The sequence below is a fragment of the Allorhizobium sp. Av2 genome (assembly GCF_021462805.2).
Taxonomy (GTDB): domain Bacteria; phylum Pseudomonadota; class Alphaproteobacteria; order Rhizobiales; family Rhizobiaceae; genus Allorhizobium; species Allorhizobium vitis_G.
Window position 1 is genome coordinate 287,506 of record NZ_CP192698.1, and the last position, 115,343, is coordinate 402,848.

The window sequence follows — 115,343 nt, forward strand, 5'->3', positions numbered from 1 at the left end:
GATTTGACCTGTTTCATGCGCCAACTCCTGGTGAACGGCCATTATCTTCGTACCATACATGCTGGCCAGCAGCACATCACAGCCCGATTCCTGCGCCACCCGCACCATAACCGGCCGACATGCAATCAGCAGCGGGTCGCACTGGCGGATATAGTAATCAAGCTCAATCACGCGCGGACCAAGAGAATAGCCCCCCTCTGCGCGACGCAACAATCCAGCGTCACAAAGTTCCTTCACATAGCGATAGCCGGTGGGACGAGAATGCCCGCAATATTGTATGATCTCATCAGCAGACCAAATCGGCCTATCAACCGAAAACAGATCCAGGATCAGGAGCATTTTTGTTAGACTTGACATGCGGGCTCGCGTGTAGAGTTGTTTGCGCCGATCCGTGTGGGCCATCGCAACGTTGCGACACATCTATCCCACGCAAAGAGACTCGACCCAAAAAACTGCACGCTAATCATCGAAGGCAAGGTGTGCAAGGTGCCCACCTCCCTCCCCGGATCACATCATGGACTGACGGGCGCATGTTTGCCTGTCAGTTGAACCGCTGGGCCCTTCACGCCTTTGGCCATAAGCTCAACACGTGTTTCGCGTGGCCAGGTTCTCTTCAGGTCATCGCGCACATTGATTGCCAGCCTACCAAGGCCTTCGACTTCCAACTCAACGCTATCTCCATCCTGAAGTGCATTGAGACCCCGGTGATTGGTGCCTGTGGCCACAACATCGCCCGGCTCCAAAACCTGGATATGGCTTAGCCACTCAATGCAACGCGGGATCTTGTGCGCCATATCATCGGTGTTGAAATCCTGCTTGAGCGTGCCATTGACCCAAAGGCGAACCTGCAAGGATTGCGGATCCGGGATTTCATCGGCGGTGACGATCCAGGGACCAATCGGAGCAAACGTGTCACGCGATTTCATCTGAAAATAATTGTTCTTTTCAGGAAGTGTGCCACGCGCTGAACCATCGATGAAGTTCACATAACCGAAAACATAGTCGCGCCAGTTTTCAGCAGAAACCTGATGCGCACGCTTGCCGATCACCAAAGCCAACTCGGCTTCCCCTTCAAAGGTCCTTGCCGGAATATCCGGCAGGACCATGGTTCCGCCCGGCCCGATGACCGCTGTTGGTGCCTTGTGGAACGCATTGATGGCGGGCGGCTCCGCAAGTGTTCCGTCCTCCATATAGTTGACGGCCATGCAGACGATATTGCCGGGCTTTGGCAGAGGCGCTCGCAGCTCAACCGATGCCAGGCTGATGGGTTTGCCGGCGTCTGCAGCGGCTTCCAACGCGCTGCGAAACTCATCAAACCGCTCGATCAATCCTTGCATGAGGTCGTGTGGCCCCACATGCGCAATTGTCTCGACTGCGGACGAAACGTCGATGATGACATCACCTCGCACGACGCCAAGTTTGTAGGAATCGAAAAATGCAAGTTTCATGAAGATGATCTCTAAGCTAGAGTTTATCGAGGATAAAATGGAACCCGGCTTCCTGAAAAGACAAACGAAAACAAGACAATCCAGATTCTGTCCGGCTCAATCTGAGCCGGACAGAGTCCAGTGCCACGTCAACGCGCGCTCGATTGCCGATCCGGCACTTTACGCCGAAGCGTTACTGGGTTTCCAAGATCTTCTGCTTCAGCTTTTCATTGAAACGATCGCGCCACTCATTCAATGGCTGGAAGTCTTCATGCGCACGATTGGTTGCCTCGGATATGCGATAAATCTCGTCGGCAGGAAGGGTAAAATCGACCGGATCGGCACAAGGCTGTTTGACATACCATTCCGTGTCGGTGAAATATTCCAGCCGGTTGCCCTCAGGGTCCGGGAAATAGATTGACCAGGCAATGCGTTCATCCTGATGGGACTGAACCCCAGACACGCCGATTCCTCCCAAGCACCATTTTTCCACCATGATCGGAAGCCCACCCTGAATCGGCAATCCGTATGAAAGTTTGAGAAAAACGGGTCTTTCTGCAATCCTTTCCTCCATATCCTTTGATTTTCGCCGGGAAATTGCCGCCATTTTTGCTTTTCCGATGGCGATTTCGCTGGTGGCAGAGCCGGTGCCATCCATGCGCTCAAGACGAAGCAGAGCACCACCTTCGTCAACAATGGCGATTGTGACACTCCAACTGTTTGCTTCGGCGCATCTGCGGGCTGCCTCGCACATCAGAATTATGTCCATTTCATTCAGGTGTGGCCTCATATGCATGTGTCGTTTTCTCCTCAGAAATGAAAGCCTGTCGTAAAATCAATCAAATCTCACAATATTAGATTAATTGACATTTTTAAAGAGGCGTGCCAAATCTTTGAGCGTCGCTGACGCGTCGCGACCTCACTCTGGGGGGAGTTCATGTTTTTCCGCGGTCATAAAATCAATCTGGCTTCAATGCGCCCGGGCAGGACTTCGTCCTTCCTGCAAGCAGATGGCAGCCAAGCCAAACTCTTCAAGAACACGCAAAGGGAACCCATCGATGACCACGTTGATTGACGACGTTTCCAAACGGATCACTTCAGGAGCACCCTTTCGGCAAGATCCCCTTGTTTCGCAGGGCCTGTCTATCCACGTCCTCGACACTATCGGTGCATGGATTGCGGGGCGTGCGACACGAGAAGGCCATCGTCTTTCACTGCTAAGGGATGCGAAAGCCCAATCATTGGCACCACTGACGCGCTCAACATTGGACACGATTGCACTTCGGGTCGCCACGGCGCGGCTCAGCGAGGTGGACGATGTGCATATGCCCTCATGCACAACGCCGGGCGCGATTGTGGTTATGACGGCTTTATCTTTGATGGCGGATCTGGCAGATCGCGCGGACGCCATTCTGTTTATCGATGCACTGCACGCGGGATATGAGATCATGACCCGCCTTGGCGAGGCGGTGTCCGGTCCTGATATATTGCACAAGGGCATCTGGCCCACCTATCTGCTCGCACCGGTCACGACGGCCGCAGTCACCGCAAAGCTTTTGGGCTTGGATTGGGAACGGACAGCGCATGCCCTGGCCATTGCGCTTTCCACATCGAGTGGAAGGCCGGGAGGCAGCGTGAGTGGCGGGGTCGTTGGCGGCGCGGGAACCTCTGCGCGTTGGTTGCTCGCGGGCCTTGCCGCAAAAACCGGCTGCATTGCAGCCCTTAGTGCCTCAAAAGGCTTCAATGGCGATAGAAACTTCATGGATGGAGAGTGGCCCGCGCGAAGCCACGGCGTGACATTGCAGAAGCCCATTCTCCTGAATGTCTTTGAAGGTCAGGCCGCTGTCCTTGGCACCAGTATCAAGCCTTATTGCGCAGCCAAGCACGCCATCGCCGCCATCGACGGCTTTCAAATGCTTCTGAAGCAGGGCATTCCGCTTGACGCTGTGACCAAGGTTGTTGTGAAAGCCCCGCCCGTGCATGCTGGCATGATCGGCCATCATGACGTCAGTTTGAGCCGCCTTTCTCGTATTACCAGTTGCAGCTATAATCTTGCACTGGCGGCGTTTTGGCCGGATAAATTGCTCGATATCGAGCGAACCGATGCCGTGACTGACCCAGCGGTGGTGGAGTTTGCAAAAAAGGTGGAGGTTCTTGCCGACCCTGAACTGGCGCGCCAATGCCCTCAAAATTATCCGGCGACCATCGATCTTTTCAACAATGAGCGGATTATTGCTTCAATTGCCATATCGGACGCCCTCGGCGACCCCGCCAAACCATTCGATCTTGATTTGGCTCGAGGAAAATTTCGCCGTCTCGCACGCGGTATCATCAGCGAAAGCCTGGCGGTGCGCATCGAGCAATGCTGTCTGGACTTGAACAATCCAACGGCCGGGCCGGAACTGGCAGCAATCATGACGGAGATAGACAATTCACTGACACCCAAAACGGTGGCAGACCATGACAGGGAAGACATGAAAAACGCCGGAATCATATCGGCCACAGAACTGGAGAGGAAAGACTATGGTAGGGTCAGTTGATGTCGTCATTGTAGGATTGGGTCCAACAGGTGCCACCTTGGCAAACCTGCTGTGCAGCATGGACCTGACGGTATGCATCGTTGAGGCCGATGAAACGATGTTTACGCTGCCGCGCGCGACCCATTTTGATGGTGAGGTGATGCGGGTGTTTCAAACAATCGGGCTTGCAGACAAGATCAAGCCCGACACACACGTCAATCCCGGCATGACCTTTATCAACGCGCAACATGAAGTCATCCTGCACTGGCCGCGTCCCGCCGAAGTGGGGCCGCAGAATTGGCATGGAAGTTATCGCTTTCACCAACCGGCGCTGGAAACCGTGCTGCGCGAGGGCCTCAATCGTTTCCCGCAAGCAAAGGTGTTATCCGGCTGTGAAGTCCTTTCAATCGAACAGGGCGAAGACGGCGTTATCGCACAATACCGTACCCGCAAGACGGGCGAAACCGCGTCAATCAAGGGCCGCTACCTTGTTGGATGTGACGGCGGACGATCACCTGTTCGTGGCATGATCTCGAGCCAGCTTGAAGATCTCGGAAGTCACGAGCGGTGGATCGTGGTCGATCTGCTGATGAACCGGGACGTTGAAGGCCTGACCGACGGCACGGTTCAATTTTGCAACCCGGTGCGCCCCACAACATTTATGCGTTGCGTCAAGAATCGGCGCCGGTGGGAATTTATGGTGATGCCCGGGGATGATCTTGAGCAGCTTCTGACGCCGGAGGGCATTTGGGGTCTTCTGTCGCCTTGGCTCACACCCGATGATGGCGAGATCGAACGTGCGGTGACCTATTTCTTCCACGCTGTCATGGCCAAGCCATGGCGAGTGGATCGCGTACTTCTTGCCGGAGATGCCGCGCACCAGACACCACCTTTCCTTGGTCAGGGGCTTTGTGCTGGCATCAGGGACAGTTCCAACCTCGCCTGGAAACTCGCCAGTGTGATCAAAGGCACCGCATCGGAGGCTCTCCTCGATACGTATGAACAGGAACGAGCGCCACACGTTCGCAAATATATTGAGAATGCCATACAGATCGGCAGTATCATTCAGACAGTTGACCCTGAACTGGCGCGCGAGAGAGATGAGAACCTGGCCAAGGGTGGACGGTTTATCACCTCAATCAACGCGCAACTTGGTGCGGGATTGCATGGATCAGAACCGCTCCCGGCGGGAATGATTTCGCGGCAACCAATCCTGAAGTCCGGTCGCCCGTTAGATGACGTGGTCGGCAATGCTTTCGTAGTTCTCGGCGCGAAGGATGTGCTGGACAAGGTGTCACAAGACACGCGCAGGCGATGGGATGACATCGGTTTGGTCTGCCTTGCTGATGAAGGTAGCGACTATTTGGCCGAGATTGGGGCGATGGCCATTATCATTCGGCCCGACCGTTACATATTGGGGATCGCCAATAGCCCGCAGGACCTTGATCGTATCTCACAGTCTATCCCATAATCGCCGCTGGCCGTCTGCAAATGGCAATTTCTGCGCTTCCGGTACTCACGTACATTAAGTACGCTCCGTTCCGGTTCTCGAAATCACCATTTTCGCCAGGCCAACGGCAATTCTTGAACAGACTGTCAGAATTGCTTCCCACTTGGGGTCAGCAGACAGACATGATTGGGATGGCGGCGCAAAGGTAAAATTTCCATCGGCAGCCCTTTTGAGGCCGTTCAGCGTCACTGATCTGGATGCTGAATGGCCTCAATTTCATTGGATCAGGCTTTAATTCCGGATCGGATAAAAAGGAAATTATCCAACGACTATAAAGCATTATAGCGCTGGCACTCTCAACGGTGCACAACGCTATAATAGAAAACAGATAAGTATTGCTCAGAGGATATCGAACACGGCAATAAAGCCGTATCCGATCATTTTCCTCATAGGATTTTTATAGCTGCTCTGCCTTGATCGAGTTGCGCAAGATGCCAATTTCGGAGATCTCAACTTCAACAATGTCTCCATCCTTGAGGAAAAGTTGCGGGTTGCGGCGAACGCCGACGCCACCGGGCGTTCCCGTAACAATCACATCGCCCGCTTCCAGCGGGGTAAAGATTGAGCAATACTCGATAATTTCCGGGATAGAGAAAATCATCTGGCTGGCGTCCGCGCTTTGGACTTCTTGTCCGTTAACGCGTGTCTTGAGGTGCAGCGGCGCGTTGTCAGGAATTTCGCCGCGCGTTGACATCCATGGGCCAAAGCCGCCCGTTTGATACCAGTTCTTGCCCGGCGTCCATTGCCCGGTGTGGCCCTGCCATTCGCGAATACTGCCGTCATTATAAGGCGCATAGCCGGCAATATGGCTCCAGGAATCCGCTTGCGATATCCGGCGACCGGGTTTGCTGATGATGATTGCAATCTCCCCTTCATAATCGAATGTGTGGGATTCGGGTGGAGCCACCAAAGGCTGCATATGGCCAATCTGGCTGGCTGGGAAACGCGCAAAAACCATCGGCTTCTTGCTGGGGTCTCTGCCAATTTCGGAGCGGTGCGCCTCATAATTCACGCCGATGCAGATGATTTTCGGCGGGTTGGGGATGACCGGAAGAAACGTAATATCCGTAAATGTATAGTCCGGCTTTGCGCCAACACATGCCCCTTCAAGTTCAGGAAGTGCATCTGCTTCAAGCACTGCCAGAAGATCTGCATAGCGCCCTTCAAACTTGCGCCCAAGATCGATAACGCCGTCATCAATGACAGCACCGAAGCTTTTGCGGCTCTCGATTTCAAAACTTAGTAGTTTCATGTCTTACGCACTCCTGTTTGTGCCGGTTCTGGGATTGATCATTCACGGTTGACCGGCAATCAAAGTCTTCCGGTCGCGGGGAGTGGAAACTCCTGCAGGAACGGCGCATATTCCGGCTCCAGATCAATCTCGATGGCTGCCATGACGCGGACGAGACCGATATATTCGCCGATGGTGACCAGCAGGTCCACGAGGTGCTCGCTGCTAAGGGCTTGCGCGAGTTGATCGAAACGCTCCCCGGAGAGCGTGATGTGATCTGTGAGTTCTCTTGTTGCCGCCAGCACCACCCGCGCCAGCGGCTCCAGGTGTGTCTCGCCACCTTCGCTCTCCACACCAATCGCCCGGATATCGTCCCGGCTCACCCCAAAGGAAAGCGCCACATCAACGTGATGCGCCCATTCATAGGCAGAGCGAGTGCTGTAGCCAACTTGCAAGATTGCCAGCTCCCGCAGGCGCGGGTTCAATCCACTTTGATGGCGGAAATACATTCCCCTTGCGGCAACAAGATTCGCCAGAACAGGACTATGCGCAACGGCCCGCGTAATATTTGAAGTCATGCGCGGGATGTTGCGATGCTCGGGCTGGAGATCCTCCAATTGCAAATATTTTATGCGCCCCATAGCCTTATGCCCCCAAGCTTCGCTTTGTCTCGCCAACAGCCTCGGCCACGATCGAAGCGGGATCATAACCAGCCGATGCGAATGCGATGAGGTCCGGCTGATAATTGGACTGCGAGCAAATCAGGAAGGCATCCCGCTCAAGGCCCTCAATCAAGACCTTTGCGGCATGTTCTGCCGGCACACGCACAGTGCGTCGCGTCGGAACACCGATGGAAAACTCTTCTGGTGCAGGCATTCCCGGCGGCGGGGTCGGTGGGATGCCACCCGGCATCTCGGCGGTTGCCGTAATACCGGGGCAGAAAACCGAAATGCCGACACCGGTTCCGCTTAGGGCATGCGCATAGGCATAGCTCAAGGAAATCTGGGCGCCTTTTGAGGTGATATAGGGGCCCATGAAGCGGATGGGAGGATCAGGGAGCAGCGCCAATGCAGACGAGGTGTTGACGATGTGGCCCGCGTTGCGCTCCAGCATTCCCGGCAAAAAAGCCTTGATGGTGCGAAGATAACCCAGCACATTGACATCGAATGCGGCTTGAAACTGATCAAGACCAACAGTCAAGATAGAGCCGGTGACTGGAGGCTTGGCGGCGTTGTTGATGAGGATATCGACCACACCGCAGCTGCTTTCGACCTGCCGCTGCAAGTCAGCGACCTCCTGATCGTTGGCGAGATTACAGCGGAAGGCCACCGCCTTGCCGCCGGGCACGGATTTGGCCGCTTCTTTCGCGCCGTCCTCATTCATATCCACGATAACAACCCGGGCACCCAACTGGCCAAGGCTTCGTGCAGTCGCGCGACCGATGCCGGTCGCTGCACCCGTTATGAGTACCAATTTGCCGTCGAATTTCATCCGTTGCATCCTATGTTACAGCTTCAGCCTATTGTTTTCGTTTGTCTTTTCAGAGAGATCGGAGCCCATTTTTCCTTGACAAACTCTAGGCAGCCGGTGTTTCACCCAGAAGGGAAATAAAAGCGCCCCATGAGCAGGCGTCAGCCTTGGCGTCATAGCCAAAGCCGGGGCCAGCCTCATGAATATCGGGATCGGTGAACCCGTGACCGACACCCCCGAAGAGGCACAGTTGGTAGTTGACACCTGCGGTGCTCATGTCCTGCTGGAAGCCGTGTATTTGGCTCATCGGCGAAAAAGGGTCGGCATCGCCGACACAAACCATCAGCGAGGTGTTGATGGCTGCCGCACCACGCTCGCTTGTGAGTGCGCCATGGAAGACGGTTGCGCTTTTGACAGGAACCCCAGACCTTGCAAGTTCCAGCCCGCACCAGCCACCGAAACAATAGCCAGCGACCGCGATGGCCCCGACATCCAGCCCGGCGGCGTCAGCGAGGGCTTGCAACCCGGCTTCAACACGCACCAGCAACAGATCGGGCTGTGCTTTCAGTGCGCCCACCAAGGCACGCGCCTGTGGAGGCTCTTTCACCAGCTGTCCTGCCCCGTATAAATCCGCTGCGAAGGCGTGATAGCCAAGGCTCGCCAGCATGTCGGCGCGTCTGCGCATATGAGGTCCAAGCCCAGGGGCTTCATGCAGCAACAGAACGCCGGTTTTGGCGGCGCTGTCTCCCGCCGCATAATATCCGATACATTCTGTATCTCCGGCGTCATAACGCCGCTCAACACCCCGCATCTCAAACACCTCCCCGTGTTAAGCTGTTGATGATCGGCAGGCCAAAAACCATGGCGTGAATGCCCATGCTCGATATCTGTTTGCACACATCGAGCACTTCCCGTGCGCTTGCTCCATGCTCCAAGGCTGCCCGCACATGTTGGCGCACACCAACAGGATTGAGCTGTGTGACCTGCGCATGAACCGCAAGCGCGATCAGATGCGCCTCCTTCATCGACAGTGTCGCATCCGGCCCCCGCATTGGGGCGGCCGCGAAATTGAGCCAGCATTGATAGAATTTCGGATCAAGCTTTATTCCGGCCTGAACCTCTTCCAAGACCGCCCCGAAAACGGCGAGATGCTCCTTGCGCACCATCGTCGCAGACGGCTCATCGACAATTATCTCGCCGGGCGCGAACTCGGCAATTGCTTCTGCGGCAAGCAGATAAGAGTGAATGCCCATCGCGCTGACCGTTGCGACCACGCAAAGCAGCTCTGAAGGGCTGGCCCCCAATTCCAATGCCTGGCGGGCGTGGTTTTTAAACCCTTTTTCGAACATATGCGTGGGCGAACAATTCGTTGCCACATAGATCAATTCGCGCAGTTTTGGCGATATCGACCCTTGCTCGTCGGAATAGACGGAGAAATCGAGATAGGCGGCAACATAGGCTGGTGAGTAGGAAAGCATCGCCTCCCAGTCATCATGCCAGTGACCACGCCGACGTTTGAACTCCGCACGGATCCAGTCTGGATCGAGCGACGACCCTGCTGATGTCAAGATGGCCTCCATGGTCGTCAGAACGGGCTGAGCGGGGCAAGCCCGAAGTGAAGGCGTGCAGCGTTGACGGCGGTGCGCGACCGCTGCTGAACAAAATGGGTTTTCTGCACCGCCGCGTCGCGATAGATACGGGCGAGCATGGATTGCTTGGCCCCGGTGCTCGTGCCTGCGGTGGTGAAGATGATTTCCAACCCATCCCAAGCAAGGCGGCAGGCCTCTTGGGCGGCAGCAAAGAGCCGTCTATCGGTCTCTTCCGTAAAACCTTCTCCGGTCTCCTGATGAAGCCTGCACGCTTCGAGATAGCGTTCTGTGACCTTCAAAAGCAGCGCTTCGGCGGAATCGATCTTGGTTTGGGCGTCGCCATAATATTGCTGGAACTCATGGCTCTCGTACAAACGCTGCTTTGATGAGAAACGCATCGGTTTGTTGCGCAAAATCTCTTCGAAAATATCGAGCGCGCCCTTCACAGCGCCGACGACGACCGCACCCAGCTCAATGACAAAATACGATGCTTTGCGGCCGTTATACATTGGATTTGAATGCACCGCCGCGCCGCGCTCGCCCCGCCACATGACGATGGGAGCAGTGCGATATTCCGGCACAAACACATCCTTGACGACCAGCCGACGAGAGCCGGTGCCCTGCATCCCAATCATGTCCCAGTTATTGACGATTTCATAATCAGAACGGTCAACCAGCATCAATCGGGGCGTCATGCTGCCATCAGCTTCCGGTGTCAGTCCACTGACCATTGCGTGGGTTGAGACATCGCAACCCGATGCGTAGTCCCAACCGCCGCTGACACGAAATCCGCCCTTTTCAAGCGTCACCGGAACCGGAGACCCAACAGAGGGACAACGATAATCACCATCATCGCCATAGGCTTCCATCTGCGCACGTTCGCTGAAATCGGCCAGCATGATAGGATGGCCGGACACAAGCGCCAGAACCCAGCCGCTCGAAGGGCAGCCGCGGGCGATTTCCATCATCACCTTCACGTAAGTGGTCAGGTCAAATTCGTAGCCACCGAAACGACGCGGCTGGACAACACGATAGAATCCAGCCCGCATGAACTCCTGATGAGTGACCTCCAACAAGCGCCCACCGGCCTCTGCCTCGGCCTGTCGCCCTCTGAGTGTGCCGATCATGGACGTAGCACGCGCGATCATCTCATCTGGCTGCAGATTCGGCTCCGGCGGCTCCAATCCAATAGTTTCGAACTTTCGCTCAACATTTACCATTAACGCACCTCACCCTCCGCATGAGCCCTCGCAATTTTGGCGAGTACTCTCCTGAGGATGATTTGAAACCCGCCATTGGCAATCGACAACAAGGGTCAAGGCCATGTCCGGTATGTGTACACGGATACATCTGCCGGACGCCTGCGTCAGCCAAGATGTAGGGTGCTGCTGAAGGCTTTAGTGTTCAAGTCACGCAGTTAAATGGTTAATTGCGCCCGTCTCCGATATTCGGAACGTTCTCGATATCAAGAGGTCGCCCAATGAGGCTGTTTCCATTTTATTCCACACATCCTCGGTATGGCCGAGCCATCCTGGCCGCATGCTCGCTTATCCTATGCATGAACGCGGCGTTTCCCATCTACGGTGCAAGCGTGATCAACACATCCATGGTCACATCACTGGGCTGGGATCGCAGCCTGTTGGGACTGCTTGTGTCCGTCAACATGGCCGTTACCGGCATTACAGCGCCGCTCGTCGGTTCCGCAGTCAATCGCTTTGGTGCGCGCCTCGTGCTGATCGCAGGCAGCCTGTTACTGCTCCTTGGAGCGAGCGCAATGGCCTTCTGGGTTGAAAAGCCCTGGCAGGTCGTCGTTGCATTTGGCATCCTCATGGGATTGGCCATGAGTGCCGGTGGTTTTGTTGCCAATCAAGCCTGTGTCGCGGCCTGGTTTGATAAAAAGCGGGCTCGGGCCTTTGCGGTTCTTTATGCCACAATGGGCGTCGGCGGTTTCGTTGCAGCGCCACTGATCAGCCGGTCCATTGCCCTAAGCGATTGGCGCGCCGGATGGCTCGTCTTCATCGGTGCCGGAGCGTTGGCTTTGTTTCTGGCAATCTTCGTTGTGCGCGATACGCCACCGGGCGCAAGCGGTGCCGATGTTGCAAAATTCGCACAATTCGATGCTTCGGGAGATCAAAAGGGCTCGGTCTACAAATCGCCGGCACTGTGGCTGGTGATCACATGCATTGTCACGGCTGGTGCCGGATGTTCATTCTACATCGCCCATGGATTGGCGCTTCTGCATGATTCCAGCTTTGCCCCGACGGATGCAGCAGCATCGCTATCGCTGATGGCCGCCTCGACCTTGCTGGGCAACTTCGCCGTTGGAGCTTTCAGTGAGCGTTTAGGCACCCGCAATATTCTCGCGGGCGGCCTCTTTATCTTTGCTTTGGGTATATTGACGCTCGGTTACGCTCATAATTCAATCATGCTCTATGCCTATGCCGTCTTGTTGGGTGCTGGCTATGGTGCGGTGCAGGTGAGCTCAATGGCCTTGCTGAGCGAAACCTTTGATTCACGGCATTTTGCTGCGGTCTCCGGCTTTGCAATTTCAATGATGACAATCGCAAGCGCTGTTGCGCCAATCGTTGTCGGACAGTTGTTCGATCACACACACACCTATATGCCAAGCGTCCTGACCATTGCCGCGCTGAATGGTATCGCCGCAGTGCTTATGGCAACCAATCGCCGGGCTTTTTTGTCCGGCACCCCGCAGGCACACGCCACCTAAATGGTTGAGGGGCGGCGCATGCGCCCGCCCGGCCTCACATGCGTGGTGACGAACCCGTAACGGGATCAACGTGCGATGAAAGAACAGGAGAAGGCCGACGGTGGCGAAAGCCAGGTCGGCCTTCTGCTGTTTGGGCAGGCCGCTTCCACGGAACCCTATTCTGCTGAGCGCCGAGACAACCCATGCCGATCAACCGGGTTGAAGCCTCGCCACAGCAACCGCGCTTGATAGCCCATCCGACCTTCATTGGTTTGCCGCTTGCTCCAAGCATTTTGAGGTGCTGAATGAACATCTGCGTCACTCTCTGACGTTTGTCATGGACCATCAAAACCCTATCGCTGCATGTCATCCACAAAGAGAAACCGCCGCTCTTTCGAGCGGCGGTTCAAATGACCCGGTATTGAAATCCTGCTCAGACCTCAGGCTTCTTCAAACTTGTCCTTCAGCCCCTGCAAAGCACCGGAGATGTCGCTGCCGATTCCTTTTTCTGCCATTTCCTGAATCGCACTCGGCACGTCAACGGCAATGCTATACTCAACCTTGGAGCCTGCACCCGACTCACCCACAACAAATGTCGCCAGAAAGCCTTCGAGCTTCGGCGCGCCCGGAGGCAAATCCTGATTCGGCACCATCTCGTAAGCAAGTGTGCGCTTTTCATTATCAAGTACGGCAATGCGGTCCAAGATCGTATTGCCTCGTTTCATCTTGACAATGCGCTCACCCTTGGCTGGCCCTTGTGCCGTGGATTCAATATGAGGCTGCCAAGCATGAAAATTGTAAAAATCGCTGATAAACGTCCAGACTTCCGCAGCGGGTGCCTTCAATTCGACGGACTGAGATAGTTTCATTGTCTTCTCCCTTGTTATTTCCGTCCCGGAACGAAACGGAAGATTAAAAAAATCGTCGCCACCTTTGTTCACACCAACGCCTGATGCCGACCCAATGGCGACATCAGGCCGCTCACATCGCCTCGAGTGATTGTGCAAATGTGATGTCGATCGGTGTCAGTGCACGAATTTCATCTGGCGTGAATCCATCTGCAATCGCAGTCACTTCAAAGCCATTTCCCTGACGTACCAGCAGCGCAAGGTCAGTCACCACCGTGTCGACACACTCAAGCGCGCTGAGGGGATAGGAACATTCGCGCACAAATTTAGGCTTACCCTTGCCATCGCAATGTTCCATGAGAACGATGACCTTGCTCCCGGATGACGCGAGATCCATAGCGCCGCCAATGCCCCCACCGGACTGGCCCGGCACGGCCCAATTGGCGAGATCGCCCTTTTCACTGACCTGATAGGCCCCCAAGAGGATCGCCGACAGCTTTCCTGATCGCGCAATTTCAAAGGAGGCTACGCTGTCGAACAAGGCACCACCGGGTCGCATTTTGATGAAGTTTCCTGCCGCATCGAAAAAATCGACATCGAATTGGGCAGGGTCTTGCAGCAGATCGTAACCGAGAGCGCCATTCTCTGCGTGAAGAAAGATGGATTTGTCCTGCGTGTGCCCAGCCACCAGCGTGGGCAGGCCTGAGCCAAGATTGACATAGGCGCCTTCAGGCAAGAGTGCCGCAGCGCGCTTTGCCATATTCGTCCGGGTTAAGGCTGGTTTGCCGAAATATTCCCGCCCACTCTCGGGCGCACGGCGGCCCATACGGCCCGCAGGGGCCGGATATTTGGCGACCGTCTGCACGACGCGTGAAACAAAAATCCCCGGCAAGCCGACACGTTCGGGCAAAATTTCGCCAGCTTCCACAATGTGCTCCACCTCAACGATGGTCAATTTTGCCGCCCTAGCAAAACTGGCATGAAAATGCGCACTGCTGCCGCGAAACTCGACATTACCGAAACGGTCAGCCCGGTATCCACGGATCAGCGCAACATCAACGGGCAGAGCATGTTCAAGAACATAATCCCGCTCGCCAAAGCGCCGTACTTCTTTGCCCTCCTGAAGAGGCGTTCCGACCGTGACGGGACTATAGAAAGCAGGCAAACCTGCACCCGCCGCACGCAGCCTTTCCACGAGGATGCCCTGTGGCACCATTTCAAGCGCAATCTCGCCTGCCGCAATCTTTTCCTCCTCAGGTGAAGGCATGCCCGGACGGACGGAAAAAGACAGAACAAGCCTGCTCACCTGACCGTTCTGCACCAGAATCTGCGGGCGAAAATCGCCTCCCGCACCCAAAGAGTTGGCGATGATGGCGAGATTCTTGGCCCCTTGTGCCTGCAACGCCAACACCAGGCTGTTGGGATAGGAATGGCCAACGCCAAAGCCAGCAATTGCAATCGATGCGCCGTCCTTGATATCCGCAACAGCGTCACTGGTACTTTCGAAGACCTTGTTCAATGCCTCCTCCTTCCATTACATCTAAATTGAATTTGGCAAATCAGGCCGGTGTAAATCGTGGGAGAGCCGTGTCGTCGCTGCTATTGTGAAACACGACCTTTACGCGCTGGCCTATGCGCAGCGTTTCCCGGCTATAGTCGACGAGGTTGCTGAGCATGCGCACGCCCTCATCAAGGTCGATCAGCGCAAGAATGTAGCCGGGCGTTTCACGATAGGCACCCTCACCTTTCATGACCTCTGTGAAGCTATAGATTTCGCCGAAGCCGGACGCTTCACGCCAGTCAAGCTCAAAGCTGCCGCACGCGGTGCAGAATGCTTTTGGATACCAAACCGGTTTTGCACAATGCGTGCAGAACGGCAGCAGCAGCTTGCCTTTCCGGGCATTCGTCCAGAACGGTTCTGTTTCCGGGAAAACCACCGGAACAGGAATGGGAAGCGCTTGCGCTTCTTGACGGTCTTCCATCATGCGTCCTCCTGACCCAACACCAGCGTCACGCTGGCGTGCCGCGACATGCCGCCGCCGGTTCCGTGCGCCAGCGCTATGGTGCAGTTTTTAACCTGTGTATTTGGATTGGCTTCGCCCCGCAGCTGGCGCACCGCTTCGATGGTTCGCACCATGCCACCTTGGTAGCCAGGATGGTTGTTGCAAAGGCCGCCGCCATCGGTGTTGATCGGAAGTGCGCCATCAAGCCCCAGCGCGCCGCTGGCAACGAATGCACCACCCTCGCCTTTCGCGCAGAAGCCGAGATCCTCCAATGTCATGATGACGGTGATTGTGAAGGAGTCATAAATCGAGGCATACCGAACGTCTCGAGGGCTGACACCCGCCTCAGTGAATGCACGAGGTCCTGAAAGGGCCGCTGCCGTGCTGGCAAAATCGCTTGGGCCATCGCCACCATGCCGGATCGCTTCGGCATGACCCAAAAGCTTCACGCTCTGGCGCTTCAAGCTGCGCGCAATTTCAGGAGCAACAAGAACGAGAGCGCCGCCGCCATCGGTCACGACGCAGCAATCGAGCCGATGAAGGGGATCCGCAATCATTGGTGAATTCACAACATCGTCGATTGAAACGGGCTTGCGCAACAACGCATTCGGATTGTGTTGAGCATAGGCTGTCGCAGCGACCTTGACGGCGGCGAGCTGCTCTGTCGTCGTGCCGTATTCATGCATATGCCGTCGCGCAGCCAGCGCGTAAATGGCCGCATTGGTTTCGCCATAGACTGTCTCGAAGGGGAACTCCGGGGTATCCGCAGTATGCTTGGCACCGCGAATGACACCCCGTACCTTGGCCCCTTGCGTGATGAGGGCGACCTTGCACTTTCCTGCGGCAATGGCAGCAGCGGCATGGCCGACATGCGCCATATAGGAGGAGCCGCCGGTAAAGGTGGAATCGATGTAGCTCAATCTCAGGCCGAGATATTCGGCCATGGAAATGCCACCGAACCCCAACTGACCATTGCTGAAATAACCATCCACGTCTTTGATGGACAGGCCTGCATCGCTAAGTGCGCCCATCGCACATTCTGCATGGATTTGCTGCACGGAATGGTCAGGCAGATTACGGCCCGGATGCTCGTAGGCCCCGACAATGAAGGCCTTGCCACGGATACTCATATCATCTCCCCAATGTCTACGCGGGCAAGTGTTTGGTGAACAAACGACCAAAAGCCTCGGGGCTATCGTTTAGCCCAGCATTGCGCAGGCACCACCAGAGCATTGCCTGATTGCTGGTCAACACAGGCACACCAAGATCACGCTCAAGCGTCGCGACGATATCGATGACGCGGATGGCCGTGCAACTGAGGAAGTAAACGTCGGCCCCGCAGCCTGCATGGTCCAACGCCCAGCGATACCATTGACCCGGCTCCACCGCAGACATCGCCTTGCCTTCATCAAGGTCGCGCCCCACAGCGCGGACCACCTCAAAACCGTGATGTTGGAGAAATGCCGTCTCACGCTCGACGACGGACGAAATATAGGGGGTGATCAGCGCGATGCGCTTGGCACCGAGAGCCTTAAGACCCGCAACCACGCCGTCTGCGGTACTCGTCGCAGGCCGCGCCGCAATCTTTTCGATCCGCTGGCGCAGCATATTGCCCATTTCCACGTCGAACGTTGATACAGCCGTGCAGTTGAAGACAATGCGATCAACGCCCGCGTCGCACAGCAAGGGAACCGCACCTTCGATTTGCCCCGTCATTCCCAAGAGTTCCTCACGGCTGCTGCCTGCGAGCTTGAGCCGGGTCGTGAGGAGTGAAACCCCCTGCGGAAGCATCCGCGTCAGTTCCGGCTCGGCAACCGGGTTGCTCGACGGCAACAGCATGCCCAAACTCAGACGCCAGCCATAACCTTTGCCCCGCCCCGAATTGGTTTCTGCATTTGCCATGTTCGCTCCCGGAATAGACATGCGCTTGATGGCGCACCAATGGGCGTATTTCTGACTGTGACACGGCCTAGAGCCAACTCCCATGTGGCGCTCGTCCGCCTGGTGTCTGACCCATCCAATCCACAAAAGTTGCCGTTATCGGCACCGTCCGCTCTTGAGCGCAAAGCATATTGACAGACGTTAAAATGAGTGCCCATTTTGACGCGGGAGGAATAACAACATGTCAGAAAACATCAGAGCTTTGTCCCGTGGACTCAATGTGCTTGAGTTTCTCAGCGAAACCGGCGGCGCGACCAGACAGGCCACCGTTGCCCATTTCGGGCTCTCGCGACCCACGATCTATCGTTTACTCGGTACCCTTGAAAAAAGCGGCCTTATCTCGCTTGGTGACGATGGTGTCTATCGACCGACCATTGCCACGCGCGCCCTCAAGGAAGGGCTGACGGATGACGTATGGGCGCTCTGGGCGGCTGAGCCCATTCTGCTCGAGTTACAAAAGGAAGTAGTCTGGACCAGTGAGATCACCACCTTCGATGCTTACAGCTGTACAATGCTCAAGCGCGATACAACCCACTCACTAAACCCCTATCATATCAACCTGCTGGATTTTGATGACAACCACCGATCAATGCTGACAAGTGCATGCGGTCTTGCCTATTTGGCCTTCTGCCCCCAACAACAGCGGGCGCAGATTCTCGAGCATCTCGGACATTTTGGTGATCGGGCCCATTCCGATAGCCAGCGGGGTGCCGGTGCCCACACTCGAAACTTGATCAACAAAGTTATTAGCGATGGTTACGCTGTCGAGCAACGAAACTCGTATCCACTGATCGCGGCCATCGCCGTTCCCATTCGTTATGACAATCGTGTGCTTGCATGTCTGAGCATTGTCTGGCTTCCGCGTGCTGTAAAGCTGCAGGATGGCATCACTCAGTTTTTACCGGCTCTCAAGCGAGCACAATCTTTCATTGAACAAAAGCTCCTGGACGATGCATCAATTGAATATGATACGAATTTTACCGCTAAATATGTCCATCATGGGCAACAGCACGAGCTGATTTAATCGAAATCCTATCCGTTTTTTTGATTGAGGTTTTTAATGTCTCGGGCAGCAATCGGGGCAAGACACAAAACAAAAATCGTCGTCCGGCGGTAAACCGGACGACGAAACGCGGTCTCTCCGAATGCGAGCATTCAGCAGCCGGAAGTATACATATATGAGGAGGCTTTAGGCCGCATTCGCTATAGAAGCGTGCACTTTCCTGCGGGTCAAATTGCGCTCTTTATAACCGTCAGAATGTCACTCGAAGCCCGGCATAGAAGGCGCGACCGTCGCCAGGAATGTAACCTACCGAATTTGTCAGGCCCAAACTGGGGATGGAGTTGACTTTTATAAGCGCTGCCATTGCGTTATATTTTGTATCGAAAACGTTGGTTATCAGCCCGAAAATTTCAGCATTGTCACTGAGCTTGTAGCTCGCATTCAGTGAAAGGAGCGCATAAGGGTCTGACTTTTTGAGCGTATTGTTTTCGTCAAATTGAGCATAGCTTCCAGCAACTCCCGTACCCAAAGCGCCAATTTTCAGACGATCATTGACAGCATAATCGACACTCACGTTCAATATCTGGTTCGGGATATTGGGCATTTCCGAGCCCTTGGGAACAGTGATATTGCCCATTGCATCTGCAGAGGGATTATCCGAACTGAATTCTGTAAATTCCTCTTCGAAGGTTGATTTTTGCAGGATGTAGTCCAGGCCAATCGTCCAGGGACCGGTTTCCAGGGCCGCATTGAAGCGAACGCCCCGGCGCCAGCTATCGCCTACATTGCTGAACATCGGGCGTGTTTCACGCAATACCAGCCAATAGGTATCCGAGGTCATCTGCGAGAACAGCCGCACATTCCATGATAGGGTTGCATCGCCGAGCACGGTGTTTTGTCCGCGAAGGCCAGCTTCGAAATTGTCCGAATGCGTCTGCAAAAGCGGTTCGTCGGCTATTGGAAAATTGGGAAACGCGCAGGTTGATGCGAGATTGCTGCACATCGTTCCAAAGGACGTGGGAGCCCGGCTTTCGCGGTTGTAGCCGGCATATCCCACCAAATCACTGTTGAACTTGTAGGTGAGGCCGATTGAGGGATCGACGCTGTAGTAGGTTTTGTGCATGTTCAGATCATAGTCGTAGGTGACGTTCGTTGCCGAGCCGTTATAGCGATTGAGGTCTGAAACATTAAATCGCAGTGCACTGCCAACTGTCAGCCGATCCGTCACCGCCAGTTGATCCGCAGCATAAAGCGAGAAATAGAGCGCTCGCAAATCTGCCGAGGTTGTCTGATAGACTCCTTGGTCATTGGTGTAGACATAGTCGCTGGTATATTCACCCAGGCTTCTCGAAACCGTACCCGAGGTCGTCGATCCGTCGAAAGCGGCGCCGATGACGAAATCGTTAGCACGACCAAAAACTGTGCCGCTGTTTCGTCCCTCAAGTGACCCACCGTAGGTATAGGCGTCTTCACTGTAATTCGTAAGCGACGCGTAACGATAGGAACTGGAATATAAAGGAAAGCGATCACCGCTCAGCGTAAGATAGGGCGAGCCCATCATGTTGCAAAGTGTCGCTGCGTTGTCGGTGCAGGATTGCGGGGTTTCACCATCGGCCCAGTGCTTGGTCCGTGACACGTGCCCAATGTAGGTTTTGCCATTCAAGTCCCAACCTGTATCGGTCTCATGCTCGCCGGAAAGCTGTATCTTCCATCGTCTGTCAGTGTCGCCGCTTGGCGCTATGAAGGAACTTGAACGGTCCTTCGCAAGCATTTCGGCCGGTGTCAGGCCGTTGCCGGAGGACTTGAGGTCCTGGCCACTAAAGGAGAGGTGCAGGTTTGACGTCTCATTTCGCCAACCCAGATCGCCATAGAACTCGTACTGTTTACTGTCGGTATTATCACGCCAGCTCGGATCCTGAATTCTGCTGCCGGCGAAATAGGTAGAAAAGTTGTTTTTGGATTGGCCAGTCTGGATGGTCTCGCGATTGCGCCCGAAGGAGCCCCCCATCGTGTAGATTTCGGTTCCGACATGATTGAACCCGTCCGGGGCCGGGCGCGGTTTGGCCAGATCCCCAAAACCGATCAGAATTTGATCCGGCTTCAGTGCTCCCACCATGCCCTGGGGCATGACAAAAATCGGATTGATGTTGCCAATTGCCGCAGGTCCACCAAGAGGTGGACCGAGATTGAACGATTTGCGCGGCACGATCATCCCAAAGGGCGGCGGCGGCAATCCATCTGGTCCAGGTGCCGCTCCCGGACCAGCACCCGGACCTGGTCCTTGACCAGGGCCTGGACCTGCTCCGGAACCGGGGCCCTGGCCTGGTGCTGCACTTGGACCCACACTTGAACCATTGTCCACCAACGTCAGATCCGGGCAATTCTTGGTGTTGGGATCTTTCGAACGCTTTGTCTGGTCACCGCCGGGACAATCAAGCCTCTGCGTGTCCGTCGTTGGATTTCGGTTTGTCTTGGCTTTTTTAACTGCGCCATCCTGTGCGTAGGCTCCCGCGCAAACCATCACCAAAGTGAGGGCACAGCAACTCGCAGCAAGACATAAGCCTGCCTTTGAACACATTCCTTGTCCTCCCCAAGTTATGCATGTCGTTTTTTGGAAATAGCTAATCGATGACCCGCTCCCATTCGGGCCTGCATCCATCAACGATGACCGATCAGGGGTCGCGCCCTGATCGGTGATGGCTTTCAGAGTGTGAAAGCGATCAAAATTGCACGATTATTCCCTTTGAATTTTGCGGCTTGCTCCCTTCCGCAAGCCGCTCAAGGGCAACGATATTCACGGCTACAGTAAACGAGCGCCCGCGCTCCTTCAGCTTCACTGACCTCGTCAACTTCTGCGATAATGAGCATATGAGTGCCAACAATCTGGGTGAAGCTGACTTGGCAATGGAACACCGCGGTCGCCTCATTCAACTCTGGAATCCCGAAGGCATTGGTCTTCCAGTCGCCCATCGCGAATTTATCGGGCAAAAACGTCCCGAAACGGCCTGCAAAGGCATCGGCTATGGGAATATGCTTGCGTGCATTCAGAACATTGAGAGTGAAATGGCGGTTTTTCTCGAGGGCCTGACATGTGCGTGAGGACTGGTTGAGGCAGATCATCAGGGTCGGTCGGTCTCCATCGGCAGAGACGGAACTCATTGCTGAGATTGTGACGCCCGCACGCCCTGCCGGGCCATCGGTGGCAACAATAGAAACGGGAGCCGCAACCCGCCCCATGCCAGAGATGAATTTCGCTTTCAGAGCGGCTTTTTCCTCGGCTGCGGTCAGCCCGCCTCCGCTTGTCACAGCCGAAGTCTCTATCTGCTGTGGTTCTGATGTCCAGTCCGTTGCAGGAGGAACACTCTTGGTGTCTGCCGCAACTTTGTCGCTGTTGGTGTGAACGTGATGTTGCATACCCACCTCCCATTGAGTTTCGCGTGCGCCTGTTTTCCAATTCCTGTTGCTTACGGGCGGGGGCCTTGCGGTCCTTCTGGAAATTTCCGCGCAGCCAACTGCATGGCCGTTTTGTCGAATTGCAGGCCGGGATTGGTGCGCGCCATGGAAATGTCACGGTAATAGCGCTGAAGCCGTGAACCATTTTTCGCCGAAGTGCTCGTGCCGGCAGCACTGTAGAGGATCTCAACCGCGTCCATCGACAGATGCGCCGCGTGCTGCAACCCTGCTTGAATGCGAAGATCATCGAACTCCGTATAAGCGCTGGGGTCCTTCACGCCACGTTCGCAATAGTCGAGATAGGAACGAGTGCCGGCTGCCAGAGCATTGGATGCCATTTCGAGCATGCCCAGTGCGACGCCATAGGGTCGGTGGAAGTCTGGCACACCTGGCATCGGCGGTCCGAGTTTCGGAGCCCCTGCCCGCAGTCCTACGATCCGTTCGAATTCGTCCAGCGCAGCAAAGCCGACACCCACCAAAATTGAGGTGATCTCCGCCTGGAAGAAGCCGAACATACGGCCTGAATACATGGAGTTGCCGTGCAATTTGTAACCTTCGGTGCCACCATCGATATTGACGGCGAAGAAGTTTTGGCGGACCAGCAGAGCCTTGGGGATCAATTGCTTGTCGATGCGGATACTGTTTGAGCCACTGGCACGCATGCCGATGAAGTCGCGCCAGTTGTCGATCATCTCCCAGCCAGACCTTGGAACCATGGCAATCCCAAGTTCGGGCGGGCCGTCTTTCGCCGGGCCAGCAATGCGAACGCCAACGATAGCATGCGTGCTGTAGGGCGAACCGGAGCAATAATCCCAGGTTCCGTCAATGATCCAGCCGTCATCGCATTCCGTGGCTGTCCCGCCTGGCACGCCGCGGGCCGGGGCTGCAAATTCACCGTCATCGCCAAAGATGATGTCTTGGCCGGTCTTATCAAACAAAGCTGCAGCATTTACGGCATGTCCGGAAGCAAGGCAGAGGCACCAGCCAGAACCGGGGCAGCCTCGCGCAATTTCGACGATGACACGAGAAAAGACCGTCAGGTCAAATTCATAGCCGCCATACATGACAGGCTGCAGGATTCGATAGAAACCAGCCTTGCGAAAACGCTCATGCATTTCAGGAGAATATGTGCCTCGCTCTTCTGCGTCGGCTTGGCCGTCGAGCAAAAGCGGCCGCAAGTCAATGGCGCGCTGTATGATCTGCTCTGGTGTGAGGCCGGGTTCAGGTTGCGCCAAAGGCGTTACCTGTTTTTGAGTGCTCTTTGTGGCGAGTACCACGGTGCGTTCTTTGGCAGCGACCACGTCTGAATGCTCCTTGTTTTGAACTATTCATTCATCGTGTCAGGCTGACTTAAGACGAACAAGGATCAGACAAACTACGTCCGTCGTGCGTACAAAAATCGATTGCCAAATATAAATTTATATAAAATTCAATGGGTTGTATCTATAGCTGAAGAACGCCAAGGTATGGGGAGCGGGTGTCCCATGTTTGATGAATGGCACAGCGCCGTCCTGTTCAAAGTGCAGGGGCCGCTGGTCTAGATTTGCGTTTGGAAAAGTGTGTTGCTTGCGGTTCCGGGCAGCTTCATGGGCTGATTATTGCCCACCCTTTGTCAATCGGCTCGGAATGTTGACCCCTTATCGGCGTCCAATCTTCACCCCCCTGTAGCCGATCAGCGCTTGGCCTGCCCGGCGCTGGCCGGGGTTGCAGAGGGTAGGCCAAGTGCGGGTGATGTCGTTCTTCGTCTTTAGCTTTGAGAGCGGTTCTTGAAGCGCCAGGATTCGTTTCCGGTCTCGACGATCTCGCAATGATGGGTCAGGCGGTCGAGGAGCGCCGTCGTCATCTTGGCATCGCCGAACACTGTCGGCCATTCACCGAAGGCGAGGTTCGTGGTGACGATGATCGAGGTGCGCTCGTAGAGCCTGCTGATGAGGTGGAACAGGAGTTGGCCTCCGGCCTGAGCGAAGGGCAGATAGCCGAGTTCATCGAGGATGATGAAGTCCAGGCGATTGAGGTAGTCGGCCGTTCGTCCCTGCTTTCCGCTGCGCGTTTCCGTTTCCAGGCGGTTGACCAGATCGACGACATTGAAGAAGCGACCACGCGTTCCGTTGCGGATCAAGGCACGGGCAATCGCAATGGCCAGGTGGCTCTTTCCTGTTCCCGTGCCGCCGACGAGAACGATGTTACGTTGGTCGGCGACGAAGGTGCCGGCGGCCAGCTCCCGGACCAGGGGTTCATTGACGGGTGTATCGGCGAAGTCGAAGTCGTCGATGTCCTTGGCCAGAGGCAGCTTGGCGATGCTGAGCTGGTAGCGAATGGACCGGGCCTGCTTCTCGGCGATCTCCGACTGCAGGAGGTCACCGACAATGCGCGGCGGTTCGTGCTGTCGCTTGATGCCGTTGCCCATGACCTCGTCATAAGCGCTGCGCATTCCGTAGAGCTTCAGCGTGCTCATCAGTTCGAGAACCTGTGTGCGTTCCATCAGCTTGCCCTCCTGAGCCTGTCATAGCGGGCGCAGTCGGCGACCGGCTCATGGGTCAATCGAAGCGCATCGGGGGTTTGAAGAGTTGCCGCTGGAGCCGGATCACGACTGCGGGCCAGAATGTTGATGATCACCGAAGCAGAGCAAACGCCGTGATCCAGTGCCTCTTGGCAGGCCGCATCGACAGCCGTCAGACCATCGGTCGGAACGCAGGCAAGGATGGTAACCATTTGCCGATCACCGGCATGGACTGACTTCAGGCGCTTGCGGACCTTCTCCATCGCCGCTGGCAGTGCCCAGTCCCTGAACGGTGCACCATTGCGCAGAGCTCCGGGTTTGCGAGCCAGAACAGGCACATAATGCCAAGGATTGTAGGCTGTCTCGCCCCGGCCAAAACAACGCTGATGCTCTCCGACATTGACCCCGTCCTGCCGGATAACGATCCGGTCGGCATAGGCATGCACCTCGACGGGGCGGCCGACGGCAGTCGAGAGAACTGAGTATTTGTTGTTGTCGAAACGGACCGTGCAGGTCTTTGACACCGAGGCCGGGACGCTGTGGAAGCCGTCGAACGGCCCGACGTAATGCACGAGGCTGCCGCGCTCCTCCTCGAACACCTGCCAGATCATTCGCTCGGTCTGCTCGGGATGACGGTGCGCCCTGGCATAGGCGATGCATTTGTCGAGTAGCCAGACATTCAGCTCATCCAGGCTTTTGACCCGTAGGCGCGGGGTGAAGAAGCGTTCACGCACCAGACCGACCTGGTTCTCGACTTGCCCTTTCTCCCATCCGGATGCCGGCGTGCAGGCAACAGGTTGAACCAGATAGTGGCTGCACATCTGCAGGAAACGGCGGTTATATTGCCGTTCCTTGCCGACGAACACAGTCTCGACCGCGGTCTTCATGTTGTCGTAAATGCCGCGCGTGCAGGTGCCTCGGAAGAAGTCGAAGGCCTTGTCGTGCGCATCGAACACCATCTCCTGGCTCTCGCGCATATAGGCTCGGGCAAACATCATCCGGCTGTGGCAGAGCCGGACATGCGCTACCTTCACAGTCGTCGTCACCCCGTTGATCAGAATGATCTCGTGACTCCAGTCGAACTGGTAGGCCTCGCCTGGCGCGTAATAGAGCGGAACGTAGGCCTCAGCTGTGACAGCTCCCCGGCTCCTCGACCAGCCTTTTGCATAGCGCCGGATCGCATCGTAGCTGCCGTCATAACCAAGACCCCGAAGCTCCTCGTAAATCCGGATCAGAGTCAGTTGCTCCCGAGAAGGCTTGCCCTCGTTGGCGGCCAGAAAGCGTTCGATCTCAGCCTTCCAGATGCCGGTCTTCGGTAATGGTTGCCGTTCTCGCTCATAAGAGAAGTCGGTCTCATTGGACCGCAATATCTTGCGGACCGTGTTGCGCGAGACATGCAGCTCCCGGACGATCTTCTTCACCGACCAGCCCTGCACATGGAAGGCTCGACGAACACGCGCAATCGTATCCACTCGCTTCAACTCCTCCTCCATCCGTCGTCAAAAAACGGATGGTCAGACGAAACATGAAGGGGGTCAAAATTGGACGCCGATCACCCCGCCAGAGGGGTCAATATTCCACGCCGAAACACACACCCTTGGAGCATGCTGACCAAGGGCGCATATGCGTTGGCAATATATCATTCTGGTCAATATTGGGAGATGACCGAGGATCTGGCACTGGTAATTGAGCCTGGAATATTCAAATTGTGTGCGAACTGTAATTATCGCACGATGCTCTCCGTCGAAACGAATGTCGCACACAATCCAGAGCCGGAGGCGGCTCTCTCTCGGGAAGAATACCAGATCTTATACAAGGACTCGAAGAGATCGACGCATCCTCGTCTTACAAAATTCCAAATATCTCAACTGCATCAGATGATTGAGATATTCGAAAATGGAATACGAACAGTCATGTTCTCCGTGTCTTCGTATTAGACAAGCGCAGCTTTTGTTTCAGCTTCGGCTTCAGCGGGTGTGTATAGTTTGAACTTGTTCGTCAGCGGGCCGCCCATGGCAATGAGCAAACCGCCTTCGTCAATGGCGCCAAGATCAATCGGTGTTGCCTTCAGATCCCGCATCAATTGCGCGACCTGCTTCTTTGCCTCGGCATCTGCACCAGCCAGAAAAAGCATGCTTTCATCCCCAGCGGGAGGAAGTGTTTTGTCGAAGACAGGGATCGGCTCATGATTGAAAGCCTTGACCAGCTTTGCACCGGGTAAATAGCCCGCGACGAGTTCACTGGCGATTGCATCGCCGATGGCGATGACATCTTCTGGCTTCGGGCCGAGACGATTGTTGGTGGCATCAATCACGGTTTTGCCGTCCCAGGGCAGACCAGCTGTGGCATCGGCGATTTGTGGCCAACGGATCGCAAGTATAATAATGTCGGCGGCCAACACCATGTCCTTGGGGGTGGCAGCGCTGGCATTTGGTCCCAGTTGAGAGACCAAATCAGCCAATGTTTCAGGTCCACGCGAGTTCGAAAGAATAACCCGCCAGCCACCGGCTATCGCTTTTGGTGCGAGCATCTGTGCGAGGCGACCTGCCCCAAGAAATCCGAGTGTTTTGGTCATGCTTTGTCCTTCCTCTGAGCCAATAGGGGCCGCCCACGTAGTAAACCCCTCGTGGGCGGGCCATATTGATGCAATCAAGCAAGGGCTAGACTGTGAGGCAAGCGATCACGCGTTCCCGTCCGCAGGGTGTATGGTTCAGGCAAGTTTGTCGAGCCCAGCGACGGTCGTACAAAATGCTCGCGGAGTTGAGCTTCGATCCGGTCACGCGTTGCGAGCAATGGGTCACGTATCTGACCCATTGCGTCTTCAATCGTCAGCATATTGGCCCGCCAGACAACGTTCATGCAGGCAAGTACCTTCCCATTCAAGCGAATGGGTGCAGCAAGACTGGCGCATCGCGGGTGTGGTCGTTCGTTGCAGGCGCTAACACCATCACGACGACCCGTTTCGATGATCTCGTTGATGAAGCTGCGATCGCGCGCACCTTGATCCTCGGACGCCGATGACGCATTCAGAGCGCAAAGAATCGACTTCAACTCGTCATCCGGGCAGTGACTGAGATAGGCACGCCCCAGCGGGCTCATCAGCATGGAACGCCGATTGCCGACCATTCCGACGTCGCACGACATGGGACTGGTGCGATGTGTGGTTCCCTGAATAACCATTGCAGCTTTGTGGTAAACAGCAATGTCCGATGGCCAAATGATCTCCGATGTGAGTTCAAGCAATGCCGGCAGGGCGATTTCATCAATCCAATTCAGCCGCACGGATGACCTGTTGCCCGCCAGTCGCTGCACGCCGGAGCTAAGACGATATTCGTCTCCGAGTTGACTGCGATAGACCAAGTTGAGTTCGCTCAGCGTTTCAAGAATTCGATGGACTGTAGGACGTGGAAGATTGACGTTTTCAGCAATCTCCGGCGGCGCAGCTCCTTTAACCGTATTAAGGTACTGCAACACGTCTATACCGCGCTCCAGTGCCCTGATGCTTTTGTAAGTCATGGTCTCCTCCCATTTGACTTTTTTGGAAAACATGCTCCTCGCTCTATGCATTGTCAAACCTGTCAGATATCGACGAGCGCTGTTCATTCGCCTGCCACCGCCGGCGCTTTGTCCGCGAATTCATTGGATTTTCTACCCGTGGCTTCTAGTGGCGGCGTTGGTTCGCCAGGCGGACGGGAGAAAAATAAGACCAAAAAGAACGGGTCGCTTGCCCCGTTCCAAGAGCCGTGACATTGCCATTTGTCGACTGCCCCTGCGACAATCAGAAGCCAGGATTGGCGTCCGCATTCTCAACCGGGTGAAAGAACTAAGTCCGCGATTAAACACCTGACGTTTTAGCCAGGTTCTGTTCCTTTTTGATGAAAGGAGGGGTGGGACAAGCCCTTCTCCGCCCGGGTTGGTTTTTTCAACTGATGGTCAATGTGATGAACTATTACCCAACCAAAAGCCGCTGTTACGGTAGAGCGACCGTGAATTGTATTTCGATCCTGATGTCCGGCAGGCCCAGAACCGCCTGAACCGTTGCCCGGGCTGGCGGCTCGTCCTTGTCGATCCATGCAGTCCAGGCGCCGTTCATTGCGTCAAAATCCTTGATGTCCCGCAGCCAGATTGTCGCGCTAAGCAGAAGCGACCGGTTCGATCCGATCTTAACGAGAAAAGCGTCTGCCTTGGCCAGTACCTGCTCGGTCTGACCGACGGTGTCCTGGCTCCTGTCATCGGCAGTCAGACCTGAAAAATATGCGACTTTCTCATGGATAACGACCCGGCTCAGTCGTTCGGTTTTCGCAATGCGGGTAATCGTCATGCTCTTTGTCCCATTCCATTCTTTGCGGCTAGAAAGCGGTCAGGGCGGAAATCAGTGAGGCTCTCGTGGAGACGCCCGCAGACCACTTCCTGAGCTACCGCTTTGCCCAGATGAGGTGCGATCGATACGCCGCTATGGGTGACGGCAACGTAATAGCCATCCACTCCAGGAACCCACCCGCTGCAGGTCAGGTTGTCGCCGGGTATCGGTCGCACGATTGTGCGGATCGATTCCATATCGTCAGGCTGAAGCGCGGGCAGAACCTTTCTAACCGCGTCCAGCAGGAGGGCGGCTTCCGGACCTTGCGTGTCCAGGGGCTGCATCTTGGTCACGAGAGAGTCGACCGAGACCTTGTGGATCATGAGACGGCCGGCGCCATCCGGACGCACATCAAGATCGTCCATATGGAATTGACGACGAAGGGTTGTCGCGATCGGCAATGTGAAGCCCACAATGCCCATATTCGATGCCATCGGGATGGGTGGCACGCCGTCCAAAACATGCGCCGCCCAGCTACCCGTGCAATTGATGATGGCATCAGCCTCAAAGGTCGCTCCGTCGACGGTCTTGACCGCTTTCGCTACGCCATTTTGAACATCGATCGACGTGACGCCGGAGAACGGTCGGATATCGGCAGTCCACTTTTCTCTCGCCGCGCGCAGAAGCCATGCAGCATAGAGAGCTGGATGGACCCAACCCTCTTCGGGATAATAGACGAGCGGTGATTCTTTGATTGCGCCGTGATCGATTTCCGGTTCCAGCTCAGCCAGCCGGCTTTTGCTGATCCACTCGACACCGTAGCCCCAGTCGCGCATCTGGTCGGCATTGTCGAGTTGGGCCGGCCAGTCGCTCTCGTCCGAATACCATTCGATGCTGCCGGTCTGGTGGAACCATGGCGCATGACCAAATTCACGAGCAAGATCGAGATGCGCCCGCATGCCGGCGACATTTAAAGCGAAGTAAGGCTGAGGTCTCTTGCCCGTCGCATTGGTCCAGGCGAAACTGGAGGTGGATGCTCCGCCAGCGATCCTCCCAGCCTCAAGTACGGTTACCTGAGCCCCGGCTTTAGCCGCCTCGTAGGCCACGGAACTCCCAACGATCCCGGCCCCTATCACTACGACGCGCATATTTTTCTCCTCTTGACCTCAGTTCGACCGGCATTCCGCCCTCAGTTCTGAAGGCAATAAATGCAGTGATGTCAGCATGTATGGGTGACGCAGGAGCGGAGGGTCAAACAACCACAACGGGGCGGTTTATAAGCAATAGTTATGAAGGTTTCCCGGATCGGAATTGCATCGCATGACTATGAGAAATAGGCGAGAAGCTCGCCTCTCCAGGTTATCAAGTTTGCCGATCGCGGGGTTTCTGTTTGATGGTATTTCTTGCCCTGTGTACCATCAGCGCGAGGCCAGAATGTCTTCACTGCCATCCCGAACGGGACACTCGAACACACTTCTGGTGATTGACGGGCCAACCGCTGAGTCTCTGGTCTCCGTTGACGAGGCCATCGTGCTTGCGGATCTGGCCTTGAGAAGAACATCGGACGAGACAGCACAACAAGACATCCGTCGGACTCTAACCCTTCCCGGTACAGCCGGAACATGTCTCTCCATCATGTATGGATCAGCAAGCGAAGCCGAGCCATTCGGCGCTAAAGTCCAGTCGGTTTACCCGCACAACTTTGAGAATGGATTGCCCTCCCATCAGGGTGGCGTTCTGCTTTTTAATCGGCAGACTGGACGGCCCGATGCTCTGATTAACGCCACCGCCATTACAGGTATGCGGACACCGGCGGCAAGCGCGGTGGCCACGCGTGCGCTTTCGCGCCCCGACGCCTGCGAACTGACACTCATCGGATATGGCGAGCAGGCCGAACGGCATATTGCAACGATCCGTGCGGTCCGCATGATATCCCGTGTGCGCGTGTGGGGTCGAAACCCCGAGAAGGCAAAGTCTTTCGCAGATCACCAGACCAGGCTGGGCATCCTGACGGTTCCTTATGGGACGGCTCGAGCGGCCGTGGAGGGAGCGGACATCGTCTGCACGGTAACCTCAGCAAAGTCGCCTGTGCTGATGGGAGAATGGCTGACGCCCGGCACCCATGTCAACGCGGTTGGAGCGAGCGTCGCAGCTCTCCAGGAGGTGGACCTCGAATGTGTGAAACGCTCGCGCATCTGGGTCGATTACATGCCAATGGCAATGGCAGCAGCGTCAGACATTTTCGAGCCTTTAGAAAAAGGCATCATCGGCCCTTCAAACCTCATCGGTGAGATTGGCGCAGCATTGAATGGTACCATCACCGGGCGGACCTCGACATCTGAGATCACCCTTTATCGCTCGCTCGGTGTTCCTGCCCAGGACATCCTATTTGCCAACTTCATTTTCCAGAAGGCGAGAGGCCTTGGTCTCGGCGTCGAAGTATCATTGTGAGGACTGACATGCTTCCCAGCCAAAGACATGCGTTTTCAATTCCCGAAGACGTGATTTACCTCGATGCGGCCTACATGTCGCCGATCCCGAACATTGCCACTGAGGCCGGTTGCGATGGGGTTCTGGTCAAGGCGGCTCCCTGGGACATGACCATCAACTCCTACTATGACGAGGTGGAGCGCGTCAGGGAGCTTGCCGCATCATTCATCGGCGCATGCATCGATGACGTCGGCGTTATTCCGGCAACCAGCTATGGGATCGCCGTTGCCGCAGCAAATGTTCACGTCACGCCTGGCTCCGTCATCATGATGATGGACAACGAGCATACGTCGCACCGCTATGCCTGGTATGAATTGGCCGAGAAGAAGGGGGCGACGGTTATAACGGTGCCTCGTCGTCCTGACCAAGAGTGGGGTTCAGCGCTCGCCGCCGCCATTAAGGGCTCAATCGTTCCTGTGTCGGTCGTGGCCGGTACCATCGTCCATTGGTTCGAGGGCATGAGCGTCGATATCCAGGTCGTCGCCGATGCGGCACATGCGGTCGGAGCTGCTCTTGTGATGGATGGTACGCAATGGGTCGGCGCCGTGCCCTTCGATGTCTCCAAGATACGCCCTGACTTCCTATCCTTTGCAACCTACAAATTTTTGCTCGGCCCTTACCGTTTGGCATTCCTTTATGCCGACAAGAAATGGCAGGACGCTGGCAAGCCGATCGAATTCCATTCGTGGAACCGCAAGGGCGGGGACCGGCCGGACTTCTACCTTGAAACTATGCCGGATTATCTTCCAGGTGCGCGCCGGTTCGACATGGGCGAACGGTCTGACTTCGCCGTGCTGCCGATCGCCATTCGGTCGCTTGAGCTTCTGCAGAGCTGGGGATCGACTGCTGTCTTCGAGCGCCTGGTGCATCTGAACGACTTGATCTGGAAGGAAGCGGAAGCACGGGGCTTTGAAGGTCCAAGGAAGGATCTCCGCGCACCGCACATATCGGTTGTAGAGCTCGGACAACGTTTCCGTCCGGATTTCGCCAAGAACCTGAAGGACAACAAGGCCTTTGTCACCGTTCGTGGTACCAAAATGCGGATCACTCCACACGTCTACAATGAAGAGCACGATATCCGCAGGCTTTTTGAACTGGTCGATAGCCTGACACGATAATCACCGTGGTGGGCGTCGTCGATCCACGAAGCCTGCCTTCCCTACAGCTTATACCAAGTCTCTGACATGCTGACGCATCCTCGACTTGGAGAAATTGTAAATATCTCCAATGCGTCAGAGGCTTGAGATATTTTCAAAAGGAATACAAAGAGTCATTTTCAATGAATCTTCGTATTACTGCTCGCTGAGGGCTTTGATCCCACGGTCAACGACGTTCATATATTCCCGCGTCGACTGGATAAGATGCTCGATGAAGGTGTCGGCCACAGACGAGGCGATTGTTCCCCATGGTCTATAGACGCTAAGATTGATGTCGAGATGCGGTTGGAAGTCGCGGATCTCGATCGGCAGGTCTTTTGCCATCCAAGCGGAAAGGCGGTCCACCACCGTCACCCCAACCCCGTTGGCAACCAGATTAATACAGGAATGCGAAAGTGCCGCCTCAACCTTGAGGGAGCGGTTGACCCCTCTGTGCTCACAGAGTTCGTCAAGCTGTTTGCGCATCGGATCACCGACGCCCAACGACACGAAGTTCAAGCCGTCAAAATCGTCTGGTTGGACGACGGAAAGCTTGCTCAGCGGATGGCCCTTGGGCATGACGCAGACCGGCGGGGTGGCAATGAGTGCCCGCCGAACCACCGACGGTGTCTCATCGTTGACCTCTGACGCGACACCGATATCAAGCTGATTTCGCCCCGCCCGCTGGATGATTGTCGAGGAGCTCCTGATATCCAGGGTTATGGAGACGTCGGGATATTGTTTCGTGAAGCTTGCAATGATCGAAGGCATCAGCGTCGACCCGAAAGCAGGCAGGGCAGAGATGTTGAGACGGCCACTCCGGAGCTCCCGGATTTCCTTCGCGATTTGCGATATTCCGCGAACCGTCTCGAACAACCGGCGCACCTCAGCATAGAGCATGTGGGCCTCCGGTGTCGGGATCAAACGCTGACGATGGTTGCGAAATAGCGGAAAGCCGGCCTTGTTCGTCAGCTGCAACAGGATTTTGCTAACTGCTGGCTGGGTGATATCAAGGGCATCGGCCGCCTTTGTCGTCGTGCCATGCAACATGACCGCCGCAAAGACCTCGACCTCACGCGGTGTAAAATCCACATCCCCTGGGATCACCCTAGCCTCCATTGACGAGAAACAGCAAAGAGGCCTCGATTAGTATCGGGAAGCCAACCGGGTTTCCATATATTTGAAGCCGGAGGTGATGATCGAGGCCAGGACAAAGTAGACAAGAGCTGCTGCAAGCAGCGGCTCGTAGGTTCGAAAAGTCTGGGCGCGAACAAGGTTGGCCGCTGCCATTGTCTCAAAAACCGTAATGGCGGCGGTCAGCGCTGTTCCCTTCAAAAGTAGGATGTTCTGACCGCCAATCGCCGGAAGCGCCAGCCGGAATGCCTGAGGAAGCAGGATTGATACAGTGATTCGTTGTTTGGACAATCCAAGCGAGCGACCCGCCTCGCTTTGCCCGATCGGAAGGCCGAAAATGGCACCTCTCCAAATTTCTGCACAATAGGCGGCAGTGTTCAACGAAAGCACGACGTAAGCATAGCCATTTGCACTGCGCAACAGCGGCCAAAGAGGGCTGTAGCGGATTGCCGGAACTGTTGCCAGAACCTGGCCGACGCCAAAGTAGAAGATGTAAAGCTGAACCAGAAGCGGTGTGCCGCGAAACGAGAGCATGAAACCGATAACAGGATATCTGATCCACTTCCGCGTGGATATCCTGCCCAGCGCCACCGGAAGCGCCAACAGGTTGCCGGTGATGGCAGAAGCCAGGAACAGCACAATTGTCGTCTGCAAGCCTGTGATAAGTTCACCGGAGAGATAAGATCCGAAATCAGACATCTTATTTACGCCTCCAGGTGAGAGAAGTCTTCACTTCGAGATAATGGAACACAAGCGTGGACGCGCCGGACATAATGAGAAACACCACGCCGACCGCCGCATAGAAAAGCAGGTAGTGCCGCGTGGCACCGGCGGCCATCTTGCCGACCAGCACCAGTTCTGTGAACCCGATGAGGCTTACCAATGAGCTTTCCTTGAGGACGATGAGCCACAGATTACCCAGCCCCGGCAGCGCCAGCGGCAGCATCTGTGGGATGATCACCAGGAAGAACGCTTGTTTGCGCGTTAGCCCCACTGCAAAGGCTGCTTCGCTCTGACCGCGAGCCACGGCGACGATTGCGCCCCGCAATACTTCCGTGCTGTAGCCACCTTGGACGACGCCGAGCGAGATCGCGGCAGCGATAAAGCCATTAAGCTGGAACTCGACCGACAGGCCCGACATGCTCAATAAATGGCTCAGGGCGTCGGTTGCCGAGTAATAGATCAAAAAGATAACGAGAATATCCGGGACAGACCGGATGACTGTCGTGTAGGTGCCAGCAAAAGATCTGGCCACGACGCTCTTCGACAGTTTGGCAATGGCGCCGACTAGCCCAAGCACCAACCCGATGAGGTAGGCACTGAGGGAAATCTTGATACTGAGCCACGCGCCTTGCAGCAGCTCGTCGCTCCAGCCTTGGTCGCCAAAGCTGAGTAAAGTGAACCAGGCCATATTTGCATCCATGTCGCATCAATTCGTCGAGTTTGAAGAAGAGCCGGTCATGAAGGACCGGCTCCAACCCTTCACTCGATCATCATTCGCCATAGATGTCGAAGTTGAAATAGCGCTTGGTGATCGCATCGTATTCACCGCTGGTGCGCACGGCCTTGAGAGCGGCATTCAACTTGTCCTTCAGTGCGGTATCTTCCTTGCGTAGGCCGCCACCGTCGCCATAACCGAACATCGTTTCGTGGGGCAATGTCACTTTAATCTCGTAGGCCTGGCCCTCAGGCTTGCTCAGGAAGTCCTGGATCTGGATGCCAGCTGCGGCCATGAGGTCGACGCGGCCTGCCTGTATGTCGGCAATCTCATCATCAAGGGTCGGATAGAGCTTGAGGTCAGACATACCGCTGAACTTCTGCTGCATATAGGTGGCCTGCAGGCTGGAGCTTTGCGCTGCAACGGTAATGCCCTTGAAGGTCTCGGGCTTGGCGACATCGAAGCTGCGTGTATCAGCCTTTGCGCCAACGAGCACGTTGGGAGAGTAGTAATACTTGTCCGTGAAGTCGATGACCTTCTTGCGCTCGTCGGTAATCGACATGGAACTCCAGATAACGTCGAACTTCTTGGCAAGCAGAGCCGGGATGATACCGTCCCATGCGACATCAACGATCTCGCACTTGGCCTTCATCTGTTTGCAAACGGCGTCCATAAGGTCGATTTCCCAGCCCTGCCATTTGCCACTGGCATCTTTTACTGAGAACGGTGCGTAAGGCTCAGCGGCCACGCCGAAACGAATGACATCGTCAGCAGCGGAAGCCGACTTGGTCATGCCGAATGTTGCTGCGATGACGGACAGTGCAATTGCGATCTTTTTCATGTTTTCATTCCCCTTTTTTTGTTGATGGCAGATTTATCAGGTCGAGCCGGTCTCCAGTCGGCTCAAAGCTTCGCACACGGAAAACAGATAGTTTTCCGTGTTTCTAGGCGTTGTGATCTGGATGGATGCTGGAAGCGCACCGGCAATGGGCACCGGCATTGCAAGCGTTGGTACACCGAAAAAGTTTGCCCAGCGGCGAAAGTGACCTCCGGCCAGGCCATAAGGCACGAAGTCGTTTCCCACTGCCGTTCGCTCGTCCGACAGCCGTGGTGCAAGTCCGGGAACAACTGGCGTCACCAGAACATCGACTTCTGACAACAGTCTGTGAAATTCACCTTGGATTTGCACTTGGTACGCGAGCGCTGATCGATAGGCGGCTTCTGAAATCAAGGCTCCATTCGATAGAAACGCGCGAACCGCTGCGCCAACCCGCCCGGGATGCGCCTCGACAAGCGGGCCATAGAAAGCTGTGAACTCATACACCAGGATTGTCAGCCCTGCTTCGCGAACCTCGCGGGCAAACCGGAATGGGAGGACCTGGATTTGCGCGCCCGCCCTTCGTGCGCATGCCAGAAACGCGTCATGTGCGGTTGCAATCGCGGGGTCAACCGCTGCCGTATATAAATCGGGGCACAGACCAATTCGCATTCCCGCAACCGATACGCTTCTCTTCTCCGGCGAATCGATTCCTGCCATGGCGTAATGAAGCAGACGCGCATCCGCCACGTTTCTAGCGATTGGACCGATTGTATCGAAGGTCGGCGCGGTGGGCATCGTGCCTGTTGGGTCAATGACACCATTGGTTGGCTTGAACCCCACGAGACCGGTCGCTGCGGCGGTTGAGCGGTTCGATCCACCGGTGTCGGTTCCGATGGCGGCAATACAAAAGCCCGCTGCTACCGCTGCCGCCGAACCGCTGCTCGTTCCGCCGGTACCTCTTCCAGCGTCCAGCGGATTGACAACCTTTCCGTACCAGGGATTATCGTGGTTGCCTGCCGTGAGTTCGTGCAGATTGCTCTTGCCGATGATGATCGCGCCAGCCGATTTTAGGTTTGCCACACAACGGGCGTCGTTCGGCGCATCGTCTCTATTGAGCAGGTGAGATCCACCGGTCGTTTGCCAGCCACGAACATCGATCATGTCTTTGACCACAATGGGAATACCGTGCAGCGGGCCAATTCGTTTTCCGGCTCGAATTGCCGCTTCCGCTTGTTGCGCTTCTTCAAGCGCCTCCGCACGCGCTATGAAGATCATCGCCCCAAGTTTATCGTTCTGTTCCCGGATACGCTCAAGGCACGTCTTCACGACCGAGAGGGGCGACAATCCTTCCAGAAACTGGCCTTGAGCTTGGGTAATCGTCTGAGGAAAGGGTTTCGCCACCAGGTTCACTCACTCTCAGGTCTTGGCTTTAGTCAAAATGACGCTAACAGGTCGATTTCAGACTTCCTAATTCCTGCAGGCCGTGGGTTGATTACCAATAGTTATAACTCTACGGCCACAGCACGTGTGGATCAGGGCAGACAGTTCGCTTCAATGTTGGATTTCCGTTCTGCGGCGGCAAACGATACCCGCTGGCCGTTCACCAAAGCCGCGAGTTATTCTGTATTCCTCGACGTGAATAGCACAGGTCCCAAAAAGATACGGACCTTAGAGACCTCGTTTTATTAACTAAGTCGCTGATTTATATTCTTTTGGGGCATGGCCCATAATATTGGCAAGTCATCCAGCATGATTGGGCTGTGCGACAGAAGCGGCAAGCATCTGTCGCAAAGACTGCCACTCTGTCGCGACGGTCTGTTCAGATTCAGGCCGTTCTGTAGCGTTCCAGCCAGTGAGCATATGGTGCGGGAAGTGTCCAGGACGGCTTGTCGATACCTAGCTCAAGCGCTGCTTGATAAGGCCAATGGCTGTTGGCAAGCAGCGGGCGGCCAAGCGACACCATATCTACAAAATCGTCTGCGATCAGTGCATTGGCCTGCTTTGGCTCGCTGATGAACCAACTCGTGGTGGCGGGAAGTCCAACCTCACGCCGTACCCGTTGGGCGATCGGCCCCATGAACGCAGGCCCCCAGGGAATATTCGCGGTCGGCGTCGAGAATCCAACGCTGACATCAATAATGTCGAGGCCGCCAGCTTTGAAGCGGCGTACCATTTCGATCCCCTCTTCCAGGTCGTTCGAGCCGTCGAATTCGGTCACGCCAAAGCGAGCGGCAAGCGGCAAATGTTCGGGCCAGACATCGCGAACAGCAGCCAGCGTTTCGAGCAAAAATCTGGCTCGCCCGTCAAAGTCACCACCATAATTGTCTGTGCGCTTATTAGACCAGGTCGAAAAGAAGCTTTGCCCGAGATAGCCATGAGCAAAGTGAAGCTCAAGCCATTCAAAGCCGGCTGCCAGCGCCCGCTTCGCCGCAGCGACAAAGTCGGCCTTGATACGTTCGATATCTGCAAGGGTCATGGCCTGTGGCACCTTGCCAAGATTTGCTCCGAACGCAATGGCGGATGGCGCCAACGTTTCCCAGCCACGCGGATCAGACCCGGAAATATGGTCGTCTCCCTCCCATGGACGATTGGCGCTCGCTTTGCGGCCTGCGTGTCCGATCTGAATCCCAGGAACGGCACCTGCTGCCTTCATCAAATGCACCGCTTTTTTCCAAGGCTCAATCTGCTCATCGCTCCAGATGCCTGCGCATCCGGGGGTGATACGGCCTTCCGGCGATACCGCTGTCGCCTCTGCAACCACCAAGCCTGCCCCGCCGCGCGCGAGCCCAGCCAGATGGACGTGATGCCAGTCATTGATCGTGCCGTCCTCGGCCGAATACTGGCACATTGGCGATACCGCAATGCGATTTCGCAGTGTTATGCCTTTGAGTGTGAAAGGGGTAAATAAGGATGACATGGAGACTCCAATTGATCGTTATAAATACACATATAGATCTTCGATAGTTCGATTACAATCGAACTTTGCAACAAGACCCTGTGATGCTAGAATGAATCATGCGCGCCATCCCACATCCCGCTTTGAAAGACGTTACTCTCACCCAGGTGCTCTACGCCCTCAGCGACCCTGTACGGCTGGGCGTCGTGCGTCAGCTTTCAAATGAAGGACAGGCCACATGCTCTGCACTGGATGGAGGGCGGCCGAAGTCCAGCATGTCCCACCACTTTAAAGTCTTGAGAGAGGGCGGGCTGGTTTTTACCCGCACAGATGGACCAACGCACTTGAATGAGCTGCGCCGTGAAGAAATCGATGAGCGATTTCCGGGTCTATTGGACGCTGTCCTGGCTGTATCAGACGAGCCGGGCTGACGGCACCGCACGGTGATCCCGTGGTGGTTGATAGCAGCCCGGCTCGTTTGTAATTCGAAGGCCAAATGGCTTTAGATCCGGCGACCAACGTCAAATGGGAAATGCCGTCAAAGCCCTTCTGCATTCATCTGCACGCAATACCGTAAATGTTTGTTCGATATCTCGGGTGCAGCCTTGAGGGAATCGAACCTACGACCCCATGGTTGATATTCGAGGGAAGGCGTAAAATATCAGGCTGTCTTGAGGCTTAAAAATCCCAGTCCTCGTCCTCAGTCGCAACTGCCTTGCCGATGACATAGGACGAGCCCGAACCGGAAAAGAAATCATGATTCTCATCGGCATTCGGCGAGAGTGCCGACAGGATCGCCGGATTGACCTTGCAGGCCTCCGGCGGAAACAGAGCCTCGTAGCCAAGGTTCATCAGCGCCTTGTTCGCGTTGTAATGCAGAAATTTCTTGACGTCCTCTGTCAGTCCGACACCGTCATAGAGCGCCTCTGTGTATTTGGCCTCGTTGTCGTAGAGTTCGAGCAGCAGATCGAAGGCGAAGTCCTTGATTTCCTGCCGCTGCTCCTCGTTTAAGGGCTCGAGACTACGCTGAAACTTGTAGCCGATGTAATAGCCATGCACAGCCTCGTCGCGGATGATGAGACGGATCATGTCGGCCGTGTTGGTGAGCCTGGCGCGGCTCGACCAGAACATCGGCAGATAGAAGCCGGAGTAAAATAGGAAGCTTTCCAGGAACACACTGGCGATCTTGCGTTTCAGCGGGTCAGGATTGCGGTAGTGTTCGAGGATCAGCGCCGACTTCTTCTGCAGAAACTCGTTTTCTTCAGACCAGCGATAGGCATCATCCACGTCGGACGTCGAACACAGGGTCGAAAAGATCGAAGAATAGGAACGGGCATGCACCGCTTCCATGAAGGAGATGTTCGAATAGACCGCCTCCTCATGCGGCGTGATGGAATCCTCCATCAGCGTTGGCGCACCGATACTCGTCTGTATGGTATCGAGCAGGGTCAGTCCCGTGAAGACGCGGATGGTCAACTGCTGTTCCTCCGGCTTCAACGCCGCCCAGGATGAGATGTCGTTTGACAACGGCACCTTCTCCGGCAGCCAGAAATTGCCGGTCAGCCTGTTCCAGGCCTCCAGGTCCTTGTCGTCGTCGATGCGGTTCCAGTTGATCGCTCGCACCGGCTTGGTTTGCGTCGGGGTGTTGGTCTTCATCTGTATGTTCATGTGATATCTCGATCTCACAGCGCGCAGGATACGCAGCCCTGCACTTGCGTGCCGGTCAGCGCCATCTGGCGAAGGCGAATATAATAGATGGTCTTGATGCCCTTCTTCCAGGCGTAGATCTGTGCCCGATTGATGTCGCGGGTCGTTGCGGTATCACGGAAGAAGAGCGTCAGCGAAAGACCCTGATCCACGTGCTGGGTGGCGGCCGCATAGGTGTCTATGATCTTCTCAGGTCCGATCTCATAGGCGTCCTGATAGTAATCAAGGTTATCATTGCTCATGAAGGTGGCCGGATAGTAGACGCGGCCGATCTTGCCTTCCTTGCGGATCTCGATCTTCGAGACAATCGGATGGATCGAGGAGGTCGAATGGTTGATGTAGGAGATCGACCCCGTCGGCGGCACGGCCTGAAGGTTCTGGTTATAAATGCCGGACGTCATCACCGCCTCTTTCAGCGCCAACCAGTCATCCTGTGTCGGGATCGCGATTCCGGCCGTTTCGAATAGTTGTGCGACGCGCCTGGTCGCTGGAAGCCATTCGGTTTGCGTATACTTGTCGAAATACTCGCCGGACGCATATTTCGAGTTCTCGAAGCCCTTGAAGCTCGTGCCGCGTTCGACGGCAATCCGGTTCGAGGCGCAGATGGCGTGATAGGTTACCGTGTAGAAATAAATGTTGGTGAAATCGATGCCCTCTTCCGATCCGTAGAAGATGCGCTCGCGTGCGAAATAGCCGTGCAGGTTCATCTGGCCAAGGCCGATGGCGTGGCTGTCGTCATTGCCTCTCTCGATAGAGGGAACAGAAGAGATATGGCTCATGTCGGACACGGCGGTCAGCGCCCGGATCGCGGTCTCTATGGTCCTGCCGAAGTCTGAGGAATCCATCACGGCTGCGATGTTCAAGGACCCGAGATTGCAGGAGATGTCCTTACCCATGGTCTTGTAGGACAGGTCGTCATTGTAAGTGCTGACGTCGCTCACCTGTAGGATTTCGGAGCAGAGATTGCTCATCGAAATGCGTCCGGCTATCGGGTTGGCGCGGTTCACAGTGTCCTCGAACATGATGTATGGATAGCCGCTCTCGAACTGGATTTCGGCGAGCACCTGGAAGAAATCACGTGCCTTGATCTTCTTCTTGCGAATGCGGCTGTCGGCGACCATCTCGCGATATTTTTCCGTGACCGAGATTTCGGAAAACGCGACGTCGTAGACACGCTCCACGTCGTAGGGTGAAAACAGGTACATATCCTCATTGTTTTTCGCCAATTCAAAGGTGATGTCGGGGACCACCACACCGAGCGACAGCGTCTTGATCCTGATCTTCTCGTCGGCGTTTTCACGCTTGGTATCGAGGAAGCGCATGATATCGGGATGATGGGCGTTCAGGTAGACAGCCCCTGCCCCCTGGCGCGCACCGAGCTGGTTGGCATAGGAAAAACTGTCCTCCAGCAACTTCATCACCGGGATGACGCCCGAGGACTGGTTCTCGATTTGCTTGATCGGTGCGCCAGCCTCGCGGATATTGGTCAGGGATAACGCTACGCCACCCCCACGCTTGGAAAGTTGCAGTGCCGAGTTGATACCACGGGCGATGCTTTCCATATTGTCTTCCATGCGCAGCAGGAAGCAGGATACCAGTTCGCCGCGTTGCTTCTTGCCGGCATTGAGAAATGTCGGCGTCGCCGGCTGGAAGCGGCCGGAGATAATCTCGTCGACTATGTCACGTGCCAAAGCCTCATTGCCCTGCGCCAACGTCAACGCCACCATGCAGATCCGGTCTTCGTAGCGCTCCAGATAGCGCTTTCCGTCGAAGGTCTTCAGTGTGTAGCTGGTGTAATATTTGAAGGCGCCGAGAAAGGTCGGGAAGCGAAACTTCTTCGCATAGGCATGATCGAAAAGATCGCGGACGAAGTTGAACGTATACTGATCCAACACCGCCTGCTCATAGTAGCCTTCGTCCACGAGGTAATCGAGCTTCTCCCGCAGATTATGGAAGAAGACAGTGTTCTGGTTGACGTGCTGCAAGAAATACTGCTTTGCCGCCAGAGCGTCCTTATCGAGTTGGATTTTACCATCCTCATCGTAGAGGTTTAGCATCGCGTTCAGCGCGTGATAATCCAGCGCCTGTTCGTCCGCCTTCAAAGGGCGCTCGAAAGTTGTGACGTCCAAAATCGTTCCATCCCATATTTGACATTGGCGACATCCTCGTCCGTGCCGAGCAATTCGAACCTGTAAAGGTACGGCACCCGACATTTCTGTGAGATCACGTCGCCCGCGAGACAGAACGTCTCGCCGAAATTACTATTGCCCGCGGCGATCACGCCCCGGAGATGAGAGCGGTTGTCCGCATCGTTGAGGAAGCGGATGACCTGTTTTGGAACGGCCCCTTTGCCATCGTCACCCGAATAGGTTGGCACGATCAGAACGTAAGGTTCAGTGATCGACGGATTGCCGCTCCGTGGGCTGACGGGGATACGTGACGCGCGCAAACCAAGCTTGCCGACAAAGCGATGGGTGTTTTCCGACGCACTGGAAAAATACACAATCAGCCCCATCGCCAGACACTCACGCCAGTGCGTTGATCATGTCGGGACGAAAACCCGCCCAATGCGTATCGCCAGCGATGACGACGGGAACCTGCCGATAGCCAAGACCTTGAACCTTGGCATAGGCGTCCTCATCGACGGAAATGTCGACGATACGGTAGTCGAGACCCTGGCGATCGAGCGCGCGGGTGGTTGCGTTGCACTGGACACAGGCAGGTTTGCTGTAAACGGTGATAGTCATCATATCCTCGTTGGGTTTTGATTTTTGGCCGCAGAAAGGCCTCCGAAGACGTCGTTGCCAACGCTCGTTTCTGGACATTGAGTGGGAGAATGACAGGAGCTCAGACGCTCTTCAGCGACCGTCTTCGTTTAAACGCCGGACCGTTACAGGAAAAATCACGCATGCCTTCACCCCGAAGTGTTTTGACGGATTGTCGGCAAGGAAACGCGGACAAGCGAAATCATATCGCTTGCCGTCACGCGACCTTCCGGGCACCCCGCCCGTGGACGTTTTCGTTTGAGGCAGGTCTCCTGGCTCGCGGGTCGTTGCATCCATCCTCGCCTTCCCGAAACATGATGTTTCAGTGGCTTTCACTGGACAAATGCTCGCCGCTTACAGTTGCGGGGGCAGCTTCGGCATTGCCCGACCATCTCTGGTCCGGCGCACCGCATTCCCGTCTTAGCTTTCGATTCATACGGAGAATCGAAAGAACCTCGAACACTATATATGGTATACGAGGTTGAGTTTTCGTCAACAACTATACCGCCTAACGGATAGCTCTCCCCAGGAAAAATGCAGTAGCTTTTCAACCGCACGACACGATCGTTGGCACTCATGGCCGAAGGACTCGATCTGCATGACCGTGCGCTTCAGTTGTTGCGCGATGCCGAAGAAATCGAACAGGTGGCGAAAGCCGAACGGGCGGATACCCTTCGCCTTTCGGATTGGGCCTATCGGACTTGGCCTATCAGACTGGGCCTTAATCCATTGGCTGACTGGAATGAGAGAGGATGCTACGGGCGGAGATCACACTCGAATTCATGAAACTTCGTACTTGCGCGCCAGACGTTTGATGCCTAAATTTGGATAATGTCTGATCATTCGTCTCAACGGTTGTCGCCGTCAAATATCCCAATGGATGCGCTGAGCGAAGTTCTACAAGACTTTCGCTTGAGTGGGGTCAATTATGGGCGTTGCGAACTGCGACATCCGTGGAGCATCGCCCTGCCGCAGCAACAGCTGCTTCGGTTCCACTTTGTCAGCCAAAGTCCATGCTGGATTCATACCGAAGCCCAAGGGTGGCAGGAATTGCACGATGGGGATCTGGTGCTACTGCCGCAAGGTATCGCACATCGATTGGCCAGTGCGCCGGATGTTGAGGGCGACTCGCTCAAAAGCTGTCAGATAAAAAGGTTGAGCAACAAGGTTTGCGAATTGGTGCGGGAAGGAACTGGGGCGACCAGCACTCTTTTCTGCGGTTCCATGGCGTTGAGCGCATATGCCCTTGATCCTTTGATCGCCTTGATGCCGCCAATCATCAAGGGCTGCGATGTCGCTGGCAATGACCCGGTTATTGGCCCCCTGCTGGCGGCTATGACCGCAGAGGCTTCACAGCCCCAGATGGGCAGCGCGACGATCCTGTCGCGTATGGCTGACTTGCTCGTCGCGCGGCTTATCCGCTGTTGGGTCAATTGCAGCGGAGCCGCAACCACCGGCTGGCTCGCCGCCATCCGCGACCCTCATCTTGGTCGTGTATTGGCAGCCATGCACCGCGATCCCGGCCATAACTGGACGCTTGAAAGCCTTGCCGGTGTCGCGGGCCAATCGCGCTCGATTTTTGCTGAACGCTTCAGCGCTATTTTAGGAGAAGGCGCGGCACGCTATCTCGCCCGCCTGCGCATGCAGCTTGCCCGTGAGTTATTGGGGCAAGGTGGCATGTCGGTTGCCGAGGTTGCATCTCGCCTGGGCTATGAATCCGAGGCCTCCTTTGCCCGCGCTTTCAAACGCATTACCACAGTCTCACCCGGCGTTGTGCGCCGCACAGTTTCCGGACGAACGGACATGGTTTTCGGATTTTAAGCTACATATAATCCCAAATCTTTCGTCTATGAAGTGCTTCCGGATTCAGGAGATACGTCAATGACGGACAGAACATCACAATTTAACAGCGCGGATATAGACCTCGATACCGCTGAGCCGGTTGCGTGGAGCCCTGCCACCTGGCTCGCCGTCCTTTCGATGGCGGCCACCAGTTTTGCGCTGGTGTCGGCTGAGTTCCTGCCAGCAGGCCTGCTGACGCCAATGGCACGTGATCTTGGGATCAGTGAGGGAACAGCCGGGCAGGTCGTGACTGCCACCGCTTTCGTGGGCGCCATCACAGCCCTGTTGAGCAATGTCCTGATCGGCAGATTGAACCGCAAGACAGTGCTGGTCGGCCTCAGTGCGTTGGCAATCGGCTCCAATATTCTTGCGGCGGTGGCGACGGATTTTTGGCTATTGATGCTCGGTCGAGCAGGCCTCGGCATTGCCCTCAGCGGCTTCTGGGCGCTTTCGGTTGCCGTCGTCGCCAGGTTGGTTGGGGCCAATGCAACAGGTCGGGGCATGGCGATCGTTACGCTCGGCGTTTCACTCGCGACGATAGCCGCGCCATCGATAGGCGCTTTGATCAGCGACTGGTTGGGCTGGCGCAGCGCCATGTCCATGACAGCGGGGCTTGCTGCACTTGCCATGCTGCTGCAGATAATCTGCTTGCCAACATTGCCTTCAAGCACAAGCAACAGTCTCTCTGATGTATTCCGGCTGACGCGGCGGCGTGGCGTTCAACTTGGAATGCTGGCCATCCTTTTGTTGATGACGGGGCATTTTGCCGGCTCGGTTTATGTGCGCCCTTTCCTAGAACAGGTGACGCTGCTTGAAACCGGTCCGATTGCCCTGGCACTTCTCGGATTTGGCGTCGCGTCGGTGATCGGTAACGTCGCGGGTGGCCGGATGGCGGACGCCAGTATTCATATGGCACTCGCTGTCACCGCCGTGCTGATGGCGTCTGCAGCGCTCGCCTTGGTGCTTTGGGGTAGTTATGTCGGTGTGGCGTTCAGCCTCGTGACGCTCTGGGGCTTTGCCTTCGGCATGGCACCTGTGGTGCTGCCGACCAACCTATCGCGCAGCGCACCTGACGCCCTGGAGGCAGCGGGCAGCCTGATGGTCGTCTCTTTTCAGGTCGCGATTACGATTGGCGCGGTTGTCGGCGGCTATGTCGTTGATCATTACGGCGCTGCTGGGCCCTTGACCCTTACCGCCGCCCTGGCCGCATTGACTGTTGTGTTGGCGCTGACGCAACCTCGCACCTGATCTTCCCTTTCGGGTCAGCCGCCGTTTGTACTTTGAGCCTCGACGTGAACATCAACAACCTGTCGAGGCTCCACAACGAGAGCAGCGGAGCTGCTGCCCCTTATGGGGGCAGTCGTCAAAACGGCAGACAGCATGAACGTCAAGATATCCGAGTAACTGCGATAATCGTCAGATGGCTGAATCGATAATTTTGCAAATGCCTGTACGCACAACGTCCTTGCTGGTGAGTTGACCGGGCTGGATATCAAAGACGGCATCCACCCTGACTCCTGCCCCTTTCTGACGCGCGACAACCCGAAGGGTCTGAATCCGGCCACTGCCACTGGTTTCCTGGAAAGCGTCGATAGACGACAATTCCTTGTTGACCTTTAGGCCGGAAAAACCTTCCGCCGCCACGGCCTGAGCCAGCTTTTTAAGAACGACCGCGGAATTGGCTTTGGGGTATTCCTGCCACGAGCGATAGCTTAACGCGGTGACCATGGGGACGCCGCTGACTTTGAAATTATTCTCGCATGATGCCGCTTGCGCGAGTGCCGTAGCGCTAAAAAGCAAGGCTGCGGCGATGATCGTAACTTTCATTTTTTCTCCTCGCTGGCGGATCATGATCGGCCTAACGCATAATCGGTTTGAGACTGAAGAAAGGCAGTTAAAGCCCTTAGTTAGGCATGCAATCAACGCAAACGGCCCGCCAAACCGTGGGTGAGGCGAGCCCGTTCTTCAGTATGGATACTTCAGGGCCATTGACCGCTGACTAGGCATCCGATTGCTTCCCAACCACTATACTCATACCATGAGTAATTGGGGTCGTGGCACCCTTGCGCGAAGCTGGCTGTCTGAACCATGGCAGGTTTTGCTGGATGCTGAGCCTCTGATGGTGAAGCGAGACGCGGAATTGAGGCCGAGGCGCTTGATACCGCGAATGCCATGCCAATTGCAGCAATCAATCCGATTTTGAGTTTTCTCATCGCTAGATCCTTTCGCTTTGCCCCAGCCTAGTGTGACTTCAGCGGCATAGGCGGCGTAAGGTCAATTAGTACAGGTGAGCTAGTTTGCCTGATCGAGCGGTATCCGGGCAGTTGGTCAGTTCAGAGCTTAAGGGATGATTTCCGCCTGCGCATTTGCTTGCCCAGAGAATAACGGCGGCACCTCAATGAAGGTATTCTGTGATATTCCTGTATCGATAATCTCAAAAACCGCTTTGAGCATGCCGTCGACATCCTGGCGCACCATTTCGATGTCGCCACCCAAAAGCGCCACAAAGGGATCCCAGTCGAAACAGCCCATTGCTGGTAGCCGCTCCGCGACATAGCCGGAGGTCTTGAGCCACTGCATGACGCCTTCTAGAGAGATGGTGGAGTTTACAAACATTCCGCCTGGAATTTCGCCTTCAACGATCGCCAGTGTTTGCAAAGCTTTTTCTGCTTTTTCCGGGGCGTATCCGCAGGTGAGTATGTGGCGTTCATCGATTGGAACGCCCATATCCTGATGGGCTGCCCGAAAACCGCGCACCCGCTCCAAGGTGTTGTGATCTGTAGCGCGCCCGCCAACGAACAGCAACGGTGCGGCCTTGCCGGTCTTGCTGTGACAATTTTTTAGAATACGACGGGTCAATTCCCGCGCCCCTGCAAAATTATCCGAAATAACCGAAGGTGCTGCTGTTCCCGGCAGGTCGAGATTAATGCTGCGCGCCCCGGCAGACGTGCATATTTCGGTAATCCGGTCAGGGTTGGTCGCTCCGGTCGAAACCAGCCATTCCACTTGATAGGACAGCAGAGTACGTGCGGCCTCCACTTCAAGCTCCGGGTCACGTCGCGTGCAGGTGATAATCGGGAAAAGGCGGCGCGCGCGGGCCATGTCCTCGAAGGTTTCCACAATCGAGCCAAAATAGCGGTTGTCATACTTAGGAACGATCATGCCGATGATCTGTGATTTTTCCCGGCGCAACAGACTGGCCTGCATGTTCAGGGCATAGCCTTGCTCCTCAGCAATCCGCCGGATTTTTTCGGCCAGTTGGGTGCTGATCCGGCGCTTCTTCCAATTGCCGTTCAAAACAGCACTCACAGCGCTGGCCGATGTGCCTGCAAGCTCGGCCAGATCATAGATCGTCGTCTTCTTGGCAGTTTTCTTCTGATTCACAAGCGCCTCCCGTTGAAACCCAACTTGACAGCAAAGTCAGAAGATGGCAATTCTTGCGTCATCGATTGAGCAGTGTTGCTCAATCGATGAAGTTGGTTAGCTTTGGAGGGTTGACCGGGGAGGCGTTCAAGCAATTCAGGATTGTTGTCGCATCATCGTGCGTTCGATGTGCTGTCATCACGGTCTTCATCGGCATGCGTCTCTCGATACTGGTTTTGGGTTCTAGAGGAGGAAACTATGAAATTTCATTCCATGATGATGGTGTCGGTTGCTGCCGCTGCCATGTTTGCAGGCTCTGCCTTGGCGCAGGAGAAGGCAACCGTTGCGTTTCTGATGCCCGATCAGGCATCGACACGCTATGAAACTCACGACTATCCGGGCTTCAAGGCAGAGATGGCCAAGCTGTGCGCCGGATGCACGGTGATTTATCAAAACGCCAATGGCGATACCGCGCTTCAGCAGCAGCAATTCAACTCGGTGATTGCGCAAGGCGCAAAAGTGATCGTTCTGGACCCGGTGGATTCGTCTGCTGCCGCAGCACTGGTTGAGCTGGCGCAGTCGCAGGATGTGAAGGTGATTGCCTACGACCGTCCTATTCCGAAGAAAGCGGCGGATTATTACGTGTCCTTCGACAATGCTGGCATTGGCGAGGCTATTGCAAAGTCGCTGGTGCAGCACCTGAAGGCCAGGGGCGTACCACAGGGTTCTGGCATTCTTGAAATCAACGGTTCGCCCACCGATGCCGCCGCTGGCCTGATCCGCGATGGTGTTCATAAAGGCCTGAAAGATTCTGGCTACAAAACACTGGCTGAATTCGACACCCCAGAGTGGGCGCCACCAAAGGCGCAGGAATGGGCCGCTGGCCAAATCACCCGCTTTGGCGCAGACATTAAGGGCGTTGTTGCCGCCAATGACGGCACAGGCGGCGGTGCAATTGCGGCCTTCAAGGCGGCTGGCGTCAATCCTGTCCCGCCGGTCACGGGCAATGATGCGACCATCGCAGCGCTTCAATTGATCATTTCCGGCGATCAGTACAACACGATTTCCAAGCCATCGGAAATTGTTGCGGCGGCGGCTGCCAAAGTCACCGTTCAGTTTCTGAAGGGCGAAAAGCCGGAAGCCAAGACCACGCTGTATGACACCCCCTCGCAGCTGTTCATTCCGGCTGTTGTGACGGCAGAAAACATCAAGGCTGAAATCTTTGATAAGAAGATTCAGACGCCTGCCGAAGTCTGCACGGGTGAATATGCCGCTGGCTGCAAAAAGCTGGGCATCACCCAGTAATTGTTCTGATCTGTGTTCGGTCCGGCTCTGCCGGATCGGACATGCCTCGAACCTGAAAAGAGCGTTTCGCCATGGTGCAAAATGACCAAGCGGCCCCGAAAACGGGTGGCCCTATTCTGAAATTGCGCAATATTTCCAAGAGCTTTGGTGCTGTCTCGGCGCTGACGGATATTGATCTGGAAGTCTGGCCCGGCGAAGTGGTTGCCCTTGTGGGCGATAACGGCGCTGGCAAATCCACCTTGATCAAGGTGCTGGCAGGCGTACACCAGCCCACCTCCGGCACCATCGAATTTTGCGGCGAGAACGTTTCGCTCGATAGCCCCAGCCGGGCGCTGGAACTGGGCATTGCCACGGTGTTTCAGGATCTTGCCCTATGCGAAAATCTGGATGTGGTGGCCAATCTTTTCCTTGGTCACGAGCTTGCGCCATGGAACCTGGATGAAGTGGCCATGGAAGTGCGCGCATGGACGCTTTTGAAAGAGCTAGCAGCGCGCATTCCCTCTGTTCGAGAGCCGATTGCCTCGCTATCAGGCGGTCAACGCCAGACGGTTGCCATTGCAAGATCACTTCTGCTGGACCCGAAAATCATCATGCTGGATGAACCAACGGCGGCACTGGGTGTTGCCCAGACAGCCGAAGTTTTGAACCTGATTGAGCGGGTGCGCGAGCGCGGACTGGGCGTCATCATCATCAGCCACAATATGGAAGATGTGCGCGCTGTGGCCGATCGCATTGTGGTGCTGCGTTTGGGCAAGAACAACGGCGTCTTTACCCCGGATGCCTCCAACCAAGAGCTGGTTGCCTCCATCACCGGAGCCACGGAAAATTCCGTCTCGCGCCGCATTCACCGCAAGACAAATACCACAGAAACCAGCGGGAGACCCGCATGAGCAAGAACATCTCAACTCCTGACCCCAAGTCCTCCCAAGCCTTGGACCGCAGCGATGAGCGCGTCACCCACGATAATGGTGTGCTGGGCATGCTGCGCAGTTTTATCAATCGGATCAAATCGGGCGATCTGGGCATGTTACCGGTTGCCATTGGGCTGATTGTGATTTCCACAGTGTTTAGTATTCTCAATCCGATTTTTCTGGCACCCAACAATCTGGTCAATCTGCTGTTTGATTGCGCAACGGTGGGCATTATCTCGCTGGGCATTGTCTGCGTGCTGTTGTTAGGTGAGATTGATCTCTCGGTTGGCTCCATGAGTGGTCTGGCCTCGGCCATCATTGGTGTCTTGTGGGTCAATTCCGGCCTTCCGGTGATTGTTGCGATTTTTGCAGCGCTGGTCACGGGTGCCGCCGTGGGGGCGCTTTACGCGGTGATGTATAATCGCATGGGCATGCCAAGCTTTGTCGCCACGCTGTCGGGCCTGCTGGCCTTGCTAGGCATGCAGCTCTACATTCTCGGCCCAACGGGCAGTATCAACTTGCCCTATGCCTCACCGCTGGTGCGTTTTGGCCAAATTTTGGTAATGCCGCATTGGCTATCCTTCACGCTGGCTTTGGTGCCCGGTATTGTGATGATCGTATTTGGGCTGGCTGTTCGTAAGCGCCGCCAAGCGGTCAACCTCTCCTCAAAACCCTTGAGTGGGTTGTTGATCAAGGCCGCCATCCTCACGCTGGGCTTTGAATTTGCCGTCTACTACCTCAACCTCGGTCGCGGCGTGCCTTGGATGTTTGCGCTATTTGTGGCGCTGGTGGTGGTGGTCAATTACCTCCTGACCAAGACGCAATGGGGCCGCTCGATGTTTGCCGTAGGTGGCAATCGTGAAGCCGCCCGCCGCGCTGGCATCAATGTTCGCCGCATTTATATGAGCGCCTTTATGCTGTGCTCTACCCTTGCAGCCCTTGGCGGCGTGCTGTCGGCATCACGCCTTGCATCCTCCAGCCAGCAGGCAGGCACGGGTGATGTGAACTTGAACGCCATTGCCGCCGCCGTGATTGGTGGCACCAGCCTGTTTGGCGGGCGTGGCAGTGCCTATTCGGCGCTGCTCGGCATTATCGTCATTCAGGCGATTTCCAATGGTTTGACGCTTCTCAACCTTAGCTCATCGCTGCGTTACATGATCACCGGGGCCGTGCTTGCCATTGCCGTGATTGTGGATTCGCTTGCGCGCCGCTCCCGTGTCAGCCACGGCCGCGCTTAACAAGATTTACTAGGAGAATTGTATCATGACAGATATCATGAAAGGCAAAGTCGCCGCCATCACTGGCGCTGCATCGGGCATAGGTCTCGCTTGCGCCAAAATTCTGCTGGCGGAAGGCGCAACGGTGGTGTTGATCGACCGCGCCAAGGACAAGCTGGATGGGCTTTGCTCAGAACTCGGTGAGCGCGCCAAGCCGCTGGTGGTGGATCTTTTGAATGGGCCAGAGGTTTCCGCCATGCTGCCGCGCATTCTGGAGGTCGCAGGCGGGCTTGATATTTTCCACGCCAACGCCGGAGCCTATATTGGCGGTGCTGTGGCAGAGGGCGACCCAGATGCGTGGGATCGGATGTTGAACCTCAATATCAACGCAGCATTCCGCTCAGTTCATGCGGTGTTGCCGCATATGATTGCGCAAAAATCCGGCGATATCCTGTTTACCAGCTCGATTGCAGGCGTGGTGCCAGTGGTGTGGGAGCCGATTTATACCGCCTCGAAATTTGCCGTTCAGGCCTTTGTCCATTCCACCCGCAGGCAGGTGTCGCAACACGGTGTACGCGTGGGTGCCGTTTTGCCCGGTCCAGTCGTCACCGCATTGCTCGATGATTGGCCAAAGGCCAAGATGGATGAAGCGCTGGCCAATGGCAGTCTGATGCAGCCGCAGGAAGTGGCCGAGGCAGTGCTCTTCATGCTATCGCGTCCACGCAATGTCACCATTCGTGATCTGGTGATTGTGCCCAATAGCGTCGATCTTTAATCGGCGCCAACCTCATCATTGTCCCATCTATATTGAAGAGCATTTGCCATGATCGAAGCAACTGACACCGTCGCGACCGGACTTGAGCGCTACATTATCGGCGTCGACGTCGGCACAGGCAGTGCCCGTGCCGGCCTGTTTGATCTGAGCGGTACGCTTGTGGCTGTTGCCAAACGCGATATTGCGATGTTTCGCGATGCAGGGGCAATTGCCGAGCAGTCCAGCACAGACATCTGGGATGCGGTCTGCACGGTTGTCCGGCAGGTTGCCGAAGGTGTGGAAGATCCAGCCCATGTCATCGGCCTAGGATTTGATGCGACCTGCTCGCTGGTGGTGCTGGGTGAAGGTGGAAAGCCATTGCCAGTGGGTTCGTCAGAGCTTGCGGAGCGGGATATCATCGTCTGGATGGATCAACGTGCCGTGACGCAAGCGGAGAAAATCAACGCTATTGGCCATGATGTGCTGCGCTATGTTGGCGGCAAAATCTCGCCGGAGATGGAGACGCCCAAAATTCTCTGGCTGAAGGAAAACCGGCCTAAGACCTTCCAGAATGCCTGGCAGTTTTTCGATCTTGCTGACTTTCTCTCGTGGAAGGCAACGGGTGATCTCTCCCGCTCCACCTGCACTGTTACCTGCAAATGGACCTATCTGGCCCATGAGCAGAGATGGGACCCAAGCTATTTCCACGCTATTGGGCTTGGCGAACTGGCCGATGAGGGCTTCAGCCGCATTGGCCACCGCATTGTCGAACCCGGAACGCCGCTTGGGCAGGGTCTGACGGAAACCGCCGCTACGGCCATGGGCCTGAGAACTGGCACGGCCGTGGCCGCAGGCATGATTGATGCCCATGCTGGCGGCATTGGTACAGTGGGCATTGGCAGCGGCCCTAAAGACAATATGGCCTATGTGTTTGGCACCTCCTCCTGTACCATGACCTCAACTGTTGAGCCGGTATTTGTGCCCGGTGTCTGGGGTCCCTATTATTCCGCCATGGTGCCGGGCATGTGGTTGAACGAAGGCGGGCAGAGTGCTGCCGGTGCGGCGATTGATCAATTGCTGGCCTTTCACCCGGCAGCACCAGAGACAGCCGCAAAGGCGCGCGAACAGGGTATTGCCCTGCCGGTTCTGTTGGCGCAGGCGGCAGCGGCCAAGTTCAACGCCTTGCCCGATGTCGTGCATTTGGCGAAAGGTCTGCACATCGTGCCGGAATTCCTCGGTAACCGTGCACCTTTTGCTGATCCCCACGCACGCGCCATCATTGCTGGTCTGGGCATGGATCGGGATTTTGATAGTCTGGTTGCGCTCTATATCGCGGGTCTGTGCGGCATTGGCTATGGTCTGCGGCAAATCATCGAGACACAGGCCGCATCGGGCGCGTTTATTGAGCGCGTTGTGATCAGCGGTGGCGCTGGAGAGAGCGATCTGGTGCGACAGGTGTTGGCCGATGCTTGCGGAAAGCCCGTTGTGGCCGCGGGTCTGGATGAGCCGGTGTTGCTGGGCTCCGCGATTTTGGGTGCCGTGGCGGGAAAGGCCTTTTCAGGTGTCATCAAGGCAATGGAAGCTTTAAGCGGCGTAACAAAGACCTATCATCCGCAGGGCGGCGCTTTGGTCAATATCCACAACCGCAGATACGGCCATTTCACAACGCTACAGCAACAGGGTAGAGAGCTACGTAACGTGTAGATGGACTGAATATCCTTGGGGTTCTCCGACACCTGGACGAAACGACGAGCAGATAATCTGATCGAAATGTTGGCCTATTGAAATGCTGGTCAGCTTTGAAGTCTTAGGGCGTATCGCGTGTGCCGCCGCTCGCCGGTGCGCGTGAATGCGCCGATCTCGACAAGGTGCTGGAGGTCACGCGTTGCCGTCGCACGCGATGTGGCCGTGATTGAAATGTAATTTTCCGCGCTCAACCCGCCCTTAAAACCAGCAATACCCTCTCGAAAAATACGGGCGATGACTTTTTCCTGGCGCTCATTAAGCCGGTCCCGAAACCGATCGTAGAATTTTGCCTTTTGAATGAAGAAGGCAATACGATCAATCGTTGCCTGTTGGGCCTCCAGGATTGTCTGCGAAAAATAGATAATCCATCCGGTGATATCGAGTTTTCGCTGATGGCGCTCAAGTTCGCAATAATAGGCCTTTCGGTCACGCTCGATTGTAAAGGCAAGCGAAATCAGGCTTGGTTGCCCGATGTTCTGCGCTAGCGATTTTTCAGCGAGCGCGCGTCCAATTCTACCGTTGCCGTCCTCGAACGGATGGATGCTTTCGAAATAGAGATGTCCGATGGCCGCACGTGTCAGCGCAGATAATGGAGTTGACCCGCCTGGCCCCGACCGATTGAACCAGTCGATGAAAAGCGCCATTTCCTCAGCCACCTGACGGGATGGCGGTGCTTCAAAGTGGATTATAGGCTTATCCAGGCGACCTGAGACAATCTGCATTGCATCAGTGTGGCGACGGTAGGCGCCAATTGTTTCGATATATCGGTTTCCCGCCATCAGCATCGAGTGCCAATGGAAAAGGTCTTCATGCTGGAGCGGGCCGGACCAATTTTTATAGACGTCAGCCATCATCTCTGCGATTCCGCGCTCTTGCGGTCGGACCGGACGATTGTCTGTGTTGAGACCAAATTGTCGGCGCAGCGATGACTGGACGCTGGCTCGATCCAGGAACTCGCCTTCGATCTCCGACGTTTTGATGGCTTCGTCGCTCAGCAACTCAATCCGCAATTGGTTGCTGTCGTCGTCACTGAAATGCCTGACAGCGCCGATCACCTCACCGGATGACTGGAGAAACCTTTGCTCCAACGGGGCCATGTTCTCAATGTCATAGGAGAAGTTTGGCCAATCGGGCCGTTGCCAGTTCCATTGCATGAGTTATAGCCGCCTTTTCTATAACTCAAAATTATGCTCATTGATGAGCTATTGCAAGTTATTCTATCGATCATCTGAGCTTGAAATCTGCTGTTTACCTTTTGTCAAAGATCCACTTTCATTACCGCTCGCCTCCGACACGAGGTCGTCAGAATGGAATTCAAGCATTCCAAGACATGATTGTTCCTAATATCAGTCGGAACCGCAGACCCTTTTACTCTCTCTTTCGTAGCTTTGTCCGGCGATCAAGAAAGAGGTCGTTATAATTGGGCCATGTCATGCGATTTGCAGGACGATTTTGCCACGAGTATGCCCGTCCTCGGAAAGTTCCAGCGCCTCCTTGATGCTCTGGAACGGAAGGACAGTGGCGACGTAAGGCTTCACCTTACCTGTTTCTATCAATTCCCGGATATGCGTGAGTTCCTCCGAATTTGGCACGCACTGCACCCTCGCAACGCCGACGCCATGCTGCTTGTCTTCGTCAGAAGGAAAGGCGACCGCCGTAACCAGGAAGCCACCCTGCCTCAGGGTGGTGAATGCTCGCTTGAATGTCTCGCCTCCAACCGTGTCAAAGACGACGTCCATGTCACGGACGATGTCTTCAAAAGGCTGCCTAGTGTAATCGACGAACTCGTCCGCGCCAAGATTGCGGACATACTCCTCGTTTCGAGCGGACGCCATTGCGGTGACATGCGCGCCTCGGGCCTTAGCAAGCTGAACTGCCACGGAGCCGACGCCGCCCGAGCTGTTTGTGATGAACACGTGCTGGCCGGTCGAAAGTTTGGCAACGTCAAACATGGCCTGCCACGCGGTTAATGCTCCGAGCGGCGTAGCAGCCGTTTCGATAAAATCGAGGGTGGATGGCTTGCGCGCGACATCCGTCGTTTTGGCGATCGCATACTGCGCGAAACCTCCCTGTTTGATAACGCCGTAAACGCCATCCCCTAGATTGAATTCGGTGACGCCTGGTCCAAGTTTTTCGACAATGCCTGCAATCTCTCCGCCCAGATGGATTGGCAAGGTCATCCCCATTCGCTGGCCAGCACCACTGCGAATCTTCCAATCCACAGGGTTGACGCCTGCCGCATGGACTTTAACCAGCACTTCGCCTGCTTTCGGCTCAGGATCTTTGACGTCGGCATATTTAAGCACGCTGTTGTCGCCATATTCGTTGATAATGATTGCTTTCATGTCTTCGCTCTCGGCTGTTGAGGTTTTGGTGTCGGCTCGACCATCGACAAGTCCTATGCTAGACGAACATCTTATCGATGTTCTGCCAATCTCCATCGCCGAGAGGCCAATCATGCCCAGACATCCGTTTACCTTCCAACGGGGCTTCAAACACCGCGGCGAAGGCTTGCCAATCCATGCCCACGACGAGGCGCAACTCACCTTTGCCGCATGTGGGATGGTGCAGGTTCACACTGAGGAAGGCAGATGGCTGGTACCTTCACAGCTCGCAGTCTGGATTCCCGCTTGCATTCCCCATCGCGTCGATGTCTTGACGGACGCCGAATTATGGATGGTCCATTGGGAGCCATCGGCGGCGCAAGAATGGGCGCCTCCGGTACCGCTCGATCAGACGTTTGCTTTACGCGTGACCCCGCTCATGCAGTCTTTGCTTGATGCGGCTTTCACGGGCGATGTGAGCGAGGAGAAGGGGGAACTCGTAGCCAAGCTGATGCTGCACGAACTGACGTCAACGGCCCACGCGCCAACATTCCTTCCCCTGCCGACAAGCACAATCGGGCTCCGGGTTGCCGACATGGCTCTCAACGATCATCAGAGCCTGATGAGCATCGATGAACTTGCATCGCGGGCCGCGACATCCGTGCGAACCTTGAGCCGATTGTTTCCTTCGGAGACAGGATTGACCTTCAAGGCCTGGCGACAACGGGCACGGATCGTGCAGTCGATGGATCTGCTCGCCAAGGGAAAGCCAATCGCTCGCGTGGCTGCCGACTTCGGGTTTTCCAGTCCCGCTTCGTTCTCTCACGCTTTCCGGCAGGTCACGGCCATGACGCCAACCCAGTTTATGGGGGTGAAACCTTTAGCCTAGAGTCTGTCAGGTTCAGATTGAACCAGACAGACTCTCGATTCTCTTGTTTTCGTTTGTCTTTTCGGGAAAACCGGTTTCCACTTTTCCCTGGCAAACTCTAAAGGCGTCCAGCCTCCGGTGTTGCAACCAGTTTTGCGGCCTCGATATTGGCCAGTGAAAGTGCGTCGCGCATCGATTTTCCCGTGGCGAGGGCTGCGGCCATCACGCCAATGAACATGTCGCCGGCTCCGTGCGTGCTTTCCACTTTCACCTTCACGGCAGGCAGGACAATTTCGTCTCCGCCTCGACTTGCATAGGCGACACCCGCGCCGCCTGCGGTGACGACAACGTCCGGAAAGTTCGCCAACAGTCTCCTTGCCGCTTCCAATGCGCCATAGAGCGTTTCGACAACCGGGACACCCGCCAGCATTTCAGCCTCGATGGCGTTGACGACGATGATGTCGACCAGGTTTTGAAGGTCGGCTGACAGGGCGCGCGCCGGTGCAGCATTGATCAGGACGCGGCCCCCAGCCTGCCGGACGGCCCTTGCCGCGGCGACATTGGCGGTGTCGGGCACCTCGTTCTGAAGCACAAGAACCGTTGTCCGACCCAGCAGTTCGGCTGCGGCTGCAACATCCTGATCGCCAAGCGTCAGGTTGGCGCCGGACACAATAACCGCACCGTAATCGCCCTGCGCGTCGAAAATCGCCACGCTCATGCCGGTGGCGTGGCCGGTAGTCGCCGCCGCGTCGCGCCGCACGAAGCGATCATCAACCTGTCGGCGTTTAAGATTTTCCAGCAGAAACCGTCCGAATTCGTCGTCGGCAACTGCGCCGATCATGAAGGTAGAGACGCCAGCCTGTGCTGCCGAGACGGCCTGATTGCCGCCCTTGCCGCCACTTTTGGGGTGCCAGGACGTGCCTGTAACCGTTTCTCCCTGACGTGGCCGGTCTGGACCGAAGACCGCGATATCATAATGCAGGCTGCCGAAAACGGTGACGATAGGCGAGGATGTCATGGAAGGCGATCTTTCCGTTTGGAGGTGACGGCGGACATGGTGCGGTCGAGATTGCGCTCGGCGGCCTGATAGTCGCGCTGGGCGACGGCGACGAAAATGGCGTCGAGAATATTGAGCTGCGCGATGCGCGCCGCGGCATTTTCGCCCATCAAAGGCGAGCCTTGTGCGGTGGAACACAAGACCACGTCGGCGGACTGGGCGAGCGCGGAGGAACCGTAATTGGTCACGGCAATGGTGCTGGCGCCGTTCTTGCGGGCAAGTTGCAGCGCCTCAATCACGGCAATCGTATTGCCCGAATGCGAAAAGCCGATGGCGACATCGGTATCGGCAAGAAGGGCCGCCGACATCAGCATCATGTGCGAATCGTCGAAGACGCTGGCGCGCACGCCAATTCTCAAAAACTTGTGGGCCACATCCCGGGCGATCTGCGCCGAGCCGCCGACGCCGTAGAAATCCCGGTTTCGAGCCTTGTGGATCATGTCCGCCGCCTGGTCGAAGGCTGCCATGTCCAGAATGGCAAGCGTTTCCTCAAGGGCGTGGATCGAGGTGCGAAAGACTTTCTGGACGATTTCAAGCGAGGTATCGTCAACCGACAATTCCTGATGCATTTCGGTGGTCGGCTGGCGGTTATATTGGCTGACGGAAGACCGGAAATCCCGAAAGCCGGAAAAGCCGAGCTTCTTGGTGATCTTCACCACCATGGCTTCTGAAACACCGGCATTTTCGGCAATCTGTTTCAGCGAGGTCTCCTCGCTGAAATCACGCATGCCGAAGACCGTATCCACGACCTTTGCTTCCAGCGGCGTCAGCATCGGCATCATCATGCGAATGCGCGGCCCCACCGCCTTCATGTCAAAGCCATCAGCGTTCATTCCCGTCCCCTTGTCGCGCGATCAATCATCATTGCGACGAGGATTATAAGGCCGGTGGCGAGCAGTTGATAGAAGGCCTGGACATTCATCAGCGTCAAACCATTACGCATGGCGCCGAGGATGATGGCGCCGAGAATGGTGCCGACAATACTGCCCTTGCCGCCCATCAGCGATGCACCGCCAATCGCCGCTGCCGCAATTGCATCCAGCTCCCAGAGATTGCCGAGAATGGGTTCGGCAGCCCCAAGACGGCCAATCAGGATGAGAGAGGCGAGTGCAGCGAGCCCGCCGGAAATCACATAGGCAGTAATCTTGGTGCGGGCGATTGGAACGCCTGCCACGTAAGCCGCTTCCTCATTGCCGCCAACCGCCATCAGGTATTCACCAACAGGCGTCTTCTTGAGCAGCACCCAGGCGGCGACCGACACACCGGCAACGATCAACACCGGGATTGGCAGGCCGATCAGGGTTCCATTGAACAGCGCCCGAAAACCCGGCGGAATGCCCAGCACCGGATTGCCGCCGGTGAAGATCAGCGCAATGGCTCGGTAAGTGCTGAGTGTCCCCAGCGTAACGATGAAGGGTTGCAGGCCGACATAGGCAACGAGCACGCCATTGATAAAACCGCATATGGCGCCGACGCCAAGCCCGGCGAGGATCGCCAGAGGGATGGGCGTACCACCCAGCAGCAGCGTCGCCGTCATCACGGCGGCAATGGCGGCGGTCGGCCCGACCGACAGATCGATGCCGCCTGAAATGATCACCAGCGTCATGCCCAGCGCCAGGCACGCGTTGATACTGGATTGCTGGAGGATATTGGTCAGGTTGCGCTCCGACAGGAAGCCGGGAACGAGCGCTGCAAATACCGCCATGATGACGATGAGACCGATCAGTGTTCCGGCATCACGCAGCGAGACGGAAAAGCGGCGAAAGGTCGGGGTGGCCGGGGCCGATTGGCTGGTGGCGGATGAAGAGGCGGTCATGGAGAAAGATCCTCTCTGTTTATGCAGGATGTGCGATGGCGGCAGCACCGGCACTCGCTCCTGGAATGGCGTGGGCGAGAATGGCGCTTTCCGTCAGCTGGTCGCGCAAGATTTCAGCGGCGATCTGCCCTTCCCGCATCACCAGTACGCGGTCGGAGAGCCGGATGACTTCGGGAAGTTCGGAGGAGACGACGATGATCGAATGGCCTTCGCGGGCCAGGGCTTCGATCAATTGGTAAATCTCGGATTTTGCCCCGACATCGATACCGCGTGTCGGTTCATCGAACAGCAGGATCTGCGATTTGGCCGCCAGCCAGCGGGCAATGATGGCCTTTTGCTGGTTGCCGCCGCTGAACAGACGGACAGGGCGATCAAGCTGAAATGGCCGCAGGTTGACCCGCTTCAGCAAATCCTGTGCGCTGGCGCGCAGTTTTCCGGTGCGGATCAGACCGGCGGAGGAAAAGCTGGGAAGCGATGCCAGCGCCATGTTCAGACTGACCGGACGCAAGGGGATGATGCCTTCGCGCTTGCGCTCTTCCGGCACAAGGCCGATACCTGCGGCAATCGCGTCACGAGGATTGCGCAGGCGCAAATTCTTGCCATCGATGGCCATCGACCCCTCGCTCAAACGATCGACACCGGCGATCAACCGCAGCAATTCCGTGCGTCCGGAGCCGACCAGCCCGGCAATGCCCAGCACTTCCCCCCTTTTCAGGGTGAAGGAGACATTTTTGATCTTGGTGGCTGAAGACAGATTGCTGGCTTCCAATCTGACCTGATCGGTCACGAAGGAATGATGGGTTTCCTGCATCAGTTCACGCCCGACCATCATGGCGATGACTTGTTTTTCTGATGTGGCTTTCATGTCGACGATGCCAACGAGCTTGCCATCCCGCATGACGCTAGCGCGCTGGCAGATACGGAAAACCTCGTCCATCTTATGCGAAACATAAATAATCGACACGCCACGGGCCGAAAGATCGGCGATCACTTCAGCCAGCCGGTCGAACTCGCTCGGCGTCAAGCTGGATGTCGGCTCGTCCATGGCGATGACCTTGGCCTTATCAAGCAGGGCGCGGCCGATCTCCACAATCTGCCGCTGCGCGACTTTCAGACTGGAGATGGGCGCGGAGACGTCGATGCTGCGGTCGATCATCGACAGCGCTTCGGCGGCGCGCTGTTCCTGCTCCCGGCGCGAAACGAAAAGCCCGCCCATATGGGTCAATGAATGGCCGAGAAACATGTTCTGGGCAACACTCAGATGCGGCACCTGTTGAAGTTCCTGATGGATCATCGCAATACCGGCCTGTCTTGCATCAAGCGGCTTGCGAAATGCCACAGCTTCGCCATCGACGAAAACACTGCCAGAGGTTGGCCGGAACACACCGGATAGAATGCGCAGAAGGGTTGATTTTCCGGCGCCGTTTTCCCCGAGTAGCCCGTGAATTTCTCCGGGCGCAACGTCATAGCTCACATCCGTCAGCGCGTTGACGCCCGGAAAACTTTTGGAGATTGTTTCAAATCCCAGTCTCGGCACCATATCTCACCCTCCTCCTGCTAGACACACGATGCCGACCATGACAGCCGGCATCGCTTTAAGTTTTTGTTTTGCATCGGATTTATCCGAAAACCGATTCTCAACTCTCGGTCCAATGCTCTAACGTCGGTTATTTAGCCGCCTTGGCGTCTTCCATCAGCACAGCGCGCACATCGACGCCCTTGCCCTGGTAGCGGGCGAGGTTGTCGGCGGTGATCAGCGCCTGAGGCGTTGCGACAACGCGCGGCAGCTTCTGACCGGCAACGAGCCGAAGGGCTGTTTCCATGGCCACCTCACCGGTTAGAACCGGAAAGCTGTCGACGGTCCCGGTCAGCTCGCCAGCCTTGATCGAGGCATAGGCATCCGAAATACCGTCGGTGCCGAAAACAGCGACCTTGCCCGCTAGCCCTGCGGCCTTGACGGCTTCGACCACACCCAGCGCCATGCCGTCATTGTTGGCATAGAAGCCGATGAGGTCTGGATGCTGATTGAGGATGTTGGTTGCTGCATCGTAAGACGTCTGGCGGTCCCAATTGCCGGGAACGCTGGCGACGATCTTGAAACTGCTGTTTTCACCGATGGTGGATTTGAAGCCGTCGGTGCGTTGCACAGCGGCATAAACGCCGGCCTGGCCCTCGATGATCGCCACCTTGCCGCCCTGTGGACGGTTGGTGATGAACCATTTGGCGACGCGCACGCCGTTGTCGCGCTGAACATTGCCAACATAGTGCTCGGCCTGCGGGATCACGGCATCATTGACGTCAACAACAGGAATATTGGCGGCCTTGGCCTGTTCGATCACCGGCTGAAGATTGGAATCCGTCTGTGGCGACACCAGCAGGACGTTATAGCCTTGGGTGATCATCCCTTCGGCAATCGTCAGCTGGCCAAGCTGGTCGCCTTCGCTTTGCGCCGCCTGATAGGCGACCGGAACATTCTTCGCCTTGCCGAACGCAGCATAGCCTTCACCGAGCGACCGCCAATATTCGTTGGTCAGCGTCTTTGAAACTGCGCCCGCCTTGGTGCCGTCGGGAAGCTTCGGAAAGGGGCCGAATTTTGCTTCCAGCTGCGACCAGCCATACGGTCTTTTTCAGTGTCGGAATTGAGCGGGGCAAGCTGCTGTGCAAAGGCTGCGCTGAACAAGAAGCTGGCAGCAAGGCCTGTGGCAAGCGTCATTTTCATCATCGTCTTCATCGGTTCCTCCCAGGTGATATCATCAGGCACGCCTCCGGCATGCCTTTGTTTTCAAAGGTTTGAAATCTTTTGGTATTTGGAGTTTCGGGTCTTAGCCCAGCATCAATTCCTGAACGATGGCCTGCGCGGACACGGCATCCTGACGGTCGATGGCACCCGAAAGACGATTGTCCTGATCGAGGCGATCGACAATCCGCAACATGCGCTTGACGGTCTGGATATTGACCTGGCATTCATGGACGGGATCAAGACCCGTCATGTCCGGGAACGTGTCGAAGTAGATGGCGCCGTCATAGCCGTCCTTGCGGATCTGGCGCAGAAGCTCGATGGTCTGCTGGGTGTGGACCGCGCCCACCATCAGGCCATCGTCGCGCTTGGCATAGCCATCGTTGAGATGAACGCCGAGAACACGGCTATGGCGGGCAATCAAGGCAGCGGCAAAGGCTGGCTGCTCATCGGCGTAGAGCACGTGGGCAAAGTCCAGCGTTACGCCAAGATTGGGCATATCGACATCCCTAATGGCTAGCAATGTCGTTGCTGCATCCGGCATCAGACTGTAGGAGCGAGGTTCGTTCGGCTTGTACTCAATGCTGATCTGGCAATCCGGATCATGAGCGCAAACTTCACGAATTCCGTCAATTTCGTGTTGCCATAGCCTGTGATAATCGGCCTGGAAGGCATAGTCGAACCCATCCTGGCCGAGCCAGAGCGTCATCAATTGGCTTCCTGCGGCGCGGGCCGCATCGATCCCGGCCTTGGTGAGATCGATGGCTTCCCGCCGGACTGCCGGATCGGGATTGGTGAATGCGCCGATCTTGAAAGCGGGATTGGTGTAATAGCGCATGGCGAACCCATTGATCGCCAAGCCCATATCTCCTATCTGGCGGGCCAGAACAGCCGGATCTTCGCCAACATGATCGGGATAATTGAGGTCGAGATCCGTCAAACCATCGACTTTTGCGGCACGCTTTGCCATTTGCAGCATGGTCGGCTTGCCGGACAGGTCTGGCCATTCAGCCTTTGGGCAGGAGGCAAAGGAATTCAGGCGGGTTGCAAATTTCAGCTGGGTCACGGCTCGGGCTCACTTTGATCGCTACACTTCATACTTCACAAAATAATTATAATTTGTAAAGTAAAAAATGTCTTAGGCCCCAGTGAATTGCCTGGAGCCGACCTCAGCGACGCAGCAGTGCCTCGATTTCACGGCGTTCCGGCATGGCGGGCGCCGTTCCCCGGCGGGTCACGGCGATGCCCGCCGTTGCACATCCGAACCGGACCGCCTCAAGCGGGGTAAGTCCATCGGCAAGGGCTGCCGCAAAACCGCCGACAAAGGCGTCCCCTGCCCCTGTCGTATCGATGACAGGCCCGGCTGCAATGGCCGGAACCGCCACCGAGGCATTGTGGCTATGAAACAACACGCCTCTGCTGCCCAGCGTGATGATAGCAGTACCGACACCGCGCTCCAGAAGCACATCCCCCGCCCGCTTCGCATCTTCGAGCGTATCGAGCGGAAAACCAACCAATGCAGCGGCTTCGGTTTCATTGGGAATGATATAGTCGCACAGCGGATAGATCGCCTCTGGAAACGGCTCGGCGGGCGCGGGGTTGAAGATCGTGGTAACGCCAGCCTCACGGGCGATCATCAGCCCGTGGTGGGCCGCCTCGGCGGGTTGCTCCAGTTGCGTCACAAAAATCGCGCTGGTCTCGATGGTTTGCCGTGCCGCCTCAACATCCTCAATGGTAATGGTTCCGGCAGCGCCGGGATAGACGATGATGGCATTGTCACCTGTCTTGTCGTTGACATAGATGAAGGCAGCACCGGTCGGCTGGTCGTCCATAACAGTCAGTTTCGGCAGGACACCGGCCTGCGCATAGGTCTTCAACGCCAGATCACCGAATGTGTCTCGACCGATCTTCGAGATAAAGGAGACGCTGGCGCACTCCCCAGTCCTTGCTCCAGCTCTTGCTGCCGCAACCGCCTGGTTGGAGCCTTTGCCGCCTGGGCCGACGGAAAAGCCGCTGCCGGTGATCGTCTCGCCCACGACTGGCAGCCGTGCCGCAAGATAGGCGGTATCGGCGACGAAGATTCCGAGTATCGAAACGCCCTTGCCCATGCTGGTCTCCTTATACCGCAGCGGGTGGGATGACGCCCTTGGTGAACAGGAAGCAGCCGTAGAAACGGGTTTCCCCGGTCGAAATCACACAATAGGCCCTCTTCGCAAGATCGTAGAACGCAAACCGCTCAATGCCATACATCGGCGACGGCTTGCCCTCGGCGTGGTCGATTTCCGCTTGCACCTCGCGTTGCACCGGTTGGATGTCGTCCGGCGCACCCATGACTTCCATACGGCCTGCCGAATTTTGCAGGGGCGTATCGAGCGGCAAAACCGACAGCAGGACGCGCACGGCTTCTGCGGCTGACAGATTGGCCATGGACAGCGGGCGGCCCAGCACGGTCTGACGTGCAACACTATCGCTAGGAAAATTGGTGTCGGAAATCACAAGCGTATCGCCATGCCCCATGGATCGCAGCGCATGCAGCACGTCGGCATTCAGGGCAGGATGAAGATTTTTCAGCATGGGACACTCCTTGTTTAACTTAGCTCAATGCAATGACTGGCCTATTTGACCGCACCGGCGGTCAGGCCCTTGACGATATAGCGCTCCAGAAAAATACCGACCAGAACGAGCGGCATGATGGCGGCGGTGGCGATAGCGGCCATGGACCACCAATTGATCCCTTGCGAGCCGGTCTGACTGGCCACCATGACGGGCAGCGTCTTGGCGTTCGAACTGGTCAGGAGCGCTGCGAAGAAATACTCGTTCCAGCAGAGAATGACCGAAAGGATGAAGGCGGCCACCATTCCCGGCAGGGCGATGGGCAGGACGATCCGCATAAACGCGCCCCAGATCGAACAGCCATCGACCAGTGCTGCCTGCTCGAGTTCGACGGGGATCGTGTCGAACTGGTCGCGCATGATCCAGATGACGATGGGCAGCACCATCAGCGTATAGACGAGGACAAGCCCGGTCAGCGTGTCCAGCAGCATCAGGTGTTTATAGAGCACCAAAAACGGCATGGCGAGCACGACGGGCGGCAGGATCAACTGGGACAGGAAGAAGAACGAGATATCCTTGTTGCGTAACCAGAGGAATTTGTAGGAAAACCGGCTAAGGCCATAGGCCGCCAGCGATCCGATCACCACAGCCAAAAACGAGGCTCCGGCTGAGGCGACGACACTGTTGAAGAACCGCCGCATGAATTCGTCGCGCACCGTCGAGGCCACGAATATCGTGTCCGGCGAAAGGCCAAGCGATCGCCAGCCCTTCCAGTCCGGCGTAAAATCCACGAAGGGAATGAGGTGGCCCTGGGTGACATTGACCGCGGTCTTGAACGAGGTGGTGATGGTCCAGTAGATCGGAAACAGCGAGATAAAGGCCCAGAACACCAACGCCGCATAAATCAGCAGGCTGCCCGTCATGAAGTGAGGGCGGCGAAACCTGGGGTCAGGGCCGCTCTGGCGGGTGGGATTGGGTGCCATGGTCTAACCCTTAGTTGGAACGTTGCAGCCAGCGGCTCGTCACCTTGAGGATGAGCGAGACGAAGATAATGATGATGACGAGATAGAACTCGGCCAGCATGGTGCCGTAGCCGACATTCGACCGGTCACGATATTCCCGGAAGATGAAGCTGGAGACCGTATCTGTCGCGCCGCCGGGTCCGCCTGCGGTGACATTGATGACGATATCGGCGAGCTTCAGCTGGAAAATGATCCGCAGGATAATCACGGTGACGCTGACGGGCAGCATCAGCGGAAAGGTGATTTCCTTGAAGTTTTGCCAGCCGGACGCGCCATCGACCTTCGCCGCCTCCTTGATTTCCGTTGGCAGGGCCTGAAGCCCGGCCAGAAGCAGGATCATCATGAAGGGGATCGACACCCAGGCATCCATGGCCATCAGCGAGAGACGGGCAAGCCACGGCGTCGAGAAAAAGGCGGGGTTGTCCCATCCGAGATGTCGCGCAAGCGTTGCCGCCGGGCCGAAGCGATATTCCATCAAGGATTTGCCGATCATCCAACTCACGGCAACCGGGCTCAGCATCAACGGCAGCAGGAAGGCAACCCGAAAGAACTTTCGGGCCTTGATCTCGGCGTTCAAAAGCAGCGCCAGGCCAAAGGCAATGGCATATTGCACCAGAACCGCCAGAACATAATAGACCATGTTCAACAGCGCATTCCAGAAATAAAAGTCGGCAAACAGCGTGCGCAGGTTATCGATGCCGTTGAACCGCCGCCCTGCGGCAGCGCTGAGGTTCCAGTCGGTGAAGGCAATGTAGAGGCCGAACACCGTGGGAAATACCACCATGGCGACCGTAAACAGCACTGCCGGTAGAACGAACACGGCACGCTGTCCGCTTTCGCCACGGATCATGATTTGCGCGGCGCACAGAGCCACCGCCCAGACGATATAGGCATAGAGCAAGGGACGCCAACTGACGAGACCAAGCGAGGTCACCCCGGCTACGTCGAGAATTTGCAGAACGAGCACGCCGAGCAGCAGCACGGTGGCCACCGCAAGCAACAGGCGGCCACGCCGGGCGCCTGTTTGCCGCTGTGATACACTTGTCGTCGGGCGAATGACAGGCATGGTCGTGTCGGACATAAGCAAACCCTTGGGCATAACGCCCTGCATAAACCGTGGCCAAGAGTGGCTTTAGGCGGTCAATAAAGGTCAGGCGACATTGGAAAGCCGCCTGACGCCGTATAGAAATACCAGCGGCAGTTTCCCGCCGCTGGCATGGGTCAAACGCCGAGCGAAGCCTTGTAGAGCGATATCTGCTTGTCGCGGCCAAGCTGATCGGTGAGTTTTTCCCAGGCAGCCGCAATGGCGTCGGCGCCTTCCTGGGGCTTCACCCTGCCCGCAAACACCTTTGCCAATTCGTCTTCCGCCACGCTGTAATATTGGAAAATACCGGGAATACGCGGTTCAATGGCAGCGTTCGGATGGTTGTAGGACTTCGACTGGGAGGCGAGATAATTGCTGATGAACGCTTCCTCATAGCCCGCTGCCACCCATTCTTTAATGTCGAACTGGCTCTTGCGATAGCACTGGAAGCCGGAGGGATAGGCTGCCGTCCACAAGGCGAGATCCTTGCCGCCGAGATGGGCCGCCGCACTCCAGGCTGCCTTCTTTTTCTTTTCATCCTTATCGACACGGGCCATGACGTAAACGCCCCAGCCCAGATAGGCCATGTTGGGCGCATAGTTTGGCCCGCTCGCCAGCGTCTCCCATTTTCCGGTCTTGGCATTATAGACATCGTCGGAGCCGGGAAGAATGTCGAAGGCGATGGTATCGCCGACCACCGAACTGTCGCTGGTTTGGGCGCTCTGCCCGACATCGCCCCACCAGGAGACCATGGAGCCGGTTCCGGCCAGAAACTGCTGAAATGCCGTCGTGCCCGGATCGGCGTTCAGCTGGTCACCGGCTTCGGAAGGCAGCGCATCGACCACATCCTGTATGGCGCGAACCCAGGCCGGATTGTTAATGCGCGGCTTCATCGTATCGACGTCGAACAGCCAGGCCTTGTCAGCCGGGTGCTTGGCATAGGCCGTCGCGCGGCTGCCGAGGAAGTAGAAACCAAAGCCACCCCAGGCCTTTGGCGCGTCGAGATAACCGATGGCATCGGCGCCAGCGATTTTCTTGCCCTTAAGGAACTTGGTCGCTTCCTGCACCTGTTGCCAGGTTTTCGGCACGCCCCATTCGCCCGCATGGCCTTCGGCTTTCCAGGCCTTGGCGAGATCAGCGTCGGTGAAATAATCCTTGCGATAGTTGAAGTTGTGGCAATCGCCATCCACCGAGACGCGGTAGACTTTGCCACCCCAGGTGCCGACCGGGGCCTTCAGGTAATCGACGTAATCGTCCATGTCGATCTGGGCCTTCACCCAGTCCGGCATTTCCGAGGCAAGGCCCTTGCCGCAAACATCGCCCTCAAACGGCGCGCCCATTTCCAGCAGGTCAAAATCCACGGTGCCGGTGGCAATCGCCTGTTGAAGACGGGGATTGTAATCGGCCTGGGCCAGGTCGATCCAGGTAATCTTGGCGCCAGTATAATCCTCCCAAGGCTTCAGGAAACCGCGAAACAGTACATTGTGCAGATTTTGATTGTTCAGGCCCATGAAGGACAGTTCGACGCCAGCGAACTCTCCCTTCTTGACGGTCTTCTTTGTGGCCTCCAGGCACATCTCGCCGACCTTCTGCCAATCGGCATCGGTGGGAGACCCCTTTCCAACGCCGGGTATTTGCAGGATCTGGGTGCGCAGGGACGCTTCATCGGCAAGCGCCGTTCCGGCATTGCCCAGCAACCCGCCAGCCGCCGCCACAGCCCCAAGGCTTGCACCGGTCTTCAGGATGGCGCGACGGCTCAGGCCTATCGCCATCATCCTCTCGTATTCGCTGACTTTCATGTCTGTCTCCTCCCTTGTTCGCCTATGTCAAATAACTGCTTTCGCGTGTCCCCTCCCGTGGACACGCGAAAGCAGGCCCTATTCCAACCGCAACCCCGTTTCACCGTCGAACAGATGGACCATGGCCGGGTTCGGCGTCATGGCAATCAGTTGTCCAGGCGGCTCTGCCAAACGCTCGCGAAAAACACCGATGACCTTCTGTTGGCCAAGCCGGGCAAAGACCTGGGTTTCCGTTCCGGTCGATTCCAGCACGGTGACGTTGGCGGTAACGTCGCCGCCAAGCACAAAATGCTCAGGCCGGATGCCGTAGAAAGCCGCTCGTCCGTCCGACCCTGCAGGAGCTGAATTCAAGGGCAAACGGATGCCCTCTTCGGTCTCGAAAAATGGTGTTGTTGAGGCCCGGATATGCCCCTTGATCAGGTTCATCGACGGCGAACCGATAAACCCAGCCACGAACATGTTGGCTGGCGCATCGTAAAGTGCCAGCGGCGAGCCGATCTGCTCGACGCGACCATTCCGCAACACGACGATACGGTCCGCCATGGTCATGGCTTCGACCTGGTCATGGGTCACATAAATCATCGTCGTCGCCAGACGGCGTTGCAATTCCTTGATTTCAGCCCGCATCTGGACCCGCAGTTTGGCGTCGAGATTGGACAGAGGCTCATCGAAGAGGAAAACCTTCGGATCTCGCACAATCGCCCGGCCCATCGCCACACGCTGTCGCTGCCCGCCGGAAAGCTGACGGGGATAGCGAGCCAGATAAGGGACCAGATCGAGAATTTCCGCTGCCTTGCGAACGCGCTCGTCAATGAAGGGCTTGGTTTCACCGCGCATCTTCAGCGCAAAGCCCATATTCTCCGCCACCGTCTTGTGCGGATAAAGCGCATAGCTCTGGAAAACCATGGCGATATCGCGATCCTTCGGCGGCAGGTCGTTGACGACCTTTCCGTCGATGACGACATCGCCAAACGTGATCGGCTCCAACCCGGCAACCATGCGCAGCAAAGTGGACTTGCCGCATCCCGATGGGCCGACAAGAACCACGAATTCACCATCAGGGATCTCGACGGAAACGCCATGGATAACCGTCAGGCTACCATAGGCCTTGCCGACATTGACGATATTCATCGATGCCAAAAGCAGTTCTCCTCCCAGGACGGCGCGCCTTGCGCACACCGTTTAAGCGGTTTTCCGGGAAACCGTAACGGTTGGAGACCTCCCTCTCACCGTCCCAGTCCTTGCGTCCGGAAAGACGCTGTCTTCGACAGGAACTTCACATAGTCTTTTATTTTGGTAAAGTCCGTTATTGCATTTCGCCTAAATATTTTCGATGTTCATCGAAATGCAGTCGGAACGGGGGTTTTGGCGTTGTTGAACTATGGATTGCGGTGAATATGGCCGTCGTGCTGCCCTGTCTAAAACATCGCCGTATTGAGTAACATCACAAAAAAATGTCAAATTGTGAAGAAAATCACGACCACAAAGGGAAGGCAAGGCCAGTGCTGAAGGGAATAGATCCGGTTTTGAACGCTGAATTGCTCCATGCCTTGATGCTGATGGGCCACGGCGACCAATTGGTGCTGTGCGATATCAACCATCCGGCAGAGACGATTGCCAAGCACACGACCTATGGCAAGCTCATCAATCTGTCGGGTTGCGGCCTGGAGGTTGCCACGGCGGCGATCCTGACGCTCTTTCCCCTCGATACCTTTGTGGACGCGCCGGTGAAGAGGATGCAGGTGGTTGGTGATCCCGGTGGGCAGGTGCCGATCTTTTCGGCCATCCAGCGTGTGGTGGACCAATCGGAAGGACGACCGGTGAAGATCGACGCCCTGGAACGTTTCGCGTTTTACGCCGAGGCAAAGGCGTCCTTTGCGATCGTCAGAACGTCCGATCCCGGCCCCTACGGATGTTTTATTTTCAGCAAGGGCGTCGTTTAATTCGAACGCAAATTTGTCTTGATCTATCAGAGGCGTGAATCGATCAGGCTGGATCGATTCAGAGAACTCGTTGGACGCTTGCATCGAACCACGCCAGACTCTGGCCATGGAGAAAGAGAATAACAGCCCCGTCCAACTTCGCCGCATCGACCCGTCGCAAAACATGCGGCGCTTTTACACGCTCGCACTGCAACCGACCTTGTTCGGCGGCGCTTCGGTGATCCGCAACTGGGGTCGGATAGGTACGACAGGCCAGACCCTGATCGAGACTTTTGATCGAAAGGAGGATGCCCAACATGTGCTTTCACGCCTTGAGCGGACAAAAAGAAAACGTGGTTATCATGATGCGGGTCGTCTATCTTGAAAGACGTAAGACATATTTATGCTCTTTTCCAGAGCAGTTGAATTTGCGTACGATTCATCATACATATTCTGCGTAGAAGGACGAAAACGACTCTGCCTTCGGCGACAGGGTATGAAAGTGGTGGATGGTGTGACCGGTCAAGTGAAAACACGCGCCAAGGGCGCTGGCTCCCTGGTCGCACAGGTTAGCGAAAGCCTTCGCAAGGCGATCCTTGGCGGGGATTATGCGCCGGGCGATCGGCTTCCCAGCGAAATGGAACTGACCGAGGCCCATGGTGTCAGCCGGACCGTCATCCGCGAGGCCGTAACCGGCCTGCGTTACGATGGGCTGGTGGAAGTGCGCCAAGGGGCCGGCATTTTTGTCCTCAATCATCATCAATCACGCTCAAACCCGTCGAAGCTGGATCGCGCCCGGCTATCGTCCGATCTAGAGGTTTTGGAGATCCGCACCCCACTGGAGATCGAGGCTGCCGGGCTTGCCGCGCTGCGCCGTTCGCCGGCGCAGGAGGAAGCGATTTTCGATTGCCATGCAAAATTGCTGGCCTGTATCGAGGCCGACCGCTCCATTCGAGAGGCCGATCTGGCCCTTCATATGGCGATTGCTGCGGCCACCAATAATCCGCTGTTTACGCAATTTCTTGAGATGCATGGCGCATCCGCTATCCCTCAGTCCAAAGTGGTCGCGGAAAACCGGGCGGCTGAGCAAACGGCCTATCGCCGCCTCATCCACAGAGAACACCAGGCCGTGGTCGTGGCCATTTCCGACGGCGACGAAAAAGCCGCCCGCGCTGCCATGCAGGATCATCTGCGCGGAAGCCAGTTGCGTTACCGTGATCTGCTCCGCGATCTGCGCGGCATCGGCAGCGAGGCCTGAATTTTCAGGCTTCCGTCCCCCACGCCTCAATCTGAGTCAGCGCCGGAAACGGCGATGGATCATCAGCTTTTATGAGACTGTGCAGCCTAACCCATTCAGTCCGTGTTTCGGGCAGGCAAAAACACTGGGCGGCAGAGGATTTGACCAGCGCCAACCGCGTTTCTTCTCCACCCGAAAAGCTCAGGACAGCACTTTCCCACCAGGCATCGTGCGGAAAATCAGCGCGCAGAGTGAGAACCACTTCGCTGACCGTGACCGGGCGGCCGAAAAACAGGGTCAGGGCAGCCTGCGGGTCCCTGTTGATCCCCCAACTGGTGAACGGCCAGAAGCCGTGATTGTTGTTGGCCCGCTCACCATCGATGACATTGCGAACTGCGAAGGCCGCCTCCCCGCGTGTTTCGACATTGGCCTCGACATGCGGAAAAGCTTGAGAATTGGCCTGGTCGTCCAGGGGGTTAAAGGCAAGGTTTCTCTGTGCCGCTAGTTCTTCCGGCCTGGCCTTCGCCGCGTGAAGCCGGTGCAGATCTCCGCAAAAAGCATGGGGTGGATAGGCGATCTTCCTGGCGCCGAACGGTATGGAAAAGCTGAAACGGCCCTGCGGCAGATAGAGGATGGCCGGGGCCATGGCGGCATCGAGTGCCAGGCGAACATGACCGGGCTCTGACACTTCGACCAATAGCCGGTCGCCGTCACGGTAGGGCTGGCGATAGACCAGAAAGGCTTCGTGGTCTGCACTGCTTTGCGCTAGATTTTGACCCGCAGCATCCACCACTGTGAGTGTCACTCTCATTCTCACCCTCCTCAAGTAATCGTCAGTGATAAGCGCGAGGTCTGAAACGGCAGCAGAATGCGGAAAATTCTGTCCGGCCATGCCTGCCGCAGCCGGGGATCGCCGATATCGATGACCTCGATGATCGGTTCTGCCGCACCGCTCACACTGATTTCGCCGAGCCCTTCCAGGACCAACCTCCCCGCTTGCGCGCGGGGCTCAAGGCAGGTCATCAGCGACAGAACGGCATGCTTGTCACCGTCATGCTCATCGACAATCTCGACATGGCTGCCGCGAATGAGCCTGACGCTGCGGCGATAAGAGCGTAGCGCTGCTTCCTTCGGGTAAGCTGCGGCCAGTTCCAGCGAAATGCGGGCCTCCTCCACCTCGAAAGCCGTCTTGACATAACGTGCGGCACATTCCGGTCCATCCCGCTGCATCACGCCTGCAAAAGCCGGAAGGTTGTGGTAGGTCGACTGCATCGTCCAGATCTCATACCGCTGCGGCGAGAAAGTCTTCGCCGTATAGGTCTCGACGCCGATATCGATGAGAAATGGTTGTCCGTCCTTGTAAAGCGTCAGGCTGCCGACATCGTTATGATTATGGCTTTCGCCATTGTGTCCGCCCTTCACCGCCAGATCGAAACGGCTGTCGCGGGCAATGAAAAGCCCGGTGCCGGGGTAGAAAATATCGCCTTTTGCCGCCGGATTTGCGGGTGCTGACGCAACATCCGGCAAGCGCGTGGCCGCCGTCAGCCTGTACCAGAGGTTCCACTCCTTCGACAGCAGTGGATCGGCGGATTGTCGAAGATCGGCAGCGGCAAAATCCATCAGCACCTTCGAGCCAACCGCTTCGCCGAACAGATATTCCCGGATGCTACAGGGCTCCAGAACTGCGGATGAATCGGCAAAATTGAAATAATGCCGTCCAGATACATGCATGTTGAGGATGTATTCCGCCATGTTGCGGATCTTTTTTGTCTGCCAAAGCGGACGGCACAGGTCCGGCGCAACCTGATCCAGCACGGTCATGGCACTAAACAGACAGAGAGCTGCATGGCGATAATAGAGGACGCCTTCCTCGCAGGCCCCGTCCTCGGCATAGTCCTTGAGAAAGGCATCGAGACTGCCGAGCGCCTTGACCAGCACTGCGCGGCGGATCTCCTGGCTGGTGGGCAGGGAAAACGTGGTGATCAGCACGTTCTGAGTGATCCACGCCGTCCAATTGTTCATCCGCTCGCTCCCCTGCCCCATCCACCAGAAATGCCGGGTAAGATAAGGGATGATGATACGGCGGTGGATCTCCTGTTCTATGCGGGCGGGCAGGCGCGGATCGCGTTGCGCAAGAGCAGGTCTTAGCAGCCAAACCAGGGTTGCCAGGTTCGCCGCCGTTTCTGCCGCGAAGAGATCGACCACCGGGTCATCAGGATCGGGCAGTGGCTGGCGCGGACCGCCGCGTCCATAGGCATTATGCGCTGGCAATTGCCAACCGCTCTCCTCACAGATCAGGATGACGCCATCGATAATCGCGTCGATGAAGTCGCCCTCGCCGCCCTCCCCCGCGTCTTTCGCGCACTCAGCCAGAACCAGATCGTTCAGCATCAGGCGACGGCGGAAATACAGGTCTTCGAAGCGCGAGCGGTTTCCTGTCTGGGTATAGTCACGGTAATGGGAGGCGAGGATTTGCGGCCATTCAGCCTCCAGCGCCGTGCGGCCAGCACCCTTTAGGGGGGTGAGATGTTCGGCGTCCAATCGTTGCAGTAACGCATGGACGTCGGCACCTGCGACCGGTTGGAAATCGGCAAGGTGGGACGGCAAGCTGCCGATTTGCTCGCTGAACATGGTGTCCGCCTCCTCCGTCCTCACCGTCTAGCGATCTCCTGCTATCATACCTATTTTCATCTTTCCAGTAAATTTGTCTGATGTTATCGGAAGTTGTTTGACCAATAAACGATCTATGCTATGCAGGGATCGGGAGACGGGTGCAACCGACAGGCGGCCCCGCATGGAACGCTTGAGCATGGCACGATACGGCTTCGTGCGGGAGGAAAGCTGATGACGGTCATCAGTCCGGTTCTATCTGGCGGCAGCGCCGAGAACGGCAAAGGTGCGACCTCGAAGCGCCGGGTGCGGATCGTGTCCAGGCGCCGGCGGCGGATCGAAAATGCGCTGATTGCCTATTCCTTCATTGCCCCAAATTTCCTAGGCTTTGCCGTCTTCACGCTCGGCCCTATTCTGTTTGCCTTTGCGCTGGCCTTCATGCATTGGGACGGCTCAAATCCGATCACCTTTGCCGGGCTCGACAATTTTTGGCGGCTGTTTGAAGACAAGGCCTTTATCGCCGCCTTCTGGAACACGGTCATCTACACTCTTGTCTCGGTGCCTGCGACGCTTGCCTGCGCGCTTGGTCTTGCCATCCTGCTCAACCAGAAAATCCGTGGTCGCGATTTCTTCCGCACCGCGATGTTCTTTCCTTATGTCGCGTCGCTCGTGGCCGTGGCTGTCGTCTGGAACATGCTGTTCAATCCCGAAATGGGTCCGGTGAACATGCTGCTCTACACGCTCGGCCTCGACCCCAATGACATGCCCGGCTGGGCCGCCGACCGGCACTGGGCGATGGTTACCGTCATCCTGTTCGGCATCTGGAAGAGCATGGGCTATTACATGGTCATCTATCTGGCCGGGCTACAGGGCATCAATGCCGAATTGTACGAGGCAGCCGGTCTCGATGGCGCCAATGGCTGGCAGAAATTCCGGCATGTCACCCTGCCGCAGCTGGCCCCGACGACGTTTTTCGTCACGGTTATGCTGACAATCCAATCCTTCAAGGTTTTCGACCAGGTCTATATGATTACCCAGGGCGGGCCTGGAACCTCGACCCTCGTGCTGGTCTATCATATCTATAACGAAGCCTTCATTTCCTGGGATCTCGGCTATTCCAGCATGATTGCGCTGGTGCTGTTCTTCCTGGTTCTGGCGGTCACCGTGATCCAGTTCCGCCGCCAGAGGGAGGACTGAACCATGCGGATTGCCGGACGCAGGATCAAGGTCTCGACAATTGCCATCTACGCAACGGTCATCGCCGTCACCATCATTATGCTGCTGCCGTTTGCCTGGATGCTGTCGGCCTCGCTGAAGCTCGACCGCGACGTCTTTGTCTTCCCGATCGAATGGATGCCGGCCCATCCGCGCTGGCAGAACTATGTCGATATCTGGACGAAGATTCCGCTGGCCCTGTTCATCTACAACACCTCGAAGCTGACGATCATCGTTACGCTTCTGCAATTGCTGACGTCGAGTTTCGCGGCCTATGCCTTTGCCAAACTGCATTTTCCCTTCAAGAACACGCTGTTTCTCGGCTATATCGCCACCATCGCCATGCCCTGGCAGGTCTATATGGTGCCGCAATTCCTGCTGATGCGCGAATTCGGGCTGAACAACACCCATTTGGCGCTGATCTGCCTTCAAGCCTTTACAGCCTTCGGCGTCTTCTTGATGCGGCAGTTCTATATGTCGATCCCGACGGAACTCTGCGAAGCCGCCCGGATCGACGGGATGAACGAATACCAGATCTGGGCGAAGATCATGCTGCCGTTGTCGAAGCCAGCACTATCGACGCTGACGATCTTCACCTTCGTCACCACCTGGAACGATTTTCTGGGGCCGATGATCTATCTCACCAAGACCGAGTTGAAGACCATCCAGATCGGGCTTCGGATGTTCATATCGCAATATTCCGCCGAATACGGGCTGATCATGGCGGCGTCGGTTGTCGCGCTCATTCCCGTGCTCGTCGTCTTTTTGGCCTTGCAGCGCTTCTTCGTCGAAGGCGTCGCATCAACCGGGCTGAAGGGGTGATGTCATGAATGCCATGTTTTCCAATGCGCCACAGCCGATCACCGATGAAGAGGTGACTATTGCGCTCGACATCGCGGTCGCCCAGGTGCGGCGCAATCTGCCTGACTTCACCTATGCGGCGCAAAACCATTCCAGCGTCGGCAACAGGTATCCGGCGGTTGCCAACGACCAATGGACGGCAGGTTTCTGGCCGGGCGAAATCTGGCTCGCCTATGAGCATAGCGGCGATAAGGTGTTTCGATATGCCGCTCAGATCCAAGTGCAAAGCTTTCTGCATCGCATCGAAAACCGCATCGCCACCGATCATCACGACATGGGGTTTCTCTATTCGCCCTCCTGTATTGCCGGGTGGAAACTGGTCGGCGACGAGGATGGACGCAAGGCGGCACTCCTGGCCGCCGACCAACTGATCGAACGCTACCAGCCCATCGGACAATTCATCCAGGCCTGGGGCGCCAAGGGCAATCCAAACGAATACCGCTACATCATCGACTGCCTGCTGAACCTGCCGCTGCTCTACTGGGCGACTGGCGAAACAGGGGATGAAAAATACCGCGAGATTGCGCTCTCCCATGCGCGCACCACGCTTGCCCATTCGGTGCGGGAGGACTGCTCCACCTATCACACCTTCTACATGGACCCCACGACAGGCGCTCCGGTACGGGGCGTGACCAAGCAGGGTTATAGCGACGACAGTTTCTGGGCACGTGGGCAGGCCTGGGGCATCGCGGGCATGGCCCTGTCCTATCGCTACGAGCGCATTGCCGAATATCGCGACGCTTTTGAGCGGTTGCTGGGCTTTTATCTGCAACGGCTTCCGGACGATCTTGTGCCGGTCTGGGACCTGATCTTTTCAGCAGAGGACGGTGAGCCGCGCGACAGTTCGTCCGCCTCCATCGTCGCCTGCGGCCTTCTGGAAATGGCCGATCTCGTGGAAGACGCAGACGCCGCCCGCTACCGCGATCTTGCGCGGCGGATGATGAAAAGTCTGGCCGATCACTATGCCGTCAAGGATCCATCCGTTTCCAACGGACTTGTCCTGCACGGAACCTATTCGAAGAAAACCCCACACAACACCTGCCGCGGCGAAGGTGTCGATGAGTGCGTGTCCTGGGGTGACTATTATTACATGGAAGCTTTGACGCGCTTGTCGCGCAACTGGTCTTCCTATTGGTGATGCGTGAGGGATAAATGGCAAGCATTTCGCTGAAAAAGCTCAATAAGTCCTTCGGCGCACTGAAAGTGGTGCACGATATTGACCTTGAGATCGCCGACAAGGAATTCATCATCCTCGTCGGGCCGTCCGGCTGCGGCAAATCCACCACGCTCAGAATGATCGCGGGGCTCGAGGAGATCTCCGGTGGGCAATTGCTGATCGGCGAAGACCTGATGAATGACGTTCCGTCGAAGGATCGCGACATTGCCATGGTCTTCCAGAATTACGCGCTCTACCCGCATATGACCGTCTACAAGAATATGGCGTTCGGGCTTGAGCTGCGGAAAGCGCCGCGCGATGTGATCGAGACAAAAGTCCAGGAAGCGGCGAAGATCCTCGACATCACCCATCTGTTGAACCGCAAACCCAAGGCGCTGTCGGGCGGACAGCGGCAGCGCGTGGCGCTGGGCCGTGCCATGGTGCGCAATCCGGAAGTGTTTCTGCTCGACGAGCCGCTGTCCAACCTCGATGCCAAGCTGCGCGGCACGATGCGCGCCGAAATATCCAAGCTGCACAAGCGGCTGAACGCCACCTTCATCTATGTCACCCATGACCAGGTGGAAGCCATGACCATGGCCGACCGTATCGTGGTCATGAAGGATGGCCATATCCAGCAGGTCGATACGCCGCAGCGGCTTTATGACCATCCGATCAACATGTTTGTGGCGGGCTTTATCGGTGCGCCGCAGATGAACATGCTTCCCTCGACGATCCGGCGCCAGGGGGATGGTTTCGTCGCCGTCTTCAACGATCATGCCCTGCCCTTGCCGAACACTTTCGACCAGAGCCGCATCGCGTCCTATCTGGACCGCGACATCGTTCTGGGCATACGGCCTGAAAATTTTCATGAGCTGGCACCCGGCGATATTGATCCGGCCAATACCGCACCCTTGGAGGCGGTTGTTGAATTGGCCGAACCAATGGGCTCGGAAGTGCATCTCAATCTCGTCGTCGCCGGGCGCTCCATCGTCGCCCGCGTATCGCCGCGCTTCAAGGCCAAGCTTGGTGAGCAGGTGCGTCTCACCGCCGACATGACCAATGCCCAATTGTTCGATCCGCAGACCGAGCGATCGATCCTCTATTGACAGGACAACACGATGCAATGGTTGGAGGCCATCTGGACGAAAGAGGGAAAGGGCATCGCCAAGGATGCGCCGAAGCGCACCGGCCTTGCGCTGTTTTGCGAGATCATCGGGCGGGAATGGTGGGAACTGGTCAAGCTCAACCTTCTGTTTCTGGTGGCCGCGCTGCCCATCGTCACGCTTCCCGCTGCGCTCTTTGCCACCGCCAGCGTTTGCCGCTCCATGGTGGAGGACCGCAACGTCTATCTGTTGCGTGATTTTATCGAAGCCTTTCGTCGCTATTTGGCGGTGGCGACGGCGTGGGGTCTGGCAACCGCTCTGGCGCTGTGGATTGGTTTTTGTGCCATCTCAACCTATGGCGCCCAAGTGCGCGACAGCCTGATCTACGCGGGTCCCCTCGCTGTCAGCCTTGTCGCAACCGGTTTTGTGGGCGTGTGGTCGGCGCATTTCATTGTGCTTGCGGTGATGAGCAAGCGTGGTGTCCTGGAGATCCTACGGCTATCGGCGCTGGCAACGCTTCTGCGGCCCTTGCCGACGATGGCGGCGCTGATGTTTGTCGCAGCACTCTGGCTTGTGCATGTGCTGCTCTACCCGGTTTCCGTCTTCATGCCGGCAATGATCAATTTTTCACTTGGCATGTTCGCTATTTCATTTGGCGCGCATCGGGCGGCGGTAATGGTTCTGAACAGGCCTGATGCGGCGTATCGGACGACTAAAATATTATAGGCAGCGCTGGGAGGCGCTGACGACGAAACACTCAGGGAGGAGAACAGAATGTACAGGCAGAAATTTGGGATATCGCTGACCATTGCCACTGCGGCACTGGGAATGGCCACAGTCATGGCAGGCGGCGCGTTCGCACAATCGGCAGCCCCCGTCACCTTGAAATGGGCGCTGTGGGACTGGGACAAGGTGGCCTATTACAAGCCGCTGATCGAAGCCTATCAGGCCAAACATCCAAATGTGAAATTCGAGCCGGTGGATCTCGGTTCGCAGGACTACACGCAGATGATCGCCACCCAGCTGACCGGCGGTGCCAAGGATATCGATGTCGTCACCATCAAGGACGTGCCTGGTTACGCGACCCTGGTGCGCGCCAAATCTATCGGCGATCTCTCGGGCTTCATGACCGAGCAGAAGATCGACAAAGCTGGATATGGCGGGCTTATCGAGGAGCTGAGCATTGACGGCAAGGTCTATGCCCTGCCCTTCCGCTCCGATTTCTGGGTGGTCTATTATAACAAGGACATTTTTGACAAGGCAGGCGTTTCCTACCCGACCAATGACATGACCTGGGCGCAGTTCGACGAGCTCGCCGGAAAATTGAAGGGCGGCATGGGGGTCAACAAGACCTATGGCGCATTGCTGCACACATGGCGTTCGACCGTCCAGCTTCCAGGCATCATGGATGGTCAGCATACGCTGGTCGGCGGCGATTACGCCTTTCTGAAGCCCTGGTACGCGCGGGCGCTGAAGCTTCAAAAGGAAGGGGCGATCCCGTCCTATGCATCGCTCAAAATCTCCAATACCCACTATTCGGCACTGTTCTTCAACGGGACGGTCGGCATGTTGCCGATGGGGACCTGGTTTATAGGCACGCAGATCGCCAAGGTAAAATCCGGCGAATCCAAGAGCAAGAATTGGGGCATCGTCAAGTTCCCGCACCCGGATGGCGTTGCAGCTGGCACAACGGCGGCGCAGATTGCGGCCCTTTCGGTCAATAACAACTCAGCCCACAAAGAGACGGCGCTTGACTTCATCAAGTTCGTGACTGGAGCTGAAGGTGCGGCAATCATTGCCGATACGGGAACTTTGCCCGCGGTGCGCACAGACGATGTCAGCACCAAGATCACCTCGCTGCCCGGCTTCCCGCAGGACGAAAATAGCAAGGCGGCGCTTAAAGCGGGCAAGTCCTATCTGGAAATGGCGGTCAGTCCCAATGCGGCAAAAATCGAGGTCGTGCTAAACCGTGTGCATGACGCGATCATGACCGATAACACGTCTATCGACGATGGCCTGAAGGAGATGAACGACGGCGTCAAGGCGATCAAATAGTCCACAACAAGCCTGGCCGCAGGTTCACACCTTCCTGCGGCCAATTCATTTGAATCAATTCATGGATATCGATTGTGGTTTACGATCCAGCCCAGGCCAACCCGCTCTACAGCAACCCCTTGCGCAGCCGCGATGATGTGGCGAAAGCTCTGCTCGACCTGTTCATGCCGCTCCTGCCTTATTTTTCGCAAGGTGGCGCACGGGTAAGGCTTGGCGCATCCGGCGCGATCTTCGATCATGCGGCTGCCGATCTCGAAGGTTTTGCCCGACCGCTTTGGGGCATCGCTCCCTTTGTGGCGGGCGGCGGCGATTTTCCGCATTGGGATCTTTACCGGCGTGGCCTGGCCCATGGTACCGATCCGCAGCACGAAGACTATTGGGGCGATGTCTCTGACCGTAACCAACGGTTGGTGGAGCTTGCCGCCATCGGCTTTGCGCTCGCCATGGTGCCGCAGCATATCTGGGAGCCTCTGGACGATGCCGCCAAGGCCACCGTCTCGGCCTATTTGCTCAAGGCCAGAGATCGCGAATACGTCGATAACAATTGGAAATTTTTCCGGGTTCTGGTCGATCTGGGATTGGAGCGGGTGGGAGTAGAATTCGACCACGCCAAGACCATTGCCTATCTCGATGAGCTGGAAGGATTCGATATCGGTGATGGCTGGTACCGCGACGGACCGGTGCGTCGGGTGGACCACTACATTCCCTTTGCCATGCATTTTTACGGGCTGATTTATGCCGTGCTTGCTAATGACGACGAGGCCCGCAAAACCCGTCTTCGCGACCGCGCAACGGTCTTTGCCAAGGATATCCGCCACTGGTTCGGCCCGGATGGTGCTGCGCTTGCCTTTGGGCGCAGCCAGACCTACCGTTTTGCCGCTGGCGGTTTCTGGGGCGCGCTTGCCTTCGCAAATCTTGACGCGCTGCCATGGGGGGAGATCAAGGGCTATTACATGCGCCATATCCGCTGGTGGTCGGCATTGCCGATTGCCGACCGCGATGGCGTGTTGTCCGTCGGCTACGGCTATCCCAATCTGCTGATGAGCGAGAGCTACAATTCGCCCGGTTCGCCCTATTGGGCGCTGAAATTCTTTCTCCCGCTGGCCCTGCCTGCCGATCACCCGTTCTGGCTGGCGCAGGAAACCGAAGCGCCGTCCTTCAACGCGCCTGTGCCGCTCGAAAAGCCGGGCATGGTGGCCATGCACACGCAGGGCAATGTCGTCATTCTCGCCTCCGGCCAGGAACATGACAAGATGCGTGGCTCCAACGAGAAATACGCCAAATTCGTCTATTCGACCCGCTATACCTTCAATATCGAGGCCAATGATCGCCATTTCGATGCGGCCAGTTTTGATGGCATGTTGGGCCTGTCGGATGATGGCGTGCATTTTAGGATGCGCGAGACGCTTGAAGAGGCGATGATTGCCGGTGACAGCCTCTATTCCCGCTGGAAGCCCTGGGCAGATGTGACCGTCGAAACTTGGCTCGTGCCACAAAATCCCTGGCATATCCGCATTCATCGGATCACAACGCCGCGCAGCCTGATGACCAGCGAAGGCGGCTTTGCCATTGCCCGCGCCGACTTCAACCGCGACCGTATGGAAGAAAGCTCTGGCCGCGCGGTGTGGTTCGGGCAAACGGACATCAGCGCCATTGTCGATCTATCCGACAACCAACGCACCGGTCGCGCCCATGTGCCGATTGCCAATACCAATCTTTTATGGGCAAAAACCAACCTGCCGCAATTGCGTGGCGCAGTCGAACCAGGCCAAACCGTGCTGGTGACGGCAGCCTTCGCCTTGCCGCTGGGAGATGACGCAGACGAGGCGCTTGCCACCCCGCCTACTTGCCCTGATCTCGAGGTGTTGGAGCAGCAGTTTCGAGACGCTGGACGCCGTGTCGCGGCCTTCGATATTGGCTAAGCGTCATGAGCAGGGATAACCACGCCAACGAGGAAGCGGCATCCTTGCTCCGCCATCGGCTCAATATCCTCACCTGGGAAAGGAACACGCAGGATATCGAGGGCGCGGCCCATCAGGCACGACTTCGCCAGCTTCAGACCTATGCCGGTGCAACATTTTCTCCGGGTGTTTATGTGGCGGAAAAGGCTGAAATCCATACCGACAGGCTGGTGATGGGCGCTGGCTCCTGGATCGCCGGTCATGCGCTGGTGCGTGGCAATATCGAGCTTGGCGAAAACGTTTCAATCAATGCCTATGCCTGCATTTCTGGCCGGGTAAGGGTGGGAAATGGTGTGCGGATTGCCTCTCATGTCAGCATTGTCGGTTTCAATCATGGCTTCGATGATCTCGAAACGCCGATCTACCGCCAGCCGCTGACATTGCTTGGCATCGAGATTGGCGACGATGTCTGGATCGGCGCCAATGCGGTTATTCTCGATGGCGCCCGGATCGGTAGCGGTGCAATTATCGCCGCCGGTGCCGTGGTCTCGAAAGACATCCCACCACAGGCCATCGCTGGTGGCGTACCGGCCCGCGTGCTGCGGATGCGCGGCAAAGACACGACGTCTCCCCGCAAAACGGCGGCGGTCGAGGCCGCGCTTGCCGCAATCGATACTGCTGCTTCGGCCTGTTGGCGAGCGGTTGTCGAGCGATACCGTGTCGGGGATGATTACAGCGCGCCGGATGCAAGCGGCAAGCCTGTGACCAGCATTCGCCATCTCTGCGACGCCATCGAAATTGCCGCAGCCTTCGGCGATATCGGCTCGATGTTCGATGTCGATGCCACCATCGCCCGCCTGCAAGCCGTTCAAGACCCCGAAACCGGGCTTTTCCCAGACCCTTATCGTGATGCGCAACAGCCACTGCATCACGATCCGGTCGCCTTGTACAATGTGCTGGCCGTTGGATATGCACTTGAATGCCTGGGATCAGCGCCACTCCACTCTTTCCGGTTCATCGAATGCATGAGTGCAGGTGATCTCGTGCAATGGCTGGATGAGTTGCCCTGGCAAACGCGCGCCTGGCATTGCGGCGCGACCGTTGACGCCATTGCCACGGCCTTGCATTTCAACGGCCTCTATTTTGATGCAGACGCCAACCGACACAGTTTGTTTGGCTGGCTGAGCCTCAACTGCAATCCAACATCCGGCCTTTGGGGTGCGGAAACACCGGAGGAAGGGCTGTTGCAGCCGGTCAATGGTTTTTACCGGCTGACGCGCGGCGCCCATGCGCAATTTGGCATACCGGTTCCTTATCCGGATGCCGCCATCGATTCCGTCATCGGCAATTACCGGGCTCATGACGGATTTCGTGGGCAAGGTTTCAATGCCTGCAATCTGCTCGACACGATCCACCCGCTGCTGCTTTGCCTGAAGCAGACATCTCATCGTCGCGATGAGGCGATGGAGATCGCAACCGACATCATTCTGCAACTTCCGAGGCTGTGGCAAGACGGACAAGGCTTCCCCTTCGCAGACGGTCATCCACCCGGTTTGCAGGGAACGGAAATGTGGCTCACGACCTGTTGGCTTGCAGCCGAACTGTTGAACCTCTCCAGCAGCCTGTCATTCAAGCCACGAGGCATCCACTTGTATCGCGCGTGAGACCGCCTCAGATCCGCCTCCAGCTTATGTTGAGGCATATGATGTGGAATGGCACTATCGCATCGATCCATTTATCAATCGGACCCAGCCAATTTCTGTGGCGGTAAAAATTCGCCTTATATCCTAATAGTTGAAATTGGACGTCGTTTTTACTTATTCGTGATCCGTTACTATAAATAATACTGTCGAAAAATTCTCAATTAACAAATTTTAAACAATTTAATCCGAATATTCGGATATCGGAGTACATGTCAAGTTCGCCATGATGGCGCTACCATCTCTGTCACACTTGTAGATGTGTCCTTAGCATCGCGTTCCGCCGTGTTCGGCAACGGTTGAAAACGTACCGCAATCAATCGCGGTCGCGTCGTCGCTGGATAGCTGCAAACATTCTTCTCATCTGACCGTATTGACGCTCCAGAAACCTGGACGATGGCGGCCGTTTGTCCTCACCTTGTCACCTGTTCGGCTGAAGCATGCCGTTTCAGAGGGCCTGTTCCATGGAGCTTGCCATGTTCGCATTCAACAATTTCAAGATACTGACGAAGATTTCGCTGGCGTTCACTTTGTTGGTTATTCTCAGTATAGCGATCTGCGTTATCAATATTACCGGGCTCAATAGCCAGAATCGGGCTGTTGCCATGACGGAGCACACTTATAGGGTGCTTTCGACCCTTGATGCTATCTCACAAGCCATGGTCGATCAGGAAACAGGACTTCGAGGTTACCTCATTTCCGGTACCGAGGCATTTCTCGCACCACAAAAAGCAGGACAAGCGGCCTACCGTAAGGCTTTGGCCAGTGTCAGAACTCTGACATCCGACAACCCGGTGCAGCAGAAAAGACTGGACGATCTCGACGGCTTCGCGTCAACCTGGACCAACGATGTTCTGACGAAGGAAGTGGCTCTGGTGCAGAATCCATCGACGCGTGAGCAGGCGCTCGCGATGGAATCGGCAGGTGCCGGTAAAACTGCCATGGATGCCATTCGGTCGAAAGTCGCTGAAATGGCGGCCGAAGAACGTGATTTGCTTCAGAAACGCAATAACGAAACAAACGCGGCGGCCCAATCCACAAGCCTGAGCAACTATATTACCAGTGGCCTGACAATCAGTCTGTCTATATTGGCGCTCTGGGCGATTTTTGTCGCGGTGATCAAGCCCATCCGCAACATCAATCTTTCCATGAACAAGCTTGCCAATGGCGACCGGGATAGCACGATACCGCATGCCGAGCGGGGTGACGAGATTGGCGAAATGGCTGGCGCCGTGGAAGTCTTCAGGCAAAACGCCATTGAACGCGTCCGCCTTGAGCAGGAGACGGAAGCCAATCGTTCCATAAGCGAACGGGAACGCATCGAACGCGACAAACAGAAAGCACAGGAAGCTGCTGACGTTCAATTTGCTGTCGATAATATTGCAACCGGTCTTGCGGCGCTATCCGACGGGGATGTGTCCTATCGGATCAGCCAGCCCTTTACCCCAGCACTCGACGGTGTTCGCAATGACTTCAATTTGTCTGCTGAAAAATTAAAGTCGGCGCTGAGCCGTGTCGCTCAGAATGCCCATGGCATCGGCGCGGGCACCAATGAAATCCGGTCTGCCGCTGATGATCTTGCCAAGCGGACTGAACAGCAGGCCGCTGCCGTGGAAGAGACCGCCGCAGCCCTGGAGCAAATCACCACCGCAGTCACGGATTCTACCAAGCGCGCCCAGGAAGCGGGTAATCTCGTTGCCCGGACCAAAGCCGGAGCCGAACATTCCGGTGAGGTGGTTCGCAAAGCGGTGATTGCCATGGAGCGGATCGAGAAATCATCGGGGGAAATTTCCAACATTATCGGCGTGATCGATGAGATCGCCTTCCAGACCAACCTTCTGGCCTTGAATGCGGGCGTGGAAGCCGCACGCGCTGGCGAGGCCGGCAAGGGTTTTGCCGTTGTTGCACAGGAAGTGCGTGAACTGGCGCAGCGCTCGGCAAATGCGGCCAAGGAGATCAAGGCCCTGATCAATACGTCGAACCAGCAGGTCGAGGAGGGCGTACAACTGGTTGGAGACACCGGAAAAGCTTTGGAGACCATCGTCGCCGAAGTCCAGGAGATCAATCGCCATGTATCAGCGATTGTTGACGCTGCTCAGGAGCAGTCTTCCGGGCTTCAGCAGATCAACACCGCCGTCAATCAGATGGATCAGGACACCCAGAAGAACGCAGCGATGGTGGAAGAAACCACGGCAGCAAGCCACAGCCTTGCCAAGGAAGTCACCTCGCTCAACGATCTACTGGCGCAGTTCAAGCTTTCCGATACGCAATACCAAATTTCCAGCCCACGGCCAGCGAGCGTGGGTGACAAACCAACGACATCTCCTGTCCGTGCGCTCGGTCGCAAGATTGCCTCGGCCTTCGCCGGCAATGCCGCGGTCGATAACAGTAAGAGCGATTGGGAGGAATTTTGATGACCCCAACGTTCAAGCCTGTCGATATGGCTTGAGACGACTGTCTTCGTAAAGTTCGATTGACGGTTCAATATCAGGATACGGCCCACCCGCGACATATGCGGGTGGGCTCTTGTTCGTTCTGGGGCTCATTTAAGACGAAGATTCGCCCACGTTTCTATATCCGCTTTTGAATTGACCTACCGCTCTCATCGAACCGGTGAAGGCATCCTTCCATTGGCTTGGCGCTGATGATTTCGCCGAGCCTTGGTTGATGGCTACCGCTGGTGCGGATGAGCAGCTTTCCGTAGAGCGCGGAGTCGATGGTCATGAACGTATCGCTTCCAAGGCATTCCGCAACCACGACGGGACCGCTCCAGGCGTCATGGTCTTGGGAAAGCACCAGATGCTCTGGTCTTACGCCAATGGTTGTTGCACTGTGTCGCTGGGCCGCCTCGCCCGACACCAAATTCATTTGTGGCGAGCCAATAAAGGCGGCGACAAAGAGATTGGCTGGCCTGTGATAAAGCTCTAGCGGCGTGCCCAACTGCTCAAGGACGCCCTTGTTGAAAACGGCAATTTTGTCAGCCATGGTCATGGCTTCCACCTGATCATGGGTGACGTAAATGGTTGTTGCTTTCAATCTCTTCTGTAATTCTCGAATTTCCGAGCGCATTTGCACCCGCAGCTTAGCATCGAGATTGGAAAGAGGTTCATCAAACAGAAAAACCTTCGGGTCGCGCACAATCGCTCTGCCCATGGCAACGCGCTGACGCTGCCCGCCTGAAAGAGCTGCGGGCTTGCGCTTCAGGTATGGTTCCAGCCCCAGGATCTCAGATGCCTTTGCCACGCGCGCATGAATGTCTGCCACAGAATGCCCCGCGAGCTTGAGGGCAAAACCCATGTTCTCGGCCACGGTCATATGCGGATAGAGCGCATAATTTAGAAACACCATGGCAATGTCGCGTTCGCGTGGGCTGAGGTCATTGATGCGGATACCATCAATGAAAATATCGCCGCCTGATACCTCTTCCAAACCCGCAATCATCCGTAGGAAGGTCGATTTACCGCAGCCGGAAGGTCCAACCAGCGCCAGGAATTCTCCGTCCCCAACCTCTAGATCCACACCGTGGATGACCTCCAAGGCCCCGTAATGCTTGCGTAAATTTTCAATCCGCACCACAGCCATGATTTCCTCCCAGACAAATCGCTTGACGCAAAACAAAAGTGATTTAATCTATTTCGTGCAATCAGGGAAGATGCCTGTTGGAGGAGACAGCGGGTGTCGGATGGTGACGCAGGGCGGAGGCTTGCCCGCGATTGAGGGTTTTAACGCATGGCACTCAACGGCATGCGACTTTGGGAGGAAGGCACATGAAAAAGAACAGGCATGCGTTGACGCTTGTCGCGCTGTTGGTCGCCCCAGTGGGCGGGAATGCCAGTGACATGATCACCGGTGACACGGTTGGCCCGGCTGACGCGCCCAATAAAATGACATTCCGTATGACGACCGACGGCCCGCGCAATAATGATCCGGTTGTGGCTGAAGGCTATGGCAAGCTGTTCAATCAGTTTATTGCCAAGCACCCCGGCTGGCGCATTGAATTACAGATGATGACGGGGGATATCAGCCAGGAGCAGGCCCGCATGGTCGAGCAGGCCAAGTCGGGAAATGCGCCCGACTGCGCAGCCGTGGACTCCTTCGTGCTGCCTGTTTTTAAAAAAGCCGGCGTGCTGAAGTCCTTCTCGCCCTATTTCACCAAGGATGAGATCGACCAGCTTTTCCCCTTCATTCGCGAGGGCGTTACCGGAGCTGACGGCCAGATTTATGCCTGGTGGTGGTCGACCGATCTGCGGGTTCTCTATCGCAACAAGGAGATCATCCCCGATGCGCCGCAGACATGGGACGACACCAAAAAGGCTGCGCTGCACTCCGTGAAAGAGGGCATGGAAGGCATTCTGTTCAACGGCTCACGCTATGAAGGCACCACTTTTGACTGGCTGGCCAATTTCTGGGCTGAGGGTGGCAAGCTGGTCGATGAGAGTGGCAAGCCGATCTTTGGCGAGGGTGCTGAGCGGGAAAAATTCGTCAAGGCGGTGAATTACTATCGCGACCTGGTAGAGTCAGGTGCTGCCCCCAAGCGGGTGGCCACCATTGGCAATTATGATGATTTCAATGCCGCCGCTGCAGCCGGCACCACGGCGCTGTTTGTCGGTGGAAATTGGCAATATGGCCAGTTGCAAGCCGCTCTTGAGCCGGAAGAACTGGCCAAATGGACCTTCTCGCCCCTGCCCGGTCCCACCAAGGATCAGCGATCGACCGGTACGGGTGGCTGGACGGTTGCCTCTTTTGCCTCCGATCCGGCAAAGGTAAAAATGTGCGCCGATCTGGCTCGCGATGTCTATATGGGACCTGCCAATGAGGTTCAGGGGCAGCTGCCAACCCGCGCAGATCTCTATGAAAAGTATAAAATCTTCTCCTCTGACATCAACAAGGCTTTCTCGGAGGCATTGAAAGTCGGTCAGGCCCGGCCCGGTGCGCCTGTCTATCCTGAAATCTCCAATCAGATCCAGATCATGATGGGCAAGGTGCTGACGGGAACGCAAGCCACGGATGCGGCTGTCGATGAAGCCTTCAAAGCTTCGCTTGCGGCATTTGACCGCCATTAACCGCCTCTTGAGACTGCGGAGCCAAAGGGCTCCGCAGCGCTTTGTGGTTTGAATCCAAAAGGTGCACTCCATGGCAACAATCAGCTTGCAGGCAGGCAAACAGACGGGTGCCGCCCAAAGCCGTCACCGACCGAAGGCAGCGCCCTGGCTTATGCCGCTGATTTTGGTGCTCGGCATTTTCTACCTTTATCCAGTTCTGGATGTGCTGCGCCTTGCTTTCACCAAAGCCACCCTGCTCGGGGATGATGGTGGCTATACCATCACAACATTGATCAACACGCTGACCCGCGCAGAAATTCCGCAGATCCTGTGGGTCACGCTCACCTTCACGGCGGGTTCGGTTCTGGCGCAGCAGCTCTTTGGCCTTGTGATTGCATTGGTGGTGGTGCGGGCGGAAAAGCGCGGTCTATTCGGGGCGACAATCCTGCGAACCACGGCGCTGATTGCCTGGGTGGTGCCGGGCATTGCAGGTGGCATTATCTGGAAAATGCTGTTTAACGAAGCTCCATTTGGCGGGTTGAACAGCCTGCTCCGGCTTGTGGGGGCTGGACCCGTACAATGGCTCTCCGATCCCAACCTCGTGATGTGGTCGGTGGTTTTGTCGAATGTCTGGCGCGGAACCGCCTTTTCCATGGTGGTGATGTATGCCGCCATCAAGGCGATTGACCCGGTACTTTATGAGGCTGCGGCGGTGGATGGGGCGCGGGCCGATCAGCGACTTCGCTATGTCACCCTGCCCCAGTTGAAGTCGGCCATTCTGGTCAATCTGATTTTGATCACTATCCAGACCCTCAACACCTTCGATGCGATCATCTCGCTCACGGGTGGCGGACCGGGACGGGCGACCGAAGTGCTGTCGCTCTATACGTTCAATGTGGTGTTTCGCAATTATGATCTTGCGGCGGGCGCTGCGCTCTCCATCCTCATGCTGGTGATCTCGCTGGGGCTTGCCTTGATCTACGCCGCCTTCCTGCCAAAGGGAGATGACCAATGAAAGCCCGCACAAGTGAGCGTCTCGGCGATGCGCTCAGCTATATTTTCATGGTCATCACCTTTGCTTTTTTCGCATGGCCGCTGCTGTGGCTTTTGTCTTTGGCGCTCAGAACCCGCAAGGAAGTGTTTCTGGGTGTCACCCGCTTCATTCCGAAAGCGCCGACGCTGGATAATTTTGCGATGATCCTGTCCTCGGACAAGTTCATCTCCTACCTGTGGAATGCGCTGAAGCTGTCGTGCTTGTCGGCGGCAGGTTGCCTGATCGTTGCCCTGCCTGCGGCCTATGCCTTTTCGCGCTTTCAGTTCAAGGGCAAGGGCGCGTGGATGATGGCGCTGTTGTCGGTGCAAATGATCTCCCCGCTGGTGATCATGGTGCCGCTTTACCGCTATATGGCGGCGATGGGCCTGCTGGACAGCCATTTTGGCACCACCATGGTCTATGTGGCCCTTGCCGTTCCGGTTTCCACCTGGATTTTGAAAGGCTCCATCGACGGCATTCCCAAAACCCTTGATGAAGCGGCAATGATGGATGGCTGCACCCGGTTTGGCGTGTTTATCCGTGTCATCCTGCCATTGTCCACGCCCGGCATTGCCTCGGCCTTCATCATCGCGGTCATCAGCGGCTGGTCGCAATTTCTGGTGCCGTTCCTGCTGATTACCAAGGAATCCCTCACCCCGATTGGCGTCGGCATTTTTCAATATGCCGGCACACAAAATGACTCCTCCATCCAACTTCTCGCGGCGGCCTGCCTTGTCTCGGTGGTGCCTGCCATCATCGCCTTCCTCTCGCTCCAGCGCCTTATTCTGGGCGCGATGACCGCCGGAGCCGTGAAGGGCTGAACCCATCCTGTTGAAAGATTTTAGGAAATTATCATGAGCCTGACTTATACCCAACGCCTTGAACGGATCGAAGTTCGCAACGCAGAATTCCAGTTCTGGCGCGCCCGCAAAACAGTTGAGCTGACCGGCTGGAGTTTCAATGGCCAACCCATTGCCGTGGGTGAGGCTTGGCCACATAAGACCCCGCCGATTGGCTTCACGGCAGATGTGACCGTGCCGGAAGGCTGGCCGCTGGCAGATACCTATCTTTATCTCAACCTCGGCGGCGAAAGCCTGTTGAGCATCACGGCGCAAGATGGTTCTCTCAAGCGCTACGGGCTGGACCCCTATCACCGCGAATTTGCAGCCCCTTCGCAGAGCTTTTCGCTCCATGCGCAATCCGTTCCGCGCCTGCCGTTTGGTGAGCCGGTACGCGCACCAAAGCTTGAACGGGCGGAGCTGTTCTGGATCGACCGTTCCGTGGATCGCATGGGACTGCTGATGCGCCAGATTGCCGAAGCGCTAAGGGTGCTGCAAGGCCATGATGTGGTACCTTATCTGCTGGATGCTGCCGAACAGGCCTTTTACGCCATCGATTGGCCATCAGCGACGGCAGACTATGTGGCGCGCACCGCCCCTGCGGTGATGCAGCAAAAGATCTGGCAGCTTCCAGAGCTGAAACCCGACCCCGAAGGCCTGACGGATGCCCAGCGCGCCAAACTGGATCAGGCCTATGAAGCGCTGATGGCGCGCCTGGGTGAACTCCGTGAACGCTTCCCACCACAGGGCAAGGTGGCATTGACCGGCCATGCCCATATCGATCTGTGCTGGCTGTGGCCCTATGATGAAACACGCCGCAAAATGCGCCGTACATTCCATACGGCACTGTCGATCATGGAAACATCGAAGGATTTCCGCTTCAACCAGTCAACCGCTCATTATTACTGGCAGCTGGAAGAGGATGATCCTGAACTGCTCGACAAAATCGTTGATCGCGCTAAGGACGGTCAGTGGGAAACGCTGGGCGGCATGTGGATTGAGCCGGATACCAATATGCCCACTGGCGAAAGCCTGACCCGGCAAATTCTTTACGGTCAGCGCTATTTCGAGAAACGATTTGGCACGCGCCATAGCGTGTGCTGGCTGCCGGATTGCTTTGGCTTTGCCGGAGCCCTGCCGCAGCTTCTCAAACAGGGCGGAATGAAAAGCTTCTTCACCATCAAGGTCAATTGGTCCGAGAGCAACCATATCCCCGCCGATCTGTTCTGGTGGGAGGGGCTGGATGGCAGCCGGGTGCTGGCTCACTCGTTCGACAATCCCATGGAAGGCTATAACGGCTTTGTGCGCCCGGATTGCATCACGCCAACCTGGAAAAACTATCGCCAGAAAGACCGCCACGATACAACGCTGCTCTGCGTCGGCTATGGCGATGGCGGCGGCGGCCCCAGCCCGGAAATGGTGGTGCGAGAAGAACAGCTTCGTGTTTTCCCCGCCATCCCGGAAGCCCGCTGGTCCCGCGTGCATGACTTTTTTGAAGACGCCCATGCGATGGCCAAAACAACGCCCGTTTCCGTGTGGAAAGGCGAGATCTATCTGGAACTGCACCGCGCCACGCTGACCACGCAAAGCGCCATCAAAAAACTGCACCGCAAGGCCGAGCGCAGCCTGATTACAGCGGAAACTCTGGCATCCCTTGGCCATCTTTTGGGGGCCGCCAAACCACGCTCACTGGAGCCAGAATGGCGCGTGGTGCTGAAAAACGAGTTCCACGACATCCTTCCAGGCTCGTCGATTGCCGAGGTTTATGTGGATGCGAAAGCCGAACTTGAACAGGTGCTGGCGGATGGCGCAGCTGCGCAAAAAGCCGCCGTCGATGCCATTCTTGCGCAATTGCCTGATGGTAACGATGGCGCGGTGATGGTGATCAACCCCACGCTCAGCCCCCGGCCAATCCGCCTGACACTGAGTGATAGCAGCATAGCGGCTGACGGCATGGTACCTGCCCTTGGTGTGAGGGTTTTGCCCGCCAGCGCTCTTGGCCCCAAACCGGGCCTGAAAGCCACCCAAAACACGTTGGAAAATGACATCATCAAGGTGACGCTGGCCGACGATGGCTCCATCGCCTCTATCCTGCACAAAGCATCCGGCCGCGAAGCGGTCGAGAGTGGAGCTAACCGGCTGTTTGCCTATACGGCAGATAAGCCGCGCAATTGGGATGCCTGGGATGTGGAAGAGGATTACGGCCAAAAATCCGAGGAGTTAAGCGGATACGAATCCATCGAACTTGTCGAAAACACCGCCCACCGCGCCGCGATCCGCATCAAACGTCGCTGGCGTGATTCCACCATTGTGCAGACCTTGAGCCTTGCGGCCAACGCCCGCCGTCTCGACATTTTCACCGAGATCGACTGGCACGAACGCCGGGTGATGCTGCGCACCGAAAATGGCGTGGCCGTCAGCGCAGCCCGCGCCACCTGTGAGGTGGCCTATGGCGTGGTGGAGCGCCCCACCCATTCCAACACCTCGTGGGATGAGGCGATGTTTGAGGCACCGGCGCATCGGTTTATTGATCTGTCCGAACCGGGTTTTGGCATGGCTTTGCTCAACGATGCCAAATATGGCCACTCGGCCCGTGGCAATGTGCTGGGCCTCTCCCTGCTACGCTCGCCCATCTATCCCGATCCGCTGGCCGATGAAGGGTATCAGTCCTTCACATATGCGCTGATGCCTCATGAAGGCACATGGTATGAAGGACAAGTGCGCGAGGAAGCCGATGATCTGAACCAGCCGCTGATTGCTATCCCTGTGTCAGATAAAGCAACAGGCGAATGGTGCCCGTTGCAAGCGGCAGGGCTGGAGGTCGCTCTATCAGTCATCAAACCTGCAGAAGATGGCGATGACTTGATTGTGCGGGTGTATGAGCCAGCCGGTCGCCGGGGCAGCTTCGAGCTTAAGCCGTGTGAAGGCTGGACTGTGAGCGGAGCACTCAGCATTTTGGAAGAACCCATGGAAGCGGTGGACGCGGACGCGCTAAAACCCTTTGAGGTGAAGAGTTGGCGTCTGTCGAAAACCGCTTGAAAATGCTTTCGTCCCGCACGTCTATAGTGCATGGTTTCCTCGCTGCCGCAGCCCGGCAGCGAGGAGATTGACGATTACGATGAGTTATTCCGGAGCCAATGGCGAACAGGCTGCAGCCCTCAACAGGGCCATCATCCTGAACGCCATTCACCGTGGTGGGCCAATCTCGCGCACCGAAATTGCCAAGCTTTCGCGCCTGACAAAGCAGGCTGTCACACGCATTGTCGATAAGCTGCTGGATGAAGGGCTGGTGATGGAGGCGCGCCGCCGGCAAGGCTTGCGCGGCCAACCGGCCATCGAGCTGGAGATTGACCCTGAGGGGGCCTTTGCCATCGGAGCCAATATTGACCGCGATCACTTGACGATTGTGGCGGTGGATGCCGTCGGCAACGTGCGCGGGCGGATTCATCATGAAGCCCGTTTTTTGTTGCCGGATGCGTTTGTGAAGCTGATGGAAGATGCGGTCTCGTCTTTCCTGCGCCGCAAAGTTATTCGTGAATCGAGGCTTGCGGGCATTGGCCTTGCCATTCCCGACTGGCTGGGCGAGGTGCAGGTGATTGGCCTGCCAGACGCCTATAGCCAGTGGAGCGGTTTTGACGTGCGCGCCGCGCTGTCGCATATTACCGACCATCCCATCTATATCGACAATGACGCCAATGCGGCAGCCTTGGGTGAGATTGAATATGGGCTGGGCACCGAAATGCGCAGTTTTTTCTATATTCTCATCTCCGCCTGTCTTGGCGGTAGTCTGGTGATTGACGGTATGCGCCACAAGGGCGCAGGCGGGCTGGGCGGCGAAATCGGCTGGCTGCCCACGGCGGTGACAACCGGCCCCTTTGCCGGGGAAACAAGGCCATTGGGCGATATGCTGTCAATGTTCGTGCTGCTCGACTATCTTGCCGACAACGGTTTGGATGTGGCGACACCTGCGGATCTGTTGACGCTGGATGCACGGGGACGCGCCCTTCTCAGCGGTTGGCTGAAGAAAATGGCCATCAACCTTGCCGAAGCCGTCAGCGACATCGGAATGGTGGTGGACCCTGATGGCATTATTCTGGGGGGACGCTTACCCGTGCGGCTGATTGATGAATTGCTGCTCTACGTGCATGAGGAAATCAGCGGCCGGGGAGCCTTGGCCCCAAGCTTACACCGTGCGGCGGCGTCTGAAGATGCCGCAGCCCTTGGCGCTGCCGCCATGGCGCTCGCAGACCGGCTCTGTCTTCCCTCTGCCGATCCCGCCCATCTCAGCCGCTCACCGTTGACGACAGCGATCCGGCCTTCACCGATCAATTCGATTTTGGCAGCAGCAGTTCGATAAACGGTGCTATTGCAGCACCATAGGCGGCGTCGCGGTCTGGAAAGCTTAAAGGGCGTACGGGCGGAATCCAGGCTGCGGGGACAAAATATCGCTCTTTGCCCAGCCGAGCTTCAGCGATTTTTTCAATCAGCCGATCAATCACATTGGCGGGCAATTGTCCGCCTAGCAGCATGGCGCCTGGTGATATGAAACCCGCGATAGTGACAACGCCGTCCAGAAGGCGGCTGGCGGCTTGTTCAATCCAGCGCTCAACCTCACTTTCACCCCTTGCAGCAATGAAAGCCCTGTAAGACGCCGCACTCGCCATCATATCCAGCGTACCTTCCGCCAGGCCGGGACGCATGGCACCAATCGCGCCTGCTCTGCCATGGGTGCCGCGATAAAAACGGCCATTGATGATCAAGCCCGCCTGTACCTGATCATCAATCAGCACCACAACCAGCCCGCCTTCCGGTTCGCCTATGCCAAACAATCTCTCTCCGGCCAACACCGCCTCGGATTTGGACAGGGTAAAGCTTGGCAATTCGCCAAAAGTTGATGTGAATGCATCATCCTTGTCTGCATTCATTACCACGCCGACGCCGATGGGGGCGGGAAAGCCCATCTCTGCCCCCACAATCTTCTGAACAGCAGTAAAGAAGGCTTCATCTTGATCAAAGCGCTGATAAAGCACCCTATCACCGGCGAGATTGCACAAAGCAAGGGAGCCGCCATTCTGGCAACGCTCAACACCAAGACCGTAAGCGCCGGATGACACAAGCGCAAATTCAGCCGCTTTATAGCGTGTAGTGGTCTGGCGATTGCCCTTGCACACAAGGCCTGCCGACAGCAGCCGCTGGAGAATGCCGGTAATAGCAGGCTCTGTGAGCTTGAGCCTTGCGGCAAGCTCCTGACGTGTCATCGGCCCTTCTCGCAGCAAAAGCGCAGAGACAGCGCGTCCGTTATGATCTGCGATATCTTCAGGACTGAGGCCCTGAGCATCGCGATCCTCCACGGGCCGGACCGTCTGATGCCTTACAAGTCGTCGTCCCACACTCAAACGTCCATCGGTCGGGTTCATTGCAATTTTTGCTGTCAGTTAACACAATAAAGCAAATAGGCTTTGCTCAATACAGTCAATCGCACTGGGCCAGCAAGAATTCCTCTGTAAGCTGGAAAATCTTATCGAACCAGACATCAGCCGGTGATGCAGATGACACCGATCGCTGCCATCAGGCAATTTGCAGGCTTTTGCGCTCAGAAATGACCGCAGCGCCACAAGGTTTTTGCATAAAAATAACGCACAACGCATGCCTGCCTAGAATTACACCGAAATTCGCTTGAACGATTGAAAAATATCTATACTGAGACTCGCATGATATTTTTTAATCAGGACTCGCATCTTGGACACTGAAAGCCTGACATCTTCCCAAGAGCGCATGCCGATGTCGCAGCGGATCATTCAGGCCACGCTATCGCCTGCCCACCGGCAGATCGCAGATTACGTGCTGGATTATCCGTTGCGCGTTGCCGCCATGCGGGCTGAGGAGTTGGCCGAGATCGTTCATGTGTCGGTTCCCACTGTCAATCGCTTTGCCCGTGCCCTGGGGTTTGCTGGATATGCGCAATTTCGCGCTGATCTGGTGCTGGGTTACGAAACCGCTTTGGCGCCTGTGGAAAAATTGCAACGACGGTCGCATGCGGCAACCAGCCCCGCAGACGTGTTTGCCAACAATCTGGCCATGATAACCAGAAACATTGAGAGAACGCATCAGGCTCTCGATACCGAGACGCTATCGCGGGCTATCGGTCTCATCTTGTCCGCCCGCCGCATTTCCATCATTGGCCTTGGCAGCAGCGCCTGGCTTGGCGGCCTTTTGCAGCGGCGGTTTGATCTGTTTTGTGATGATGTTCGCCTGCTGGCAACTGTCGAGGGTGCATCCTTCGCAGCGCGGGCTTTGCGCAATGTTCGCGCCGGTGACCTTGTCATCGCCATCGCCTTTCCACGTTACATGGCTGATACTGTTACGCTGGCAAAACGCCTGCGCGATGCCGGGGCCGATGTTCTGGCGCTGACCGACAATGCCAGCTCGCCGCTGGTAGCCCATGCCACAATGACGCTGTTTGCGCAGGTCGAGAGCGATTATTTCGCCAGCTGCGAAGCCAGCGCGCTGGCCTTGATCGAGTCCCTCTCTGCCGCCGTGTCTTACGCCTCAGGTCGCTCCATGCAAGCCGCCACCCAGCTTGTTGATACCGTGCTTCCCTATCTGCACAGCGGCCCAAACCACCCTCATCGGACATCGGCGAAACCGTCAGTGGAAGATGACGACCCCGAGCTTGACTGATGCATTCTCTGCCCCTTTCTCATTGAGACGATCTGCCATGACCTCTTCTGCGACCCTGCCCCAAACCGCACCCTCTCTGCTGGACAATCAGGTTCTGGCGGTCGATGACCTCACCGTATCCTTTGCCACATCCGAGGGCAGGATACAGGCCGTGCGCAACGTCAGCTTTGCGGTTGGCCGGGGTGAAACCCTTGCAATTGTGGGTGAATCCGGCTCTGGCAAATCCGTCACCTCGCTGGCGCTGATGCGGCTGATTGAGCATGGTGGTGGACGGATTGATAGCGGTGCCATGCTGTTTCGCCCCAGCAATGGCAAGGTGCTGGATCTGGCAAAAGCCGATACGCCGACCATGCGCAGCATTCGCGGGGCGGATATTGCCATGATCTTTCAAGAGCCGATGACGTCGCTCAACCCGGTGTTTACCGCAGGCGAACAGATTGCCGAACCCATCCGCCTGCACCAGAAGATGAGCGAGGCGGGCGCTAAATCAGAAGCGCTGCGGATGCTGGATCTGGTGCGCATTCCAGAAGCCAAACATGTGTTTGGCCGCTATCCGCATCAATTATCCGGCGGCATGCGCCAGCGGGTGATGATTGCCATGGCGCTGGCCTGCCGCCCTTCCCTGCTGATTGCCGACGAGCCGACCACGGCGCTGGATGTCACCGTGCAGGCGCAGATTTTGCAGCTGATCCGCCAGCTTCAGGACGACATGAACATGGGCGTGTTGTTCATCACCCATGATATGGGTGTGGTGGCCGAAATTGCCGACCGCGTGCTGGTGATGCGCCAAGGCGAAAAGGTCGAGCATGGCGCGTCTAAAGATGTGTTCGAGCGCCCGAACCATCCCTATACCAAGGCCCTTTTGGCCGCCGTTCCTCGTCTCGGGGCCATGGCGGGCACCGATGGTCCGCGCGCCTTTGATCTGGTGGGGGCCGATAGCACCCAGACCCATGCAGAACAACCTCCAGCACGGTTTGATCTGCCTCCGATTTTGAAAGTGCGTGATCTGGTCACCCGCTTTGACGTTCGGCGCGGTTTGTTCAACCGGGTTGATAGCTCGGTTCATGCGGTGGAAAAGGTAAGCTTTGATCTGCATGCTGGAGAAACCTTGGCATTGGTGGGCGAATCCGGCTGCGGCAAATCCACCACGGGCCGTTCACTCTTGCGTCTGGTCAACAGCCAGAGCGGCAGCGTGGAGTTTGATGGCCGCAATGTTCTTGATCTTCCGGCCAGCGAGTTGCGCGGTCTTCGCCGCAGCATTCAGCTGGTGTTTCAAGACCCCTTCGCCTCGCTGGACCCAAGGCTGACTGTCGGCTTTTCCATCATGGAACCACTGCTGATCCACGGCATTGCCAAGGGCGAAGAAGCGAGACAGCGCGTGGCATGGCTGTTGGAACGGGTGGGTCTGTCGGCTGCCCATTCTGAGCGCTATCCGCATGAATTCTCCGGTGGCCAGCGCCAGCGCATTGCCATTGCCCGCGCCTTGGCGCTGAACCCGAAAGTGGTGGTGGCCGATGAATCGGTCTCGGCGCTGGATGTGTCCATTCAGGCGCAAATCGTCAATCTGCTTTTGGAATTGCAGCGTGATCTGGGCATTTCCTATCTGTTTATTTCCCACGACATGGCCGTGGTGGAGCGCGTCAGCCACCGGGTGGCGGTGATGTATCTGGGGCAGATTGTTGAGATTGGCCCGCGCCGGGCGATTTTTGAAAATCCGCAGCATCCCTATACCAAAAAGCTGATGGCCGCCGTGCCAATCGCCGATCCGGCCCGTCGCCATTTGAAACGGCAATTTGCTGTTGAAGACCTGCCAAGCCCAATGCGCAAGAAGGGCGATGAGCCAGTGGTAGAAGCCTTGCACGAGGTATCACCCGGCCATTTCGTCGCAAAGCACAGCGTTGGCGCGTTTGAAATGTAATTCACCACTTACCGAACTGACCTAACCAGCACAGGAGATATTGATGAAGCATAGATTTTCTTCCCGGCTCGCATCTGCCACGGTCTTGGCAGGCATTCTCACTATTGGTGCGGGACAGGCACTTGCCGCTGGCAGCGTGGTTCTGGCCCTCAATACGCAGGCTGAAACGCTGGACCCCTATAACACCAATACAACGCTGACCACCGCTGTGACAAAGTCCTTCTATGAGGGCCTGTTTGGCTTCGACAAGGATTTGAAGGTGCAGCCGGTTCTGGCAACGGGCTACACTGTCTCTGATGACGGTCTGGTCTATACATTCAAGCTACGTGACGGTGTAAAATTTCAAGACGGCACTGATTTCAATGCGGATGCCGTGAAGGTCAACTTTGACCGTGTGCGCAACCCGGACAACAAGCTGTCTCGCTTTAACCAGTTCAACCAGATCGACAAGGTTGAGGTTGTCTCGCCGCTTGAAGTGCGCATCGCGCTGAAGCAGCCCTTTGGCCCGTTCATCAACTCGCTGACCCATGCCTCTGCTGCGATGATTTCTCCGGCAGCACTGACAAAATGGGGCAACAAGGAAATTGCCTTCCATCCGGTTGGCACCGGCCCGTTCGAATTTGTCGAATGGAAGCAGACCGATTACGTCAAGGCCAAGAAGTTTGATGGCTATTGGCGCAAAGGCTTCCCGAAGGTCGATGAAATCACCTGGAAGCCAGTGCCAGACAACAACACCCGCGCTGCCATGTTGCAGACGGGCGAAGCTGATTTCGCCTACCCCATGCCCTATGAGCAGGTGGCAACGCTGAAGCAGAACACAAAGCTTGAGGTGACGGTTTCGCCATCCATCATCGAGCGCTATGTCAGCTTCAACATGCTGCAAAAGCCGTTTGATGACCTGCGCGTGCGCCAAGCCATCAACTATGCCATCAACAAAGAGGCCCTTGCCAAGGTGGCGTTTAGCGGCTTTGCCAAACCTGCCGAAGGTGTAGTGCCAGAAGGCGTGCTTTACGCCCACAAGATTGCTCCATGGCCCTACGATCCAGCCAAGGCACGCGCTTTGTTGAAGGAAGCTGGCTATCCGAACGGCTTTGAATCCACCCTGTGGAGCGCCTACACCACCACCACGGCGCAAAAGGCCATTCAGTTCCTGCAACAGCAATTGCAGCAGGTTGGCATCAAGGTTACGCTTCAGGCGCTTGAACCCGGCCAGCGGGTAGAATGGGTGCAGACAGCTCCCGATCCAAAGACCGCAAAGGTGCGGATGTATTATGCTGGCTGGTCATCTTCGACCGGCGAAGCCGATTGGGCATTGCGTCCGCTGCTGGCCACTGAGGCTTGGCCGCCAAAACTGAGCAACACGGCCTATTACAGCAATCCTGTTGTGGATGATCTGATTGCCAAGGCGATGAAGACCACCAAGGAAGACGAGAAGAAGACCTTCTACGCCGATGCACAGGAACAGATCATGAAGGATCTGCCCTGGGCACCGCTGGTGACCGAAAACAATGTTTCGGCTGCGGCAACGAAGCTTGAAGGTGTCTACGTCATGCCGGATGGCAATATCGACAGCTCGAACATTGCGCTCAAGTAATAAGACGTCCTGAAAACGCGATCCCGGCGCTGATCTAGCGCCGGGACATCCAATCTTCCCTGAAGGCTTTCGCTGCGGTTGCCATGTTCAATTATTTTCTCAAGCGCCTGTTCGGGCTGCTGCCCACACTTCTGATCGTCGCCGTTCTGGTGTTTCTGTTTGTGCATATGCTGCCGGGTGATCCGGCACGCCTTGCCGCCGGGCAGGATGCGGACGAGCAGACCGTGGCGCTGGTGCGCAGCGAACTGGGCCTCGACAAGCCGCTGCCCCAGCAATTTGTCGAGTATTTCACCCGTATGTTGCATGGCGACCTTGGGGTGTCGATCCGCACCCATCGCCCGGTATCTGTCGAAATTGGTGAGCGCTTCATGCCCACCATGCTGCTGACGCTGACCAGTATGATCTGGTCGGTGTCCGTTGGCATGATCATTGGTGTGTTTTCTGCCGTGTTTCGCAACCGCTGGCCGGATCGGCTGGGCATGACCGTGGCCGTGTCTGGCATTTCCTTTCCGGCCTTTGCGCTGGGCATGTTGCTGATGCAAATCTTCTCCGTCTGGCTCGGATGGCTGCCCACCGTTGGGGCCGATAGCTGGTGGCATTACATCCTGCCATCGATAACGCTGGGCGCAGGCGTCGCCGCCGTGATGGCCCGCTTTACCCGTGCCGCCTTTGTGGATGTGATTCAGGAAGATTTTGTGCGCACTGCCCGCGCCAAGGGGCTGAACGAAAAAGTGGTGATTGCCAAACATTGCCTGCGCAACGCGCTGATCCCGATTGTCACCATGATGGGCTTGCAGTTTGGCTTTCTGCTGGGCGGCTCCATTGTGGTGGAGGCAGTGTTCAACTGGCCGGGCGTTGGCCGTTTGCTGGTCGATGCAGTGAACCAGCGGGATTATCCGGTGATTCAGGCGCTTGTGCTGATGTTTTCGCTGGAATTCATTCTGATCAATCTTGTCGTGGATCTGCTCTACGGCGTCATCAATCCGACAATCCGTTATAAATGAGCCGGCCATGAGCAATTCAACATCTGCCGTCGTTACACAGACCAGTCGGGCTGTGCGCACCCCCTGGAGTGAGTTCTGGCGCAAGTTCAAGCGTCAGCCTGTGGCGCTTGGGGCCTTGGCCTTCATTGTCATTCTGATGGTGTTGGCCATCGCAGCACCCGTGATTGCGCCCTATGACGCCGAAAACTTTTTCGACTACGACATGATCAATGCCGGGCCGTCCCTCAGCCATTGGTTTGGCGTTGATCCACTGGGCCGCGATATTTTCAGCCGTATTTTGATGGGCGCGCGCATTTCGCTGGCCACAGGCCTGTTGTCTGTCACGCTCGGCGGCTTTATCGGCACCGTGTTTGGCCTGCTGGCGGGCTATTATGAAGGCTGGTGGGATCGCGTGGTCATGCGCATCTGCGATGTGCTGTTTGCCTTTCCGGGTATTTTGCTGGCTTTGGGCATTGTTGCCATTCTCGGCAGCTCCATGGTCAATGTGGTGGCCGCTGTTGCTGTGTTTTCTGTGCCTGCTTTTGCCAGACTGGTGCGCAGCAGCACGCTGGTGCTGAAAAACATGACCTACATTGAAGCGGTCAGAAGCGTTGGTGCATCAGACTTCATCATTCTGTTTCGCCATATTCTGCCGGGCGCTTTTTCATCGATCGTGGTCTATTTCACCATGCGGCTTGGCACATCGATCATCACGGCGGCGAGCCTTTCTTTCCTCGGTCTCGGTGCACAGCCACCAACGCCGGAATGGGGTGCGATGCTGAATGACGCAAGAGCTGATATGGTCAATGCACCGCATGTGGCACTGTTTCCAAGCCTTGCGATTTTCGTCACCGTTCTGGCCTTCAATCTGTTGGGTGATGGTCTTCGCGATGCGATTGATCCGAAAATCGACCGGAAATAACCCTCTTCTATCTTGGAGTTTCCCATGAAAATTCTCATCTCTGTCGATATCGAAGGGGTCGCTGGCGTCTATCACCCGGAGCAGACCCGTGCTGGCAATGGCGAATATGAACGTGCCCGCCTGTTGATGGCCGATGAAGCCAATGCCGCCATTGCCGGGGCTTTTGATGCCGGGGCAACAGAGGTTTTTGTTAACGATTCCCACGGCTCGTTTCGCAATATGCCACCAGATCGGCTGGACCCACGCGCCCGTGCCATTCAAGGCAAGCCGCGCTATCTCAGCATGATGTCTGGCGTTGAACTTGGGGTCGATGGCGTTTGCCTGATCGGCTACCATTCCCGTGGTCAAGGCTTTGGCATTCTGGCCCACACCATCAACAGCTTTGCCTTTTCGCGGATATTCCTCAATGGGCAGGAACTGGGCGAAGCGGGCATTTATGGCGCTCTGGCCGGGGAATATGGCGTGCCCGTGATTATGGGCAGCGGCGACGATGTGTTCATTGCCGAGAACAAAGACCTGTTTCCCAAAACCGTGTTTGTCGAAACCAAAAAGGCATCGGGCGGCATCAGCGGCGTCAGCCTGTCGCCATCGCAATCCTGCCTCGCCATTCGTGAGGGCGCACGGGCTGCGGTGCAACAGGCGGGGCAGATACCCAAATTCACCCTGGCTGGCCCCATTGCCGTGACCATCGAAACCCAATCGACCAAGCTTGCCGATCTGTTTTGCCAATGGCCGACGCTTGCCCGCACCGGCGGCAATCAGGTGGCGTTTGAAGCGCCCACGGTGGAACACGCTGTGCGCATGATCAACAGCCTATCCGCCATGTCCACCATGCTGCGCTAACGGCGGGCGATTTTTTAAAGCATTTCGAGGCATTCATGAGCGATATCAAACCAAATCCCATTGCGCTGGCCATCCATGGCGGCTGCGGCGTGATGAACAAGGCCGACATGCCGGAAAGCGAATGGGAAGCCGCCCGCACTGACCTCAAACGCGCATTAAAGGCCGGATGGAGCTTGTTGCAACAGGGCGCATCCGCTCTCGACGCTGTAGAAGCCGCCGTGATGGTGATGGAAGATTCGGAGCATTTCAACGCGGGCCATGGTGCAGCGCTGAACACCGATGGCGAACACGAGTTGGATGCCTCTATCATGGATGGCCACACCCTTGAGGCCGGCGCCATTGCCATGGCACGCGCCATTCGCAACCCGATTTGTGCCGCCCGCAAGCTGATGCACAGCGGCGAGACCGTGATGCTGGGGGCAAGTGCTGCCGATGCCTTTGCCCAAAGATATGGCCTGCCGATGGTGGAACAGTCCTATTTCACCACCGAGCGCCGGGTCAAAGCACTGGCATCGTTGAAAGAACACGCCAAAGCCGGAACGGCAGCCCTTGCCAGCGAGGCCGAAAAACATGGCACGGTCGGCGCTGTGGCGCTGGACAGCCACGGCCACCTCGCCGCCGCGACATCCACCGGCGGCTTCAACAACAAACCCGTGGGCCGCATTGGTGACACCGCTGTGATCGGAGCCGGAACCTACGCCCGCGATGGCGTGGTGGCTGTCTCCGGCACTGGCAAGGGTGAGTTTTTCATCCGCCATGCCGTGGGCCACGAAATCGCCAGCCGCATGCGGTATTTGGGCGAAAATCTGGAAGATGCCTGCCAGCATGTGGTCTTCACCGATCTTGCCCCGCATCAGATCGGAGCCGGGTTGGTGGCAGTTGGCGCAGATGGCTCCGTTACCGCACCGTACAACACAGCGGGCATGTTTCGCGGCTGGATCGGCCCAGATGGGCGCATGGTTGTGGCCAGCCATGACACGCTGTTTGAAATGCATGTCTAATGATTTTGAACCCAAGGCGGGATTAGCTTGACTCGGTGTCTGAAAACCGGCAGCAGGCCAGGCCCCCTGAGTTGTCAGTGATTTATGCGCGTCGCACGAGCCTGAGGAGCAGCAGAAGGAGGATTGCCCCGACCGTAGCGTTGACAATCGCCCTGACGATGCCCGTACCAAGGCTGAAACCGAGGCGGGGGAAGAGCCATCCCGCGATGAATGCGCCGATGATACCGACAAGGATATCTCCGATCAGACCAAATCCACCACCACGTACCACCAGGCCAGCAAGCCATCCAGCAAGGGCGCCAACAACAAGAAATACAAGCAGGCTCTCATTCGACATCATAGGATATTTCCTTGGGCGTGAGATTAGGCAATGCTTTGCATTGGCAGGATCGCCGTTCCTAATTCCTATAATGCCTATCGTGATCCTGCCTTTGCGTCAAACAGCCAATAGCCCGACCGTGCTCTTGCTTGGCGGCGAGAGCACGGTCTGGATCGAGGGTAGTCAGGGACGCAACTTTGTAATCCACTGTATCGCCGCCATCCATTTCCGAGTCTTTGATCGGAATGCCGGCCAGCTTCATGCCGGACTCAGCGAAATAATCGAGCGACCGTGGGCGTCTACCCTATCATCACTTAGTGGTTATGCCCTTTCTTGAAAGTCGGAATCCTCAGCATCAGGACCACCCATCGACATATCGAGCACCCAGCCTTTTACGCGGGCCTGCTGGCCTGCAACGGAGTGGCCGGGTTTGGACATATGGGCCATGGCTGCCGGTTTTGTTGAGATATTGCTCTTCGTCCGGGCCTTCGTCGACTGGTTGCGTGATGCTTGCCCTTTAACGTCAGCAGCATTGTCGACCTTAAAGAAGGCGATGGAGGTCTGAAGCTCCTCGGCTTGTGCTGCGAGTTCTTCAGAGGTTGCCGACATTTCTTCCGAAGCGCCGGCATTCTGCTGTGTCACCTTGTCGAGTTGCTGGATCGCCTCGTTGATCTGCGAGGCACCGATATCCTGCTCACGGCAAGCCGCAGAGATTTCAGAGACCAATTCGGCAGTCTTACGTATGTCGGGAACCAGACGCGCCAGCATTCCACCAGCTTCGGTGGCAACCTGCACAGTCTGTCCAGACAGGCCGCTGATTTCGGCGGCGGCTGACTGGCTGCGTTCGGCAAGCTTTCGCACTTCAGAGGCAACAACTGCAAAGCCTTTGCCATGCTCTCCAGCACGGGCTGCTTCCACGGCGGCATTCAGAGCGAGAAGGTCAGTCTGACGGGCGATTTCCTGCACAATCGAAATTTTATCGGCAATCGTGCGCATCGCGGTAACGGCCCGGTTGACGGCCTCGCCGGAAGCTTCAGCATCCTTCGAGGATTGGCGGGCGATCTTTTCGGTTTGAGCAGCATTATCAGCGTTCTGCTTGATATTGGCCGCCATTTCCTCCATGGATGCAGAGGCTTCTTCAGCCGCCGCAGCCTGTTCGGTCGCACCTTCCGAAAGCTGCTCTGACCCGGCGGAGAGCTGCTGCGAACCCGCTGAAACATTTTGACTTGCGGTTAATGCGTCGGCAACAACCCCGCGAAGGCGCTCAACCATAGACACAAGCGCTATTCCCAGCGTGTCCTTGTCTGAAAGTGGCTCCGGCTCGACGGTCAAGTCGCCACTGGCGATCTGGTCGGCTATGGTTGCTGTGTTGCGCAGGTTGTCGACCATATTGTTGATCGCATTCTTCATGCTCGCATGATCGCCTTCGCATTCGATGTCCACATGCTGTGTGAGATCACCGAAACTCACCTGGCGAAGAACGCGGTTGCCCTCGGAGATCGGAAGAATGATAGCGTCCAACATACCGTTGATTCCGGAGACCAGCTTGGCGAAATCCCCGACGAAATGATCGGCTGCGCCACGCTCAGAGAGCTTGCCGGCTGTAGACGCCGCAATCAAGCGCTGAAGTTCAGTGGTAATCGCCCGTAAATTTCCACGCAGCGTCTCGATCGTCTGATTGATAAACGCCTTTTTGCCTGGGAACTGTTCGAGCGGCGCATTAAAATTACCCTCGCCCAGTTCTTTGATGCAGGCCATGGCCTTCTTTTTGACGGCGATGTGGCTACTGACCATATCGTTGACGCCCTTGGCCATCAGGGCAAAGTCGCCCTGGAATTTCTCGACCGGCACGAAGACGTCAATGTCGCCTTTGTCGTGCTCAATCGACATCGTATTCATTTCGGAAATCAGGCCCTTGAGATTGGCGCGCAAGGTTTCGATTGTCTCATTGATGAACGCTTTTTTGCCAGGAAACTGTTCGAGCGGCGCTTCAAAATTGCCCTCACCTAGCGCCTTGATGCAGGCCATGGCCTTCTTTTTAACCGCGATGTGGCCCGCGACCATATCGTTGACGCCTTTGGCCATCGTGGCAAAATTGCCGTTGAATTTCTCAACCGGCACAAAGACATCAATGTCGCCTTTATCGTGCTCGATCGACATCGTATTCATTTCAGAGATCAGACCTTTGAGGTTGGCGCGCAAGGTTTCGATTGTCTCATTGATGAACGCTTTTTTGCCGGGGAACTGCTCGAGCGGTGCTTCAAAATTGCCCAACCCAAGTTCCTTGACGCAAGCCATGGCCTTTTTCTTGACCGCGATATGTCCGCCGACCATGTCGTTAATGCCTTTGGCCATCACAGCGAAGTCGCCCTTGAAGTCCTCTGAAGGTAACCTGATATCGATGTCGCCCTTGTCGTGCTCACCTGACATGTTTGCGATAGATGCCCCGAGCTTTTGCATCGGCTGCATACTGGCCTCAAGTAATTCGTTGACAGCAATCAGCATCTCTCTGGCTTCGCCAGTGACTGCATCGAGATTTGCACGCCCGGATAGATTTCCGTCTGCGATACTAACCCTGATGCGCTGTATCTCCGCTACAGCCGCATGAGATTTGGAAGATTTCTTCATTTGAGTGTAGAAAGACATTGTATATCCTCTATCGGAAGCTGTTTGGGAGTTGCTGTCGCTGATAAGTCGTACGCACCTTGCGGCGACCGTCCTGTAAAGAACAGACCGGCCAGGTTTCTGCTGAAGCCCAAGCAGGTCGTCAAAGCCACCTGGAATGCGCACTGGTCCCCTATGGCCAGGCCCGCTTCCCTTTTGATGACCCGCTTCATAAACGCGGTAGCCAAGACACTGTTATCACTGACGAAAACGCGCACGAATTCCTCTCGCTCCTTGAGGCTCAAGGGATCGACTACGAAACTCAGTCTTAAAACGTGATTTTATGTCGCGTCATGCGAAGGAACATCTCAACTGGATGCTGTGTGGTCTCAATTATAAGATGTAATTGTTAACCATGCCCTAAGGCAATCCCCTTTTTTTTAGCGGGATCTCATGTAGTGCTCATGGATCTGTCGCGAGTTTTGGAAGGGTTTCAGAAATGACCGTCGCTGGACGCAGTTATGGCGCAATATTGCAAATAGTGTGATTTGGCTGGAGCTGCCTATTATCGCCCGATCATCTGCCCTGACGTTTGATACCAAGTCTCGATAATGCGTCAGCATCTTCGAGACTTGGTATGAGAGGGGGCAAGACGTTGAAAACGGCCTATGTGACGATCAAAGGGTTCGAGGCCATGCGAGCGTTACGCAAAGGCCAGGCTACGATTTTCAACCTGACAAAAGGCATCCGTGGGCAGGCCCATATCGTTGAATGCTCCTTCGCCGTTCAAAAGGTTTGTAACAGAGCTGGATCGGCCTCCGTATTGTTAACTGGATAACAGAGCCGGAAATTGTGGTGTTTATGCTGACCATTTTTGACGGTATCTGCATAGGGTATTCGGGAACGTGACTGCCGTCTCCCCTTGCGAAGATCTAAGCGGCTTTATACGAACATCGGCAGAAGATTGCATTTGATTGCCTGCTCTACACAATGAAAGCTGCCAGAAATGTCTCTTGGATGTTACGATATCGAGATGCGCAAGCGGAACGCCGCCGTTCTCGTGGTGCTGTTCTCCCATTCGACCAAGCATCATTTCAAGTCTGTCGATTTTCCGGCGGATGTTTTGAGCATTGCGGATAAGGAAGACACCTATTTCACAAACACGCCAGACAATCTGGCGAATTTCATAGAAAATGTCAGTGCCCCCTATGATCTGGTGATTACGATTGGTGGAAGCAAAGGGGGGCATGGGGCGCTGTATCACGGCACGCTTCTCGCTCGCAGGATCGAAAAACCTGTTCGTGTCCTTGCCTTCAGCCCGGTTGTCATGCTCTCGGATAACCCAAATGACGTGCCATATGTGTCCTACCAAAAGCTGACGGAGCGCGCGCAGACCACACCAGAACTGGCGGAAAACCTGCGCCAGTCAACCCAGGTGATAACAGCAGACCCGCCATCCAATCTCACGGCCTTCTGCATCGTCGGGGCCGACAATCAATGCGACTGTGTCGAGGCCAGCCGACTGATCGACGCACATATCTTGACGCTGCCTATGCATCACCATGAAACTGTCATCCCATTCCTTTGCGATACCAGCGATGCCAGAGCAGTGACGAAAACCGTGCTGGTGCTGTACGATAGAGCCGCGGAGGAGGCCGATGTTGCACATCTGCTTCAAAAAGGCAGTGTCGACAAAATGATCGAGGACCTTTCCCGCGTTCCCAAACAGCCTCGCCTCGACGAATTGACGAATCTTGTCATAAAGGGTGATGCCAGCAGCGTGAGGCAGGCTGTGAATGCGGCAAGCGTCGGATCACCCCCACCTGAATCCTGATAGGGCGCTTTTCAAACCTGATCGAATGGACCGAGAGCTTGTGCTTGCATCAATCGGTACCGTCACAGGCATCTCACAAGGACCGAAGCCTTGTCTTGAACGACAAAGCTCCCACGCGGGCGAAAAAAAATCTTACGCTATGGTCCCAAACCGAACCGGTTACACGTCTATCCTTCAACAACCGGACGTGGTTCCCCCTTGGGATGCACGTTTGTTATACTGCATAATTTCTCAAGCCTGAGCTGGTTCACAGAGAAAATTATGAAGCAAATATAAGGTCTTACGGCGTCCTTTGTGTGCTTTCACAAGATGCACGTCGCGTAAGCAATGTGTTGGGGAGAGAGGGATGATGCATTTCACACGCGAAACCATGACCGTCCTTGCGGTCCTCACGGCCTGTGCGTGCAGACCCGGCCGTAAGCTTGCCTTCTGGGAACTGACCGAATTGCACAATGGCCCCACAGGAGAGGTCGTCAAAAGCATCTTGCTGTTGCTCCGGCATGAACTGTTGCACCGCGAGCCAGACGGCCGCGTGATGCTCGCCATCAATCCAGCCAGCGTTACGCTCGGCACCGTCCTGCGGCTCACCCAGACCGATCTTCTCCAATGGGATAAACACCGCAGCCATTCGGACCAAAATGTGTTCACCCTCGCCGTTGAAGCCGCATCAGTGAATTTCCTAGGGATCGCTGACCAGTTCACTCTCGCTGATTTCATCGGGGATCGGTCATCCGGGACATGTCACGCGGCATGAACGCCCTATAGAGCATCGGACCGAAAGTTAAGAACCGGTTTTCGGATAAATCCGATGCGCAAACAAAAACTTAGAGCATCGTGCTGGTTCCGATTTTCTGTACGATGCTCTAGCATCTTGAAACAGGCAATATCGTCCTGTTCACGGACATCCATCCGTTGCCTCAGGGCAATCAGGCGTCCGCTTCAAGACTGTCGTCCACGGGGGACAACTGGGGGGCGGGCAACCGCATCAGACGCTCGCGAGCCGATCGGGCGGTCACGAGGCTGCACTCGAGACAAGCGATAGCAGAGCTATCGGGCGAGGCAACGAGGTCTGCGACAGTGAAACGGTCGAGCAGCTGGACGAGGAAGGACGATGCAGCGGCAACGATGCCGTCAAGCAAGGGTTGCCCTTTGAGCGTCCCGGGCTCTGGTTCCTCCGCTTTGCCGTCCAGTTCCGGCTGGGTGATACGCAGCACGTCGGCGAGCTTGATGTCCTTGGGATCTCGCGCAAGGCGGAGACCGCCGCCCGGCCCGCGATCGCTGTTGAGAAACCCATTGCGGACCAGGAGAGCGACGACTTGATAGGCATGATCCCTCGTCGCGCCCACCTCTTGCGCCAGATGCTGAGCAGGGTATTTCGTCGATGGACTTTTTGCGCAGGCTGTCAATATACCGATCGCAATTTCGGATTGCCGTTTCAGGCGCATGGATGGCACTATCAGGTAAGTTACTCGTTGAACCATAGTCGCATATTTGGCTGATGGTGACCATGGGCAAATGCTGCCAGATCAATGACATCATCCGTGATGATGACAACGGACCTCATTGCGCAAGACAATGTCAGGCGATTGCAATGCGCATCCATGCGCGCGCGTGCCAGCGCGAAAGCATGAAACCGGCCTTGAGTGTCTCTTCGATGATCAGCGCGTACCAGACACCTTCGACCCCATAGCCCGCCTCTACGCAAAACAGCCAGGCCAGCGGCAGGCCAAGGCCCCAGGTCAATCCGATACTGACGAGGACCGGGACCCGTGCATCGCCGACAGCCCTGAGTGAATGCAGCAACACAGTATTGAAGGCGAAGCCGGGCTGGATGAAGATCGTCAGCAGCAGAAGATAGGTGGAAAGTTCCAGAACTTCACCAGTCTGTCCGAACAATCCGAGATATTGATCGGACAAGAGCCAGAACAGAAGCGCGATTGCCATCGTGACCAAGGTTGCAGCAAGGCAGGAGCGCAGCGCCTGACGATAGGCGTCCTGCCGCCGACCTTCGCCCCAGCGATAGCCGACCAGCACCTCGTTTCCTTGGCTGACAGCCATGACGACAAGGATGAGGAACGTCATGGCCAGCATGACATAGGTGCGGCTCAAGACACTTGAGACGCCAAACCCCGCCACGAAACCGAGCAGCACAAGCTGGTAAAAACCGTAGCCGATATAGTCCGAAACACTGGGAAAGGCGAGGACGAGCATGCGCCGCATAAGCAAGAGCCGCGCCCTGATCGGCCCAGCCACGAAACGAAGACCGAGAGTGTAATAGACGGCGAGGCCGAACATCAGCGCCATTGCAATCCTTGAGCCGAGTGTTGCATAGGCCGCACCTGTCACCCCGAGCGGGGGAACCGGCCCGGCACCAAGTACAAGAACATAGGTCGCCCCAATGTAAATCACCGACAGGAGCAAGCCGGTCATCACAATCACCCGGCTGCTGCCGAAAGCCCTCAGGCAGGCAATCGCAGCCGTGGCAAGCGCATTGAAGACCATGGCAGCGGCAGCGACGGAAAGATAAAGGCTTGCATCGTGAACGATTGATGCCGGGACATCGAGAATCCGCAAGATCACCGGTCCACCCAGAAACAGCAGACCTCCGACCAGAAGGCCAAGGAGCGTATTGGTGAAGACCGCAAGCGCTGCGATCTGCCGCGCACCCTCCTCGTCACCACGCCCGAGACTGTGCGATATCAGGATGACCGCGCCGATCCCGACCATGCTCGAAATCTCGAAAACGACCTGAAGCACCTGCCGCACAATCGCCACCGCTGCTGCCGCGTCAGTGGAATAGGCACTGACGATCAGCATTTCCGACAGCATGACCAGAAAGGTCAGCAGCGAATGCACGAACATTGGCAGGCTAAGCCGGAAAAGCGACTTTGTCGTTCGCGCCGATGGCGGGCGGCGCGGCAGGTCCGCATCGCCAAGGGTTTCAACTGTCTGCATGCGTCAGGCACCTGTGCGTTCGGCCCGCAGGCCACGGCGACCTGCAAGGCGATCGCGGCCCGTCTGGCGCAAGAGGGTTCGATCACCTCCAGACCATTCGCCTTCACGACCGGCTTGGAGCTGCGCGATATGGGCGGCCATTGTTTCCAGCGTCGGAAACTGGAAAAAGGCCGTAATATCAATCGATATTCCAAAACGCTTGCCGATTACACCCTGCAAAGAGACAACAAGCAGCGAATGGCCGCCGCATTCAAAGAAATTGTCACCCGGACCGACGTGGTCGAGTTTAAGCGCCTCTCGCCAGATCGCCGCAAGCGTTGCAGCGGGTTCGCCGGAGATCGGCAGGTGCGTTTGCCGCTGTGCCGGTTTTGGCCGGCAGACCGGAAGTGCGCGGCGATCAACCTTGCCGTTTGGCGTCAGCGGGAAGGCATCAAGCGCGACATAGGCCGATGGCAGCATGTAGAGCGGCAGGCTGTCGGCCATATGCGGTCCAAGCTCCGCGCTTGCATCGCCGACAAATGGCTCTCGCCAACGCAGATAGGCGACAAGCTGCTTGCCAGCACCGCCATCTTCGACAAGCACTGCCGCTTCGGCAACGCGAGGATGGGCCGCAAGCCTTGCCTCGACCTCGCCGAGTTCGATTCGGTAGCCGCGCAGCTTCACCTGATTGTCGATCCGTCCGAGAAAATCGAGCGCGCCATTCTCCGCCAAGCGCACGAGGTCGCCGGTGCGGTAAAGATGGAGACCGTCCTGCGGACCACGCCGGAAAGGGTTGGGGATGAACCTGTCTGCCGTCAGGCCGGGTTTGCCCCAGTAGCCCGGGCTCAATCCCGCACCGCCGATGTGCAATTCTCCCGGCGTGCCGGGCGGTACGGGTTCCCCGCGCCGGTCGAGAACATAGAGTTGGGTCCGCAGAATGGGGCCTGCAACCGTGACACTGTGACCGTTGAGGTCTTCACGCCGCACCTCCGTGGCCGCAGACCAAATGGTTGTCTCGGTTGGACCGTAAAGATTCCACAGGCAATCGCCCCGATCCAGCAGTTCGGCCGCAAGAAGGCTGTCCAGCGCCTCGCCGCCGCAGAGCATGCGAAGCCCCTTGCCATGCCCCTTTTCACTGGGCCACCCCGCCTCGATCAGCATGCGCCACCCGGCGGGCGTCGCCTGCATAACGCTCGGCTGCACACGATCCACCAGCGCGGCAAGACGCCGACCGTCGCGGGCAATAGTGCTGTCTGCAAGCAGCACTGTTGCGCCTTGTGAAAGCGGGGCGAACAATTCCAGCCCCGCAATGTCGAAGCCAATCGTGGTCAGCGCCAGCAGGCGGTCGCTCGCGTCGATCCCCGGCCTTTCGGCCATGGACTCAATGAAATTGGCAAGCGCACCATGGGTGATTGCCACACCCTTGGGTTGGCCGGTGCTGCCGCTGGTATAAAGAATGTAGGCGAGATCATCGGCCTGAACCGCAGCAGGTTCGAAGGATGCCGACGCACAACCGAATATCTGGGTCGGGTCCATCACCGGAACATCTTGCGGTATCACCGCCCGCTCACTGTCCCCAAGATCCGTCAGGACCAGCGCTGCACCGGAATCGGCCAGCATGTAGGCAATGCGCTCTGACGGATAGTCGGGATCAACAGGCAGATAGGCAGCACCCGACCGCATGACGGCCAGCAGTGAGGGCAGCAATGCGCTTCCACGCCGCTGATAGACCGCAACGACCGCGCCCCGGC

98 protein-coding genes, 4 pseudogenes and 1 riboswitch (2 of these 103 only partly in view) are annotated in these 115,343 nt (G+C 56.5%); of the genes and pseudogenes, 44 read left to right on the top strand and 58 right to left on the bottom strand.

Features of this window, described 5'->3' with window-relative positions:
• From FS819_RS25005 to FS819_RS25015, 3 genes are all read right to left on the bottom strand, one after another.
• A protein-coding gene (locus tag FS819_RS25005; RefSeq protein WP_156534761.1) for an IclR family transcriptional regulator crosses the window boundary here: on the bottom strand, positions 1 to 357 show its start. Its footprint begins 417 nt before the window's first position; the window shows 357 of its 774 coding nt (coding positions 1-357); the start codon lies at positions 355 to 357; its stop codon lies beyond the left edge, outside the window.
• 155 nt (positions 358 to 512) lie between these two features.
• Positions 513 to 1,448 (bottom strand): fumarylacetoacetate hydrolase family protein, encoded by a 936-nt coding sequence (locus FS819_RS25010; RefSeq protein WP_156550202.1) that lies wholly within the window; start codon positions 1,446 to 1,448, stop codon positions 513 to 515.
• 172 nt (positions 1,449 to 1,620) lie between these two features.
• Complete coding sequence (locus FS819_RS25015) at positions 1,621 to 2,223, bottom strand: heme-binding protein (RefSeq protein WP_322192767.1); 603 nt, start codon at positions 2,221 to 2,223, stop codon at positions 1,621 to 1,623.
• A 262-nt stretch (positions 2,224 to 2,485) separates the two neighbouring features.
• Between FS819_RS25015 and FS819_RS25020 the strand changes: the two genes are divergently transcribed.
• The gene (locus FS819_RS25020; RefSeq protein ID WP_156550243.1) at positions 2,486 to 3,967 is read left to right on the top strand and encodes an MmgE/PrpD family protein; all 1,482 of its coding nucleotides are present in this window, start codon (positions 2,486 to 2,488) and stop codon (positions 3,965 to 3,967) included.
• 37 nt (positions 3,968 to 4,004) lie between these two features.
• Positions 4,005 to 5,417 (top strand): bifunctional 3-(3-hydroxy-phenyl)propionate/3-hydroxycinnamic acid hydroxylase MhpA, encoded by a 1,413-nt coding sequence (gene mhpA / locus FS819_RS25025; protein WP_234624797.1) that lies wholly within the window; start codon positions 4,005 to 4,007, stop codon positions 5,415 to 5,417.
• 436 nt (positions 5,418 to 5,853) lie between these two features.
• On the opposite strand, the gene FS819_RS25030 is transcribed toward mhpA, so the two are convergent.
• The 6 genes from FS819_RS25030 to FS819_RS25055 form a co-directional block, all read right to left on the bottom strand.
• Entirely contained in the window at positions 5,854 to 6,708 is an 855-nt protein-coding gene (locus FS819_RS25030; RefSeq protein WP_156550206.1) for a fumarylacetoacetate hydrolase family protein, read from the bottom strand.
• 59 nt (positions 6,709 to 6,767) lie between these two features.
• On the bottom strand, positions 6,768 to 7,142 hold the full coding sequence (locus tag FS819_RS25035) for a carboxymuconolactone decarboxylase family protein (RefSeq protein WP_498724686.1): 375 nt from the start codon (positions 7,140 to 7,142) through the stop codon (positions 6,768 to 6,770).
• 190 nt (positions 7,143 to 7,332) lie between these two features.
• A complete protein-coding gene (locus FS819_RS25040; protein WP_156550208.1) occupies positions 7,333 to 8,178 on the bottom strand; it encodes an SDR family NAD(P)-dependent oxidoreductase in 846 nt (281 codons plus the stop codon).
• An 85-nt stretch (positions 8,179 to 8,263) separates the two neighbouring features.
• Positions 8,264 to 8,968: a dienelactone hydrolase family protein gene (locus tag FS819_RS25045; protein WP_156550209.1), complete on the bottom strand. Its 705-nt coding sequence runs from the start codon at positions 8,966 to 8,968 to the stop codon at positions 8,264 to 8,266.
• Position 8,969: 1 nt separating this feature from the next.
• Positions 8,970 to 9,725, bottom strand: a complete 756-nt coding sequence (locus FS819_RS25050; protein ID WP_234624796.1) for a carboxymuconolactone decarboxylase family protein — start codon at positions 9,723 to 9,725, stop codon at positions 8,970 to 8,972.
• Between the two features lie 17 nt (positions 9,726 to 9,742).
• The gene (locus FS819_RS25055) at positions 9,743 to 10,894 is read right to left on the bottom strand and encodes an acyl-CoA dehydrogenase family protein (protein WP_156550210.1); all 1,152 of its coding nucleotides are present in this window, start codon (positions 10,892 to 10,894) and stop codon (positions 9,743 to 9,745) included.
• 332 nt (positions 10,895 to 11,226) lie between these two features.
• On the opposite strand from FS819_RS25055, the gene FS819_RS25060 reads away from it, so the two are divergent.
• Both FS819_RS25060 and FS819_RS25065 read left to right on the top strand, forming a co-directional pair.
• A complete protein-coding gene (locus FS819_RS25060; protein WP_156550211.1) occupies positions 11,227 to 12,474 on the top strand; it encodes an MFS transporter in 1,248 nt (415 codons plus the stop codon).
• Between the two features lie 75 nt (positions 12,475 to 12,549).
• Positions 12,550 to 12,702: a hypothetical protein gene (locus FS819_RS25065; protein ID WP_156550212.1), complete on the top strand. Its 153-nt coding sequence runs from the start codon at positions 12,550 to 12,552 to the stop codon at positions 12,700 to 12,702.
• A gap of 191 nt (positions 12,703 to 12,893) precedes the next feature.
• Here FS819_RS25065 and FS819_RS25070 read toward each other — a convergent pair whose 3' ends face one another.
• The 5 genes from FS819_RS25070 to FS819_RS25090 all read right to left on the bottom strand — a co-directional run bounded on the left by FS819_RS25070 (position 12,894) and on the right by FS819_RS25090 (position 17,206).
• Entirely contained in the window at positions 12,894 to 13,322 is a 429-nt protein-coding gene (locus tag FS819_RS25070; protein ID WP_156550213.1) for an SRPBCC family protein, read from the bottom strand.
• Between the two features lie 112 nt (positions 13,323 to 13,434).
• Positions 13,435 to 14,820, bottom strand: coding sequence for a 3-oxoacid CoA-transferase (locus FS819_RS25075; protein ID WP_156550214.1), 1,386 nt, complete (start codon positions 14,818 to 14,820; stop codon positions 13,435 to 13,437).
• Positions 14,821 to 14,860: 40 nt separating this feature from the next.
• Positions 14,861 to 15,286, bottom strand: coding sequence for a Zn-ribbon domain-containing OB-fold protein (locus FS819_RS25080; RefSeq protein WP_197434159.1), 426 nt, complete (start codon positions 15,284 to 15,286; stop codon positions 14,861 to 14,863).
• On the bottom strand, positions 15,283 to 16,434 hold the full coding sequence (locus FS819_RS25085) for a thiolase family protein (RefSeq protein WP_156550215.1): 1,152 nt from the start codon (positions 16,432 to 16,434) through the stop codon (positions 15,283 to 15,285). The genes FS819_RS25080 and FS819_RS25085 overlap by 4 nt, the downstream gene beginning before the upstream one ends.
• 16 nt (positions 16,435 to 16,450) lie before the next feature.
• On the bottom strand, positions 16,451 to 17,206 hold the full coding sequence (locus FS819_RS25090) for a maleate cis-trans isomerase family protein (protein ID WP_156550216.1): 756 nt from the start codon (positions 17,204 to 17,206) through the stop codon (positions 16,451 to 16,453).
• Positions 17,207 to 17,426: 220 nt separating this feature from the next.
• Here FS819_RS25090 and FS819_RS25095 point away from each other — a divergent pair, with 220 nt between their 5' ends.
• The gene (locus FS819_RS25095; protein WP_156550217.1) at positions 17,427 to 18,269 is read left to right on the top strand and encodes a helix-turn-helix domain-containing protein; all 843 of its coding nucleotides are present in this window, start codon (positions 17,427 to 17,429) and stop codon (positions 18,267 to 18,269) included.
• A gap of 229 nt (positions 18,270 to 18,498) precedes the next feature.
• Here the strand turns inward: FS819_RS25095 and FS819_RS25100 are convergent, their stop codons facing one another.
• From FS819_RS25100 to FS819_RS25140, 9 genes and pseudogenes are all read right to left on the bottom strand, one after another.
• The gene (locus FS819_RS25100) at positions 18,499 to 20,826 is read right to left on the bottom strand and encodes a TonB-dependent receptor domain-containing protein (protein ID WP_156550218.1); all 2,328 of its coding nucleotides are present in this window, start codon (positions 20,824 to 20,826) and stop codon (positions 18,499 to 18,501) included.
• A 200-nt stretch (positions 20,827 to 21,026) separates the two neighbouring features.
• Positions 21,027 to 21,662: a flavin reductase family protein gene (locus tag FS819_RS25105; protein ID WP_156550219.1), complete on the bottom strand. Its 636-nt coding sequence runs from the start codon at positions 21,660 to 21,662 to the stop codon at positions 21,027 to 21,029.
• 50 nt (positions 21,663 to 21,712) lie between these two features.
• Positions 21,713 to 23,002 (bottom strand): acyl-CoA dehydrogenase family protein, encoded by a 1,290-nt coding sequence (locus FS819_RS25110; protein WP_234624794.1) that lies wholly within the window; start codon positions 23,000 to 23,002, stop codon positions 21,713 to 21,715.
• 446 nt (positions 23,003 to 23,448) lie between these two features.
• Positions 23,449 to 24,183: an IS21-like element helper ATPase IstB gene (gene istB, locus FS819_RS25115; RefSeq protein ID WP_156551621.1), complete on the bottom strand. Its 735-nt coding sequence runs from the start codon at positions 24,181 to 24,183 to the stop codon at positions 23,449 to 23,451.
• A pseudogene (istA, locus tag FS819_RS25120) lies at positions 24,116 to 25,682 on the bottom strand (IS21 family transposase). The gene istB and the pseudogene istA overlap by 68 nt, the downstream one beginning before the upstream one ends.
• Positions 25,683 to 26,134: 452 nt before the next feature.
• Positions 26,135 to 26,776 (bottom strand): NADPH-dependent F420 reductase, encoded by a 642-nt coding sequence (locus FS819_RS25125; RefSeq protein ID WP_156551177.1) that lies wholly within the window; start codon positions 26,774 to 26,776, stop codon positions 26,135 to 26,137.
• 74 nt (positions 26,777 to 26,850) lie between these two features.
• Positions 26,851 to 27,717, bottom strand: coding sequence for a helix-turn-helix domain-containing protein (locus tag FS819_RS25130; protein ID WP_234624919.1), 867 nt, complete (start codon positions 27,715 to 27,717; stop codon positions 26,851 to 26,853).
• 454 nt (positions 27,718 to 28,171) lie between these two features.
• A complete protein-coding gene (locus FS819_RS25135) occupies positions 28,172 to 28,522 on the bottom strand; it encodes a RidA family protein (protein WP_156551179.1) in 351 nt (116 codons plus the stop codon).
• A complete protein-coding gene (locus FS819_RS25140) occupies positions 28,519 to 29,649 on the bottom strand; it encodes an NAD(P)/FAD-dependent oxidoreductase (protein ID WP_156551180.1) in 1,131 nt (376 codons plus the stop codon). Before FS819_RS25140 ends, FS819_RS25135 begins: the two co-directional genes overlap by 4 nt.
• Positions 29,650 to 29,935: 286 nt before the next feature.
• On the opposite strand from FS819_RS25140, the gene FS819_RS25145 reads away from it, so the two are divergent.
• Together FS819_RS25145 and FS819_RS25150 are read left to right on the top strand one after the other, a co-directional pair.
• Entirely contained in the window at positions 29,936 to 30,952 is a 1,017-nt protein-coding gene (locus tag FS819_RS25145) for an ornithine cyclodeaminase family protein (protein ID WP_156551181.1), read from the top strand.
• Between the two features lie 8 nt (positions 30,953 to 30,960).
• A complete protein-coding gene (locus tag FS819_RS25150) occupies positions 30,961 to 32,109 on the top strand; it encodes an aminotransferase class V-fold PLP-dependent enzyme (RefSeq protein WP_156551182.1) in 1,149 nt (382 codons plus the stop codon).
• A 174-nt stretch (positions 32,110 to 32,283) separates the two neighbouring features.
• Here the strand turns inward: FS819_RS25150 and FS819_RS25155 are convergent, their stop codons facing one another.
• From FS819_RS25155 to FS819_RS25180, 6 genes are all read right to left on the bottom strand, one after another.
• On the bottom strand, positions 32,284 to 33,234 hold the full coding sequence (locus FS819_RS25155) for a LysR family transcriptional regulator (protein WP_234624920.1): 951 nt from the start codon (positions 33,232 to 33,234) through the stop codon (positions 32,284 to 32,286).
• A 39-nt stretch (positions 33,235 to 33,273) separates the two neighbouring features.
• Positions 33,274 to 33,960 (bottom strand): ABC transporter permease subunit, encoded by a 687-nt coding sequence (locus tag FS819_RS25160; RefSeq protein WP_156551183.1) that lies wholly within the window; start codon positions 33,958 to 33,960, stop codon positions 33,274 to 33,276.
• 1 nt (position 33,961) lies between these two features.
• Positions 33,962 to 34,672 (bottom strand): ABC transporter permease, encoded by a 711-nt coding sequence (locus tag FS819_RS25165; protein WP_234624921.1) that lies wholly within the window; start codon positions 34,670 to 34,672, stop codon positions 33,962 to 33,964.
• A gap of 82 nt (positions 34,673 to 34,754) precedes the next feature.
• On the bottom strand, positions 34,755 to 35,540 hold the full coding sequence (locus FS819_RS25170) for a transporter substrate-binding domain-containing protein (RefSeq protein ID WP_156551185.1): 786 nt from the start codon (positions 35,538 to 35,540) through the stop codon (positions 34,755 to 34,757).
• A gap of 36 nt (positions 35,541 to 35,576) precedes the next feature.
• A complete protein-coding gene (locus tag FS819_RS25175; protein WP_234624922.1) occupies positions 35,577 to 36,920 on the bottom strand; it encodes an amidase in 1,344 nt (447 codons plus the stop codon).
• 424 nt (positions 36,921 to 37,344) lie between these two features.
• Positions 37,345 to 38,436, bottom strand: a complete 1,092-nt coding sequence (locus tag FS819_RS25180; RefSeq protein ID WP_156551186.1) for an NADH:flavin oxidoreductase/NADH oxidase — start codon at positions 38,434 to 38,436, stop codon at positions 37,345 to 37,347.
• Positions 38,437 to 38,534: 98 nt separating this feature from the next.
• On the opposite strand from FS819_RS25180, the gene FS819_RS25185 reads away from it, so the two are divergent.
• Complete coding sequence (locus FS819_RS25185; protein WP_060717738.1) at positions 38,535 to 38,846, top strand: ArsR/SmtB family transcription factor; 312 nt, start codon at positions 38,535 to 38,537, stop codon at positions 38,844 to 38,846.
• A 247-nt stretch (positions 38,847 to 39,093) separates the two neighbouring features.
• On the opposite strand, the gene nrdF is transcribed toward FS819_RS25185, so the two are convergent.
• The 4 genes from nrdF to nrdH are packed head-to-tail and all read right to left on the bottom strand — an operon-like array spanning position 39,094 to position 42,869.
• Complete coding sequence (gene nrdF / locus FS819_RS25190) at positions 39,094 to 40,083, bottom strand: class 1b ribonucleoside-diphosphate reductase subunit beta (protein WP_156551187.1); 990 nt, start codon at positions 40,081 to 40,083, stop codon at positions 39,094 to 39,096.
• A gap of 14 nt (positions 40,084 to 40,097) precedes the next feature.
• Complete coding sequence (gene nrdE / locus FS819_RS25195; RefSeq protein ID WP_234624934.1) at positions 40,098 to 42,179, bottom strand: class 1b ribonucleoside-diphosphate reductase subunit alpha; 2,082 nt, start codon at positions 42,177 to 42,179, stop codon at positions 40,098 to 40,100.
• Positions 42,180 to 42,220: 41 nt separating this feature from the next.
• On the bottom strand, positions 42,221 to 42,637 hold the full coding sequence (nrdI, locus tag FS819_RS25200; protein ID WP_060717735.1) for a class Ib ribonucleoside-diphosphate reductase assembly flavoprotein NrdI: 417 nt from the start codon (positions 42,635 to 42,637) through the stop codon (positions 42,221 to 42,223).
• A gap of 10 nt (positions 42,638 to 42,647) precedes the next feature.
• Entirely contained in the window at positions 42,648 to 42,869 is a 222-nt protein-coding gene (gene nrdH / locus FS819_RS25205; protein WP_156551189.1) for a glutaredoxin-like protein NrdH, read from the bottom strand.
• A 263-nt stretch (positions 42,870 to 43,132) separates the two neighbouring features.
• A riboswitch (cobalamin riboswitch) is annotated at positions 43,133 to 43,360 on the bottom strand.
• Positions 43,361 to 43,430: 70 nt separating this feature from the next.
• On the opposite strand from nrdH, the pseudogene FS819_RS25210 reads away from it, so the two are divergent.
• The 3 genes and pseudogenes from FS819_RS25210 to FS819_RS25220 all read left to right on the top strand — a co-directional run.
• A pseudogene (locus FS819_RS25210) lies at positions 43,431 to 43,571 on the top strand (LysR family transcriptional regulator); the annotation flags it as partial.
• Positions 43,572 to 43,718: 147 nt separating this feature from the next.
• Positions 43,719 to 44,708 carry an AraC family transcriptional regulator gene (locus tag FS819_RS25215; protein WP_156551190.1) on the top strand — a complete coding sequence of 330 codons (990 nt, stop codon included), beginning with the start codon at positions 43,719 to 43,721 and terminating at the stop codon, positions 44,706 to 44,708.
• Between the two features lie 60 nt (positions 44,709 to 44,768).
• Positions 44,769 to 45,977: an MFS transporter gene (locus tag FS819_RS25220; RefSeq protein ID WP_156551191.1), complete on the top strand. Its 1,209-nt coding sequence runs from the start codon at positions 44,769 to 44,771 to the stop codon at positions 45,975 to 45,977.
• A 168-nt stretch (positions 45,978 to 46,145) separates the two neighbouring features.
• On the opposite strand, the gene FS819_RS25225 is transcribed toward FS819_RS25220, so the two are convergent.
• Positions 46,146 to 46,556 (bottom strand): hypothetical protein, encoded by a 411-nt coding sequence (locus tag FS819_RS25225; RefSeq protein ID WP_156551192.1) that lies wholly within the window; start codon positions 46,554 to 46,556, stop codon positions 46,146 to 46,148.
• 513 nt (positions 46,557 to 47,069) lie between these two features.
• Entirely contained in the window at positions 47,070 to 48,113 is a 1,044-nt protein-coding gene (locus FS819_RS25230; RefSeq protein WP_234624923.1) for a LacI family DNA-binding transcriptional regulator, read from the bottom strand.
• Between the two features lie 237 nt (positions 48,114 to 48,350).
• Here FS819_RS25230 and FS819_RS25235 point away from each other — a divergent pair, with 237 nt between their 5' ends.
• The 5 genes from FS819_RS25235 (at position 48,351) to FS819_RS25255 (ending at position 53,983) form a co-directional block, all read left to right on the top strand.
• A complete protein-coding gene (locus tag FS819_RS25235) occupies positions 48,351 to 49,397 on the top strand; it encodes an ABC transporter substrate-binding protein (protein ID WP_156551193.1) in 1,047 nt (348 codons plus the stop codon).
• 71 nt (positions 49,398 to 49,468) lie between these two features.
• Positions 49,469 to 50,287 (top strand): ATP-binding cassette domain-containing protein, encoded by an 819-nt coding sequence (locus FS819_RS25240; protein WP_156551194.1) that lies wholly within the window; start codon positions 49,469 to 49,471, stop codon positions 50,285 to 50,287.
• Positions 50,284 to 51,546 (top strand): sugar ABC transporter permease, encoded by a 1,263-nt coding sequence (locus FS819_RS25245; protein ID WP_156551195.1) that lies wholly within the window; start codon positions 50,284 to 50,286, stop codon positions 51,544 to 51,546. The genes FS819_RS25240 and FS819_RS25245 overlap by 4 nt, the downstream gene beginning before the upstream one ends.
• 25 nt (positions 51,547 to 51,571) lie before the next feature.
• Positions 51,572 to 52,300 (top strand): SDR family oxidoreductase, encoded by a 729-nt coding sequence (locus FS819_RS25250; protein ID WP_156551196.1) that lies wholly within the window; start codon positions 51,572 to 51,574, stop codon positions 52,298 to 52,300.
• Positions 52,301 to 52,348: 48 nt separating this feature from the next.
• The gene (locus FS819_RS25255; protein ID WP_156551197.1) at positions 52,349 to 53,983 is read left to right on the top strand and encodes an FGGY-family carbohydrate kinase; all 1,635 of its coding nucleotides are present in this window, start codon (positions 52,349 to 52,351) and stop codon (positions 53,981 to 53,983) included.
• 89 nt (positions 53,984 to 54,072) lie between these two features.
• Here FS819_RS25255 and FS819_RS25260 read toward each other — a convergent pair whose 3' ends face one another.
• Both FS819_RS25260 and FS819_RS25265 read right to left on the bottom strand, forming a co-directional pair.
• Positions 54,073 to 55,179 carry a Fic family protein gene (locus FS819_RS25260; RefSeq protein ID WP_156551198.1) on the bottom strand — a complete coding sequence of 369 codons (1,107 nt, stop codon included), beginning with the start codon at positions 55,177 to 55,179 and terminating at the stop codon, positions 54,073 to 54,075.
• Positions 55,180 to 55,455: 276 nt separating this feature from the next.
• Entirely contained in the window at positions 55,456 to 56,370 is a 915-nt protein-coding gene (locus tag FS819_RS25265; RefSeq protein WP_156551199.1) for an NADP-dependent oxidoreductase, read from the bottom strand.
• 112 nt (positions 56,371 to 56,482) lie between these two features.
• Here FS819_RS25265 and FS819_RS25270 point away from each other — a divergent pair, with 112 nt between their 5' ends.
• Complete coding sequence (locus FS819_RS25270; protein ID WP_156551200.1) at positions 56,483 to 57,238, top strand: helix-turn-helix domain-containing protein; 756 nt, start codon at positions 56,483 to 56,485, stop codon at positions 57,236 to 57,238.
• 97 nt (positions 57,239 to 57,335) lie between these two features.
• On the opposite strand, the gene FS819_RS25275 is transcribed toward FS819_RS25270, so the two are convergent.
• From FS819_RS25275 to FS819_RS25330, 12 genes and pseudogenes are all read right to left on the bottom strand, one after another.
• Positions 57,336 to 58,235 carry a ribokinase gene (locus FS819_RS25275; RefSeq protein WP_156551201.1) on the bottom strand — a complete coding sequence of 300 codons (900 nt, stop codon included), beginning with the start codon at positions 58,233 to 58,235 and terminating at the stop codon, positions 57,336 to 57,338.
• On the bottom strand, positions 58,232 to 59,107 hold the full coding sequence (locus FS819_RS25280) for a MurR/RpiR family transcriptional regulator (RefSeq protein WP_156551202.1): 876 nt from the start codon (positions 59,105 to 59,107) through the stop codon (positions 58,232 to 58,234). The genes FS819_RS25275 and FS819_RS25280 overlap by 4 nt, the downstream gene beginning before the upstream one ends.
• Complete coding sequence (locus tag FS819_RS25285; protein WP_197434220.1) at positions 59,104 to 60,090, bottom strand: ABC transporter permease; 987 nt, start codon at positions 60,088 to 60,090, stop codon at positions 59,104 to 59,106. Before FS819_RS25285 ends, FS819_RS25280 begins: the two co-directional genes overlap by 4 nt.
• A gap of 19 nt (positions 60,091 to 60,109) precedes the next feature.
• The gene (locus tag FS819_RS25290) at positions 60,110 to 61,630 is read right to left on the bottom strand and encodes a sugar ABC transporter ATP-binding protein (protein WP_156551203.1); all 1,521 of its coding nucleotides are present in this window, start codon (positions 61,628 to 61,630) and stop codon (positions 60,110 to 60,112) included.
• A gap of 127 nt (positions 61,631 to 61,757) precedes the next feature.
• Positions 61,758 to 62,821: pseudogene (locus FS819_RS25295) on the bottom strand (sugar ABC transporter substrate-binding protein).
• Between the two features lie 91 nt (positions 62,822 to 62,912).
• A complete protein-coding gene (locus tag FS819_RS25300) occupies positions 62,913 to 63,884 on the bottom strand; it encodes a sugar phosphate isomerase/epimerase family protein (RefSeq protein ID WP_156551284.1) in 972 nt (323 codons plus the stop codon).
• A gap of 112 nt (positions 63,885 to 63,996) precedes the next feature.
• Positions 63,997 to 64,935 (bottom strand): ribokinase, encoded by a 939-nt coding sequence (rbsK, locus tag FS819_RS25305; protein ID WP_156594644.1) that lies wholly within the window; start codon positions 64,933 to 64,935, stop codon positions 63,997 to 63,999.
• A 10-nt stretch (positions 64,936 to 64,945) separates the two neighbouring features.
• Positions 64,946 to 65,401: an RbsD/FucU family protein gene (locus FS819_RS25310; protein WP_156551205.1), complete on the bottom strand. Its 456-nt coding sequence runs from the start codon at positions 65,399 to 65,401 to the stop codon at positions 64,946 to 64,948.
• A gap of 41 nt (positions 65,402 to 65,442) precedes the next feature.
• On the bottom strand, positions 65,443 to 66,303 hold the full coding sequence (locus tag FS819_RS25315) for a carbohydrate ABC transporter permease (protein WP_234613951.1): 861 nt from the start codon (positions 66,301 to 66,303) through the stop codon (positions 65,443 to 65,445).
• 70 nt (positions 66,304 to 66,373) lie between these two features.
• Positions 66,374 to 67,468 (bottom strand): carbohydrate ABC transporter permease, encoded by a 1,095-nt coding sequence (locus FS819_RS25320; protein WP_197434221.1) that lies wholly within the window; start codon positions 67,466 to 67,468, stop codon positions 66,374 to 66,376.
• A 155-nt stretch (positions 67,469 to 67,623) separates the two neighbouring features.
• Complete coding sequence (locus tag FS819_RS25325) at positions 67,624 to 69,285, bottom strand: ABC transporter substrate-binding protein (protein WP_156551208.1); 1,662 nt, start codon at positions 69,283 to 69,285, stop codon at positions 67,624 to 67,626.
• A gap of 78 nt (positions 69,286 to 69,363) precedes the next feature.
• Complete coding sequence (locus FS819_RS25330; protein WP_156551209.1) at positions 69,364 to 70,425, bottom strand: ABC transporter ATP-binding protein; 1,062 nt, start codon at positions 70,423 to 70,425, stop codon at positions 69,364 to 69,366.
• Between the two features lie 362 nt (positions 70,426 to 70,787).
• Between FS819_RS25330 and FS819_RS25335 the strand changes: the two genes are divergently transcribed.
• The 3 genes from FS819_RS25335 to FS819_RS25345 all read left to right on the top strand — a co-directional run bounded on the left by FS819_RS25335 (position 70,788) and on the right by FS819_RS25345 (position 72,465).
• Positions 70,788 to 71,228 (top strand): RbsD/FucU family protein, encoded by a 441-nt coding sequence (locus tag FS819_RS25335; RefSeq protein WP_234624924.1) that lies wholly within the window; start codon positions 70,788 to 70,790, stop codon positions 71,226 to 71,228.
• A gap of 106 nt (positions 71,229 to 71,334) precedes the next feature.
• Positions 71,335 to 71,592 (top strand): WGR domain-containing protein, encoded by a 258-nt coding sequence (locus tag FS819_RS25340; RefSeq protein ID WP_156551211.1) that lies wholly within the window; start codon positions 71,335 to 71,337, stop codon positions 71,590 to 71,592.
• 111 nt (positions 71,593 to 71,703) lie between these two features.
• Positions 71,704 to 72,465: a FadR/GntR family transcriptional regulator gene (locus tag FS819_RS25345; RefSeq protein ID WP_156551212.1), complete on the top strand. Its 762-nt coding sequence runs from the start codon at positions 71,704 to 71,706 to the stop codon at positions 72,463 to 72,465.
• 4 nt (positions 72,466 to 72,469) lie between these two features.
• On the opposite strand, the gene FS819_RS25350 is transcribed toward FS819_RS25345, so the two are convergent.
• Positions 72,470 to 73,255: a carbohydrate-binding protein gene (locus FS819_RS25350; RefSeq protein WP_156551213.1), complete on the bottom strand. Its 786-nt coding sequence runs from the start codon at positions 73,253 to 73,255 to the stop codon at positions 72,470 to 72,472.
• Positions 73,256 to 73,266: 11 nt separating this feature from the next.
• Positions 73,267 to 75,075 (bottom strand): heparinase II/III domain-containing protein, encoded by a 1,809-nt coding sequence (locus tag FS819_RS25355; RefSeq protein WP_156551214.1) that lies wholly within the window; start codon positions 75,073 to 75,075, stop codon positions 73,267 to 73,269.
• Between the two features lie 213 nt (positions 75,076 to 75,288).
• On the opposite strand from FS819_RS25355, the gene FS819_RS25360 reads away from it, so the two are divergent.
• From FS819_RS25360 to FS819_RS25400, 9 genes are all read left to right on the top strand, one after another.
• Complete coding sequence (locus FS819_RS25360) at positions 75,289 to 76,251, top strand: carbohydrate ABC transporter permease (RefSeq protein ID WP_156551215.1); 963 nt, start codon at positions 75,289 to 75,291, stop codon at positions 76,249 to 76,251.
• A gap of 3 nt (positions 76,252 to 76,254) precedes the next feature.
• Complete coding sequence (locus FS819_RS25365; protein ID WP_156551216.1) at positions 76,255 to 77,091, top strand: carbohydrate ABC transporter permease; 837 nt, start codon at positions 76,255 to 76,257, stop codon at positions 77,089 to 77,091.
• 4 nt (positions 77,092 to 77,095) lie between these two features.
• Positions 77,096 to 78,268, top strand: coding sequence for a glycoside hydrolase family 88 protein (locus FS819_RS25370; protein WP_156551217.1), 1,173 nt, complete (start codon positions 77,096 to 77,098; stop codon positions 78,266 to 78,268).
• A gap of 14 nt (positions 78,269 to 78,282) precedes the next feature.
• Positions 78,283 to 79,392 (top strand): ABC transporter ATP-binding protein, encoded by a 1,110-nt coding sequence (locus FS819_RS25375; protein WP_156551218.1) that lies wholly within the window; start codon positions 78,283 to 78,285, stop codon positions 79,390 to 79,392.
• Between the two features lie 12 nt (positions 79,393 to 79,404).
• The gene (locus FS819_RS25380) at positions 79,405 to 80,115 is read left to right on the top strand and encodes a DUF624 domain-containing protein (RefSeq protein ID WP_156551219.1); all 711 of its coding nucleotides are present in this window, start codon (positions 79,405 to 79,407) and stop codon (positions 80,113 to 80,115) included.
• 48 nt (positions 80,116 to 80,163) lie between these two features.
• A complete protein-coding gene (locus tag FS819_RS25385) occupies positions 80,164 to 81,444 on the top strand; it encodes an ABC transporter substrate-binding protein (RefSeq protein ID WP_156551220.1) in 1,281 nt (426 codons plus the stop codon).
• A gap of 74 nt (positions 81,445 to 81,518) precedes the next feature.
• Positions 81,519 to 83,366 (top strand): DUF2264 domain-containing protein, encoded by a 1,848-nt coding sequence (locus tag FS819_RS25390; RefSeq protein ID WP_234624925.1) that lies wholly within the window; start codon positions 81,519 to 81,521, stop codon positions 83,364 to 83,366.
• A gap of 5 nt (positions 83,367 to 83,371) precedes the next feature.
• Entirely contained in the window at positions 83,372 to 85,009 is a 1,638-nt protein-coding gene (locus FS819_RS25395) for an acyltransferase (protein WP_156551221.1), read from the top strand.
• A 512-nt stretch (positions 85,010 to 85,521) separates the two neighbouring features.
• On the top strand, positions 85,522 to 87,459 hold the full coding sequence (locus tag FS819_RS25400; protein ID WP_156551222.1) for a methyl-accepting chemotaxis protein: 1,938 nt from the start codon (positions 85,522 to 85,524) through the stop codon (positions 87,457 to 87,459).
• A gap of 157 nt (positions 87,460 to 87,616) precedes the next feature.
• Here FS819_RS25400 and FS819_RS25405 read toward each other — a convergent pair whose 3' ends face one another.
• Positions 87,617 to 88,627: an ABC transporter ATP-binding protein gene (locus FS819_RS25405; RefSeq protein ID WP_156551223.1), complete on the bottom strand. Its 1,011-nt coding sequence runs from the start codon at positions 88,625 to 88,627 to the stop codon at positions 87,617 to 87,619.
• A 185-nt stretch (positions 88,628 to 88,812) separates the two neighbouring features.
• On the opposite strand from FS819_RS25405, the gene FS819_RS25410 reads away from it, so the two are divergent.
• The 5 genes from FS819_RS25410 (at position 88,813) to FS819_RS25430 (ending at position 96,316) form a co-directional block, all read left to right on the top strand.
• Positions 88,813 to 90,108, top strand: a complete 1,296-nt coding sequence (locus tag FS819_RS25410; protein WP_156551224.1) for an extracellular solute-binding protein — start codon at positions 88,813 to 88,815, stop codon at positions 90,106 to 90,108.
• A 151-nt stretch (positions 90,109 to 90,259) separates the two neighbouring features.
• Positions 90,260 to 91,102, top strand: coding sequence for a carbohydrate ABC transporter permease (locus FS819_RS25415; protein WP_156551286.1), 843 nt, complete (start codon positions 90,260 to 90,262; stop codon positions 91,100 to 91,102).
• The gene (locus FS819_RS25420; RefSeq protein ID WP_156551225.1) at positions 91,099 to 91,941 is read left to right on the top strand and encodes a carbohydrate ABC transporter permease; all 843 of its coding nucleotides are present in this window, start codon (positions 91,099 to 91,101) and stop codon (positions 91,939 to 91,941) included. Before FS819_RS25415 ends, FS819_RS25420 begins: the two co-directional genes overlap by 4 nt.
• A 33-nt stretch (positions 91,942 to 91,974) precedes the next feature.
• Positions 91,975 to 94,998, top strand: coding sequence for an alpha-mannosidase (locus FS819_RS25425; RefSeq protein ID WP_156551226.1), 3,024 nt, complete (start codon positions 91,975 to 91,977; stop codon positions 94,996 to 94,998).
• A 79-nt stretch (positions 94,999 to 95,077) separates the two neighbouring features.
• Positions 95,078 to 96,316, top strand: a complete 1,239-nt coding sequence (locus tag FS819_RS25430; RefSeq protein WP_156551227.1) for an ROK family transcriptional regulator — start codon at positions 95,078 to 95,080, stop codon at positions 96,314 to 96,316.
• On the opposite strand, the gene FS819_RS25435 is transcribed toward FS819_RS25430, so the two are convergent.
• Positions 96,285 to 97,217, bottom strand: coding sequence for an ROK family transcriptional regulator (locus FS819_RS25435; protein WP_234624926.1), 933 nt, complete (start codon positions 97,215 to 97,217; stop codon positions 96,285 to 96,287). The genes FS819_RS25430 and FS819_RS25435 overlap by 32 nt on opposite strands.
• Before the next feature lie 481 nt (positions 97,218 to 97,698).
• On the opposite strand from FS819_RS25435, the gene FS819_RS25440 reads away from it, so the two are divergent.
• The 7 genes from FS819_RS25440 to FS819_RS25470 all read left to right on the top strand — a co-directional run bounded on the left by FS819_RS25440 (position 97,699) and on the right by FS819_RS25470 (position 105,901).
• The gene (locus FS819_RS25440; protein WP_156551229.1) at positions 97,699 to 98,640 is read left to right on the top strand and encodes a MurR/RpiR family transcriptional regulator; all 942 of its coding nucleotides are present in this window, start codon (positions 97,699 to 97,701) and stop codon (positions 98,638 to 98,640) included.
• A 37-nt stretch (positions 98,641 to 98,677) separates the two neighbouring features.
• Positions 98,678 to 100,558, top strand: coding sequence for a dipeptide ABC transporter ATP-binding protein (locus FS819_RS25445; RefSeq protein WP_156551230.1), 1,881 nt, complete (start codon positions 98,678 to 98,680; stop codon positions 100,556 to 100,558).
• 43 nt (positions 100,559 to 100,601) lie between these two features.
• Complete coding sequence (gene gsiB / locus FS819_RS25450; RefSeq protein WP_156551231.1) at positions 100,602 to 102,152, top strand: glutathione ABC transporter substrate-binding protein GsiB; 1,551 nt, start codon at positions 100,602 to 100,604, stop codon at positions 102,150 to 102,152.
• A gap of 83 nt (positions 102,153 to 102,235) precedes the next feature.
• The gene (gene gsiC / locus FS819_RS25455) at positions 102,236 to 103,156 is read left to right on the top strand and encodes a glutathione ABC transporter permease GsiC (protein ID WP_156551232.1); all 921 of its coding nucleotides are present in this window, start codon (positions 102,236 to 102,238) and stop codon (positions 103,154 to 103,156) included.
• Positions 103,157 to 103,163: 7 nt separating this feature from the next.
• Positions 103,164 to 104,057, top strand: a complete 894-nt coding sequence (gsiD, locus tag FS819_RS25460; protein ID WP_156551233.1) for a glutathione ABC transporter permease GsiD — start codon at positions 103,164 to 103,166, stop codon at positions 104,055 to 104,057.
• Between the two features lie 24 nt (positions 104,058 to 104,081).
• Positions 104,082 to 104,900: a M55 family metallopeptidase gene (locus FS819_RS25465; RefSeq protein ID WP_156551234.1), complete on the top strand. Its 819-nt coding sequence runs from the start codon at positions 104,082 to 104,084 to the stop codon at positions 104,898 to 104,900.
• A 35-nt stretch (positions 104,901 to 104,935) separates the two neighbouring features.
• The gene (locus FS819_RS25470) at positions 104,936 to 105,901 is read left to right on the top strand and encodes an isoaspartyl peptidase/L-asparaginase family protein (protein ID WP_156551235.1); all 966 of its coding nucleotides are present in this window, start codon (positions 104,936 to 104,938) and stop codon (positions 105,899 to 105,901) included.
• A gap of 82 nt (positions 105,902 to 105,983) precedes the next feature.
• Here FS819_RS25470 and FS819_RS25475 read toward each other — a convergent pair whose 3' ends face one another.
• Positions 105,984 to 106,238 (bottom strand): GlsB/YeaQ/YmgE family stress response membrane protein, encoded by a 255-nt coding sequence (locus FS819_RS25475; protein WP_156551287.1) that lies wholly within the window; start codon positions 106,236 to 106,238, stop codon positions 105,984 to 105,986.
• 303 nt (positions 106,239 to 106,541) lie between these two features.
• Positions 106,542 to 108,866, bottom strand: coding sequence for a methyl-accepting chemotaxis protein (locus FS819_RS25480; protein WP_156551288.1), 2,325 nt, complete (start codon positions 108,864 to 108,866; stop codon positions 106,542 to 106,544).
• Between the two features lie 595 nt (positions 108,867 to 109,461).
• Between FS819_RS25480 and FS819_RS25485 the strand changes: the two are divergent.
• The 3 genes and pseudogenes from FS819_RS25485 to FS819_RS25495 all read left to right on the top strand — a co-directional run.
• Positions 109,462 to 109,662 (top strand): annotated as a pseudogene (locus FS819_RS25485) (hypothetical protein); the annotation flags it as partial.
• Positions 109,663 to 109,857: 195 nt separating this feature from the next.
• Entirely contained in the window at positions 109,858 to 110,658 is an 801-nt protein-coding gene (locus tag FS819_RS25490) for a hypothetical protein (protein ID WP_234624927.1), read from the top strand.
• A 346-nt stretch (positions 110,659 to 111,004) separates the two neighbouring features.
• Positions 111,005 to 111,412 (top strand): hypothetical protein, encoded by a 408-nt coding sequence (locus tag FS819_RS25495; RefSeq protein WP_156551237.1) that lies wholly within the window; start codon positions 111,005 to 111,007, stop codon positions 111,410 to 111,412.
• Between the two features lie 172 nt (positions 111,413 to 111,584).
• Here the strand turns inward: FS819_RS25495 and FS819_RS25500 are convergent, their stop codons facing one another.
• The 3 genes from FS819_RS25500 to FS819_RS25510 form a co-directional block, all read right to left on the bottom strand.
• Positions 111,585 to 112,103 (bottom strand): Rrf2 family transcriptional regulator, encoded by a 519-nt coding sequence (locus FS819_RS25500; RefSeq protein ID WP_156551238.1) that lies wholly within the window; start codon positions 112,101 to 112,103, stop codon positions 111,585 to 111,587.
• Between the two features lie 133 nt (positions 112,104 to 112,236).
• On the bottom strand, positions 112,237 to 113,613 hold the full coding sequence (locus tag FS819_RS25505; protein WP_156551239.1) for an MATE family efflux transporter: 1,377 nt from the start codon (positions 113,611 to 113,613) through the stop codon (positions 112,237 to 112,239).
• Between the two features lie 3 nt (positions 113,614 to 113,616).
• Positions 113,617 to 115,343, bottom strand: the 3' portion of a protein-coding gene (locus tag FS819_RS25510; protein WP_234624928.1) for a non-ribosomal peptide synthetase. It continues 4,816 nt past the right edge of the window; only the last 1,727 of its 6,543 coding nucleotides appear in the window; its start codon lies beyond the right edge, outside the window; its stop codon occupies positions 113,617 to 113,619.

Coding starts and splice junctions, on each gene's coding strand:
- nrdF (WP_156551187.1), bottom strand. CDS start 40,083: ATGAACATACAGATGAAGACCAACACCCCGACGCAAACCAAGCCGGTG.
- FS819_RS25165 (WP_234624921.1), bottom strand. CDS start 34,672: ATGGCCTGGTTCACTTTACTCAGCTTTGGCGACCAAGGCTGGAGCGAC.
- FS819_RS25310 (WP_156551205.1), bottom strand. CDS start 65,401: ATGCTGAAAAATCTTCATCCTGCCCTGAATGCCGACGTGCTGCATGCG.
- FS819_RS25070 (WP_156550213.1), bottom strand. CDS start 13,322: ATGAAACTATCTCAGTCCGTCGAATTGAAGGCACCCGCTGCGGAAGTC.
- FS819_RS25435 (WP_234624926.1), bottom strand. CDS start 97,217: ATGACACGTCAGGAGCTTGCCGCAAGGCTCAAGCTCACAGAGCCTGCT.
- FS819_RS25105 (WP_156550219.1), bottom strand. CDS start 21,662: ATGCAACATCACGTTCACACCAACAGCGACAAAGTTGCGGCAGACACC.
- FS819_RS25315 (WP_234613951.1), bottom strand. CDS start 66,303: ATGACGGGCAGCCTGCTGATTTATGCGGCGTTGGTGTTCTGGGCCTTT.
- FS819_RS25380 (WP_156551219.1), top strand. CDS start 79,405: ATGCAATGGTTGGAGGCCATCTGGACGAAAGAGGGAAAGGGCATCGCC.
- FS819_RS25385 (WP_156551220.1), top strand. CDS start 80,164: ATGTACAGGCAGAAATTTGGGATATCGCTGACCATTGCCACTGCGGCA.
- FS819_RS25320 (WP_197434221.1), bottom strand. CDS start 67,468: ATGCCTGTCATTCGCCCGACGACAAGTGTATCACAGCGGCAAACAGGC.
- FS819_RS25470 (WP_156551235.1), top strand. CDS start 104,936: ATGAGCGATATCAAACCAAATCCCATTGCGCTGGCCATCCATGGCGGC.
- FS819_RS25060 (WP_156550211.1), top strand. CDS start 11,227: ATGAGGCTGTTTCCATTTTATTCCACACATCCTCGGTATGGCCGAGCC.
- gsiD (WP_156551233.1), top strand. CDS start 103,164: ATGAGCAATTCAACATCTGCCGTCGTTACACAGACCAGTCGGGCTGTG.
- FS819_RS25125 (WP_156551177.1), bottom strand. CDS start 26,776: ATGACCAAAACACTCGGATTTCTTGGGGCAGGTCGCCTCGCACAGATG.
- FS819_RS25475 (WP_156551287.1), bottom strand. CDS start 106,238: ATGTCGAATGAGAGCCTGCTTGTATTTCTTGTTGTTGGCGCCCTTGCT.
- FS819_RS25160 (WP_156551183.1), bottom strand. CDS start 33,960: ATGTCTGATTTCGGATCTTATCTCTCCGGTGAACTTATCACAGGCTTG.
- FS819_RS25495 (WP_156551237.1), top strand. CDS start 111,005: ATGATGCATTTCACACGCGAAACCATGACCGTCCTTGCGGTCCTCACG.
- FS819_RS25065 (WP_156550212.1), top strand. CDS start 12,550: ATGAAAGAACAGGAGAAGGCCGACGGTGGCGAAAGCCAGGTCGGCCTT.
- FS819_RS25445 (WP_156551230.1), top strand. CDS start 98,678: ATGACCTCTTCTGCGACCCTGCCCCAAACCGCACCCTCTCTGCTGGAC.
- FS819_RS25340 (WP_156551211.1), top strand. CDS start 71,335: ATGGAGAAAGAGAATAACAGCCCCGTCCAACTTCGCCGCATCGACCCG.
- FS819_RS25020 (WP_156550243.1), top strand. CDS start 2,486: ATGACCACGTTGATTGACGACGTTTCCAAACGGATCACTTCAGGAGCA.
- FS819_RS25100 (WP_156550218.1), bottom strand. CDS start 20,826: ATGTGTTCAAAGGCAGGCTTATGTCTTGCTGCGAGTTGCTGTGCCCTC.
- FS819_RS25505 (WP_156551239.1), bottom strand. CDS start 113,613: ATGCAGACAGTTGAAACCCTTGGCGATGCGGACCTGCCGCGCCGCCCG.
- nrdI (WP_060717735.1), bottom strand. CDS start 42,637: ATGGGGCTGATTGTGTATTTTTCCAGTGCGTCGGAAAACACCCATCGC.
- FS819_RS25480 (WP_156551288.1), bottom strand. CDS start 108,866: ATGTCTTTCTACACTCAAATGAAGAAATCTTCCAAATCTCATGCGGCT.
- FS819_RS25275 (WP_156551201.1), bottom strand. CDS start 58,235: ATGACATCCTCGCCTATCGTCACCGTTTTCGGCAGCCTGCATTATGAT.
- FS819_RS25465 (WP_156551234.1), top strand. CDS start 104,082: ATGAAAATTCTCATCTCTGTCGATATCGAAGGGGTCGCTGGCGTCTAT.
- FS819_RS25355 (WP_156551214.1), bottom strand. CDS start 75,075: ATGTTCAGCGAGCAAATCGGCAGCTTGCCGTCCCACCTTGCCGATTTC.
- FS819_RS25040 (WP_156550208.1), bottom strand. CDS start 8,178: ATGAAATTCGACGGCAAATTGGTACTCATAACGGGTGCAGCGACCGGC.
- FS819_RS25365 (WP_156551216.1), top strand. CDS start 76,255: ATGCGGATTGCCGGACGCAGGATCAAGGTCTCGACAATTGCCATCTAC.
- FS819_RS25185 (WP_060717738.1), top strand. CDS start 38,535: ATGCGCGCCATCCCACATCCCGCTTTGAAAGACGTTACTCTCACCCAG.
- FS819_RS25170 (WP_156551185.1), bottom strand. CDS start 35,540: ATGAAAAAGATCGCAATTGCACTGTCCGTCATCGCAGCAACATTCGGC.
- FS819_RS25030 (WP_156550206.1), bottom strand. CDS start 6,708: ATGAAACTACTAAGTTTTGAAATCGAGAGCCGCAAAAGCTTCGGTGCT.
- FS819_RS25430 (WP_156551227.1), top strand. CDS start 95,078: ATGAGTTATTCCGGAGCCAATGGCGAACAGGCTGCAGCCCTCAACAGG.
- gsiC (WP_156551232.1), top strand. CDS start 102,236: ATGTTCAATTATTTTCTCAAGCGCCTGTTCGGGCTGCTGCCCACACTT.
- FS819_RS25490 (WP_234624927.1), top strand. CDS start 109,858: ATGCGCAAGCGGAACGCCGCCGTTCTCGTGGTGCTGTTCTCCCATTCG.
- FS819_RS25045 (WP_156550209.1), bottom strand. CDS start 8,968: ATGCGGGGTGTTGAGCGGCGTTATGACGCCGGAGATACAGAATGTATC.
- rbsK (WP_156594644.1), bottom strand. CDS start 64,935: ATGGGCAAGGGCGTTTCGATACTCGGAATCTTCGTCGCCGATACCGCC.
- FS819_RS25235 (WP_156551193.1), top strand. CDS start 48,351: ATGAAATTTCATTCCATGATGATGGTGTCGGTTGCTGCCGCTGCCATG.
- FS819_RS25265 (WP_156551199.1), bottom strand. CDS start 56,370: ATGAAAGCAATCATTATCAACGAATATGGCGACAACAGCGTGCTTAAA.
- istB (WP_156551621.1), bottom strand. CDS start 24,183: ATGGAACGCACACAGGTTCTCGAACTGATGAGCACGCTGAAGCTCTAC.
- FS819_RS25260 (WP_156551198.1), bottom strand. CDS start 55,179: ATGCAATGGAACTGGCAACGGCCCGATTGGCCAAACTTCTCCTATGAC.
- FS819_RS25280 (WP_156551202.1), bottom strand. CDS start 59,107: ATGAACGCTGATGGCTTTGACATGAAGGCGGTGGGGCCGCGCATTCGC.
- FS819_RS25270 (WP_156551200.1), top strand. CDS start 56,483: ATGCCCAGACATCCGTTTACCTTCCAACGGGGCTTCAAACACCGCGGC.
- FS819_RS25375 (WP_156551218.1), top strand. CDS start 78,283: ATGGCAAGCATTTCGCTGAAAAAGCTCAATAAGTCCTTCGGCGCACTG.
- FS819_RS25140 (WP_156551180.1), bottom strand. CDS start 29,649: ATGCGCGTCGTAGTGATAGGGGCCGGGATCGTTGGGAGTTCCGTGGCC.
- FS819_RS25325 (WP_156551208.1), bottom strand. CDS start 69,285: ATGAAAGTCAGCGAATACGAGAGGATGATGGCGATAGGCCTGAGCCGT.
- FS819_RS25010 (WP_156550202.1), bottom strand. CDS start 1,448: ATGAAACTTGCATTTTTCGATTCCTACAAACTTGGCGTCGTGCGAGGT.
- FS819_RS25130 (WP_234624919.1), bottom strand. CDS start 27,717: ATGACTTACAAAAGCATCAGGGCACTGGAGCGCGGTATAGACGTGTTG.
- FS819_RS25085 (WP_156550215.1), bottom strand. CDS start 16,434: ATGAGTATCCGTGGCAAGGCCTTCATTGTCGGGGCCTACGAGCATCCG.
- FS819_RS25015 (WP_322192767.1), bottom strand. CDS start 2,223: ATGCATATGAGGCCACACCTGAATGAAATGGACATAATTCTGATGTGC.
- FS819_RS25250 (WP_156551196.1), top strand. CDS start 51,572: ATGACAGATATCATGAAAGGCAAAGTCGCCGCCATCACTGGCGCTGCA.
- nrdE (WP_234624934.1), bottom strand. CDS start 42,179: ATGCTAAACCTCTACGATGAGGATGGTAAAATCCAACTCGATAAGGAC.
- FS819_RS25220 (WP_156551191.1), top strand. CDS start 44,769: ATGACGGACAGAACATCACAATTTAACAGCGCGGATATAGACCTCGAT.
- FS819_RS25055 (WP_156550210.1), bottom strand. CDS start 10,894: ATGATCGCGCGTGCTACGTCCATGATCGGCACACTCAGAGGGCGACAG.
- FS819_RS25215 (WP_156551190.1), top strand. CDS start 43,719: ATGTCTGATCATTCGTCTCAACGGTTGTCGCCGTCAAATATCCCAATG.
- FS819_RS25150 (WP_156551182.1), top strand. CDS start 30,961: ATGCTTCCCAGCCAAAGACATGCGTTTTCAATTCCCGAAGACGTGATT.
- FS819_RS25245 (WP_156551195.1), top strand. CDS start 50,284: ATGAGCAAGAACATCTCAACTCCTGACCCCAAGTCCTCCCAAGCCTTG.
- FS819_RS25285 (WP_197434220.1), bottom strand. CDS start 60,090: ATGACCGCCTCTTCATCCGCCACCAGCCAATCGGCCCCGGCCACCCCG.
- FS819_RS25145 (WP_156551181.1), top strand. CDS start 29,936: ATGTCTTCACTGCCATCCCGAACGGGACACTCGAACACACTTCTGGTG.
- FS819_RS25500 (WP_156551238.1), bottom strand. CDS start 112,103: ATGCGCCTGAAACGGCAATCCGAAATTGCGATCGGTATATTGACAGCC.
- FS819_RS25395 (WP_156551221.1), top strand. CDS start 83,372: ATGAGCAGGGATAACCACGCCAACGAGGAAGCGGCATCCTTGCTCCGC.
- FS819_RS25405 (WP_156551223.1), bottom strand. CDS start 88,627: ATGGCTGTGGTGCGGATTGAAAATTTACGCAAGCATTACGGGGCCTTG.
- FS819_RS25370 (WP_156551217.1), top strand. CDS start 77,096: ATGAATGCCATGTTTTCCAATGCGCCACAGCCGATCACCGATGAAGAG.
- FS819_RS25350 (WP_156551213.1), bottom strand. CDS start 73,255: ATGAGAGTGACACTCACAGTGGTGGATGCTGCGGGTCAAAATCTAGCG.
- nrdH (WP_156551189.1), bottom strand. CDS start 42,869: ATGACTATCACCGTTTACAGCAAACCTGCCTGTGTCCAGTGCAACGCA.
- FS819_RS25080 (WP_197434159.1), bottom strand. CDS start 15,286: ATGATGGAAGACCGTCAAGAAGCGCAAGCGCTTCCCATTCCTGTTCCG.
- FS819_RS25135 (WP_156551179.1), bottom strand. CDS start 28,522: ATGACGATTACCCGCATTGCGAAAACCGAACGACTGAGCCGGGTCGTT.
- FS819_RS25240 (WP_156551194.1), top strand. CDS start 49,469: ATGGTGCAAAATGACCAAGCGGCCCCGAAAACGGGTGGCCCTATTCTG.
- gsiB (WP_156551231.1), top strand. CDS start 100,602: ATGAAGCATAGATTTTCTTCCCGGCTCGCATCTGCCACGGTCTTGGCA.
- FS819_RS25180 (WP_156551186.1), bottom strand. CDS start 38,436: ATGTCATCCTTATTTACCCCTTTCACACTCAAAGGCATAACACTGCGA.
- FS819_RS25360 (WP_156551215.1), top strand. CDS start 75,289: ATGACGGTCATCAGTCCGGTTCTATCTGGCGGCAGCGCCGAGAACGGC.
- FS819_RS25400 (WP_156551222.1), top strand. CDS start 85,522: ATGTTCGCATTCAACAATTTCAAGATACTGACGAAGATTTCGCTGGCG.
- FS819_RS25415 (WP_156551286.1), top strand. CDS start 90,260: ATGCCGCTGATTTTGGTGCTCGGCATTTTCTACCTTTATCCAGTTCTG.
- FS819_RS25090 (WP_156550216.1), bottom strand. CDS start 17,206: ATGGCAAATGCAGAAACCAATTCGGGGCGGGGCAAAGGTTATGGCTGG.
- FS819_RS25345 (WP_156551212.1), top strand. CDS start 71,704: ATGAAAGTGGTGGATGGTGTGACCGGTCAAGTGAAAACACGCGCCAAG.
- FS819_RS25420 (WP_156551225.1), top strand. CDS start 91,099: ATGAAAGCCCGCACAAGTGAGCGTCTCGGCGATGCGCTCAGCTATATT.
- FS819_RS25225 (WP_156551192.1), bottom strand. CDS start 46,556: ATGAAAGTTACGATCATCGCCGCAGCCTTGCTTTTTAGCGCTACGGCA.
- FS819_RS25425 (WP_156551226.1), top strand. CDS start 91,975: ATGAGCCTGACTTATACCCAACGCCTTGAACGGATCGAAGTTCGCAAC.
- FS819_RS25290 (WP_156551203.1), bottom strand. CDS start 61,630: ATGGTGCCGAGACTGGGATTTGAAACAATCTCCAAAAGTTTTCCGGGC.
- FS819_RS25095 (WP_156550217.1), top strand. CDS start 17,427: ATGTCAGAAAACATCAGAGCTTTGTCCCGTGGACTCAATGTGCTTGAG.
- FS819_RS25255 (WP_156551197.1), top strand. CDS start 52,349: ATGATCGAAGCAACTGACACCGTCGCGACCGGACTTGAGCGCTACATT.
- FS819_RS25410 (WP_156551224.1), top strand. CDS start 88,813: ATGAAAAAGAACAGGCATGCGTTGACGCTTGTCGCGCTGTTGGTCGCC.